Source organism: Glaciihabitans tibetensis (assembly GCF_003003265.1).
In the GTDB taxonomy this organism is placed as follows: Bacteria; Actinomycetota; Actinomycetes; order Actinomycetales; family Microbacteriaceae; genus Glaciihabitans; species Glaciihabitans tibetensis.
Genome location: NZ_PVTL01000009.1, coordinates 1 through 115,343, shown reverse-complemented (window position 1 = coordinate 115,343; position 115,343 = coordinate 1). Strand labels below are relative to the sequence as shown.

Genomic DNA, 115,343 nt, shown 5'->3' with positions numbered 1-115,343 from the left:
GGCGCTCGGACTGTTGCACGCGTTCACCGAGAACGGGGTGCGGGTTCCGCAAGACGTGAGTGTGCTGGGATTCGACGACATTCCCGAGGCGGAACACTTCACCCCACCCCTCACCACGGTGCGGCAGGACTTCGAGGAGCTGGGCCGCGACGTGATGGCGACGCTGATCGAGATTCTGCGCGACGACGATTCGGCGACGAACCATGTCCGACCCAGCGCCACTTTAGTGGTGCGGGGATCCACAGCCCCGCCGCACCGTCCCTAGCGGCTGGCGGCTTCGCCGACGCGCCAGCGGGGTGCCTTTTTTCCTGTCAACTGCCATACTTGGGCGGAAACTCAGCGAAGAGGAGCCTTGTGAGCACCCCGATCCTTGCTAATTTCATCAACGGCCAGTTTGTCGCGCCGGCCGGCTCCGGGCTGCTGAACATCGTCGATCCGTCAACCGGAGACACCGTGGCGCGGGCGCCGGTGTCGGTCGGGAGCGACATCGATGACGCCATGGCCGCCGCGAGGGCCGCGTTTCCCGGCTGGAGTCGGCGCACACCCTCCGAGCGACAACGCGCGCTGCTGCTCCTCGCGGACGCGGTCGACGCGAACAGTGACTCCCTCGTGGAGGCGCAGCACCGCAACACGGGCCAGCCTCGAGCCACCATCGCCGCCGATGAAGTGGCCGCCGGTGCCGACCAGTTGCGGTTCTTCGCCGGAGCCGCGCGTCTGCTCGAGGGGAAGTCGGCTGGCGAGTACCTCGAGGGCATGACTTCGTGGGTGCGTCGCGAGCCGATCGGCGTGGTCGGCCAGGTCACCCCGTGGAACTTCCCGCTCCTGATGGCGATCTGGAAGATCGGCCCCGCGCTCGCCGTCGGCAACACTCTCGTGCTCAAGCCCAGCGACACCACGCCGGAGTCGACTCTCGAACTCGCCAGGATCAGCCAGGGCATTCTGCCCGACGGTGTGATGAACATCGTGCTCGGAGACGCCACTACCGGTTCGCTCATCGTCGAGCACCCGGTTCCCGGCCTGGTATCCATCACCGGGAGCGTCCGGGCGGGCATGGCGGTCGCCGCGGGGGCAGCGCACACGCTCAAGCGTGCCCACCTCGAGCTCGGCGGCAAGGCACCCGCGGTGGTGTTCGACGACGTCGACGTGGAGAAAACCGCAGCCGCCATCGCCGATTTCTCGTTCTACAACGCTGGCCAGGACTGCACCGCGATCACCCGGGTGCTGGTGCAGGAGTCGATCCACGACGGATTTGTGGCCGCGTTCACCGCCGAGGCCGAGCGGCGCATCACCGGGGCGCCCAGCGACGCGGACAACTACTTCGGTCCGCTCAACAACGAGCGGCACTTCTCCGACGTTGTCGGCAAGGTTGCCGCATTGCCCGAGCACGCGGTGATCACCACAGGTGGGCACAGGGTGGGGGAGACCGGATTCTTCTTCGAACCCACCGTCGTGACCCAGGTGCGGCAGTCCGATGCGATCGTGCAGGACGAAACCTTTGGTCCGGTCATCACCGTGCAGAGCTTCAGAACCGAGGAGGAGGCGATCACGATGGCAAACGACGTGAGATATGCCCTCGCCTCGAGCGTGTGGACCCGGGATCACGCCCGCGCCCTGCGAGTCTCCCGCGACCTCGACTTCGGCGCCGTGTGGATCAACACCCACATCCTGCTCACCGCCGAAATGCCGCACGGGGGCTTCAAGTATTCCGGCTACGGAAAGGACCTGTCGATGTATGGCGTCGAAGATTACACGCGCATCAAGCACGTCATGAGCGCGCTGGAGTAGCGCCATGACCTTCCACCCACTTGACCCCTTGTCCGCCGCTGAGTTCACGAAAGCTGCTGGTGTGCTCGCACGCGAGCATGGGGTAGGCACCGGGTGGCGGTTCGCGTCGATCGAGCTCGTCGAGCCGAGCCGCGCTGAGCTCGCGTTATACGAGCGCACCATTGCACCGGGCGTTGCCGATGGGGGTGTGGTGGATGCCGCGGTGCCCGAGCGCCTGGCCAGGGCAGTAGTGCTCGACCGAAGTGCAAACCGCACCTGGGTGGCCATCGTCTCGCTGGACACCGACCGGGTGCTCGAATGGGGCGACGTCCCGGGCGTGCAGGCCAACTTCACCGTCGATGAATGGGAGGAGGCGGATGCCGCGTTGCGGGCCCACCCCGAGGTGATAGCAGCGCTGGCCAAGCGGGGCATCACCGCCCTCGAACACGTATTCATCGACACCTGGACCTACGGCGATGCCGTGATCCCCGACCGGTACCGGGGGCTGCGGTTGGGGTGGGCGGATGTCTGGGTGCGGGCAGGCACCGGAGCAAACCCCTACGCGGGGCCGGTCAGCGGGCTGCACTTCGTGATCGACGTGAACACGATGGACCTGCTGGAAGTCGAGGACACCTTCAGCGTCGACCCGCCGGCGGTGATGGGGGAGTACGTGCCCCATCTGGTGCCGGAACGCATCCGCGCCGCGAGTACCCGGCCGCCGGTGAAGCCGCTCGATATCGTGCAGAGCGAGGGACCCGGTTTTAGCATCGACGGAAATCTGGTGCGCTGGCAGAACTGGTCATTCCGGGTGGGCTTCAATTACCGCGAGGGGATGACCCTGCACCGGGTGAGCTACACCGATGCCGGACGGGAGCGCCCGATTGCCAACAGGTTGTCCTTCGCCGAGATGGTCGTGCCCTACCGTGACCCGAGCGTCGACCACTTTCGCCGCACAGCCTTCGACATCGGTGAGTGGGGCCTCGGCTTCATGACTACCTCGCTGGAACTCGGGTGTGACTGCCTCGGCGAGATCCGCTACATCGATGCGGTGCTGCACAACAGCGCTGGGGAGCCGTACACGATTCCGAATGCGTTCTGCGTGCACGAGGAAGACAACGCGGTGCTGTGGAAACACGTGGACCACGACGGCGGAGCCGAGGTGCGACGCATGCGCCGGCTCGTGGTGTCGTTCCACGTGACCGTCGCCAACTACGAATACCTCGTGTACTGGCGGTTCTACCAGGACGGCAACATCGAGTGCGAGGTGCGCGCCACCGGGATCATGGTGGTCACCCACCTTGAGGTGGGCCAGCCGCACCCGAACGGCACGCTCGTGGACGAGCGCACCTACGCGCCGTTCCACCAGCACTTCATCGTGGCACGACTCGATCTCGACATCGACGGGACGGCCAACACGGTTTTTCGCAGCGAGACCCAGATCGAACCTATCGATGACGCCAATCCGCTCGGGCTTGCGCTCACCCAACGCAACACCCCGATTGAGACCGAGGGCTTCGACGACTTCGACTGGAATACCCAGCGGGCCTGGAAGGTAGTGAACGAGCAGACCCGCAACGGTCTCGGCACCCCGGTGTCGTACAAGCTCGTACCCGGTGGCGCCATCCCGTCGTTCTTCCACGAGTCTGCCCCGGCGCTCCAGCGCGCGCAGGTGATCGGGCACACCGTCTGGGTGACGCCCAACGACCCGGGGCAGCGGTGGCCCTGCGGCGAGTTTGTGAACCAGAGCGGCACCGACCATGGTCTCCCCGAGTGGATCCAGGCAGGCCGTTCGGTGCGCGACGTGGACCTCGTGCTCTGGTACACCTTCGGCATCCATCACATCACCCGGCCGGAGGACTGGCCGGTGATGCCCGCCGACGTCGTCTCGTTCTGGTTGAAGCCCGTCGGATTTTTTGACCGCAATCCCTCGCTCGACGTCGAGCCGAGCCCGGCGCACTGCGGCCCCGGCCATGCCGACCACGATCACGCCGACCACGACCCCGCCGACCACGACCACCCATCCACCGAAACCGAACCGAGGAGAACAGCGTGACGCGAGTGCCAAACTACGTCGTGGCCTACGAGGCCACTCCCCAGGGCCGGGATGCGCTCGAGCTCGGCACCGCCATGGCCAGACTCACCCGAGCCGAGCTGCGTATCTGCCTCGTCCTGCAGCGCGCGGGGGGCGTGCCCGCGAAGATCTACGCCACCAGCTCCGACTTTGAGGCGCTGCTGGCCAAACAGGCGGAGCAATGGCTCGCCGATGCGCTGGCCCTGGTGCCCACCGATGTCACTGCAACGACCCACCTGCTCTGGGCCGATTCGACTTCGGAGGGCCTGATCCAGGCGGTCGCCGACCTTGAGTCGGACCGTCTAGTCGTGGGTGCTGCCCGCGGCGGCATCCTCAACCGGTTCACCATCGGCAGTGTTGCCAACGCGCTGTTGCACGCCTCGCCGGTGCCGGTGGCCCTTGCGCCACGGGGGTACAAAGCAGGTGTCCAACTGACCCGCATCACCTGCGCACTCGGTACCCGGACGGGCTGGGAAGCCCTGCTCGATTCCCTGGCGGCATTCACGGAGGGCCTGACCATCGACCTGCGGTTCGTCACGCTGGTGGAGGTGGACGCGGCCCACGAGAAGCACTCCGCGGTCGCCGACAGCGCCGCGCACCTCGACACCGTGCTTACCTATCACCAGCGGCACGCGCGCGGCGGCGGGGTCATCACCACCGAGGTGGGCACCGGAACCGGTGTCGAGGCCGCCGTGGAAGCGCTGGACTGGCGACCAGACGAGATCGCCTTCGTGGGGTCGAGCCGTTTGGCCGCGCCGAACAGGATCTTCCTCGGCGTCACCGCGCACCGCATGCTGCACGCCCTGCCGGTGCCGCTCGTTGTTGTCCCCGCCACCCCAGCCCGCAGCTGACCCGCCCAGCAGCCAGCCGCCCAGCAGCAACCCCGCTCCGCAGTTAATCCGAAGGACAGGTTCATGGCACGATCATCCGTCCCAGCTTCCTCCGCTCCCACACCGCCCAGTACCCCGCCCGAGCCCGCGACCGGCGCGGGCGGGCTCTCTGCAAAGGGCTTGAGCGCCGGTTCGGTCGGGCTGCTCGGCGTAACCGTCATCGGCATCTCCTGTATCGCTCCGGCGTACACACTGACGGCCTCGCTCGGCCCCACGGTTGCCGCGGTGGGGACCCAGATGCCCGGGATCTTTGTGGTGGGGTTCCTCCCGATGCTGCTGGTGGCGCTCGGCTATCGCGAGCTCAACAACGCGATGCCCGATGCCGGTACCTCCTTCACCTGGGCGTCGCGCGCGTTCGGACCGTGGCTGGGCTGGATGGGCGGCTGGGGCCTGATCGTGGCGACGGTGGTCGTGCTGTCCAACCTGGCCGGAGTGGCCGTGGACTTCCTGTATCTCATGCTCGCGCAGCTTTTCGGCAACCCCGGGCTCGCTGATCTGGCCGGAAACGTGTGGATCAACATCCTCACCTGCCTCGTCTTTATCGCGGCGGCCTGTTACATCTCCTACCGGGGCATGGAAGCAACCAAGATGGTGCAGTACGTGCTGGTGGCGTTCCAACTGGTGGTGCTGCTCTGGTTCAGCATCGCCGCGTTGATGCACGTCGTCAACGGCACAGCCTTCGACGCCCTGGGTTTCAGCGTGGACTGGTTCAATCCGTTCCTCGCGCCGTCGTTCTCCGCGTTCGCGGCGGGCGTGTCGCTGTCGATCTTCATCTACTGGGGGTGGGACGTGACCCTCACGATGAACGAGGAGACCAAGAATCCGCAGACCACCCCCGGCCGCGCAGCCACCCTCACGGTGGCGATCATCTTCGCGCTGTACATCCTGGTGTCGGTGTCGGTGCTCATGTTCTCGGGTGTCGGCACCGGAGAACTGGGGATGGGTAACGAGGACATCCAGGGCAATGTGTTTGCCGCGCTCGCCGGGCCGGTGATGGGCCCCTTCGCCATCCTGATGTCCCTTGCCGTGCTGTCGAGTTCCGCCGCCTCGCTGCAGTCGACTTTCGTCGGCCCCGCCCGGACCATGCTCGCGATGGGCCACTACCGGGCGTTCCCGGCCCGGTTCGCGGCGATCAGCCCACGGTTCAAGTCGCCAGGGTTCGCCACGATCATCGCCGGCGTGGTGGCCTGGGGTTTCTACGCGGTGATGCGCGTGCTGAGCACCGACGTGCTCACCGACACGATCCTCACCCTGGGCATCATGATCTGCTTCTACTACGGGGTCACGGCGTTTGCGTGCGTCTGGTTCTTCCGACGCGAGGTCTTCACAAGCGTGCGCGCGTTCCTGCTCAAGTTGCTCGCGCCGCTCCTCGGCGGGGCCATCCTCGCCGTGATCTTCGTCACCACTCTGATCGACAGCACCGACCCCGCCTACGGCAGCGGCTCCGAAATCGGCGGTATCGGACTGGTGTTTATCCTCGCTGTGGTGCTGTTCGTCGCCGGTATCGTGCTGATGTTGATCATGCGCGCGGTCGACCCGGCCTTCTTCCGCGGGAACACCCTCACCAAGGGTGCCTCCCGCGACAAACGGTGAGCGGGCGAGGCTACGCCAGGTGCCGCCAGGTGCTGCCAGGTGCTGCCAGGTGCTGCGAGGTGCTGCGAGGCGGTGAGCCGGTGGTGGCTAGACCACGGCCACCGCGCGGTACTGGTCACGGATCACCGGCCGGAAGTCCACCGCCGGCTCCGCCAACAGCGCGATCGGCCAGGTGGGCCGGGATCCGGTGACGACCCACGCCGCCTGTGCTGCCGCGCCCGCCGCGACATACTCGCCGGGTTCGGGAACCACGACAGGCACCGAGAAGACCTGCGCCGCGATCGTGCTGACCGCTGGGTTCTGCGCAGCCCCGCCAATGAGGAGCAGCCGGCTGGCCACGACGCCCTGTGACCGCAGCGCATCGAGACCGTCGGCGAGCCCGCAGAGCATGCCCTCGATCGCGGCCCGCGCCAGGTTCGGACGGGTGGTGGAGGCGAGGGTCATCCCGAATAGCGTGCCAGTCGCCTGGGGCAGATTCGGCGTGCGCTCGCCCTCGAAGTACGGCTGCAGAACCGCCCCCGCAGAACCGGGTTCTGCCGACAGCGCGAGGCGCCCGAGTTCGGTGTGGTCCGCGTCGAGGAGGGTGCTGATCGCGTCGAGGATACGTGCGGCGTTGAGGGTGGCCACCAGCGGAAGGTAGTTGCCCGCGGCATCCGCAAATCCCGCAACCACACCGGTCGCGTCACGCGCCGGAGACTCGGTGACCGCGAACACGGTTCCGCTGGTTCCGATAGACACCACGACATCGCCGGGGACAGCTCCGAGTCCGAGGGCTGCAGCGGCGTTGTCGCCGGCGCCCGGGGCAAATCGAATGCGTGCGGGCAGGGGGATGCTGGTGCCCGCAGGGTCGACGACGGTGCTGCCACCGGTAGCTGGGGTCGTGGTCGGGGTCGCGGCGGCGTTGCCCGGGGTCTCCGTGGCGGCGAGACGGAACTCGTCTGGCTGGAGCACGGCGGGCAGCACCACGTCGTCGGCGGTTGGACGCCGGAGCGCCAGCGCGAGCAGGGCGCGGTCGTAGTCGTTGCGGGAGGAATCGAAGTAGGTTGTGCCGCTCGCATCGGAGCGGTCCGTGATCAGCTCCGCCAGCACGGGATTGTGCGGGCCGAACCCGCGCAGACGCCAGGTCAGCCAGTCGTGCGGCAGGGCGACAGCGGCGACGCGGGCAGCGTTGTCTGGTTCGGCGTCGGCAAGCCAGCGCAGCTTGGTGATGGTGAAAGAGGCGACCGGCACGGTGCCGGTGCGCTCGGCGAAGTCCGCGGCGCCGACCTCGTCGATCAGGTCGAGGGCCGCCTGGGCGGAGCGGGTGTCGTTCCAGAGCAGGGCGGGACGGATGACACGTCCGCTCGCATCGAGCGCGACCATGCCGTGCTGCTGTCCACCGACGGAGACTGCGGCGACATCGTCGAGCCCGCCAGCGTCAGCGATGGCAGTGCGCAGGGCCTCCCACCAAAACTCGGGATCCACCTCGGTGCCGCTCGGGTGGGACGCGCGGCCCGAGCGCACAACAGCTCCGGAATCGAGGTCGCGGATGACGACCTTGCAGCTCTGGGTGGAGGAGTCGATGCCTGCGACGAGCGTCATTGCCGGGGTTCCGTTCGTAAGGGGAGGGTGCGAAGTGCTGGTGGAGATGTCGGCGTGCCGATTGAGAATGGCCGCGGCCCGTGCAGGGACCGCGGCCGCAAGCCGCCCGGGGGAGAACCCGGGCGGCTGGTCGTGCAGCTGCTAGCCGCGCGCGCCGAGGAGGTGCTCGGTGGCGAGCTGCTGCAGGCGCACGAAGCCGAAGCCCTTGCCGTTGAAGTAGGCGTCTGTGTCGAACTCCTCGTAGGACGCCGTGTCGGCCAACAGCTCGTCGTAGGTCTCGCCCTCGCCCAGCGTGGTGACGGCGAGTTCGTTGACCCGGGAGGCCTCGAGGGCTTCCTGCACCTCGGGGTCGGCGCGGAAAGCGGCGGCGCGCTCCTTGAGCAGCAGGTAGGTCTGCATGTTCGCCGCGGCGGAGTCCCAGACACCCTTCTCGTCCTCGGTGCGCGAGGGCTTGTAGTCGAAGTGACGCGGGCCATCGTAGGTGGGTCCGCCGCCCGGGCCACCGTTCTCGAGCAGGTCGACGAGCGCGAACGCGTTGTGCAGGTCGCCATGGCCGAAGACGAGGTCCTGGTCGTACTTGATGCCACGCTGGCCATTGAGGTCGATGTGGAACAGCTTGCCCTGGTAGAGCGCCTGCGCGATGCCCGCGGCGAAGTTGAGCCCGGCCATCTGCTCGTGCCCGACCTCGGGGTTTACGCCGACGAGTTCCGGACGCTCGAGGGTGGTGATGAACGCGAGCGCGTGGCCGAGGGTCGGCAGCAGGATATCGCCGCGGGGCTCGTTGGGCTTGGGCTCGATGGCGAACTTGATGTCGTAACCCTTGTCGGTGACGTAGTCGCCGAGCAGGTTGACGGCCTCGCGGTAACGCTCGAGCGCCTGGCGGATGTCCTTCGCGGAGTCGTACTCCGCACCCTCGCGGCCACCCCACATCACGAACGTCTTCGCGCCGAGCTCAGCGGCGAGGTCGATGTTGCGCAGCACCTTGCGCAGCGCGAAACGGCGCACCCCACGGTCGTTCGAGGTAAAACCGCCGTCCTTGAACACGGGGGCGGAGAAGAGGTTCGTGGTGACCATCGGAATGATCAGGCCGGTGTCGGCGAGCACCTGCTTGAGGCGGTCGATCTCGTGCTGGCGCTGGGCGTCGGTTGACCCGAACGCGAACAGGTCATCGTCATGGAAGGTGAGTCCGTACGCGCCGAGTTCGGCCAGCTTCTCGACCGCGTGCACGGTGTCGAGGTGCGCGCGGGTCGGGCCGCCAAATGGGTCGGCTCCGTTGTACCCCACGGTCCACAGACCGAATGAGAATTTGTCTTCGCGGGTGGGTGTTAAGGCCATGAGGGCGCGTCCTTCAGCTTCGTTGATGATTTGTTGGTACGACAAACATATTACGCGCACGGTCCGATCGCAAGGCGCGCCGGCATCCCTCGGCTGGCAATTAGGATCAGGGCATGTGCCCGGCAGACTCCCCCATCGCGGACCACTTGGCGGTACGGCCGACCTCCGGGTCGACAACCGACCAGCTTCGTCGCAATAACCTGTCGAAGATCCTGACGCTTATCCACCGCGAGGGGGCGTTGTCGCGCGCCGATCTCACCCGGCTCACGTCGCTCAACCGCTCGACCGTGGGCGCGATTGCGGCGGAGCTGGCGGCGCTCGGCTTTGTCGACGAGCGTCCTCCGCTGGACTTCCGTGCCGGGCGACCGAGTCCTGTGGTGCACCCGAACGAGCGCACCGTCGCCGTGGCGGTGAACCCCGAGGTGGACGCGGTACACGTCGGCATCGTGGCCCTGGGCGGAGTCGTTCTGGCTCGGTCGAGCGTGGGCATCGGCCCCGAGGCATCCGCTTCGGAGGTTGTCCGGATTGCCGCAGCGGAGGCACACGCGCTTCTCGCGGAGCTGCCGGGCCATCGCGTCTTCGGGGCGGGCATCGCCGTGCCCGGCCAGGTGCGCATCGGAGACGGGCAGGTGCGTGAAGCGTCGCACATGGGCTGGTTCGAGGAACCCGTCGCGGCGATGTTCGAGGCAGCCACCGGGTTTCCCACCTTCGCCGCCAACGCGGCGATTCTCGCGATGCGCGCGGAGAGTGTATTCGGGGCCGGCAAGGGTGTCGACAATTTTGTGTACGTCATCGGGGGCGCGAGCGGCATCGGCGGCGGGATGGTGAGCGGCGGCAAAATCGTGACGGGCGCAGCCGGGTACGCCGGGGAGATCGGGCACACCTTTGTGCGCTCGAGCGGCGCGAGTTGCTTCTGTGGTGCCCACGGATGCCTCGAGGCGGAGGTTACCCAGGCGCGCCTGCTCCAGCTGGTGAACCTGCCCCCGTCGCAGATCGCCGAGCTGGGCCCCGCGCTCGCCGCGTCCACCGAACCAGCGGTGCGAGCGGCCGTGGCCGAGGACGTCGCCCTGGTCGCGATCGCCATCCGCAACGCGGTGAACCTCTTCAACCCCAGTGTCGTTGTGCTTGCCGGTTTTCTCGCCGCCCTGATGGAGGGGTCGGGGGATGACGCGAGCGCGATCCTTCCCGCCGAGGCAGTGCTCGCGGCCCGCGAGTCGGTGCGCGTCGAGCGGGCCAGGTTCGGCGCCGACCAACTGCTGATCGGTGCCGCCGAACTTGTTTTTGCTGGCGTGCTCGGCGACCCGTCGGGATACGCCTCGAGCCGAGCGTAGCGATTGCCGGCCGGCGCGCGCACGTCAGCCCCTTCCACAAAAGTTTTCCTGAACAATTTGGCTACAAAGCTTGCGGGAGCGCTCTCCCGATGCGTATGTTGTGGACATCAACAAACACAGCATCGGAGTGGATGCGGGCCGCGTGAGGCATCTGCTCCCATTACAAGGAGGTAGTGATGCACAAGAGATACCTGACATTCGGAGCCGTGTTCGCCACGACAGCGATGCTGTTGGCGGGATGTTCCGGGGGCACCGCCGCCGAAGACGGACCAGTCAACACCGACCCGAGTGGTGACGGCGAGACGCTGACCCTCTGGCACTACGAGTCCGAGACGAGCGCCATGGGCGTCGCCTGGACAGAGGCGATCAAGCAGTTCGAGGAAGAGACCGGCGCCACCGTCGAGTTCGAGGCCAAGAGCTTCGAGCAGATCCGCTCGACGGCCAGCCAGGTGCTCAACTCCGATGCCGCGCCCGACATTCTCGAATACAACAAGGGCAACGCGACCGCCGGGCTGCTCGCCAGCCAGGGCCTGTTGACCTCGCTCGATGAGGCGTCGGAGGCCTACGGCTGGGCCGACAAGCTGTCCGAGTCGCTGCAGACGACCACCAAGTACGACGAAGACGGCGTCATGGGTTCCGGCAGCACCTACGGCATTCCCAACTATGGCGAGTTCGTGGACGTGTACTACAACGTGGACGCCTTCGCGCAGTACAACATCGCGGTCCCCACCACGTTCGAGGAGTTCGAGGCGGCGCTTGAGACCTTCAAGCAGAACGGTGTGACCCCCCTGGCCGAGGCAGCCGGAGAGTACCCGCTCGGCCAGCTCTGGTACCAGCTCGCGCTGAGCGACGCCACCCGCGAGTGGGTCACCGACTTCCAGACCTACACCGGCCCGGTCGACTTCCAGGACGAAAACTTCACCTTCGCGACCGAGACCATCCAGGACTGGGTCGAGAAGGGCTACATTTCGGAGGATGTCTCGGGGCTGAAGGCCGAGGACGCAGGCACCAACTTCATCAACGGCACCAACCCGATCTTCTACTCGGGTAGCTGGTGGTACGGCCGCTTCGTCGAAGAGGTCACCGACTTCCAGTGGAGCAGCTTCCTGTTCCCCGGCTCCGACATGGCACCCGGCTCGTCAGGCAACCTCTGGGTCGTCCCCGAAAACTCGGATCAGAAGGACCTCGCGTACAAGTTCATCGACATCACGATGAGCCCCGAGATCCAGGCCCTCATCGGTAACAACGGCGGAATCCCGGTGGCAGCGGATGCCGCGGACATCACCGACGAGAAGAGCAAGGAACTGATCGACAACTTCAACACCCTTACCGAGCGTGATGGCCTGGCGTTCTACCCCGACTGGCCCACCGCGACCTTCTACGACGAGCTGAACGCGGGGCTCCAGGAACTGGTCAACGGCTCGACCTCTCCGGAGGAGATGCTCACCCAGCTGGGCGAGGACTACGAGGCCGGCGTCGCCGACATCAAGTAGGTAGCAACGCTCGCGCGTAGCGCTCGGGCGCAACGCTCCCTCCCGCACGACGAGCGGTTTAGCGGGAGGAAGAGGTGACCGCGGCTTTCCGGCCGAGGCGCCTCCTCCTCCCGCCCCTCAGGGGCACGAGCCCTCCAGCACCCCCGCAGCTTTGTCCAAGAAAGGCTTATCGACATGGCCACTGTTCCCCCAGAGACCCGCACCCGCGGGCTCGGCTCCGCCTCACCGGAGGATGCTCCTCCGGTGAGCGTCCGGGGCAGCCGGCGCTCCGCTGGGTACTGGTTGTACCTCATCCCGGGGTTTGTGCTGATCACGGTGATCGTGGTGATCCCGCTGATCTGGAACATCTACCTCAGCTTCACCTCCTACCGCGGCATCCGGCCGCCGGAGTGGATCGGCCTCGAAAACTGGGTCGAGCTGATGGGGGACGAGAAGTTCTGGACATCGTTCGGCAACAGTGTGGCGCTCATCATCGCGATGGTCGTGATCCCGACCCTGGTGGGTCTCGTCCTCGCCGCGATGTTGTTCGACCTGGTAGGCAAGAAGTTCGGCGGCAAGGTCGCCAGCTTCTTGCGCGCCACCTACTACCTTCCCCAGATCCTTCCCGTGGTGGTCGGCGCGATCGTCATTGGCTGGATCCTGCGCCCGGACAACGGCGCGCTGAATGAGATCCTGCGCAATATCGGGCTCGGCGCACTCGCCCACAACTGGCTCGGAAGCCCCGACACCGCCCTCGCCAGCATCATGGTGGTGATGGTGTGGATCCAGCTCGGATACCCGGTCGTGATCTTTATGGCCGCGCTGTCCCGGGTTGACCCGGAACTGTACGAGGCGGCCGAGCTCGACGGTGCCAACTGGTTTCAGCGCTTCCGCTCGATCACGGTGTCGATCATCCGGCCCGAGATCTTCGTCGTCGTGCTGACCTCCACCATCGCGGCGCTGAAGGTCTTCGGTCCGATCTACACCCTGACCCGGGGAGGCCCGGGCGACTCGACCATTGTGCCGAGCTACTACTCGTACAGCGAGTTCTTCCAGAGCCAACAGGTCGGCTACGGCGCGACAATCGCCACCGCTCTGACCATCGTCATCGTCATCGTGTCGGTGTTCTTTATCAAGGCCCAGAACCGGGCAGAGGAAGCGGAAGGTACCCGCTGATGTCCACCATCACCAAGGCCGCAGCGCCGAACGAGACGCCGGTCAAGCGCGACGCCCCGCTGAAGATCCGCAAGCGCAAGACCAAGCGCACCGCGGGCGACTGGACCATCCTGGCCGTCGCCATCCTCGTCGGCATCGCCATCGCCGTGCCGTTCTATCTCATCCTCATCAACTCGTTCAAGTCGCCCGCCGACTACAGCTCGGGCGGGCCGCTCCAGTTGCCGACGCAGCTGAGCTTCGACGGCATCATCAACTTCTGGAACCGGGTCAACTTTCCGGAGAAGCTCCTTAACAGCATCTTCATCTCCCTCGCGGTGTCGATCTTCGCCGTGATCGTGTCCGTGCTCAACGCCTACGCCATCGGCATCGGGCGGGTGAAGGGCCGCACCTGGATCGTCGTGCTGTTCCTGCTGGCCAACGTGCTGCCCCAGGAAGCGCTGCTGTACCCGCTGTACTTCATGTTCAAGTCGGTCGGCCTGTACGACAACATCTGGTCGGTGATCATCATCTTCACCGTGATCCAGAGCGCTTTCGGCACCTATCTGCTGTCGAGTGTCTACGGCACCTTCCCCAAGGAAATCCTCGAGGCCGCAGCGCTCGACGGGGCCACCCGGTGGCAGATGCTGTGGCGGGTCGTGGTACCGATCAGCCGCCCCACCCTCTCGGTGCTGGTGATCTTCTTCTTCATCTGGACCTGGAACGAGTTCCTCATCCCGCTTACCTTCCTGGTCAGCAACGCGAACCAGACGGTTCCGATCGCCATCGCCTCGCTGCAGGGGGACCGCCTCATGGATGTCACGACCACGAGTGCCTCCGCGCTGCTCGGGCTCATCCCCACCCTGGTTTTCTTCCTGATCTTCCAGCGCACGCTCACGCAGGGGATCACCGCAGGCGCGGTTAAGTAGCGCCGGCACGACTCGCGCCTGCACGACTCGCGCCTGCACGGCCCGCGCTCCCGACATCCATCTACCCCTTTTGCACACTCGATTGGCACAGCAATGAAGTTTTCTGACGGTTTTTGGCAGCTTCGGCCGGGTGTTACCGCCCTCTACGCGCAGGAGGCGCACGACATCGTCGCGGGGGAACACTCCCTCACGGTGACGGCGCCGACCGCGGTCATCCGCCATCGCGGAGACACCCTCAACCGCCCGACCCTGACCGTGACCCTGACCTCGCCGTTGCCCGGTGTGATCGGGGTGCGGGTCGAGCACTTCCAGGGCGGTCGGCAGGAGGCCGGATTTGATCTCGACGGCGCGCTGGAGGGCCAGGGCGTTGTCGTGGTGGATGCCGGGGGCGGCACTCTCACGAGCGGCTCACTCACCGCACGCATCACCCCGGGCGCCCCGTGGAACCTCACCTTCGAATCGAACGGACGGGTACTCACCGGCAGCGGCGACAAGTCGCTTGGATACATCCGGCTCGCAGGCGATGCCCAGGTCGACCCGGGCCCGGTCAGCAACTCGCGCGAGGGCGGCGACCGGCCCACCAGCGACACCTACCTGCACGCTCAGCTCGGCCTCGGGGTCGGGGAGCTCATCTACGGTCTCGGCGAACGCTTTGGACCGCTGGTGAAAAACGGGCAGAGCGTGGACATCTGGAACGCCGACGGCGGAACCAGCAGCGAGCAGGCGTACAAAAACGTTCCCTTCTACCTGTCGAACCGCGGGTACGGCGTTCTCGTGAACCACCCGGGGCACGTCGCCTTCGAGGTCGGGTCGGAGGCAGTCGAGCGGGTGCAGTTCTCCGTGGCCGGCGAGAGCATCGAGTACTTCGTGATCGACGGGCCGACGCCGAAGGAGGTGCTGAGCCGGTACACCGAACTGACCGGCCGGCCCGCCGCGGTTCCGGCCTGGTCGTACGGGCTGTGGCTGACGACGAGCTTCACCACCAACTACGACGAAGCGACCGTGACCGGCTTCATCGATGCGATGGCCGAGCGCGACCTGCCGCTGAGCGTGTTCCACTTCGACTGCTTCTGGATGCGCGAGTTCAACTGGAGCGACTTCGAGTGGGATGCGCGCACCTTCCCCGACCCGGAGGGCATGCTGGCCCGGTTGCACGAGAAGGATCTGCACGTCTGTGTCTGGATCAACCCGTACATCGCGCAGCGCGCCCCGCTGTTCGCTGAGGCGAAGGCCGCCGGGTATCTCGTGAAGCGGCCGAACGGTGACGTCTGGCAGTGGGACCTGTGGCAGGCGGGCATGGCGCTGGTGGACTTCACCAACCCCGACGCGAAGGCCTGGTACCAGTCGAAGCTGCGCGTGCTGCTCGACCAGGGGGTGGACGCGTTCAAGACGGACTTCGGCGAGCGGATCCCGCTGGAGGTCGACTACTTCGACGGCTCTTCGCCCGAGCGGATGCACAACTGGTACACCCAGCTGTACAACGAAGCAGTGCACGAGGTTCTGGTGGAGGCCCGCGGCGAGGGCGATGCGGTGCTCTTCGCGCGCAGCGCCACCGTCGGCGGCCAGAAGCTGCCGGTGCACTGGGGCGGGGACTGCACCTCCACCTATGAGTCGATGGCAGAGAGCCTCCGCGGCGGGCTGTCGCTCGCCCTCAGCGGGTTCGGTTTCTGGTCGCACGACATCGGCGGCTTCGAGGGAACACCCGACGCGGGAGTCTTCAAACGCTGGGTCGCCTTCGGGATGCTGTCGAGCCACTCCCGCCTGCACGGCAGCAACTCTTACCGGGTGCCGTGGGCGTTCGACGAGGAAGCGGTCGACGTCACCCGCACGTTCAGCAAGCTGAAGCTGCGCCTCATGCCCTACCTTTACGCCGCGGGCCGCGAGGCAACCGAGCGCGGGACCCCGGTGATGCGCCCGATGCAGATCGAATTTCCGGATGACCCGAGCTGTGCCTACCTGGACCGGCAGTATCTGCTGGGCCCAGACCTGCTCGTCGCTCCCGTGTTCACGGCGGACGGGTCCGTCGAGTTTTACCTGCCGGCGGGCACCTGGACCAACTACTTCACGGGCGAGCAGGTGCAGGGCCCGGTGTGGCGCCGCGAAACGCACGGCTTCGACAGCGTTCCCCTCTACGTGCGCGATGGCGCCGTGCTGCCGGTGGGAAACCGGGAGGACCGGCCGGATTACGACTACCTCGACGGGCTCACTCTGGTTGTGTATCCCCGTAGCGCTGCGCTGAATCTTGTCAGCTCGGATGCAGTGGGGCACCGCGACATCCACCTCACCACACCCACCGGGGAGACTGCCACGTTCACCGTCGTGCGGGAGGGCGATGCGGTGAACGTGACGAGCGACCGTGACAGCGGGTGGAATGTGCGAAGCGTGGGCGGGGCGAGCGTTGCGGCGGTGGACGGTTCGGCGGGCATACTCTTCTGACATGAACCATTCCTTCCCCACGAGCATTTCGGCCGAACTGCCCGCGTGGCTTGAGGCTGAGCTCGCTGAGCTCACCGCGCCGCTGGAGACACACGAGCAGCGCATGGCTCTGGTGAACGAGTTGGCCGCGCGCAACTATCGCGAGGGCAACGGGGGCCCGTTTGCCGCGATCGTCGTCGACCGCACGACCGGCCTGATCGTGTCGGTCGGCGTCAATATCGTGCTGAGCTCGGGACTGAGCGCGGGCCACGCCGAATTCACGGCCCTGTCGCTCGCGCAGACGCGTCTCGGCGGCTGGGACCTCGGCGCCTCGCCCGACCAGGATCTCGAACTCGTGGTCAACTGGCGGCCGTGCATCATGTGTTACGGGTCGCTCATCTGGTCGGGCGTCAAGCATCTCGTGATCGCCGGCGATGGTGAGGAGCTCGAGCAGCTCACCGGCTTTGACGAGGGACCCATCCCCGGCGGCGACTGGCGTGCCGAGCTCGAGGCCCGCGGCATCAGCGTCACCATCGACGTGCTGCGAGACGAGGCCATCGCGGTTTTCGCCGACTACGGCGCCTCCAACTCGATCGTCTACAACGCGCGCGGCACGGGGTCGCGGATATGACCACCACCGCATCGCAGCCGGCGCCCGCCGACGCACGTCGTCCCCGCAAGCGGCGCAACCGCCCGATGCTCGGCGCGGTGCTGCTGGCCATCGGCGCTGTGCTCACCGTCGCGGCGCTCGGCCTGCTGGCATTCACGGTTCTCGGGCTGGCAGTGTTGCAGTCCGACGTGCTCGCCCGAATCGAGGCCAATAACCTCAGCTATTACGCAGAGTTCGGCTTCGTGAGGCGTGAAATCTCGTCGCTCACCGCGATGCTGGCAATACCGGGCATCCTGCTCGTGACCGCGATGTCGTGCCTGATTCCGGGCTACCTCCTGCGCCGCGCCACCGTTCGGTCGGTCCCAACGACGTTCTGGCGGGGCGGGTCGGTGCTGGCAACCTACCGCCCTCTCGCGTTCTGGGCGCACGCGCTCTGGTGCCTCGTCCCGCTCGCGGTATGGGCCGCGCTGATTCTCCTTCCGCTGCGCAGCATGATCGCCGGGGACTTCCCCGCGGGTATTCCTGACGACAACATGACCGCGGTGTGGCTGGGTCTCGGCTCCTACGGCGCAGTCGCCGCCGGGGTGTTCGGCGTGATGGTCACGTCGCTGGTGAAAAAGGCCGTGTACGTCAGGATCGCAACCGATCATCCCGACAAGATCGCGCGCGGCGGGCGCGGGATCTGGCGGTGGATCACGTTCCGCTGGCGCTTCGACCTGTGGATCGCGGGCGTCGGAGCCGCATTCCTGGGGGCGGGCGTCATCGCCCTCGGGTTCGAGGACCTCCCGTTTTATCTCAGCACGCTCGCCATCGGCGGTGTCTTTTTTATCGGGGGGATGCTGCTGAGCCTCAACTACTGGCGAGCGGGCGAGCCCCTCGGCTCCGGGGAGTCGTACTCGTGATGCTCCGTGCCGGTCGCACCGGGCGGCGCACGCTCACTGCAGTGTTGCTGGTGGCCGGTGTGATGGTGGCAAGCGGCTGCGCTCTGATTGGCGGAGGTGACGACGTCGCGGAGAACACCCTGGAGCCTGGCGAAGTGGCACTCACCCACGCCGCGGCCCGCGCAGAACTTGACAGCATTCCCGGCGTGGAGGTCTCCTACGTGGCTCTCGGAACCCTCAATGGCCTCCCGTGGGGCAAGGACCTGACGACCGGCCTCAACCTCGAGGACGCCTACCCCGACGAACTCATCACTCCCCTCGCGGACTACATGCTGGCGCTGGTGTGGTCGGTGCCGGAGAAAAAACCGGGGGCCATGTCGATAGGTTTCCTCCGGCTTGGCGAAGGTGTCGATCTGGTGCCCACAGCGGAATCGTTCGGGTGGACGACGGGCTACACCAGCCCCGGGCTCGACCTCGCCGTGCAGGACGTCGAGGACCGGTATGGCGAGTGGCCGGGCGAGCGGCCGCAGTTACCACCGGAGCTGGCCAACTACGTGCCCACAATGCTCCCCACAACGCCCCCCTCAACGCTCACCTCAACGCCCCCCGCCCCGAGTCCCACGCCGTGACCGGCGCCGATAGAGTAAAAACTCAGGGCATAGAGGAGTTCGACTGTGGCAAGCACGCGCGTAAAGGCGACCGACGTCGACGACTACCGGGACACCGGTCTGGAGTTTTCGTCTGACTTTCTCATCGGAGCTGCCACGGCCGCGTACCAGATCGAGGGCGCGGCACACGAGGACGGTCGGGGCGTCTCGATATGGGACACCTTCAGCCACACCCGGGGCAAGACCCTGAACGGCGACACCGGCGAGATCGCCGACGACCACTACCACCGGCTCGAGGCCGACCTCGACCTGATGAAGTCGATGGACCTCGAGGCCTACCGCTTCTCCATCGCCTGGCCCCGCATCCAGCCGGACGGGTCCGGTCCGGTCAACGCCGCCGGAGTCGACTTCTACTCGCGGCTGGTCGACGGGCTTCTGGCCCGCGGCATCAAACCGATCGCCACCCTGTACCACTGGGACCTGCCGCAGGCGCTGCAGGACAAGGGCGGCTGGACCAACCGCGACACCGCGTACCGCTTCGCCGAGTACGCCTCCATCATGGGCGACGCCCTCGGCGACCGGGTCTACGCGTGGACGACCCTGAACGAACCGTGGTGCACCGCCTACCTGGGGCATGGCTCGGGGGTGCACGCCCCCGGCGTGACCAACCCGCTCGCCGCGCTGACCGCCGTGCACCACCTCAACCTCGCGCACGGCCTCGCCGTCACCGAACTGCGCCGCGCGGTGCGGGCCGACGCGCTTGTATCGATCACGCTGAACTTCACGGTTCTGCGCGGCGGCGGCGCGGGAGAAGAAGAAGCGATGCGGCGCATCGACGCCGTCGCCAATCGCGCGTTCACCGGTCCGCTGCTCCAGGGCGCCTACCCGCAAGACCTGCTGGAAGACACCGTAGCGGTGACCGACTGGGCGTTTGTACGCCCGGGCGACCTCGACCTGATCCACCAGCCGATCGACTTTCTCGGGGTGAATTACTACACAACAGCCGCCGTACGGATGGGCGCGGAAAGCGCGATGAAGCGCAACCCCGACGGCACCGAGGTGGTGATCGGCTCCGAGTATCCCGGAAGCGAGCGTGTTGAGTTCGTCGCGCAGTCCGGCCCGTTCACCGACATGGACTGGAACATCGCGCCCGACGCCCTCGAAGAACTGCTCGTCGACCTGCACACCCAGTTTCCCGATACCCCACTGATGATTACCGAAAACGGGGCCGCATTCCCCGACGAGGTCGTCGAGGGGCGGGTGCGGGATCCGCGTCGGGTGGACTACCTGCACCGCCACTTCGTTGCCGCCCACCGGGCCCTCGCTCGCGGAGTCAACCTGCGCGGCTACCTGGTCTGGTCGTTGATGGACAACTTCGAGTGGTCATTCGGCTATTCCAAGCGATTTGGGATCGTGCACGTAGATTACGACAGCCTCGAGCGCACGGTCAAGGACAGCGGGCACTGGGTGTCCGATCTGATCCGTACCCGGCAAATCCGCACGGGCGCGCGATGACCCTCGCCGGAACGGCCGCGGGCGGACTGGGTAACAGCAACGACTCGGTGCGCCGCCACAACCTCTCGGTGCTGCTGCGCCTGGTGCACCGATCCGACGGCATTTCCCGTTCGCAGTTGACCCGGCAGACGGGCCTCAACCGCTCCACCATCGCCGCCCTGGTCGGAGAACTCGTCGAGCGCGAACTGGTGGTGGAGAGCGAGCCGAACTCACGCAACCAGGTCGGCCGCCCGTCCCCGATCGTGCGCCCCGGCCCGCGCGCCCTCGGCATCGCCATCAATCCCGAGATCGACTCCATCACGGTGGGAATCGTGGGTCTCGGCGGCACCGTGCTGCGGCGGGTGCGTTTCTCGGTCGATCACGTGCCGAGCGCCGCGGAGGCGGTCGCGATCAGCGCGCAACTGATCGACTCCCTCCGCGAGGAGTTCGATCTTGCACACCGCGCCGTCGGCGTCGGTGTCGCAGTGCCGGGCCTCGTGCGCACCCACGACGGTCTGGTGCGCCTCGCCCCGCACCTCGGCTGGGTGGACGAACCGCTCGCCGAGATGCTCGAGGAGGCCATTGGCCTGCCGGTCGTCGCCGCAAACGACGCCCGTCTCGGCACCCTCGCCGAAAGCATCTTCGGCGCGGGTCGCGGCCTCACTGACCTCGTCTACCTCAACGGCGGCGCCAGCGGCATCGGCGGGGGAGCGATCGTCAACGGAGCGCCCCTGCGCGGCATCTCCGGCTACGCGGGCGAATTCGGCCACACCCTCGTGAACTCCTCCGGCGTCATCTGCCACTGCGGCGCGCGGGGCTGCCTCGAGACCGAGGTGAGCCGGTCGTCGCTGCTGCGGGCCGTCGGGCTGGCGGATGTCGACGCCGACGAACTGGAGAACGCTCTCCTCGCCTCGGATTCGCCGATCGTGGCGGCAGAAATCATCCGCCAGATTGACACCCTGGCCATCACGCTGCGTAACGCCATCAACACGCTCAACCCGCAGCTCATCGTTTTAGGCGGATTTCTCGGAGCCCTCTATGCGGTGGATGCCGCCCGGCTCGAGCTGCGGGTCGGCGAACAGTCGCTGCCCTCGGCGAGAGACAGCGTGCGCATCGCTCGCGCCGAACTCGGCACCCGGCTGCTCATGATCGGCGCGGCCGAGCTCGCGTTCGAGTCGATCCTGTCCGACCCGTCCAGCTTCTGAGCCGTGCAGCTGGCGACCGGCCCGGTTCTGACCGGTCTAGCTTTTGGCGGAGTGTTAGCCGCGCAGTGCGCGCACATCGAGTATCGCTCGGCTGAATGCCTCGGGCGCTTCCTGCGGAACGTTGTGTCCCACACCTTCAATTAGCCGGTGCTGGAAAGGCCCAACGAACATGGGGGCATCCTCCGAGGCGGAGGGGCCGCCGATGCCGTCTGCGGTGCACTCGAGCACAATGGTGGGCACCGCTATCTTCGGCGAGGCCGCAAGGAGGTCTTCGATGCCCTGGTAGCGCGGGTCACCCGGCGCGGCTCCCATGCGGTGTCGATAGGAGTGGATGACCACGTCGACGAAATCCGGGTTGTGCAGGCTCGCCGACGAGTGCTGGAACGCGGCCGCCGCGTCGGTCCAGGTTGGCGACCAGCTGCGCCACAGGAGCTCACACAACTCATCCCTGTTCAGCTCCAGCCCGCGTCGCCCGCGCTCGGTCTGGAAGTAGTACTGATACCAGTAGGTGCTTTCCCAGGCGGGGGGATCGGGTTCTCCCGCACTCGCCAGGTTCTGAATGTTGTACCCGTCGACCGAGACCAGACCGATCACGCGTTCCGGAAAGATCGCCGCGGCGATGCATGCCGCACGTCCGCCCCAGTCGTACCCACCGACAACGGCGTTCTCAATCTTGAGGGCGTCCATCAGGTCGATGAGGTCACGCCCGAGGGCCGCCTGCTGGCCCGATCGGGGCGTCTCGCGCGAGCGGAAGGCGGTTGCTCCGAAACCACGCAGGTACGGAACAACAACACGCAGCCCGCGGGCGGCGAGAGCTGGCACCACCGCATCGAATGCTCGAACATCATAGGGAAACCCGTGAAGGAGGATGACCGCCTCGGCCGCGCTGTCGTTGACCGACTCGTACGCGATATCGAGCACGGGCGTGCGGGCAATCAACGGCGTAGCAGGTGTCATGCCTCGATGATGGCAGAGGTTTCTGCTGCCCGGGCACCAAATTGTGTACCGCAGCGGGCGCGGCGCAAGGAGGCTCGGATAGGCTTGGTGCAGGCCCTCCGAACACGAGCCGTGGCCGTTCTCCCGGGGACTTCTGAGTGACCCGGTCCTCGAGTGCAGTGATGCGCCACCTCCACCCCTGCAAGGACGTCCGTTTCGTGACCACCACTGTGCTGCACCCCGGCGACGCGCTCACCCGCCGCCAGCGACTCATCTACATCATCGTTCTCGGCGCCCTCACCGCGCTCGGCCCGTTCACCATCGACCTCTACCTGCCGGCATTCCCGGTCATCCAGTCGGAGCTCGACGTCACCGCGGCGGTGGTGCAGCTCACGCTCACCGCGACGACAATCGGGTTCGCACTCGGTCAGCTCGTCGTCGGGCCGTGGAGCGACAAGGTGGGCAGGCGCCTTCCGCTGATCGTCGCGACCGCGGTGCACGTGGTCGCCAGCTTCGGAGTCGCGTTCGCCCCCGACATCGAGGTGCTCACCGTCTTCCGCGTGCTGCAGGGCATCGGCACCGCCGGCGGCAGCGTCGTCGCCATCGCGATGGTGCGCGACCTCTTCGGTGGCCAGCCGCTCGTGCGAATGCTCTCCCGCCTCGCCCTGGTGAGCGGACTCGCGCCGATCGCGGCACCCGTCATCGGGTCGCAGCTGCTGCTCTGGCTCGACTGGCGCGGGATCTTCTTCTTCCTCGCCGCTTACGGCATCCTTGCGCTCTCGGCGGCCCTGTTCTTCATCGTCGAAACGCTGCCTGCAGAACGTCGAGCGGATGTCGTGCACTCCACGATGGGCCAGCGCTACCGAGCGCTTTTCACCGACCGGATCTTCGTTGGTATGGCCATCCTCGGCGGCATGACCTTCTCCGGGCTGTTCGCCTACCTCTCCTCGTCGTCCTTCGTGTTCCAGGATGTCTATGGGCTCGACGCCCAGCAATACGGACTGCTGTTCGCCGCGAACTCGCTCGGCATCGTCTTCGGTGTGCAGTTCAGCTCCCGCCTCGTGCGCAAGGTGGGTCCGCAGTGGATCCTCGCCTTCTCCACCGTCCTGCTGCTGGTCTCCTCGCTGACGATCGTGCTGCTCGACTCGCTGAACTTCGGGCTCTTCGGCATCCTCGTTCCGCTCTGGTTCTTCATCCTCGCCTGCGGCCTGTCGTTCCCCTGCATCCAGGTGATCGCGCTCGCCAACCACGGGCGGGAGGCTGCGACCGCCGCGTCTGTGCTCGGTGCGGTGAACTTCGGGCTGGCCGGAGTGATTTCGCCCATCGTCGGTTTCTTCGGGGTGGAGACCGCCACCCCGATGGGTGCCGTAATGGCCGCGACGGCTGTGGTGTCGATCATCACCCTGTGGTTCCTGGTTCGACCGAGCACCGTGCCCGCACTGACGCGCTGATCGCGCCCGCTCCGGGGGACGGGATCGGCACAGGTTCGCAAGTTAACGTGGACGGATGACCGACAACGAAACCGAACGCGACGCGGCGCGCGTCAGCCACCGTTGGCCCCTCATCAGCGGGGCAATGGCCGTGCTCCTGGTGGCGGGCCTCGGCGGAATCATCGCGATCCGCGGAAACCTCCCGTCCGAGTCCGACGCCGAGTGGATGGAAGAAATTGTCGAGCACCGGCACCCGTGGTGGGAGCTGCCCGCGATGCTCATGAACAACGTCGGCGGCGGGCTGTTTGGCGTATTCGTGGTGCCGTTGCTGATCATCGCGGTGCTCTGTTTTTATCGCCGGTTCGTCAGCGCGCTCTACTTCTTCACCGCAACCGTCAGTAGCGCCGCCCTGGTGCAGTTGCTCAAGAACCTCTACGACCGTCCCCGTCCGGAAGAGATCCTTGTGGTCTCCGACGTTGGGTCGTTTCCTTCCGGTCACTCGGCCAACGCCGCGACGATGGCGGTTGTCCTCGGGTTCATCATCCGCCGCCTGTGGGTCTGGGTTGCGGGCATCATCTACACGGTGGTGATGGTGCTCAGCCGCACCTACCTCGGCGCGCACTGGCTGAGCGACACCGTCGGCGGTGTGGTGCTGGGCGCGGCGGTCGCGGTCATCATCTGGGCTCCGTTCGCCTACCGGCTTCACCAGGAGAGAAAATCGCCCCCGCGACCCCTGATCGGCAGACGCACGCGCGCACAGCTTCAGCGCTAGGCCATGTTTTGGTGGGGCGCCACCACTAGTTTGGGGAGATGAGAATCCTCCTGGTGGGCGCCGGCGGTGTCGGCGACGCGATAGCAAAGATTGCCGCTAGACGATCGTTCTTCGAGGTCATGGTGGTGAGCGACTTCGACCTGACCCGGGCAGAACGCACCATCGCCTGGATCGAGGCAAAGCATGGCAGCCAGCGCGGGCGGTTTGTCGCCGCCCAGATTGACGCGTCCGATCCGGACCGGGTTGCCGCCGTCGCGCGTGAGCACGGCGCCACACACGTGATGAACGCGGTCGAGCCGAAGTTCGTGCTCACCGTGTTTGCCGGCGCGCTTGCCGCGGGCGCGGACTATGTCGACATGGCAATGAGCCTGTCGGAGCCGCATCCGACCCATCCGTACGAGGAGTCCGGGGTCAAACTTGGCGACGATCAGTTCGCGCAGGCCGCCGACTGGGAGACCGCCGACCGGCTGGCCCTCGTTGGCATGGGCGTAGAGCCCGGGCTCAGCGACGTTTTCGCGCGGTTCGCTGCTGACAACCTGTTCAATGAGATCGACGAGCTCGGCACCCGCGACGGCGCGAACCTGGTGGTGCGCGACGAGAACGGCGCCGAGATGTTCGCCCCCTCGTTCAGTATCTGGACCACCATCGAGGAGTGCCTCAACCCACCCGTGGTGTGGGAGAAGGAACGCGGCTGGTTCACCACGCCTCCGTTCAGCGAGCCGGAGATGTTCGATTTTCCCGAGGGAATCGGCGCGGTCGAGTGCGTCAACGTCGAACACGAAGAGGTGCTGTTGATGCCGCGCTGGGTCGATGCCAAACGCGTCACCTTCAAATACGGGTTGGGCGACGAATTCATCGGCATTCTGAAGACGCTCCACCAGCTGGGGCTCGACTCGACCACACCCCTGTCGGTGCGTTCCAGCGGCGGCCCTGTGCAGGTGGCGCCGCGCGATGTGGTCGCCGCTGCGCTGCCCGACCCGGCCACGATCGGGCCGCGCATGACCGGAAAAACCTGTGCCGGCCTCTGGGTTACCGGCACCGGGACGGACGGCACACCCCGAGAGGTGTATCTGTACCACGTGAGTGACAACGAGTGGACGATGGCCGAGTACGACGCCCAGTGCGTGGTCTGGCAGACCGCCCTGAATCCGGTCATCGCCCTGGAGCTGCTTTCCCTCGGCCTGTGGACCGGCACCGGGGTGCTCGGGCCCGAGGCGTTCGACGCCACTGCCTTCCTTGACCTCATGGCGTTGCCGATCGCCCAGGGCGGGTACGGCCAGCGTTGGGGTCTGGAGGATCGCCTGACGGGTGGATAGGCTTCTCTCCTGTTCCACATGCGCAAGGGCGCTGCATGGGAGGTCGGTTATATGAGTATCGAAGCTGTCGAGTTGCATCGCATCGGGATGCCTCTGGTGCGGCCGTTTGTGACGTCGTTCGGGCGACAGAACGCCCGCGACGTGCTCCTGGTGCACGTGCTCACCTCTGAGGGCGACGGCTGGGGCGAATGTGTGGCCATGTCGAACCCGGTGTACTCGAGCGAGTACGTTGACGGCGCCGAGGCGGTTCTGCGCGACTACCTCGTGCCCGCCCTGCTCGCAGCCCCCGAGACCACCGCGGTGGACTTCGCGACCGTTGTGTCATTTGTTGTGGGCCACCGGATGGCGAAGGCCGCGCTGGAGACCGCGATCCTCGACGCCGAGTTACGCGCGGAGGGCACCAGCTTCGCGGCGTATTTCGGAGCAACCCGCAGCACGGTCGAATGCGGAGTCTCCGTGGGGATCGCTGACAGCATCGACGCCCTCCTCGAGGAAGTGGACGACTACCGCGCCGCCGGATACCGGCGCGTCAAGCTGAAAATCAAGCCCGGCTGGGACATCGAACCGGTGCGCGCCGTGCGCGAGGCGATCGGGAGCGATGCCCTGCTGCAGGTCGACGCCAACACGGCGTACAGCGCCGCGGACATCCGCCATCTAAAAAAGTTGGATGACTTCGAGCTGGTGCTTCTGGAACAGCCGTTCGCGGAGGAGGACTTCATCGGTCACATTCAACTGGCCGAGGCCATCGACACCCCGATTTGCCTGGACGAGTCGATTCTCAACGCCGCGGTGGCAGTCGATGCGATCGAGCGGGGTGCGACGAGCATCATCAACGTGAAGGCCGGGCGGGTCGGCGGGTATCTCGAAGCGGTGCGGGTGCACGATGTCTGCGCCGAGCTCGGTGTTGCCGTCTGGTGCGGGGGCATGCTCGAGACGGGCATTGGTCGTGCGGCGAACGTGGCCCTCTCGGCGATGGAGAACTTTCTGCTGCCGGGCGACACGTCCGCGTCATCCCGCTATTTTCAGGAAGACATCACCGAGCCATTTGTGATGCGCGACGGCGAAATGAATGTGCCGACGGGGGCGGGTTCGGGTGTGGAGGTGCGCGAAGACCTCGTCAAGATCTTTGCGCTCGGGGACCCGCTGGTGCTGCACATCGCGCGGTGACGGTGCTGGGCACTCGCTACTGCACGCGCCCGACGGTGCTCATGATGGCGATGACGAACGCGCTGACCACTGCGACGATGGCCAGCACCACGACGAGCCGGACGCCCGGGCCTTTCTCAAACCAATAGGCGCTGCCGGGGTAGTCGTGAAAGAACTCTTTTTCGCTGATGGCCGTGGTCTCCACCGTGACGGGACGCCCGATGGCCGCCGCGAACCCAGTCAGGTCCGAGGCGTGCCAAAACTGCCCGCGCATCCGAAACACACATCCGTCGTCGTGCGTCAGGGCGATCAGCTGGGTATTCGCCTCACTCGGGTGGCTGCGGTAAACCGGAACCAGCACCACCCGGCTGACGGTGTCGCGCGCGATGATCGCGGTCGGGCTGAAGATGCCGTTGCCCTTCAGGGTGGCGGCGGACACCGAAGAGAACACCCGGGTCTGCCGCCAGTAGGCCGCCAGGCAGCCGACGAGGATGGCTCCCTGCACAGCGAGAAGCTCGGTCCAGACATCGTAGGGGGCCGTGTACCAGTACAGAACCCCGAACAGCGGCACGATCGTGATCAGGAACGTCAGCACGCCGAGACGGCTCAGCACAGATTTCGGGCGTACGCGCATTCGCACCGCGTGTGGATCGGTGAGCTCGGTCAATCCCGCTTCCACCCCCCCCTGGTAGTCGGATCTGTCTACTTTACGACGAACCAGCGGGCCTCTCGATGCAAACACGAGGAAAAATAAGAAAAGCTCCAAACCGTAGGTTTGGAGCTTTCCTGCGTCCTGAGACAGGACACCGGCGGAGAATGGGGGATTCGAACCCCCGAGGGCTTGCACCCAACACGCTTTCCAAGCGTGCGCCATAGGCCACTAGGCGAATTCTCCGGGCCGTTTCTTCCACAGTGCGGAAGAGCCATAGAGCATCCTACCCGTAATGTGCGGCCCCGCTGTCACGTACCGCGTGGGAGGGCGCGCGGGGGAGGGACCAAAGTCCATAATCCGGGACTAAAGGCTGCAGGTTGCGCGGCAGCGAGTGCCTAAGCTTGTAGCGTGCCAACTCGAATTTACATCGCCTCCGCCGAAGGTCATACCGGCAAGTCCTCGATCGCGCTGGGGGTGCTCGAAACGCTCACCCGCGAGGTTGGTCGCGTGGGGGTCTTCAGGCCCATTACACGTTCCACCACCGAGCCGGATTACGTGCTCGAACTCCTGCTCGCCCACACCAACCTGAATCTGGCCTACGAGGACTGTGTCGGCGTCAGCTACGACCGGGTGCACAGCGACCCGGACGGCGCCCTGACCGACATCGTGTCGCGCTTCGCGGCGATCGAGCGCCAGTGCGACGCCGTTGTGATCGTTGGCTCTGACTACACCGACGTCGGCAGCCCGACGGAACTCAGCTACAACGCGCGAATCGCTGCGAACCTTGGCGCGCCTGTGCTGCTGGTGCTCGGTGGCCGCACTTCGAACGGTTCGGAAAGCCGCACAACCGAAGACATGCGGCAGATCGCGGAGCTCACCTCCACCGAGCTGCGCCTCGCGCACGCGGGCCTGCTGGCCGTCATTGTGAACCGCGCCGACCCCGATGCCCTCGACGAGATTATCGCCGGAGTTTCCTCCGCATTCGACGACACCGCCGCCTCCGTGCCGGTCTGGGCGGTCCCAGAAGACCCGTTCCTTGAAGCCCCCACCGTGGCCGCGGTACTCAAGTCGACCGAGTCGACACTCGTCTCCGGTGATCCCGCGCTGCTTGAGCGCGAGGCACTGGGCACGGTGATTGCGGCGATGTCCCTCGAGAACGTGCTGCCCCGTCTCATCGAAGGTGCCGTAGTTGTTGTCCCTGGGGATCGCAGCGACGTGATCGTCGCCACGCTTCTGGCCCACAGCTCTGAAACGTTCCCCAGCCTGGCGGGCATCATCCTCAACGGCGGCATTTCGCTGCCGCCCCAGGTGGAGCGTCTGGTCTTTGGTTTGCAGTCCGCACTGCCGATCGCCACAAGCCCGCTCGGAACCTTCGAGACAGCCCAACGCATCACGGCGACCCGAGGTCGCCTCGCAGCAGACTCGAAGCGCAAGTACGACACCGCCCGCGAGCTCTTCGATAACAACGTCGATGGCGCAGCCCTGCTCCGCCTGCTCGAGGTCAATCCCTCGAGCGTTGTCACCCCGCTGATGTTCCAGTACAACCTGCTCGACCGGGCGCGGGAGAGCCAGAAGCACATCGTGCTGCCCGAGGGCGAGGACGACCGCATCCTGCGGGCGGCGAGTTCGCTGCTGCAGCGTAAGGTTGCCCGGCTCACCATCCTCGGCGACGAGACAGCGATCCGCGCTCGCGGAGCCGAGCTCGGACTCGACCTCAGCGAAGCCGCCATCATCAGCCCGTTCAACGAAGAGCTGCGCGACCGGTTCGCCGAGGAATACGCGCGGGTTCGAGCCCACAAGGGCATGACCAAGCTGCTGGCAATGGATACCGTCACCGACGTCTCGTACTTCGGAACGATGATGGTTCACCTTGGCCTCGCAGACGGCATGGTCTCGGGTGCCACTCACACCACCGCGCACACCATTCGTCCGTCGTTTGAAATCATCAAAACGAAGCCCGGCGTCTCGGTTGTTTCCAGCGTGTTCCTGATGGCGCTGGCCGACCGTGTTCTCGTCTACGGCGACTGCGCGGTCAACCCCGACCCGACCGCCGAGCAGCTGGCCGACATTGCCATCTCCTCCTCGGAGACGGCCGTGCAGTTCGGTATCGACCCGCGGGTTGCCATGCTGAGCTACTCGACCGGGACGTCTGGATCCGGGGCCGATGTCGAGAAGGTGCGACTGGCAACGGAACTGCTGGTGGAGCGCCGTCCCGACCTGCTGGTCGCAGGCCCGATCCAGTACGACGCCGCCGCTGATGCGGCCGTTGCTGCCGCGAAAATGCCGGACTCCCCGGTTGCCGGCCGCGCGACCGTGTTCATTTTCCCCGACCTCAATACGGGTAACAACACGTACAAGGCGGTGCAGCGTAGCGCTGGCGCAGTCGCGATGGGTCCGGTCTTGCAGGGTCTGAACAAACCCATCAACGACCTGTCGAGGGGGGCCCTGGTTGAGGACATCATCAACACGGTGGCCATCACGGCAATCCAGGCAGCGACCCCGGTCGCCTGATCACCCGCATCCCCCTCCCCACCCTCTAGCGCCAAGGACATTTCATGCCCCAGATTTTTGTCGTCAATTCCGGTTCCTCATCCATCAAATACCAGCTGATCGACAGCGAGACCGAGGAAGCCGTGCTCGGCGGCCTGGTCGAGCGCATTGGCGAGCCCGGGTCGGAGATCGCCGACCACGTAGCAGGCATGAAGTTTGTGCTTGAGCACCTCGGTACCGACAACCACATCGTCGCCGTCGGGCACCGCGTTGTTCAGGGCGGTTCGCTTTTCGACCGCGCGACCCTCATCACCGAGGAGGTTGAGGCGCAGATCGAGGAGCTGTCGGCGCTCGCGCCGCTGCACAACCCGGCAAACCTGCTCGGCATTCGCGCCGCGAAAATCGCGTTGCCCGATGTGCCCCACGTCGCCATCTTCGACACAGCGTTTCACCAGACGATCCCGGCGGAGGCATACACCTATGCCATCGACGCCGAAATCGCGCACAAATACGGCATTCGCAAGTACGGCGCCCACGGCACCTCGCACAAGTTCGTTTCCGAGGAAACCGCAAAGTTCATGGGTCGGCCGTTGGAGGAACTCAAGATCATCGTTTTGCACATCGGTAACGGCGGCTCGCTCTCCGCGATCGACGGCGGCGTCTGCATCGAGACGAGCATGGGCATGACTCCGCTCGAGGGCCTGGTTATGGGCACCCGCTCGGGCGACCTCGACCCCGCCGTGCTCATTCACCTGCACCGCCAGGCTGGCCTGTCGTTCGACGAGATCGATGTCCTGCTCAACCGTCGGAGCGGCCTGCTGGGCATGGCCGGCAACAGCGACATGCGCGACGTGCAGAACGCTTCGTGGGAAGGCGACGAGACCGCACTGGCTGCGCTCGCCGTTTACCGCCACCGGATCATCCGCTATCTGGGTGCCTACATCTTGCACCTCAAGGGCGTGGACGCCATCGTATTCACCGCGGGTATCGGCGAGAACGACGAGGAGTTGCGACGGTTGGTGCTCGAGGGACTGGAGTTCCTCGGAATCGAGCTCGACCTGGCCCTCAACGAGCCGCGCTCGAAGAAGCCGCGCTACATCTCGGCGGAGAACTCGCCGGTCAAGGTGCTGGTCGTTCCGACCAACGAAGAGCTGGAGATCGCTCGCCAGACTGCGACGCTGCTCGCGGCGTAGGTAGCGGCGTAGCGCGCGGCCCAGGTAGCGAAATAGCGGGCGGAATGGCGCTGGCGGGATTAGTACCCCGCCAGCGCCTCCGCGGTGAAGGTGTTACAGGTCCGCGAGCGCTTCCGAGGCGGACTTTTCGCCGGAGATGACCTCGAACTGCTTCCTCACCGCGAGGTTGTCGACCAGTATGGCGGCGATGAGCGCGGCGACGTCGGCGCGAGGGATCGACCCGTGACCGATGGACTCGGATACCTGTACGAGGCCCGTGCCCGCATCATCCGTCAACCCACCTGGACGCACGATCGTCCAGTCCAGGTCGCGACTGCGGATCGCGGCATCCGCCTCACTCTTCGCCTTGAGGTAGATCTGGAACCCGTCGTCGGAGTCGGCGTCGTAGTCATCGGTGGCCATGGCCGACACAATCACGATCCGGCGGACGCCCGCGATCTCGGCGGCGTCGGCGAGCAGGATCGCGGCGTCACGGTCGACGGTGAGCTTGCGATCCGGGCCGCTGTTCGGGCCACCGCCCGCAGCGAAGACGACAGCGTCCACCTCGGACAGCGAGTCAGCGAGGGTCGCAGCATCCGTGCTTTCCAGGTCGAGCAGCAGCGGGGATGCGCCCGCACCCAGCACGTCCGCGGCGTGCGCGGGATTGCGGATGATTCCGATCGGGGTGTGACCGGCCTCCGAGAGTAGGTTTTCGAGGATAAGAGCGATCTTGCCGTGACCTCCGGCGATGACAATCTTCATCAGTCGAGTTAAGCACGTCTGGAGTCAGGTAAACTGAGTACTGGCTCCTCGCGTGGCGCCATCCAGGCCAACTCCCCCAGGACGGAAACGTAGCAAGGGTAACCGGGCTCTGGCGGGTGCGCGAGGGGTCTTTTACTTTCTCCGATTGTCGTTTTCCCGTCTCTGTCCGGCGTCCCTGTCGTCATCGTCAGCTGTCCACCAATCGCGGGACCGGGGGAATCGCGGACAGGTCGATACCTGTAGCTCGGTTTAACACCGGTAGCTCGATGACTATCGCGATTGCCCATATTGTGGCTCTCCCGCCCATTCACGCCCCGCTCGCACGCTGGTCGCATGACGCACAAAGCGCGCCCGGCAAGAAAGAGCATTGCGCGGCCGCGACGGCGCGGGCTCCGCGCGTAACTAGGCAGACACTATGTGGATATATCCTCAGACGAAATAGCTGCACCGTCTGCCCGCTTACCGCGTTCTCCCAATGTTAAGAGAAGACCATGACCCGACCTTCCTCGCGGCCGGGCGTGCGCTTTACCGCGCTCGTCGTGGCTTCGGCCTTGACCGCGCTGACGCTCACGGCGACAGCTCCCGCAGCCCGCTCGGACGCGGCTGCCGAGCCCGGTGCGTCCACGCCCATCGCGATCGGGGGCGGGTCCTACGCGGCAGCGCCACCGACGTCGCTTGACCGCGAAGGCCACGACGTGTCCGGCGTTGTGAACAAGAAGCTGTACATCGACGCCTCGCTGAGCGGCGAACCGATACCGACCAACAAGTGGTGGTCTGATCTGATCGTCAACAAGTACTCCGGCAACCTGTGGGCCGATCCCTTGGTGGTGTCGAACACCGAGTTGGGTACCCGCATCGCCTACCCGACCGAGTGGAGCAAAGAGGGCAACACCATGCTCGACAACTCCGCGATCCAGGTGCAGGGAAGCGTGCCGCCCCAGCCCGACGCTTCCGACATCGAGATGGCTAGATTCGAAGATGCGGCATTCGGCGTCGGATGGACGTCGACGGGCGATGCATTCCAGAGTCCGTCGAAGGGAACCGCCACTGGACAGACAACTGTGGAGAAATACCTCGGCAAGGGACTCGTCAACTCGTTCACCTCGGAGAAGGGGGATGAAGCCATGGGGACGCTCTCCTCGCCCGAATTCACCGTCGACCGCGACTTCATCGCCCTGATGGTCGGCGGCGGAAACAACCCCGGACGCACAGAAGTCCGTCTCGTAGTTGACGGCGCGACCGTCGCGTCCGCCACCGGCGAGCAGTCCGAGATACTGCGCTGGGTCACCTGGGACGTCACCGCGTTTGCCGGACAAACCGCAACCATCCAAATTGTCGACGACATACCGGCAGGCTGGGCCCACGTGCTCGTCGACCAGATTGTGCGCACCGACGTGCCCGAAGGCATCGCCGAGCGGTTCGGCACCTCATTTCGCGCGGCCCAGGCCGACGCGTTGCGATGGGGCGACTGGAATGTCAGCTGGCGTATGCGCCAGTCAGCAGATCAGTTTATGGACGTCACCATCGCTCGCGGTACGCCGTACACCTGGTTCGAGTTCGACAACGTGATTCCCAAGATCAGCGTTAGTCCCAACGCGACCTTTGCTACCGCGAGCGGATCTCCGCTTGAGTTCCCGGCAACCGTCGATGCGTTCACGATCACCCAGGACAATCGCAGCTTCGGTATCCATGCCCCGGCGGGCAGCTCGTTCGAGCTCGTCGGCAACACCATCGAGGCCAAACTCGCCGCTGGACACCTTGTGGTGAGCGCCCTGCCAGCCGAGGGCGCTGACCTCGATGCTATGTCGCAGCACGCGTTCGCGATCCCGCGCGATACCACCATGGAATACGACTACAGCGTCGAGAACGCCGAAGTCGTCGAGACGTACGCACTCAAGACCGAGGCACTGCAGGGTACTAACCTCGACACCATCCAGGGCTGGTTACCGCACACTTACAACAGCACGGCCACCAACATTGACTTCGCAAAGCCCACCTACTCCACCCCCCGAGGCCTGATGAAGACCGCAATCGGACATGGCGGCTGGACGGTCACCTACCCATTCACCGGCCTCACACCGGTCGCCCCCGCTCCACAAGAAACCGGGGGAAGTAATGAATACAGCGTCGCCACGATGAAAGAGTTCGTCAGCAGCTACGCCAAACGCACCGAATACGGTGGAGACACCTACTGGGGTGGCAAGGACGTCCTGCAATTCGCGCAATACATGACCATGGCCAAGCAAATCGGTGACCTCGAGTCGTACGAGACGCTGAAGTCTTCACTGAAGACCGCACTCTCCGACTGGTTTACCTACACCCCGGGTGAGAGCGAGAAGTTTTTCGCTCGCTACGACACGTGGAAAGCCCTCGTCGGGTTCAATGACTCCTACGGGTCGTACGAGTTCACAGACAACCACTTTCACTACGGCTACTTCACCCTCGCGGCCGGCTTGCTTGCGTTCGAAGACCCAGAGTGGGCTGCTCACTACGGTCCGATGGCGACTCTCGTGGCGAAGCAGTACGCCAACTGGGACCGTAACGACAAGAACTTCCCATACCTGCGCACCTTCGATGTGTTCGAGGGGCATTCTTATGCCGGCGGCTACAGCTCCGGCGGCGGGAACAACCAGGAGTCCAGCTCAGAAGCCATCCAGTCATGGGCCGGCATCTTTATGCTCGGCTCCGCTTTAGGTAACGCCGAGATGCAGGCCACCGGCGCCATGGGTTATGTCACCGAGCGCGCCGCAGTGATGGACTACTACCTCAACTACAACGGGAATCCGAATGCCTCCAACGGCACCGGCACGGGGGTATTTCCGGCGGCCTACGCGCACAGCACCGTGGGTATCCTCGGCGACTCGGGACAGGCATTCGGTACCTACTTCAGCGGCGACCCCGCCTGGATCTTCGGAATCCAGTGGATGCCAACGGGTCCGTGGCTGAACTACCTCGGTTGGGACCGCCAATTCTCCAAGAGCCTGCTGAACGATATGTTCGACGAGCGCCCGGCTTCGCTTGGTGCCTACGTGAAGGGGGACGTCGGCGGGATTCTTGGCCTGGCGGCCAAGCAAATGGTCGGTCTCGGCACCTCCTACGGCGGAAAAGTAACAAAAAACCCAGTCGATTCCGTCAACACGCTGAAGGACGCCGTCCGAACGGCGTACCTCAACAACCCGACTTACACGAGCGCCAAGGTAGCAGCGAACCCGCTGTTCAACGCCTCCGCCGGTGAGTTGTACTTCAGCGTCGACGGCACGGGCCAGCTGGTGTTCCCCGAAGCGCACTGGACGCCGGATACCCTGCCGACGGTGCTCGTGCCGGCCACCCCGCCCGCAGACAAACCGGATAGCGATCCTAAGCTGTGGGCGCAGAATTGGACGCTGTTCTCCTACCTCTCCACAAACTACGACGTCGACCCCGCCGTGCAACAGAAGTTGCACAATTACGACGTGTCCGGCTACGACGCCGGACCCGACACCGCACAGGCGGCCAGCGTTTACAGCCGCATGGGTGATGCCCTCGGCAACGTGGTGCTCGGTCTCACCGCGCAGTCCGACCCTGATTTCTACGCCGACATGTACGGTGAGCTGATCAAGACCGGCGACCCTGTGGTCACGAATGACTCGATGGCCGGCGCGGTGTACTACAACGCCATGTCGAACCGATCTCTCGGCAGCGAGGTACTCACCCGCCACGTCGCTAACCCGACGAGCCAGGTGCACTACAACGCCAAGACGAACGCCTACAGCTACGCGGTCTTCAACCCGACCGACGCGCAAGCTGGGTACACGGTCTACGACGGCGACGCCGTGATTGGCACCATCCAGGTGCCGGCCCATACGCTCGTGCAGCACCATCTCGACGCGAAGCTGGATCACATCGTGATCACCGCTCCCGGAAGTGCGAAGACGGTGCAACGCGGCGACTCGCTCGAATTCACGGCCGTAGGCTACGACCAGTACGGCGCCGTCATCCCCGTCGACGACCTTCAGTGGTCGGTGGATGCTGGCGGAACCATCACCGGGCTGGGCACGTTCTCGGCAACGAAGAACGCCGATCCGGTGACGGTCACGGCTACCTCCGGCACGACAGAGGCGACCTATCAGGTTCGCGTCGCACCTCGACCCGTGCTGTCGAGCCTTGCGGTATCGCCCGAGTTCGTTCGCGTGACCGAGGCTGGCACGACGACGTTCACGGCGTCCGGCCTTGACCAGTACGCAGACCCGATCGAGTCGGGCACGGTCACGTGGGCTACCACTGCACAGGGCTCCATCGATGAATCTGGTGTGATGGTGACCGACTCAGCCGGCGCCGGATATGTCACTGCCTCTGCGGGGGCCGTAACTGGAACCGCGGTTGTCGCAGTGGTCGCTGAAGCAGCGGACATCGCGTTGGGCAAGCCGGCGACCGCCTCGAGCTCGGACGGTTCAAACACCGCCGGTTCGGCCGTGGACGGTTCGTCGAACACTCGCTGGGAGAGCGCGCACGGCGCGGGCGAACAGTGGGTCCGCATCGATCTAGAAAAGTCTTTCGACATTTCGTCGGTGCGCATCAATTGGGAGAGCGCGGCCGCAGCGAAATTCGAGATTCAGGTTTCGGATCGGGCGGAAGGCCCGTGGCAGACCGTCAGGACCGTGACGAAGGAGAACGCGGCACCCGATGACGTCGCGGTTGAGGCGACAGGCCGGTTCGTACGGATCCTTGGGCTCGAGCGCCTCACCAACTACGGTTACTCCATTTGGGATCTGGAGATCACAGGGACACTGTCCACCGCCTCGATCGACACGAGCACATTGCTGGTCACGCCGCGCAACGCGGCGGTTGTCAGTGGCCGGGAGGTGCAGTTCACCGCCTACGCTTTCGACGAGTCGGGCAATGGCGGGCGCGTCACCACCCGTCCGTGGACGGCCGACGGTGGTGACATCGACACAGATGGCACCTACACAGCTGGCAAGACCGCAGGGATCTACCCCGTCGCCGTGGAGTTCGACGGCGTCGAGGGATCGGCGACGGCCACCGTGAGCGCGAACACTCCGACCGACGAGCCTGGCGGAGGGCCGGACGACCCGGCGCCCGACTTACTCGCAAACGTGGCGTTCGGCAAGTCCGTCACCGCATCGTCGCGCGAGAACTCGGACACCCCGGCCGAGTTTGCCGTTGACGCTTCTGCTGCTTCGCGCTGGTCGAGCGGTGCCAGCGATGGTGCGTGGATCGAGGTCGACCTCGACACGGTTACCTCGATCGAGCGCGTCGACCTGACTTGGGAGGGCGCCTACGGTGCCAAGTACCTGGTGCAAACTCGTGACAAGGCGACAGACGACTGGACAACGGTGGTCACCGAGAACGACGGAGACGGTGCCACCGACAGCCACGTCGTTGACGCCCACGGCCGTTACTTGCGCATGCAGGGCGTCGAGCGGGCCACCCAGTATGGCTACTCGCTCTTCGACCTGTCAGTTTGGTCGACCGACGGAACTGTCGTGGCGAAGAACCTCGCCGCCGGAGCGACGGCGATTGCCACGAGCGAAGAGGCCTCGGGAACCCGAGCCAACAACGCGGTCGACGGCAATGCGTCGTCGCGTTGGTCGAGCGAGGCGAGAGACGACCAGTCGATCACGGTTGATCTCGGAGAGCGCGTACTTGTTTCTACGGTCGCGGTGCAGTGGGAGGACGCCTACGCCTCGGAATACCTCGTTCAGGGTGCAACCAGCGCAAGCGGTCCGTTCACGACCCTCGCTACCGAAAGCGCCGGGGACGGCGGACGTGAGTCGTTCGAGGTAACCGGGGAGTACCAGTACATTCGTGTGCAGGGGCTGCGTCGCGCGACGCCGTACGGCTACTCGATTTTCGAGATCGACATTCGCTGACCGGGATGTGTCATGTCCGGCAGCGACTTTCTCCGGCGGCGCCAGGGTGTCCGAGATCGAGCCGGCATTCGCCCTGGCCAATCCGCAGCGCGCGCTGCTCCGAATACGATTCGTAGCCGGTCGAGACATCCGTTGTGCCACAAATAAACACCCCCTGCCCATCGCGCACGACGACTGAGTAAACATCGGGTGCGCAACGAGCAGGGAAACATCGCGTGCGCAACGATCGAGGGCTGCGCAAGGTGTGGAAGCATAAACGCAATCCGGCGGTGTACCCGACCGCTGGCGTCGAGAAGGGGCAACTGTGCCGAGAATGTTGAAGAAAGCTGACCGAGCCGCCGCCGAGAAGGCGCGCCTGGAGGCGGTTGACGCGCTGAAGCTCCTGGATACCTCTCCCGAGGAGAGGTTCGACCGCATCACGCGTATTGCGCGGCAGATTTTCAACGTTCCCGTGGCTGAGATCAACCTGCTCGACGAGTTCCGCCAGTACACGCACTCGCCGCAGGTTCCGGGAGAGAGTGCCGCCAGCGACCGGTTTGACTCGTTCTGCCACGTTGCCATCGAGAGCGACGAAATCCTGGTTGTCTCCGACGCGACCCAGGACGAGCGTTTTGCTGCCAAGGGCGGTGTGACCGGTCCACGAAACATCCGCTTCTATGCCGGACGCCCCCTGAGCATCGATGGCGAGTCGCGGGTGGGAACGCTGTGCCTCGTCGACACCCAGCCGAGAGACCTGGATGACGTGCAATTGCGCCTTCTTGATGACATCGGGATGTGGGTCGAGCGCGAGTTGCGGGACAGCCCCGGTCGTCTCGATGCCCAGGAGGAACCCGCCGGAGCCGGCACCGCCCTGGCCGAACCCGCGCTTCCGCCGGGAGAACCGGTGCCCGCCTACGCCATCTCGGGAACCAGCCTGCCGATGCGCAAAGTGGGCGGCGACTTCTTTGCCGTCCGCGAGCTCGACGGTGGCGTTGAACTGCTTGTCGCTGACGTGATGGGTCAGGGTGCTGCCGCCGAGGCCATCGCCTCCACCATCCGCAGCAGGTTCGAACAGTACGACGGCTCCGACATTGCGGCGGCCATGCAGGATGCGAACGGCACGCTCTCCCAGGACCTGCGCTCGGTGGGAACGTTCGCGACCCTGGTGTTGGCGCGTGTTGACTCCAAGACGGGGATCGTGGATTATGCGGATGCCGGCCACGGCCTCACCATCATCGTGCGGGCAGACCGCGGCATCGAGCGGCTGGAATCGACCGGGTTTCCGCTCGGGCTGCTGGCCGCCGGCGCGTGGGACGTACGCTCCTCGATGCTTGAGCCGGGCGACACCCTCGTGTCGTTCACCGATGGGTTGCTCAACCTGTTTGACGGTACGCTCGCGTCGCTTACGCAGATCGCGGAACTCGTGCGCGAGACATCCGGTCCCCAAGCCCTGATTAATCGGGTGAGCGCGATGAACCGCCGCTCCAAAGCGCGCGACGACCTGACCGTGGTCGCCGTCACGCGAACGGCCTGACCGCGCCGGGCTCAGGTCGCCGGGCTCAGGGCGCCGGGCTCTCGGCGCCGCGACCTTGGCGCCTCGCTCGTGACGCCTCAGTGCTGGGGCGCGAGGGCGGCGTCGATGAGGGTAACCGCCGCGGCACGGGCGTGATGGGCGGACTCCGGGCTGCCGGAGATCGCTGCGGTGGTTTGGGCGCCCTCCGCGAGGAGCGCCAGCTGCGGCGCGAGGAAGTCGGGGGCGCCAGCCTGGCGGGACAGTTCCGCGACATAGGCCTGGAAGGACAACTTCTGTTCGCGGGCCGCCTCCGCGACCGACGGCACGGTGGCACCGAGTTCGCCGAACGCGTTGATGAAGCCGCAGCCGTTGAAGTCGTCGGTGCTGAACCAGGCGAACAGGAAGTCATAGATCGCAAGCAGTTTTTCGCGCGGTGTCGACACCGCGGCGGCTGTGTCTTCGATGCCGTCTGTCCACACCTGGTGACGGCGGTCGAGCACAGCGAGCACGATCGCCTCCTTGGAGGGGAACAGCGAGTACAGCTTCTTCAGCGATACTCCGACCTCGGAGCGCAGCTCGTCCATTCCGACGGACTGCACCCCACGCGCGTAGTAGAGCCGGTCGGCGGCGGATACTGCGCGCTCGCGGAGCTCGGTGGTGGCGTCCATGGTCGTCTCTTCCTGACAATCTTGCGGCAAAGGTGTCGAATCTAACGCTGCCGACTTGCGCTGAGAACGTTCGTTCTCTAGAGTAGCAAACAACGCGGAGAACGACCGTTCTCCGTCGTCGGCTGATTTCCACGAAGGAACCCACAATGTCGTTCATCACGGTTGGCAAAGAGAACACCACGAGCATCGACCTCTACTACGAAGACCACGGGGAGGGCCAGGCGGTCGTCCTGATCCACGGCTACCCGCTGGATGGCCGTTCGTGGGAGAAGCAGACCGCCGCCCTGCTCGACGCCGGGTACCGGGTGATCACCTACGACCGTCGCGGATTCGGGCAGTCCAGCCAGCCGACCGTCGGATACGACTACGACACCTTCGCCTCCGACCTCAACACGGTGCTCGAGACCCTCGACCTGAACAACGTGGTGCTCGCCGGATTCTCCATGGGAACGGGTGAGGTTGGTCGCTACATCGGCACCTACGGAACCGCGCGCGTTGCCAAGGCCGCGTTCCTCGCGCCGCTCGAGCCGTTTCTGATCAAGAGCGACGAGAACCCGGACGGCGCCGCGCCGATCGAGTTCTTCGAGGGCATCGCCGCGACCGTAAAGGCCGACCGCTATTCCTACTTCACCGGGTTCTACAACGACTTCTACAACCTGGACGAGAACCTCGGATCACGCATCAGCGAAGAGGTCGTTCGCCACAGCTGGGACGCCGCCGCCGGCTCCGGCTTCTACGCAGATGCCGCCGCCCCGCTGACCTGGCCGACCGACTTCCGCGGGGACATCCCGAAGATCGACGTGCCCACCCTCATCCTGCAGGGCACCGCTGACCGCGTGCTGCCGATCGACTCCACCGGCCGCCCGTTCGCGAAGCTGCTGCCCGAGGCCGACTTCGTTGAGATCGAGGGCGCCCCGCACGGACTGCTCTGGACCCACGCCGACGAGGTCAACGCCGCCCTGCTCGCCTTCCTCGCGAAGTAGCGTCAGCAGAACGCAACAACGGCCGCCCGGCTTAGCCTGGGCGGCCGTTGGCGCGCGTGTCTGCGGAAGCGTGTGTCTGCGGAAGCGGGTGTCTGCGGTCAAGTGCGATGCAGGCAGGCGGATGCCGCGGGGTCGTCGTTACCCGCCGATCCGCACGACCATCTTGCCGAGGTTCTCTCCGCGCATCAGCGCACCGAAAGCCTCCAGCGCGTTGTCGATGCCGTCGACGACGGTCTCGTCGTAGACGATCTTGCCGGAAGCGACGAGCGGCCCCACTTCGGCGGCGAACTGGGGCGAGTACTCGAGGTAGTTGCCGATCGTGAAGCCCTTGAGCATCAGGCCCTTCGTCGTGAGCATCGACATGTTGCGGGGCCCGACCGGAGGCTCGGACGAGTTGTAGGAGGAGATTGCTCCGCACAGCGCCGCGCGCCCGCCATCGTTAAACGACGAGATGGCCGCCTCGAGGTGGTCGCCACCCACGTTGTCGAAGTAGACGTCGATACCGTCGGGGGCGGCGGTGGCGAGCTGGCCCGCGACATCCCCCATTTTGTAATTGAAGGCTGCATCAAAGCCGTACCGGTCGATCAGGTGTGCCACCTTCTCGTCGGATCCAGCGCTGCCGATGACGCGTCCGGCGCCGCGGGATCGGGCAATCTGGCCGACGGCGGAACCGACTGCTCCGGCCGCTCCCGAGACGAAGACGGTATCGCCGGGCTGCATATCGGCGATCACAAAGAGGCCGACCCATGCCGTCAGGCTGGTCATGCCCAGGGCGCCGAGGAAGACGGATGACGCGACGCCGGCGATCTCGTTGGTCTTACGGAACTGCGCCGCAGCTCCCTGCGCGACATCGCGCCAGCCCTGGAAATGCTGCACCAGATCGCCCACCGCGAGCGCATCGGAACGGGACTCGGTCACGCGTCCGATCGCGCCGCCCACCATGGTCTCGCCGAGAACGTAGGGCGGGGTGTACGACTTCACGTCATTCATGCGCCCGCGCATGTACGGGTCGACGGAGATGAACTCGTTGGTCACGCGAACCTCGCCGTCCGCAAGCGGCGACAGCTCGACGGAGACGTAGCGGAAGTCCTCGGCCACGGGCACACCGACGGGGCGGCGCATCAGCTGCCACTGGTGGGAGATGGGGGAGGGGGATGTGCGGACGGTCATAGAAAATCTCTTCTGGGTGGGGTGTGGCGAAACGAGCGCGTGGGGCGGATGCGGAAAGCGCGACCTCTAGTCTGCGCCTCCGGGCTCGCCTATGCGCTCACCCCTGCGTTCTGCGCCGCCCTGATCAGCGTTCGACTCGACAGCGACCTGACGGGGGTGTTGACTTGCCGTTATGGACACGACCTCCGATTCCCAGCGCGGCGACGACCCGCACGAACCCGAATCCGAACGTGAGGGTCCAACAAGTGAGCAAGCAGAGGGTGCCGAGTCCGGCGGTCTGAGTGACCGAAACCAGAGGATTCTGGATGACGCCGAACGACGAGATGAGCAGGCGACCGACCGGGACACTGTCTCGGATGAGCGCGAGCGTGTGGCGGACCGCGCGGCATTCACGAGTGAGGACGGCACCTACTCGGGCCACGGCGAGCGTCGAGCCGCAGCGATGGATCGCGCGAGCTCAAAAAGTGACCGGGAACTGTCCGCGGCAGATCGCGCTCGTCTGACCGACCACTCTGCGGACTGAGTTGGCTGCGGACTGAGCTGGCCGTGGACTGAGCTGGCCGTGGGCTGAGCTGGCTCCTGACTGGACGCGCTGCGGAGTGCACTCAGGCGCCAGCGCGTGAACTGGCCGACGCTGGCGCGGGCCCCCGGCGGAGCCAGCGCATGATCGGCTCGATGAAACGGGCGGCAACGGGCCCCACGACGGCGAGCAGCAACACGTAGGCGGATGCCAGTGCTGCGAGCCCATCATCCACCGCCCCAGAGGCGACAGCGAGACCGGCGATCACGATCGAAAACTCACCGCGCGCGATGAGGGCCGCCCCGGCACGCGCACGGCCGAGCGGTCCGATGCGCTGGCGTTTGGCGGCCCACCAGCCCGTCACCATCTTGGTCGCGGAGGTGACGATGGCCAGCGCCACCGCGACCCCCAGCACGGGCGGGATGCTTCCGGGGTCGGTGTTGAGTCCGAAGACGAAGAAGAACAGGGCCGCGAACACGTCGCGCAGCGGCTCGAGCACCCGGGTCGCGTTCTCCGCTGTCACCCCGGAAATCGCGATGCCGAGCAGGAATGCGCCGACCGCGGCGGAGACCTGCAACGAGGAGGCGATCCCGGCGACGAGCAGGGCGGCGCCGATCAGCTTGAGCAAAAACGATTCGCGGTCGGGACTGTCGATCACTCCGGAGATCACGTGCCCGTAGCGCAGCGCCGCAACGAGAATTATGGTGAGCGCGAGCAGTGAGATCCCGACCGCCTGCAGGCCTCCCAGAATGGACACCCCCGCGAGCACCGCAACCACCACGGGCAGGTAGAGCGCCATGGCGAGGTCCTCGATAACGAGGATCGACAGGATCACCGGCGTCTCGCGGTTACCGAGCCTCCCCAGGTCGCTGAGGACCTTCGCGATGATGCCGGACGACGAGATGTAGGTCACGCCGGCCATGACCAGCGCGCCGACCGGACCCCAGCCGAGAAGCAGCGCCACGATCGCCCCGGGGGCCATGTTGAGCACGAGGTCGACGACACCGGCCATCCAGGATTGCCGGAGCCCGGTCACGAGCTCGGCGGCGGTGTACTCGAGGCCCAGCATCAGCAACAACAGCACCACACCGAGCTCGCCCGCCATCTCGCCGAAGTCAGCCACCCCGGCGAACTCGACCAGGCCGCCCTGGCCGAGCATGAGCCCGCCGACCAGGTAGAGCGGAACGGGCGACAGCGAGATTTTGCTCGCAAGGTGCCCGAGGATCCCGAGCCCCAGAAAAACAACACCGAGTTCAACGAGCGAGACCGCGGTGCTTGTCATGATCGACTCAGCGCGGGTGCAGTATCTCGGCGGCCGCGGCGAGCCCGTCGGCGGTGCCCACGATCACGAGCACGTCACCCGTGCGGATGCCGAAGTCCGGGGTGGGGGAGGGCAACACTTCGCCGCTGCGCAGGATCGCCACGATCGACGCCCCTGTGCGGGTGCGCAGTTGAGTGTCCCCGAGGGTGCGTCCGCTAAAAGGCGAAGTCGGCTCGATCAATGCCTGCTCGGTTCTTACGCCCGGGATGTCGCGGTGTTCAGCCGTGAGCTGCGCGACGAGTTGAGCGCCGCCGAGCAGGCTCCCCAGTCCCGCCGCTTCTTCGACGGTGAGAGGAACGGACACCAACGAGGCATCGGGATCGTCGAGTCGCGACACGATGAGTTCACTTCTGCCGTCGCGGTGGATGACCACGCCCACCCGGCGACCGGTCGCGACCGTGATCTCTTTGCGGATGCCGATTCCGGGTAGCGGCGTTTCCTCCACGTCCATACGGTCAGGGTAGTCCTCGGGGGCGGCGAGTGGGCGGGAATCGGCGACTGCTCCTCCCCGTAGCGGGCGCGGCTGGCTGGCCGGCCACCACTGGGGAGTGACGCAGCCGACAGTCGGTGGTCGCGGCTATCCTGTCTAGGTGGTTACAGCCCTGTATCGCCGGTATCGCCCGGAGACTTTTTCCGAACTGATCGGACAGTCTCAGGTGACCGATCCGCTGCGCACGGCTTTGCGCACCGACCGGGTGAACCACGCATACCTCTTTAGTGGTCCGCGTGGCTGCGGCAAGACGACATCCGCTCGTATTCTCGCCCGCTGTTTGAACTGTGTGGAGGGGCCGACCGATACCCCGTGCGGAGTGTGCCCCAGCTGCGTTGAGCTGTCGCGTGACGGGGGCGGCTCGATGGATGTCGTCGAGATCGACGCCGCCAGCCACGGTGGTGTCGACGACGCCCGCGACCTGCGTGAGCGGGCCATTTTCGCCCCGGCGCGCGATCGCTACAAGATCTTCATCCTCGACGAAGCGCACATGGTCACCACGACCGGCTTCAACGCGCTGCTGAAGATCGTCGAAGAGCCGCCGGAGCACGTCAAGTTCATCTTCGCGACGACCGAGCCTGAGAAGGTCATCGGCACTATTCGCTCGCGCACCCACCACTACCCGTTCCGGCTCGTGCCACCGGCGCAGATGCTCGAGTATGTTCAGCACCTCTGCGAGGAAGAAAGCATCACCGTTGCCCCCGGAGTGCTGCCGCTCGTGGTGCGAGCCGGTGGTGGGTCGGTGCGTGACACGCTGTCGCTGCTCGACCAGCTGATGGCGGGATCCGAGGGCACCAACATTGAGTACGAACGGGCGGTAGCGCTCCTCGGCTACACCCACGGTGCCCTGCTCGACGAAGTTGTCGACGCCGTCGGTGCCCGCGACGCCGCAGCCGCGTTCAGTGCGGTCGACCGCATCATCCAGACCGGCCAAGACCCGCGTCGATTTGTCGAAGACCTTCTCGAGCGACTGCGCGACCTCATCATCGTTTCGGCGACCGGTGAGGGTGCCTCCGCGGTGCTGCGCGGAATCCCGCAGGACGAGCTCGAGCGCATGGCGCAGCAATCCCACAAGTTTGGGTCGGCGGAGCTCTCGCGTGCGGCCGACGTGGTCAACGCGGCTCTGACCGAGATGACCGGCGCGACCTCTCCGCGGCTGCACCTCGAGCTCATGGTCGCCCGCGTGCTGGTGCCCGCGAGCGACGAGACCGAACGCGGAGCCCTCGCCCGGCTGGAACGCCTCGAGCGTCGCATTGGGGTCGACACGACCGCTGCTGGCGATGGTGATTCGGGTGTTGGTGGCGCGGGAGTTGGCGCTTCGGGAGTTGGCGCCTCTGGCGGTGCTGGTACGGGTGGAGTTGGTACGAGTGGTGCTGGTACCGGGCGAACCGGCGCTCCTCCGCGCCTGGGTGGCTCGGCCGCGCCCATGGCTGATCGGGCTGCACGTCGGCCAGAACCGTCGCTGTCCTCGGGTGCGCCGGCGGCCGCCCGACCCGACGCATCGTCCACGGTCGGACGCCGGAGGGAACCGGTTCGAGGTCAGGGCGAGACCGCGCCAGTCTCCGCAGCCTCGGCACCTTCGGGCGTCGAGCCGGGATCGGCCGCTCCCATTCCGGCGACGACGTCCTGGCCCGCAATCGCCGTTCCTGGGTCGGGTGCGCCCGCAGCGTCCGCGACTCAGGCACCTCCGGCGACTCAGGCCGCTCAGGCGCCTCCGGCGGCTCAGGCGCCTCCGGCAGCCGACGCGACCGCTGTCCCGCCGACCAGCGAGGCGGCATCGCAAGCCGGGGGCGACACTCCCGCAGCGGACGACGCTCCCGCGGCGCCCGCCGACACGCGTTCTGTTGCCGGCATCGTCAACGACACGGCACGGGCTACCGCGGTTCCCGAGGTCGTGGCGGCCGCGGCATCCCCCACCCCGGCTCCTTCGACGGTGATTCCCGTCACCCTCCAACAGGTGCGCGACGCCTGGCCCGAGATTCTGGAGCTGGTCGAGAAGGAAAAGCGCAGCGCGTGGATCGTGGTGTTCTCGTCGCAGGCCAGGGCGCTCGCGGGGGACGTGCTCACGCTGACCTTCCCGGGTGAGAACGACGTCGCGAACTTCCGCCAGCCGCCGTCGAACGGTGAGAGCGTGAGCGAATACCTTCGCAGGGCGATCCTCGATGTGCTCGGCATCCGGGTGAAGTTCATCGCCCGCGTGGAGCCGACGATGGCTAACACCGCACCGCCCGCCCGCACCGGAGGCCCGTCACAGGCGGCTGCCGCTGCCGCGTCCGCGACGACGACGCCACCCGCTCCCGCCCGCCCGGTTCAGCAGAGTTCGGCGGGTTCCGCTCAGCCGCAATCACAGCCTCGTTCGCCTGAGGCGACTCGGCCGCAGCAATCGACTCAGCCGCAGCAGTCGGCTCAGCCGCCCCAGGGCAGTCAGCGATCGCAGGCAACTCAACAGACGTCGCAGGCGACCCAGCGATCCCAGCCGACAGCGGACCAGGCTCGCACCGCACCGCCAACCCAGAATGCGCCGATCCGGACGGCGCCGCCATCTCCGGCTGCGCCGACCCGGACCGCTCCGCCAACTCAGGCTGCGCCGACCCGGACCGCGCCGCCGCAGGGGCGTCCGTCAGCTTCGCCCCAGACGAGCCGTGCGCAGCCCAACGGCCCGCAGGCCTCGCGCTCGCAAACCGGTGCGTCGCAGCAGGGGCGTTCGCCGCAGTCGACGGCCGGGCAGCGTGAGCGCAAGCTCAGCGACATCCCCGACTCGTTTGCCCCGCCGCCCGACGACTACGTCGAGCCGATCGAGCCCGACCTGCAGTCCGAGTATGAACCCGGCGGATGGGCTGTCGCGTCAATCCCCGGCGGCGCCACTCCGACGCCGCAGCAGAACGTCGAGGCAGCAAAGGCGGTCCAGGCGGCGAAGCCGAGTCTGGTGATCGACCCGACCGCGCCCCCTACCCGACCATTCGGCAAGGGCACCCCGCCGCCGAGCCTGGCTCCGGGGGAGAAGCAGCGCTACGGAGAATCCGTGGTGCGCGAGATCCTCAGTGCCAGTTTTATTGAAGAAGAACCGGTGGCTCCCCGAGTCATCCCTATGCCGAGAAACGACTAAGCCGTGTACGAAGGCATCATCCAGGAACTGATCGACGAGCTCGGACGGCTTCCCGGTATTGGACCGAAATCCGCCCAGCGCATCGCGTTCCACATCCTGCAGACCGAAACCTACGACGTGACCCGTCTGGCCGAAGTGTTGTTGGAGATTCGCGAGAAGGTGCGCTTCTGCGAGATCTGCGGAAACGTCGCGGAAGAAGCGACCTGCAGTATCTGCCGCGACCCACGCCGTTCGCCCGCCACGATCTGTGTGGTGGAAGAGGCGAAAGATGTCGTCGCTATCGAGCGCACCCGCGAGTTCCGTGGCCTGTACCACGTGCTGGGCGGCGCCATCAGTCCCATTGATGGCGTGGGGCCAGATGACCTGCGCATTCGCAGCCTCGTGCAACGCCTCGCCGATGGCGTGGTGACGGAGGTCATTATCGCGACTGACCCAAACCTCGAGGGTGAGGCGACCGCAACGTACCTGACCCGATTGCTGGTGCAGCCGAACCTGCGCGTAACCCGTCTGGCGTCGGGACTTCCTGTCGGTGGCGATCTGGAGTACGCCGACGAGGTCACCCTCGGACGCGCCTTCGAAGGCCGCCGGCTCGTCCAGCACTGAGAGGACTTTTTCAGTGCTGATAAACGAACAGCGCTGCAGCCGTATTCAGTGGACGGTGTCTGTGTCAGCGCGCCGAGATCGCGCCGTTGCGACGAGGGTGCCGAGCAACTGGAGCTTGTCCGCGCTGGCCGTTCCCGCCGCGGCTTGGTAGACAACAAGCTGCTGGCCGGGCGAACTCCTCACGTCGAACGCGTTGTAACTCAGAAGCAGGTCACCGACCTCCCGATGATGGAACGCCTTCGCCTCGTGCGTTTTACCGCGCACGTCGTGCCGGGCCCAGAGCGCTCGGAATTCCGCGCTAGCTGCGTGCGTCTCCGCCACTAGCGCGAGGACCGCCTCGTGGCTGCTTGGATGTCCGAGCGCGAGTCGGAGGTTGGCTACACATGTCTCTGCCGCCCGAGTCCAGTCCGCGAAGAAGCCGCGACCTGCTGGGTCGATAAAGGTCATGCGCACAATGTTGTCGACGGTCGAGAAATCGGCGTAGAGGGCTTCCGCAAGTTCATTCTTGGCGAGGATGTCGAGCTGCCGATTGATGATTAGGGCCGGGGTATGTGACCACGACGCGAGAAGATCCTTCAGGGATGGGCTGACGGATTTCTGCAGCGGCTGGAACGGCGAAGGTGCGAGGCCCGCCAGACGGAAAACATGCTCGCGAAGGTCCGCATCGAGGTTTAGTGCCCGGGAGAGGGCGTTCAGGACAGCGGGCGATGGGTTTTTCTCCCGACCCTGTTCTAATCGCGTGTAGTAGTCGACGCTTACACCGGCAAGCATCGCCACCTCTTCGCGCCGCAGCCCAGAGACTCTGCGCCCCGGCTGGGAGGTCAGCCCGACGTCGTCTGGCCCGACGTGGCCGCGACGGGCCTTGAGGAAAATGCCGAGATCGGTGGGACTCATAGGTCGACCGTAGTTGCTCGGACCCCGTTCAGGCAGGCCGCACCGCACCCCGGCACACAGCAGCCTGTCCCACAACTCAAGTAGCGGACAGGCTTGGCCGTGTTGCTCAGTCGATCCCGACATCCGCGTCGATCTTCATGAGAACGCCTCCGCCACGCTACGAAAGAAGTCGAATAATGTCCTCCCCTCAACCGCCCTCGCTCGCGGAGTTCACCTCTGCGCACACGGCCGGTCGGCCGATCCTTCTGACCGGTGGGGCCGTCGTCACCATGGACCCTCAGGTGCCCGACCGTGACGCCGGCGACGTCCTGATTGCCGGAACCCGCATCGTCGCCGTCGGCGCCGACCTGCGTTCCGACCCAGAACTCGCAGCGGTAATTGCCTCAGCGCTCGTTGTGGACACACGGGGCTCGATCGTCAGCCCCGGTTTCGTCGACAGCCACCGCCACGCGTGGGAGACCCAGCTACGTCGGAGCATCCCCGATGTCACGGACCTCGGCGAGTACGTCATGTCCACGCTCGCAGGCATCGCGCCGCTGTACACACCGCACGACATGCACGTCGGCACCCGCCTCGCGGCGCTCACGGCCCTCGACTCGGGGATCACCACAATGCTCGACTTCTCCCATAACTCCCGTACTTCGGCGCACTCGGATGCTGCCATCAACGCCCTCATCGACACCGGTATACGCGGAGTCCATGCCTCGATGGGTCCCCACTTCGGGGACTGGGACCACCAGTGGCCGGCAGACATGGAACGACTCCGGGGTTCGTTTCACGGCGCGAACAACGGACTCGTAACGCTCAGACTCGCCGCCCTTTCTACCGACGAGATTGCCGGCCCGGCCATCGCCTACGGCCCCGAACTCGCCGCCCTTGCCCGCGATCTCGACGTCTGGACCAGCATCGACGCCGTCTTCGGCCTGTCGTCGTCCGAGGCCATTCTGCGGTGGGCACGCCAGGGAATCCTCGATCCGACTCTCACTCTGATCCACTCCACGGGCCTCACCCCTGACGCCTGGAAGGTCATGGGCGAGGCTGGTGTGACGGTCTCTCTCGCCCCGACATCCGACGCCCAGATTGGGCTCGAGACGGCGATTCCTTCCATCGATGAGGCTCTCGCCGTCGGCATTCGGCCAGGCCTGAGCATTGACGTGGAAGTAGCGCTTGCAAGCGACATGTTCACGCAGATGCGGACCCTCCACGCGATCCAGCGGATGCGGGCCACAAATAGCGCCTACGGCACGACCGAGACGCCGAACCGCATCAGCACCCGCGACGTGCTCGACTTCGCCACCCTCCAGGGCGCCAAAGCCAATGCCCTCGGCGATGTCACCGGCTCGCTCACCCCCGGTAAGGATGCAGACATCCTCGTCGTTCGGGCCGACGGCATCAACAACATGCCGCTCAACGACGCCATCGGAACACTCGTTCTGGGTGCCGACGCGCGCAATATCGAAACTGTGCTCGTCGCGGGAAATCCACGCAAATGGGCAGGAGTGCTAGTCGGTGAGGACCTTGACGCTCTGCGCGACGAAGTCCTTCGCTCACGCGACGCCATCATCCGTCGGGTGGCGGGCCTGTGAGCGACCGATTGCCGGTGGGTCATGACTTCGTCGGACTCTGGGTCACTGCCGATGGCGTGATTCGTCAACGTCTCTTGCCCGGGGGGCGCTACACCGAGGCGCGGGGCAGCCGCGAAGCGGCGTACACCGGCGATTACAGAATCGAAGGAACGATGATCTACTACCACGACGACACCGGCTTCTCGGCTGACGGCGAGTTCCGTAAGGACGTGCTCTACCACGCAGGCATGGTGATGTTCCGTGACGCCGCCTCGCCGGCACCGCGTCCCTAGTGGCGTGCGGACCGCGGATCACCCGAGGCACGATTGCCCCCCACTCGCTGAATGCCCCTAACCTTCTGAGTGCCCCTCACGTCGCGGGGATCCGTCAAGAAAGCAGGCGCCCGTGATCAGCACCCTTCTGGTCGAGAACGCTTCGTTAGTGCGCGTTCTGTTCTGGGTTGCAGTTGCCGCGAGCGCCACGATCGGCTGGTTACTCCACCGATCCGGGAAATCGCGGATCCTCTCCGTATTGGCTGCGATAGGGCTCTTGGGCATCATCGCGCTGACCGTGTCGCCGTCCGACGGCGGCGACTCGGGCTTCTGTACGGTTCAGTTTTCCGTGCCGTCCCGAGGGATCGATACTCTGGCCAACGTCGCCATGATGGTGCCGCTGTCCCTGTTCGGGGCGCTCTGGCTCCGTCGCCCACTGGCGGTGCTCGCGGCGGTGTCGGGACTGTCGGCGGGCATCGAGTTGCTCCAGGCCCTCCTGCCGGCCCTCGGTCGCGCCTGCGACACCGACGACTGGCTCATGAATACCGTTGGCGCGGTAGTCGGGGTGCTGCTCGCGATCGGCATCATCGCCGTTGATGGGGGTCATCCTCGTCGGCACGCCGCAGCAGAGCGCCGGACCTCCCGGTAATCGCGGCAGCTCGGCAACTGGCCGGTCGGGGATCGGGGGAGGCCGCTCGTTGTCCGGTCAGCGAATCGACGGTCGTACGGAGCGCGTTAGGCAGAGGAAGTCCCCGCGCGGGGCTTTTGGGGGGCATTCCGCGCGGGGACTCGGTCGCGGAACCAGACGGGGGTCGGTTCCACGAGGTGTCGGCGACAAGCTCCAGCCCAGGCGGGGAGCGAGAGGGGCTGGCCGTTCACGTTTGCCGACTCCTCAACAAACGTCGCTTGCATCGACGACAACTGTGGTTCGAAGCCAGCGCAAGACCGGATTGGTCCGTCGGCAACTTTTTTTGCGACGCCGACGTCGACCCACCCGACCGGAGGTTCTGCCGCATCACGAGGACTAAGATCGTCTCTCGGAAGCCAGTGCTGGCGTTCGTTCCGCTGAGATCCCAGGAGTACCGAGTGAGCTTGATCGTACAGAAGTACGGTGGATCTTCCGTCGCGGATGCCGAGAGCATCAAGCGGGTGGCCAAGCGGATCGTTCAGACCCGCAAGGCCGGCAACGAAGTCGTTGTTGTGGTGTCCGCCATGGGTGACACCACCGACGAACTGATGGACCTCGCCCACGAGGTTGTGCCGCTGCCGTCCGGCCGTGAACTCGACATGCTGCTCACCGCGGGCGAACGTATTGCTATGGCGCTCCTGGCCATGTCCATCAAGAGCCTCGGCGTCGACGCGCGCAGCTACACCGGCAGCCAGGCCGGCATGATCACCGACGCTCAGCACGGCAGCGCGCGGATTGTGGATGTCACGCCCGGTCGTGTTCGGGAGGCGCTCGACGAGGGCGCCGTCGCGATCGTCGCCGGTTTCCAGGGGTTCAACCGTGTCACCGGCGACATCACCACCCTCGGCCGGGGCGGCTCAGACACCACCGCCGTCGCGCTCGCCGCAGCTCTCAAAGCCGACGTCTGCGAGATATACACCGACGTCGACGGCATCTTCACCTCGGACCCGCGCCAGGTGCCGTCTGCGCGCAAGATCGATCGCATCACCAGCGAAGAGATGCTCGAACTCGCCGCCGCGGGCGCGAAGGTGCTGTACATCCGCGCCGTCGAATACGCCCGTCGCCACGGTGTCACCCTGCATGTGCGATCCTCGTTCAATAACAACGAGGGAACCCTGGTCGTTAACCCAGTAGACGGAGAAAACAGCGTGGAAGAGCCCCTGATCGCCGGAGTGGCAGCCGATCTGAGTCAAGCGAAGATCACCGTCGCTGGAGTCCCCGACATCCCGGGCAAGGCGGCTCAGATTTTCACCATCGTCGCCAGCTCCAACGCGAACATCGACATGATCGTGCAGAACGTCTCCGCGGCGGCCACCGGCCGTACGGACATCTCCTTCACGCTGCCGAAGACCGAGGGTTCGGCCACGATCGCCGCCCTGGAGGCGCAGCGGGAGTCCGTCGGCTTCGAGATGCTGCAGTACGACGACCAGATCGGCAAGCTGTCGCTCGTCGGCGCCGGGATGCGCACGAACGCCGGCGTCTCCGCGAAGCTGTTCACGGCCCTGTTCGAGTCGGGAATCAACATCGAGATGATCTCGACCAGTGAGATTCGCATCTCCGTGGTGACCCGCGCCGACACCATTAACGACGCGGTGCGCGTGGTGCACAGTGCGTTCGACCTCGACGGTGACACCCCGGCCGTCGTGCACGGCGGCACCGGGCGCTAACCTAGGCATTTCCATCTTCTAGCTAACCCGTATTGAGGCAGATCACGATGACTTCCCTTTCAGGCGTACGTATCGGCGTCGTTGGCGCCACCGGCCAGGTGGGCGCTGTTGTGCGTCGCCTCCTCGAGGAGCGCGACTTTCCGGTAGCCGAAATTCGCTACTTCGCCTCCGCCCGCAGCGCCGGCACGACCCTGCCGTTCAAGGGCGAGGACATTGTGGTTGAGGATGCCGCGACCGCCGATCCCACCGGGCTGGACATCGCGATCTTCTCGGCCGGAGCAACGACGTCGAAGGCCCAGGCCCCGCGCTTCGCCGCGGCGGGCGTGCTCGTGATCGACAACTCGTCCGGGTTCCGGATGGACCCCGAGGTGCCGCTCGTCGTCAGCGAAGTCAATCCGCACGCGATCGAGCAGGCCGTCAAGGGCATCATCGCGAACCCGAACTGCACCACCATGGCCGCCATGCCCGTGCTGAAGGTGCTGCATGCTGAGGCCGGCCTCGAGCGCCTCATCGTGAGTACCTACCAGGCCACCTCGGGTGCGGGCCTCGCCGGCGGGCGGGAGCTGCTGGAGCAGACCCGCGCCGCGGGTACGCAGGACCCGATGGAACTGGTGCTGGATGGCTCGGCGATCGAGTTTCCCGCCCCCGACAAGTTCCCGAAGACCATCGCCTACAACGTGATCCCGCAGGCCGGGTCGTTCGTCGACGACGGGCTGTTCGAGACCGACGAGGAGAAGAAGCTCCGCAACGAGAGCCGCAAGATCCTCGAACTCCCCAACCTGTTGGTCAGCGGAATCTGCGTCCGCGTGCCCGTATTCACCGGTCACTCTCTCGCGATCAACGCCGAGTTCGCGTCCCCCCTGTCGGTCGAGCGCGCCAAGGAACTGCTGGCGGACGCCCCCGGCGTTGTTCTCACCGATGTGCCCACCCCGCTCGAAGCCGCCGGCCAGGACCCCAGCTACGTCGGCCGCATCCGCCAGGACGAGGGTGTTCCCGGAGGCCGCGGGCTCGCCCTCTTCATCAGCAACGACAACTTGCGCAAGGGCGCGGCGCTGAACGCCGTGCAGATCGCCGAGCTGGTCGCCGCGAAGCTGGTAGCTGCGCTGTAAGAACCGCAACGCACGCGCAGAAGGGCCGCCCCGAGATTCGTCTGGGCGGCCCTTCTGGTTCGTGGTGCGGTATCTCTACGGCGTTGCCGTCAGATGCGTGAGCGGATGTCGGCTACCGGTCGTTGTGGCCGCGCCCATGTCCTCCGTGTCCCTTGTCGTGACCGTGACCCTTGTCCCAGCCGCCGTGGCTGTTCCCGTCACCATCGCCGTTCCCGTCTCCGTGGCCGCCACCGTGCCAACCACCGTGGCCGCCGCCGTTACCGGGGTCAGTCGTGTACCCGAGCCCGAAGCCGTACTCGAACAGCGGGTTGGCGGTGTCGTTCGCCACGTCCTCGTACTGCGCCTCCACCTCGGCAGTGCTCGACGGCAGTTCGAACGGCAGCGTTCCGCTCGGAGCGGCCTCGCCGCTGATGACGTTGAGCAGCGCTTCGTCGGAGACGCCATAGGAAGCGAGCACCGCGTCCGCGTTCTCCAGCACGTTGCCGAGCACCAGCGGGCGTGCGAGGTCCGGAACCGCGACCGTGGTGACTCCGGCCTCACGGGAAGCCACGAGGGCAGCGAAGTCCTCGTTCTCCGCGGAGAATTCGAGCCCCGTGAGGTCGTCGCCTCCGCGCGGGTCCGTCAACCTCACGATGGCGAGGTCAGCCTCGGCCAGTTCGAGCACCGGGGTGTATCCGGCCGCAACGGCCGCCTCGTTCGTCACGCCGTACAGCCAGACGTTCTGAGCGTCGGCGGGAGAAACGGGCAGCGTGGCTGCGCCGGTCTCCAGCAGGCCGTTCTCCAGCAGGGTCAGGGATTGCTCCTGCGTGGCAAGACCCACAGCGCGGAACTCGTCGTTGCCCACCAGCGCATCCGCTGCGGCAGCATCGACGTACGGGTTCTCGAACAGGCCGAGGGCGAACTTCTGCTCCAGCACCCGACCCGCGGCCTCGTCGACCCGCGACTCGGCGAGGTATCCCGCCGCAACCGCCTCTTCGATGTACTGCGGCGCGCTGCTGCCCCCGATGACATCCACGCCCGCGTTGATCGCGCTGGCGTACCGCTCGGGAAGCGTCAGGTCTTCAACACCCCAGGGCATGCCCGCGCCCCAGGGGCCAACAAAGGATGCCGGCGGGCGGTTGTCGAGGCACACCTGCGGGCAGTCGTTCGCGATGCCCCAGTCAGAGGTGATCACTCCGTCGAAGGCGTATTGTCCGCGCAGCAGATCTTGCAGCAGGTACTCGTTGTGGTTCGCGCCGACCTGCTCGATGACGCTCCCGTCCAGCTCGAGGTCCTTGAGGATGGAGTACGTCGGCATGACCCCCGCGGTATTGGCGTCGAACGCTGCTTCATACGGCAGCACATGTTCGGCGAAGTTGCCCCCGGGGAAGGTCGCATACCGACCGTAGTAGTAGTGGCTGTCGTAGCCGTTCTCCTGTGCGCCGTAGCCGACCCAGTGCTTCACGACCGTTGCAACGCTGTCGCTGGTGAGGCCGTCGGTGCCGCCCTGCAGCCCCTCGATGTAGGCACCCACGTGTGGCTTCACATCTTCGCCGACCGAGCCGAACGTTCCGTTGATGCGGGTCCACCGCGGTTCCGTCGCGATGTCCGCCTGGGGAGACAGCGCCTCGCGGATACCCACGGCGGCATACTCCTGGCGGATGATCTCGGCCATCGCCAAGGTCAGGGCGGGGTCTCCCGTCGCCCCCAGACCGATGGCGTCGGGGAACGGAGTGAAGTCGCCGTTCGAGACGGTCTGTCCCTCGGTCACGGTGAAGCCGGAGCGAGGGTCGGTGCTGATGAGCAGCGGGATGCCGAGCGGTTGCGCCTCGGCGAGTTCCTGTAGCGAGTTGTGTTCGTTCGCGAGGGTGACGGCGTCGACGCCGAGTCGCGAGATATACGTGGTGATGTGGCGGTCCGCGAGGAGGGGCGTGAACGCCTCCCGGTTGTAGGTGCCCTGTCCGGTGAGGCTCGCGTGCATCAGCAGGCCGGCCTTCTGGGCCAAGTCGAGGCGGCCGAGCAGGTCTGCGGCGCGCTCGTCAGAGCTCAGGCGCCAGTCTTCGTAGGGCGTGAGGTCGCCGCTGCCGTCGAGGTCGCGAAATTGCAGGCCGTCCACGCTGAGAAGAGCGGCGGATCGGGTGCTTAGGACCGGTTGCTCGGGTGCCTTGGTGTCGGGATGCCCGGCAAGGGCTCCGCTGGCGGGACCGGCGATGGCGAGGCCGGCGAGTACCGGCACTATCGTGACCGCGGCGATCACCCGGCCTCTGCGGTGTACTCGCGGGCGTGCGAATGATGAACCCATGCTGACTCCTTTGTGAGCGAATATCGAATATGTATTCGACGGTCCCTTCACTGTACGCCTGGGTCGCGCGCGGGGGTCAGACACTCGGCCCCCTCGCCGATCGATGCTGATACCCGCAAACGCGCGGCGGGAGAAAGCTAGACGAGAAAGCTAGAGGTTTTTGGCGGTGGGCACCGGAGGGAGAAACAGGCGGCGGTAGAGGAGCCAGCCACCGAGCCCCAGCAGCAGGGTGCCCGCGCCGATCAGGGTGATCAACGCGAGCGGATCGGTACGCGGGGCATCTCCGCTCACGTACGCGGCCGAGATGGGCGAGTTCAGTGAGCTCTGGTCGTCACTGATGAACTGCGCGACATTGGGGCGAAAGGTGGGGGTCGCCGTGGGCGTGGGCAAGGGCGTCGGGGTTGGTGTCGGCGTCTCGGAGGGAACGGGTGTCGCGGCCGGGCTGCTGCGCACGGGAGCGCGCACCACCGGGGGAGCCGGGGCCGCAGGCACGGCTGGCGCAGGCACAGCTGGCGCGGGCACGGCGGATGCCGCGGGCGCGGGCTCCTCGACCGGAGCGGTTTCTGCCGGCGGTTCGGCGGGGCCGGGCTGCGGGCTGTCTGAGGATTCCGGGACCGGGACCGGTGAGGGATCGGTTGGCTCAGGATCCGCCGGAGGCGAAATCACATTCGCAATCGGATCGGTAAGCGGGTCGAGCGTCGGTAGCGAGCTGCGAGCGGCGGACTGCACCGGTACACCGCTGACGGTGATCGACGATAGGGACGCGGCTGAAGCCGGGCTGGCAATCGACATCAGAGTGAGGGATGCCGCGGCAGCAAGTGCCAGCGCGATTGCGAGCGCTGCGGGGCGAGCCAGCGGCAGCGCTGCTCCAGTAGCGGCGTGAGCGTGCGCGTGCCGAAACCTCGGTCGAATCATCCCGCGCGCCCCCCTGGTGCAATTGCTGTGTGCAGCTGAGGTGTGCTCAGCGCGACGTGTCAATCTTAGTGAGAACGCAGTCGATTCAGCGTTACGCACCGAACACGTTCCGACGACGATTCGGAGAGTGGCAGATGGGGCACGGTAAACGCGCGAAAGAGCGGAACGGGATGAGCGTGAAACAGGTCGCCATGGTGTCTGGGGTGGTGGTCCTCATCGTGATTGTGGGAGTGGTCATAGCGATCGCGGTGAACACTTCCCGGGGCGGCAACGCGGCCGCACCTCCAAGCGGCACGGGCACGGGGGCGACGGGCACGGGCGAGACCGTCGCGTTCTACGGCGACTCGTACACGCTCGGCACCGGGGCGAGTGATCTCTGCAACCGGTGGTCAACGGTCGTGTCGGCGGAGCGCAACTGGCGCGAGGTGAACCCGAGCGTCAACGGTCTTGGCTTCGTCAACAATCGCAGCGCCTTCGACGGCAACGACCTGCCCGAGGCGATCATCGCGTCCGATCCCGACATCGTGTTCGTCACGATGGGTCTCAACGACAACTTCAGCTTCGCGAGCCGGTCCGAGCAGATCGAGCAACAGATCACGGACGACCTCACCCGATTGAAGCGGGCGCTTCCGGACGCGCGCTTCATCGTGGTCGAGCCGTTCTGGTACACCGACGAGCGCCCGGAGTCCGTCGAAACGATCATCGGGTGGGTCGCGGCCGCTGCCGCCGCCATCGACGCCGATTACATCGCGGGCGCTTCGCGCTGGATCGAGGGACATCCCGAGTGGATGGCTTCCGACGGGCTGCACCCCAACGACGAGGGCTACGCAGAAATGGCGAAGCGCATGGACGAGGAGCTCCGCGCGCTCGGACTCTGACGGGGCTACTCGGGTTGCCGGTCGTCTACTACAGCAAGGATGCGGCTGAGGTCCAGGGCGATGACGCTGGCGGGATTCATCCCACTGCCCGGCTTCTCTCCTGCTCTCTGCGCCCGCGCACCGACGGTAGCAAGCGTCGACCGGGCCTCCTCGAGCGCCGCCGAGCGGGTGGGCTCGTCCCAGCTGCGCAGCGTCGGGGAGATCGACGTGAACGCGTCACTGAGCACGTCGCACACCTCGGGATCGAGATCGATCCGCACCTCGGTACCCCAGACGGCATTGGCGAGCACGTCGGTGATGTCCCGCACGTGGAAGGTGATGCGCTCGAACGCGGCGAGATCCTCGTAGTCCCGGGTGAGGTCGTGGCGGTTGCGGCGTAGGCGGGTGCGCGGGTTGATGCGCCGGCTGTCGGAGGCGGCCTGGAGCGCGGTGCGCACGTCGTCCGCGACCGTCGCCAACTGCGTTCCGCGGGTGGCCCAGTCTTCGTGCTCGGGCGGCCAGCTTTCGCGGAGCACCTGCGCCATGTCGTCGAGCTGGTCGGCGAGGGAGGCGCGAAACCGGGCGAGCTGGTCCCTCGCGGATCCGACGGTCAGCGGGGGAAAGATGAGCATGTTGACGGCGAGACCGATCAGGATTCCGGCGGTCATCTGCACGAGATACCCGACCGAATAGGAATCGGCATTGGGCCCTCCGATGATCAGCACAAACAGCACCGCGGTCGGGACGGTGTCGCTGCCCGCGCCCAGCCAGCGCGCCCCGGCCACGAGCACGCCCGCTCCGACCACCAGGGAAATCGTGACGACGTTCGGCTCGGCGAAGATGATGACCGTCGCTGCGAGCAGCATCCCGATGACGAGGCCGGCCAGGGTGCGCAGCCCCGTGGTGATCGAGCGCATCAGGGTTGGATGCATGCTGATCAGCGCGCCGAGCGGGCCGTAGTAGGGGTAGTCGCTGGCGCTGCCGGGCAGGTGCGGCGCGACCGACCACGCCAGGCCCACGGCGAGGGCGGTCTTCAGCGCGAGCAGCGTTCGCGGATGACGGATTCCCGACCCCAGCTGAGTCAGAACCGAAGAAGACATCCGACCATTGTCCCTGCGCGGGACTCGGCACCGGCTGGGAACGGCTCAGGTGCGAAAGCGGCGCGGCCGGGAGTGATCCGCTGGGAACGGCTCAGGTGCGATGCTTCAGTCGCCGGACGGGCTCGCCCGCACGTGGATGCGCTCACCCTGGCGGCCGAACAGGCTGAGGAACTCGACATCCCCATCCCCGACCCGCCCGAACCAGTGCGGGGTCAGGGTGCTGAAATCCGCGGCCTCGCCGGCCGTGAGGATGATGTCGTGCTCGCCGAGCACCAGGCGCAGCTGGCCGCGCAGCACGTAGATCCAGTCGTAGCCGGGGTGCACCTTGGGGCTCGGTTCGGTGCGCGGGCTGGACGCCGGGATGATGTGTTTGAAGGCCTGGAGCCCGGTGGATTCACGAGACAGGGGAATGATCGTGTGCCCGTGCCGGGCCATCGGGCGCAGGTGGATGCGCGGGTCTCCCGTCGCCGGGGCGCCCACGAGCTCGTCCAGCGGAACGCCGTAGGTGCGGGCGAGCGGCAGGAGCAGCTCGAGGTTGGGGCGGCGCTGGCCGGACTCGAGGCGCGACAGCGTGCTCACCGAGATCCCGGTCTGCTCAGATACGTCGGCGAGCGTCGTCTGCCTGCGCTGGCGCAGCGCCTTGAGCCGCGGACCGACCGCAGAGAGCACGGCGTCGGTGGTGTCGTCCTTTGGTTCCATGCCCCCAAGTCTGCCACCTTCTCGTTGCTGTTTCGGCAACGAAGCTTGTCAGTTTGGCTCCGCTCAGGGGAGCATGGATGAGGAGGCAAAAACGATGATGAACGAAACAAACGGATACGACGTGGTGGTTGTTGGCGGGGGTGTCGCGGGGCTGAGTGCCGCGGTGACGCTGGGTCGTGCACGCCGTTCGGTGGTTGTGGTGGATGCCGGCGCGCCGCGTAATGCGCCGGCCGCCGGGGTGCACGGATTCCTCACCAGAGACGGCCTCTCACCTCTCGAGCTGGTGCGCCTTGGCCGTGCCGAAGCCGAGTCGTACGGCGCAGTGATCGTCGAGGGCACCGCGGTTGCGGTAGAGCGGATCGGCGACGGATTCGCCGTAACTCTTGCCGACGGCTCGGTCGTGCGCGGCCGCCGGTTGCTCGTGGCCACCGGTTTGGTGGACGAGCTGCCCGAGGTGGAGGGCCTGCGCGAGCGGTGGGGTAAAGACGTGCTGCACTGCCCGTATTGCCACGGCTGGGAAGTTCAGGACAGGGCGATCGGCATCATCGCGACCGGCCCGATGGCCGTTCACCAGGCTCTGATGTGGGGGCAGTGGAGCTCCCGGGTGACGCTTCTGCTCCACAACTCCGCCGATCCGGGCGAGCTCGAGTGGGAACAGCTTGCCGCCCGCGGGGTGTCCGTCGTTGATGGCACCGTGGCGTCGGTGACGGTCACGGACGACGCACTGCGCGGAGTCGTGCTCGAGGACGGCACGACGATTGCGCTCGACGCCCTCGTGACGGGCACGCGGCTGAGCGCGCGCACCGACTTTCTTGCCGGGCTCGGTGCCCCGGTGACGGAGCACCCGATGGGGGTGGGTACTCTCCTCGAATCCGATCCGGTCACCGGAGCCACCGGCATCGCCGGAGTGTGGTCTGCCGGAAACGTGACCGACCTGATGGCCCAGGTGGTTGTCGCCGCCGCGGCCGGATTGCGCGCGGGAACCGCGATCAACGCCGACCTGATCACGGCGGAGGTCGCCCTCGCGGTTGACCAGCGCCGGGCTCGCGCGGAACCGCCATTCTCGGCCGAGGGGGAGCGCGCGAACCACCAGCGGCTCGCCGGTTCTTCCCAACACGGGATCGCGCCGGTTCGCAGCGCACGCCAGCACCGCACGCCAGCGCCTGCCGCGCACCAGCACGGAACACCGGCGGCTGCCGCGCACCAGCACGGCGCCGACGAGCACGGCGCCGACGAGCACGGCGCCCACGAAAACGCGGGCGAGGGCGATGCACCCACCGAGTATGACCAGGCGTTCTGGGATGCTCGTTATGCCGAGTCCGAGTCGATTTGGAGTGGCAACCCGAACCCCGTGCTTGTGGCCGAGGCATCCACCTTGTCTGCTGGGTCTGGGTCCGCACCGCGGTCGGCGCTCGACATCGGCTCGGGTGAGGGCGCGGATGCGATCTGGCTGGCGGAGCGCGGCTGGCAGGTGACCGCGGTGGATATCTCGCCGGTGGCGCTGGCGCGGGCCGCCGATCGGGCGTCTGCGCGCGGGGTGGCCGCCGATCAGATCACGTGGGAACACCACGACCTCACCGCCTGGACGCCGCCGCCCGCCCGTTTCGACCTGGTGTCCGCGCAGTTTATGCACCTGCCACAGACGCAGCGCGAGGTGCTCTTTCGCGACCTGGCCGCGGCGGTCGCGGACGGCGGAACCCTCCTCATCGTGGGGCACGACATGGTCGACCTCGATGTTGCCCACCGCTGGAACATCCCGGGAATGTTCTATTCAGCGGACGAGCTGGCCGCGACACTCGACCCGACGCTGTGGCACATCGCCGCGGCGGAATCGCGCGCCCGCACGGTGACCGCGCAGGAGGAGACGGTCACACTGCACGATGTGGTGCTGCGCGCAGAACGCCGGCGCGGCAACTAACCCGAGCGGGTGGCCGGTGGCGCGACCCGTGTCCGGGGCTCGCAAACCATCGTTTCTGAACCGCGGGAAGGTCGCTTGGGAGAACCATGGCGGCGGGTCACCTCGCCGCCATGGCCCGAGACTGCTGCTGAGCTGCCTCAGTCGCGGTCGACGCCCGCGACGAATTCAAGGACCGCGGCGGCAAGCTGCTCGGGAGCTTCCTGAGCGACTAGGTGGCCGATTCCCTCGATGTGCACTGAGCTGAACTCACCTGAACTGACCTGCTGGAATGAGGTCGCTGTGAAGGGGTGGTTTGCCCCATCGACCGTGAGCACTGGTACCTCGATCGGATGCGCTTCAGCCAACGTCTTGGTGGCGCCTTTGTCGGTGAAAATAGCCCGGTAGAGGCTCTCGGTGCCTCGCCATCCGCCAGCGCGAGAGTAGGAGCGGATGAACTCTTCGAGATCGGCCTCGCTGATAGCGCCCTCGGTGCCGTTCATCATCGGGTAGGCCCACTCGGCGATCAGTGTGCGTTCGCGCCCCGGGAGCATCAGTGACGGTATGCCCGGAGTACCCAGGAAGCCGACATGCCAGGATCCGAAACCGTTGACGTCCGCGAGCATTTCCAGGCCAAACCCTGCCAGGGCTGATTCGATCGCTGTGAAGCTGAGCACATCTCCGGGGTGCGTCGCGGCGAAGCGGAATCCGACGCCTCCGCTGATGTCCTGGACAAGGACGTGCACGGAGCCAAGGTCCAGGTGCTCGACGAGACAGTGCAGGTCGTCGGCAGCGACTTGCTCCTCCCATCCAGTGTTTTCGTTGCCGGAGTCTCCGAACCCTCGCAGGTCGAGGGCATAAACCCGGTGGGTCTGTGCGAGTCGCGGAATGAGCTTGTGGAAGGCCCACCAGGTCTCTGGCCATCCGTGAACGAGCACGATCGGCGAACCCTTGCTACCCGCTGAGACGTAGTGAATCGGGGTGCCGTTCAGGTCGACAACATGGTGTGTGACCTCCGGGATGGTTGCACCGGCGGGACTGACGATCGTCATAACATTGAACTCCAATAGACAAGTGGCCTGTCTTTTAAAGATAGACAAGGCAGTTGTCTATGTCAAGTCGAGTCGTAAGCTAAACCCATGTCTCGATCAGGTGCTGACCTCGCGCTCTTACTCCTCGCCGGCTTCCGAAAGATGGCGGACCAGGGCTCGGTCGAGCTCTCGAAGCTCGGGTACGACGACGTCCGGCCGGTGCATGACTTCGCATTGCATTCCATCCTGTCCGGCGCGGATAGCGCCTCAGAGCTGGGGCGAGCGATGTCCATCACCAAGCAGGCCGCCGCGAATACGATCAGCCTGCTGGAGGATCGGGGCTACGTTGCCCGGGAACCCGATCCGACTGACAAGCGTCGCATTCGGTTGAGTGTCACCGAGCATGGAAAGACAATGCTTCGTGAGGGCGAGGCCGTTTTTGAAAGACTCCGTGAGCAATGGGAGGAGCAGGCAGGCGTGGACGCCGTCGCTGCACTCCAAGAGACGCTGCGCAATTTCGTTGGCCCCGACGCAATCCAGGTCAACGTCCCGGGCTGGGACGCACGCGACCCGGAGTCATAGCTACTCCCACGCGATCGGGGGACTCCTTGAGCGGGTGTCCGCTCTCCGTGCCACGACCGGAGCTATATCCTCGCGTACGGGCGAGGAAAAGCGGGTATCGGCTCCGCCTGAATTTCTGAGACTCCTCACGAGGTATGCGGCCGTGAGGATCCCGGCACGCGGTGTCACTGGTGATACCATCTGCGTATGCCGATGACCCTTCGCTTGACAGATGCCGAAGCAGACGCGCTGCGTCGCCGTGCCGACTATGAGAAACGATCGATGCAGGACGTCGCGAAACAGGCGGTACGTGAATACGTCGAGAATCACAGTCGCCAGGATCTGCTGAGGATTGTGCTCGACGAGGAACTCCCGCGCTACGCCGAGGCACTCGAACGTCTCGGAAAGTGATCTATCTCACCTATTCGGATCTCCTCTACGTCGGGCAGAGAGCGCTCGGGGGAGACGTGCCTGTTCGAGACCAGGGGCTGCTCGAGTCGGCGCTGGCCCGTCCTCGCGCGAGCGCGTTTGGGGTGGATGCGTACGGGGATCTGAACGCGAAGGCCGCCGCGTTGACGCACTCCCTGGCCCGAAATTATGGCCTGATCGACGGCAACAAACGGCTGAGTCTTGCCGCGCTGATCGCCTTCCTTGGTATCAACGGGCGCAGGTTGACCTGGTCCAATGATGAGGCCTACCAATTCATTATCGGCGTGGCTTCCGGGCGCCTCGACGAGGTTTCCGACATCGCGGAACGCATAGATTTGGGTAGCCACGAGCGCTGAGGCGGGACGGTGTCGGACCCGGCCGAGGCTGCTGCCACTCGACGCAGCGACTAATCTGGCGTGGTGCGAATCAACCGGGTGCATCACATAGCCATCATCGCGACCGACTACGAGCTGTCGAAGAAGTTCTACACGGAGGTGCTCGGGTTCGAGCTGCTGTCCGAGGTGTACCGGGCCGAGCGCGACTCGTGGATGGGCGACCTGGCGTTGAACGGCACCTACCTGCTGGAGCTGTTCTCGTTTCCGTCACCGCCGGAGCGCGGCAGCGGTCCGGAGCAGACCGGGCTGCGCCACCTCGCGTTCGAGGTGGATGACGTGGAGGCGGCGCTCGCCGAGCTCGCCGCTGCCGGCGTTCGCTGTGAGGAACTGCGCGTCGACCCGCATACCGGGCGGCGGATGGCGTTCTTCTTCGACCCCGATGGTCAGCCGCTCGAGCTGTACCAGGCCGCGTAGCGCGACATCCACCTCACGGCGTTGTAAGCCTTGCGCTGCGCTTGGGGCCACGTGGCGGTGCGCTGGGCCCGGGCCTACTTGGCCTTGCGCTGGGCCCGGATCGCTTTGATCGTCAGCTGGATCGCGGCCACGAGCAGGAGCGCCGCAAACAGGATCGCGGACAGCCGCGGGGTCAGCAGCAGCGCGAGGGCCACGCCAGGGACGGCCGCGATTGTTGCCGCGATGCCCACCACGAGTCCCGCGCGCACGTCGACGAGCCCGTTGCGTACGTTGTTGATGGTGCCGGTGATCCCGGTGGGAATCATGACCAGCAGCGAGGTGCCCTTCGCGATGAGGTCGCTCATTCCGAAGATCGCGATGAGCGAGGGCACCGCGATGATGCCGCCGCCGATGCCGAACAGTCCGGAGGCGATACCCATCACGAGCCCGAGCGCGAGGTAGCCGAGGCCGAGCAGCGCGTCGAGTTCCAGCTGCTCGCCGCGCACGGGAACGATCAGCAGCATCCGCGCCGCGACCGCGAGGATCAGCACGATGAACATCCAGCGCAGCCAGACCAGGGGAATGCGTTTGAGCAGAGCGCTGCCGATGATCGCGCCGACGACCGCGCCGACGGCGATGATCAGGCCGGCCAGCAGGTCGATCTGCCCGTTGACGAGGTAGGTGATCGAACCGACGATCGCCGTCGGGATGATCGCGACGAGCGAGGTGGCCGACGCGTGCCGCTGGTCCATACCCGCGAGGGAGATGAGCAGCGGGACCATGATGATGCCGCCGCCGATGCCGAACATGCCGGACAGCAGCCCGCCGATGATGCCGATCAGCGCAAGCGCGATCCAGTAGCGGGTTCCGGGGCGGGGTGAGGGGCGATCGGTGGCGTGCTGATCTGGTTGCGTCACGGGGTCTCCTGCGGTGAAAGTGGTGCGGTGAAGCGCGGTGCGTGGTGGGGCACCACGTTTCGACAGCCTTCAGTGTATTGACTCGGCGCACAAGCGGAGATCGAGTGGAGATCGATGCTGAGATAGCGCCACGAACCCTCGTCTAGGCTGCTGATACCGCAGAAGCAGGTCGGCGAGCATCTCTCATCGGTCCGCCGGGCGGGGGATGAAGGGATTGCCGTGGCACGCGGAGCGCTCGTACTGGCCGGAGGCGGCAGCGTCGGGATTGCGTGGGAGCTCGGATACCTCGCGGGGCTGGAGACGAGCAGTCCCGAGGTCATGGATAGGATTCGCGACCCCGACACCACGTACGTGGGCACCTCCGCCGGATCGGTCGTCGCCACGATGCTCGCCAGTGGTATCGCCGCCGAACAGTTGCTGCAGCCGGAGCTGGACAGCGAGACATCCGCCAGCCCGGGCCAACAACGATCGTTCTGGGGTATCGCGAAGGTCGCGACCGCGATGGTGTCGTCGCGTATCGGCGCAAAGTCCCCGGAGGAGGCGCGCAGGAGGATTGGGGCGTTCGCGGCGAAAGCAGCCACGGGCCCAGAAGACGCGTGGATCGCCAGCATCGGCCGACGGTTGCCCGGGCGCGACTGGCCGGAGCGCCGCCTGCTCATCACCGCGGTCGACGTCGAGTCCGGCGAGTTTCGGGTGTTCGACCGGGACGCTGGGGTCGACCTGGCCTCCGCCGTTGCGGCGAGTTGCGCGGTTCCGGGTATCTTTCCGCCGGTCACGATCGACGGGCGCCGGTACATGGACGGCGGGATGCGGTCGATCGCGAACGCCGACCTCGCGGCCGGGTGTGATCCCGTGCTGATCCTGGTGCCCATGCGCGAAGGGGGACCCGGAATCGGCAGCGTCTCGCAGGGCGAACTCGACGTGTTCGAGCATGGCCGCAGTCACCTCGTCTATGCCGACGCCGAGTCCGTGCGCGCGTTCGGTCGCAACCCGCTTAGCACCACCACGCGGGCGGCCTCGGCGCGGGCGGGACTGCGGCAGGGGCGTCAGGCCGCGGGACTGGTTGACCAGCTGAGCTGGTGAGTCAACGGGGGTGACTGGTCGGGGTGGCGAGTCGACTGGGGTGGGTGACTGGGGTGGGTGACTGGTCACTTTCTGCGGCAGCCCAGATGCCGAGGTGCCACGATTTGTCGCCGCTCGCGGAACGTTGCCGCGAGACATCCCCCAGGTGTCAGGATTTGTCGCGGCCCAGATTTCGAGGTGTCATGTTTCGTTGGTACCCGAACTTTGAGGTGTCGCGTTATGTCGACGGGGTCTGGTCGAGGTGTCGCGTTATGTCGACGGCAGGTCGCGAAGTGGCGAGTTTGGTCGCTGCAACTTCAACCGCTACGACCAATGGTGTCACCTCGTGGGATCCGGTGGGCCTGAGCTACAGCAGTCCGTCCGACAGGCCGTTCGGCGTGCCAAAGCGGTGCGCCGTGATGCTGATCGCCTGCTCCTTGAGGAACGGCAGCATGTCGACGCGTCCGGACTCGGTGACCGGGTTGCAGTAGACCGCGATGTCCGGTCGGCCGCCGGTGGCGAAGGTGAGTGCAGCGGCCGCGGCGCTCGCCGAGGAGGTGGCGGTCGCGACCGATACGGCATCCCCGTCGAGCAGGCGAACCCGGGTGTCGTGCAGCTGCCCCGCCGAGACCAGCCACTGCTCGTTGCTCTCCACCGTGAAGGTGGCGGTGCCGCGCGTGGCCTCGATCAGGGCCGGAGCAACCGGAACCGCGGTCGATACCTGCACGTGAGCTCTGGCCGTTGCCGCGGCGATGAGGGTGCGCACGAGGCGAGCGAGCGGTGCTCCGTGCAAGGTGGTGGCGGATGTCGCGGCGCCGGGCACACGCACGTGCACCGATTCCGGCACATAGCGGAACACGTTGCGCTCGGCTGTCAGCCCAGAAACATCTTTTGCGATGCCGAACTCGACCGCCCACGCGGCGGCATCGCTGCGTGCGGAGCGCCGGAGGAACGCGAGGTCGGCGGCGCTCAGCCGTGCAGGAACGGCGGTTGGAGAACCGGCAGTTGGAGAAACGGCGGTCGGAGAACCTGCGCCCGCGGATCTGGCCGAACCTGCGCCCGCCGAACCTGCGCCCGCCGAACCTGCGCCCGCGGATCTGGAGCCCGCAGATCCCGCAGATCCCGCAGATCCCGCAGCGTCCAATAGCGCCCGCACAGTCGGGTTTGTGGCCTCAGTCGTGGAGTTGCTCGGCGCAGAAACCCAGGACCCCAGCCCGACGAGGTAATTCGGGCCGCCGGCCTTTGTGCCCGCGCCCACGGCCGAGCGCTTCCAGCCGCCGAACGGTTGGCGCTGCACGATCGCGCCCGTGGTGCCGCGGTTGACGTAGAGGTTTCCGGCCTGGATGGTCTCGAGCCACAGTGCGATCTCCGCCGGGTTCAGCGAGTGCAGCCCCGTGGTGAGGCCGTAGTCGACCTGGTTCTGGATCGCGATGGCCTCCTCCAGGGTGCGGGCGGTCATCACCCCGAGGATCGGGCCGAAGAACTCAGTGAGGTGAAAGTGCGAGCCGCGGGCGACTCCCGTGCGCACGCCCGGGCTCCACAGTGTTCCGGTGTCATCCAGCTGCTTCGGCGCGACCAGCCAGCTCTCGCCGGCGCCCAGCTCGGTCAGCCCGGAGAGCAGTTTGCCGGTGGCGGGCTCGATGATGGGCCCCATCTGGGTGGTCGCCTCGGCGGCGTAGCCAACTTTGAGCGAGCTGACCGCGTCGACGAGCTGGTTGTGGAAGCGGCGCGAGGTTGCGACCGATCCGACCAGGATCACCAGCGATGCTGCCGAGCACTTCTGCCCGGCGTGGCCGAACGCGGAGTGCACCACGTCTTTGACCGCGAGGTCGAGGTCGGCGCTGGGGGTGACGATGATCGCGTTTTTTCCGGAGGTCTCCGCGAGCAGCGGCAGGTCGGGACGGAAAGAGCGGAATAGCTCGGCCGTCTCGAAACCGCCCGTGAGAATGACGCGGTCGACCGCGGGGTGCGCGATCAGCTGTGCGCCGAGGGTGTTCTCTCCCACCTGCACGAGCTTCAGCACCTCGCGCGGAACCCCGGCCTCCCAGAGCGCCTCGACCATCACCGCGCCGCAGCGTTCCGCCTGCGGTGCGGGCTTGATCACCACCGCGGATCCGGCAGCGAGTGCGGCGAGGGTGGATCCCGCGGGGATGGCCACGGGAAAGTTCCACGGGGGAGTGACCACGGTCAGCCGCGCCGGAACGAAGCTGGCGCCGTCGATGGCATCCAGATCACGGGCGCGCTCGGCGTAGTAGTGCGCGAAGTCGATCGCCTCAGACACCTCCGGGTCGGACTGGTCGAGGGTCTTGCCGGTCTCCGACGCCATCACCTCCATCAGGCGGGCGCGGTGAGTTTCGAGCAGGTCGCCGGCGCGGTGCAGGATGTCGGCGCGCGCGGCACCGCTCAGCGCACCCCAGGCACCGCTAGCAGAAACCGCGGACTCGACCACCGCGTTCAGCTGCACTTCCGTTTCTACCGTCGCCGCGCTGATCGCCGCGCGTCCGAGGTCGGAGCCGGGAACGCGCGCCAGGATGCCGCGGGCCCACTCGCGGTTGGCGGGAAGTGCGGGGTCGGTGTCTGGCGTGTTCGTGAAGCCGCGGCCCCCGACATCCGCCGCACCCGCATTAAACGAAAGCGCGGCATCAGCACCGAGCGCGGCATCAGCATCGAGCGCCGCATCAGCATCGAGCGCCGCACCCGCATCGAGCGCCTCACCCGCGTCGATCGCGTCGGTGGCACGACGGTCCTGCGTGCGATTCGGGCCGGGGATCGCGTCATCGAGGGCATCGAGCGAGGCCAGGAAGCGGTGCTTCTCCCGCTCGAACAGCGACTCGTTCGAGCTGAGTTCGAACACGGCCGACATGAAGTTGTCCTGGCTCGCGCCCTCCTCCAACCGGCGGATCAGGTAGGCGATGGCGACGTCGAACTCCTGCGGGTGCACGACCGGGGTGTAGAGCAGCAGCTCGCCGACGTCCCGGCGCACGGCCTCGGCCTGGCCCTGCGCCATGCCCAGCAGCATCTCGAACTCGAGGCCGTGCTGCACCCCACGGCGACCGGCGAGCAGCCACGCGTAGGCAACGTCGAAGAGGTTGTGCCCGGCAACGCCGACTCGCACGTTCTCGATGCGGTCGGGGTGCAGCGCGTAGTTCACGACGCGCTTGTAGTTCGTGTCGGTGTCCTGCTTGGTCGACCAGGTCGCCAGCGGCCAGTCGTGCAGCGAGGCCTCGACCTGCTCCATCGGCAGGTTCGCGCCTTTCACCAGGCGCACCTTGATGCCGGCGCCACCGCGGGCTCGGCGGGCCGCGGACCACTGTTGCAGCCGCACCATCGCCGACAGCGCGTCGGGCAGGTAGGCCTGCAGCACGATCCCGGCCTCGAGGTTCACGAACTCGGGAGCGTCAAGGATGCGCGTGAAGACCGCGATGGTCAGCTCGAGGTCTTTGTATTCCTCCATGTCGAGGTTGATGAATTTGGGAACGGGGGATGCCGCGGCGCGGGCGAACAGCGGCGTCAGGCTCGTCACCACGTGGTCCACCGCCTCGTCGAACGCCCATGCCGCGTGCGGGCTGACGGTCGACGACACCTTGATCGACACGTAGTCGACGTCGTCGCGGGCGAGCAGCGCGTGGGTTCCGGCCAGGCGCCGAGCTGCCTCCTTCTCGCCCAGCACGGCTTCGCCCAGCAGGTTCACGTTGAGGCGGATTCCTTCGGTGCGCATGCGGGCGATGGCGGGTCCGAGCCTGGAGTCCGTGGCATCCACCACGAGGTGTCCGACCATGCGGCGCAGCACACTGCGGGCGATCGGAACCACAACGGCCGGCAGCAGCGGGGCGGCGACCCCGCCGCAGCGCACGGCCGCCTTCATGTACCACGGGAGGAAGGCGGGAACCTTCGGCGCGAGGATCGCGAGGTTGCGGGCCGCAACACCGAGGTCTTCTGGGCGCACCACCCCGTCGACGAACCCAACGGTGAAGTCGAGGCCGTTCGGGTCCTTGAGCACGCCGGCGAGCTGCTGGGCCGAGGCGTCGGAGGCAATGGTGGATGCCTCGGCCAGCCAGCGCCGCACGAGCACGATCGCGTCGTTAGCGAGATCGCGGGTGCTGGCCGCGCTCTCCCGCGGGGTTCCGGTGGTGGATGGGGCGTTGGAGTTCATGAGGCCCTCGACGTTCTGGTGCGGCGGGCGCGGGCGCGAAGACGGCAGGGACTTTCACCGTGCGGCCATTCGCGGTGCGGCCCGGGTTGTGCGGCCGGGCGGGTGCGCGCGGCTGAAGCCCAGTATGGAAGCAATGTCTGATTAGATAAAGCGATTGAACTAGAACGATATTCATCGGAATTAGTGACGAATACGGCTCGGGCACGAGTGCCCCACAACGCAGCTTGCGAAAGGAGACCCGATGCTCGATGTTCGGCGCTTGCGGCTGCTGCGCGAGGTGCAGATCCGCGGCACCCTTGCCGAGGTGGCAACCGCACTGAACTTCAGCCCGTCCTCGGTGTCGCAGCAGTTGACCCTGCTCGAGCAGGAGACCGGGGTCGAGCTGCTGCGCAAGGTCGGACGCCGGGTGCAGCTGACCCCGCAGGCCGAGATTTTGGTCGGCCATACCGGTGCGCTGCTCGAGATCCTCGAGCGCGCCGAAGCCGACCTCACGGCGTCGCTCACCACCGTCGTCGGAACCGTGCGGGTCGCGGTGTTCCAGTCCGCCGCCCTCGCCCTGATGCCGGCCGCGCTCACCGCGATGCGGCGGGACTACCCGGACGTGCGCATCGAGATGGTGCAGCACGAGCCCGAGTCGGCGCTGCACGAAACCTGGGCGCGGGATTTCGACATGGTGGTGGCCGAGCAATATCCCGCTCACGCCGCCCCGCATCATCCCGGCCTCGACAAGGTCGACCTCACGACCGACGCGATCCGCCTCGCGCTGCCCCCGCGCGATCTGGAGCTCGCTCCGGTTGCGACCATCGCCGACGCGCGTGCGTTGCCCTGGGTGATGGAACCGCACGGCGCCGCCTCCCGCCACTTTGCCGAACAGCTCTGCCGTCGCGCCGGGTTCGAGCCCGACGTGCGCTACGAGACCGCGGACCTGCAGGCACAGATCCGCCTGATCGCCTCCGGCAACGCGGTGGGCCTCATGCCCGACCTCGTCTGGGCCGGCGGCGAGACCACCTGCCGCCTCGTGGGGCTTCCGGACACGCCCCGCCGCACGATCTTCACTTCTGTGCGCAGCTCGGGCACACGCTACCCGGCGGTGTTGGCATTCCGCTCCGCGCTGCAGGCCGCCGCCGAGCTGATCGACGACCGCCCGCTCGGCTGACTCGGCCACTCCAGTCCATAGCAACCGGCACCGCGTCGAGTACCGACACCCACCCTGCACCACCAGCACCCCACCATGGGTCACAGCGTAGGGGGACGACCGTTGTGCTCCTAAGGAACCTGTGTCTCCGGCAGTCCCCGATCCAACCCAGCCTCCCGCGCGATCACTGCAGCCTGCATCCGCGAGGTCACGCCGAGCTTCGCCAGCAGTCGCGATACGTGGGTCTTCGCCGTCGACTCAGAGATTCCCAGCGCCCGCGCAAGTCCGAGGTTCGACTCGCCCTGACCGAGGCACGCAAGCACCTCGCGTTCGCGGGCGGTGAGATCGTCCAAGGCTTTCGATGGTGGATGTCGCAGATTCGCCGTTTCAGAACCAGCACCCTCCGCAAACGCACGAATGAGGGTCCGTGTGACTTCGGGAGCGAGCACTCCGTCGCCCGCGGCCACCCGCCGCACGGCATCCACCAAAGCGCTGGCCGTTGTTGACTTCAGCAGAAACCCCACTGCGCCGGCCAGCAGAGCGCCGCGAACATAGTCGTCGAGATCAAATGTGGTGAGCACCAGCACCTCGGCGGACCGCTGCTGCGTGATCGCCCGCGTCGCTTCGATGCCGTCCATGCCCGGCATGCGGATGTCCATCAGCACAACGTCCGGCCGCAGGAGGCGTGCGTTGCGCACGGCCGTCGCTCCGTCGGCTGCCTCACCCACGACCTCTATTCCGTCACCGTCGAGCATCAGCCGGAAGCCTGCCCGGATGGCGGCGTGGTCGTCGGCGATCAGTACCCGGATCGGCGGGGACTCACCTTCGAGCGCGGCCGAGTCGTGCTCGGTCAGGGCGGTCTCGGGTGTGGATGGTGTTGCCGCGGTCTCGATCGGGTCTTTCATGCGGGTGCTCCCAGGGGCAGCTCGGCGCGAACGGTCCACTCGCCGGTGCTCCGGTTCGACCATCCGGCGTCGAGGGATCCGCCGACCGCGTCGGCCCGTTCGGTCATGGTGAGCAGGCCGAGGCCACTGCCGACGACGGCGCCACTGCCGGTGCCGGCGTGCTCGCTGGGGTGGGCACCTTTAGTGGTCGGTGCCGGCACACCCGCACCGATCGACTGCACCTCGAGCACAAGGACCGAGTCGTCCGCGGCGATGCTGACCCGGGTTGTTCCGTCCGGTGCGTGCTTTGTGGCATTGGTGAGTGCCTCCTGAAGTATCCGCGACGCGGCGAGATCAGTAAGAGGAGAGAGCGCCGGCAGTATGTCCAGTGCAGCCTCGTCGAACCGCACATCCAGGCCCACCTTGCGCACATTCGCCACGAGGTCAGCGGCCCGCCCGAGGCTGCCAACCGTCACCGGCGATTCTTGGCCGCTGCGCAACAACACAATCATCGAGCGCATCTCCTCCAGCCCGCGCATACTCGCCACACGGATCTGCGCCAGGGCGTCACGGGAACGCGCCGGATCGTCGTCCCGGCTAAGCGCCGCCTCCGCGTGGATAGCGATCGCAGACAGATCCCCGGCGATCACGTCGTGCAGGTCGCGCGCCATCCGCCCGCGCTCCTCCCTAACCAGCTGAGCCTCGCGAAGCGCGGCAAAACGCAGCACATCCGCGGTGCGCTGTTCGGCGAGATCGGCCAGCTCGCTCTTGTGGCGTACCGCGGTCGCAGCCCAGTACGGCGTACCGATGACAGCGAACAGCTGCAGAACAACAAAAACAGCGAGTGAGAGGCTGGTGGTTCCGATCCAGATCGCTGCCAGTGCGACCGCCGTGCCACCAACGATCAGTCGCAGCAGCACACGGTTTGCCCGAGCGGTCGACAGCAGGGCCGCCGAATAGAGCGCTTCGATGAACACCAGCAGCATGCCGATGCTTCCGCCGAGCAACAGGAGGTCGAGCAAAAAGAGGGTGGTGCTCCCGACCAGCACCACCAACGGGTACCGGCGCTTGGCTAGCAAGAGGGCGCATGCGGGAAGCAGCACGCCGGTGTGCCAAAGCAGGGCGGTCTCGTCGGGGGCGATCGAGCTAAACGAACTCCAGAGGCCGTTCAGGCCAAGTACCCCTGCCGCGATGCCGAGCGCAAGAAGGCTCACGGCCGTCCACCGGTCGGTGGCGACGACTTTCGGTTTGGGCTCCATCCCGCTAGCCCACCACACTTTGTTCGCCCCGATGTCGGTCGAACGATGGAGATCGACGGCACGGCGTCATCCATCTGAGCGATGTGGTCTTGGGCTCGGGGCGCGACGGTAGGGGCATGACAATCGAATTGGGTGGCGCGTTGGTTCTGCTGGCGCTGGTCGATAGCCTCAGCCTGGGCACCTTGCTGATTCCGCTGCTGTTCCTCCGGGTTCCGGGCCGGGTGCCCGTCGCGCGAATCGGGCTGTACCTCGCGACCATCTCGCTGTTCTACTTTGTGGCGGGAATCGCGCTCACCTGGGGCGCCCAGAACGCGCTCGCGGAATTCGGCGAGATGCTCAGTTCCCGCCCGGCCTACATGGTGCAGCTGGTGCTCGGAGTGGGCCTGCTCGCTGCCGCATTCTGGATCGGACGTAAGCGGGATGTCGCTGGTGCGAGTAGTGCGCGGGTGGGCGAAGTCAGCAGGCTGGGCCGGTTGCGCGAACGCGCACTCAGCGGTCGGGGCGGCGCTGGACTCGTAATCGCGCTCGCGCTCGCCGCCGGACTGGTTGAGCTCGCGACGATGCTGCCCTACCTCGGGGCGATCGGCCTGATCACGCGCGCCGAACTCGCAGCCGGAACGTGGCTCTGGGTGCTCGCCGGATACTGTCTTGTGATGATCCTTCCGGCGCTGCTGCTGACGGCGCTTCGGGCGGTGGCGTCCACGACCGTCGAACCGATACTGGGCCGGGCGTCGGCCTGGATGCAGAAGAATTCGGCCGAGAACACGGCATGGATCGTGGGCATCGTCGGATTTCTTCTTGCGCGGGATGCCGCCGTGGTGCTCGACCTCTTCGGGTAGCACGGGTGCAATGAGGCATGGAGGGCGAAAGATGCAGCGCGGTGTAGCGTCCTACCGCACAAATACACCATGCTGTAGGGACTCAGTTGGAACGAAGGGTGCAGTGTGTTCACGAGTGAAAATGTCGGAGCTGATGACGCGGTGGTGCGGGCGGTCGGCAAGCTGAACATGGTGTCAGCTCCAGCCTTGCGCGAGATCGTTCTGAAATTGATCGGTGAGGGGCGACAGAGAATTGTCGTCGACCTGGCCGGTGTCGACTTTATGGACTCGTCAGGACTGGGTGCTCTTGTCGGGTGTTTGAAGGCGGCTCGTCAGGGTGGCGGCGATCTCCGCATCGCGGCGCCCGGCGCGCAGGTGCTCATGGTGTTGAAACTATCGAACCTTGATCGTGTGCTCGCAACCTTCGAGACCGCGGAGGACGCGCTCGATGTCTGAGCGCACGATTGTCTTCCACACGCCGCCCGACGAAGTGGATGTTGTGCATGTCGCCCTCGCGTCGCTCTGGGCGCAGGATGCTGACGTTGACGCGATGGACCGCATGATGTTCGAGACGGCGCTCATCGAGCTGGTTTCTAACGTCATCGAACACGGCGACTCCCAAACAACAATCAACTGCACACTCGATCTCGCGGTTGATGAGAGCACTATGAAAGCGGTTCTCGTGGATACTGCGTCGCCGCCGCGCATCGACTTGAGTCCGCGAGAGATGCCGGATGAGTTTGCCGAGTCCGGCCGCGGCCTTGCGTTCATTCAAGCTCTCGTTGACGACTTTGACTACCGCCGAGCAGGAGGTAGCAACATCTGGACGCTCAACAAGCGTCGCGCGTTGCTGAGCCTGTGACCAGGTTGGTGTCACGCACTGGCAAGCGCCCTGTCATCCAGTCGCTGTCGATTTCAGCCGTCGTGCTGGACGGGGCTTCGCCGCTGACAAAGCAAATCCCCCTCGTGCTGCTGTTTGCTGTGGCAGTCGTAATGTCCGTCATCACGCCCACACTCGCGATCACCAGCGTGCCCGCTCTGGTCGGGGCCGTGGTACTGCTGGCCGGAGCGACCGGCTTCGCTGCTGTTCTGCCGCGGGTGAATCCAGCCGGGAGTTTGGTCTTCGTGGTTCCGGCGATCGACTTCCTCGTCGTCGGAGTCCTGCGGTTCGCGACGGGGGAGAGTGCATCGATTTTTTCTTCTTTGGCGATTTTGCCGGCGGTATGGATCGCGGCATCGCCCGGCGGCCGCAACGTCGTTTATGCGTTCGTGGGCGTGTGCGGCGGCCTGCTTGTTCCCTTCCTGCTCGGGTCGACACTTGAGGACAACCCAAACGAGCTCGCGCGTGGTTTGTACTCCGCTTGCGCGTTCACCTTCGCCGCTGCCGCGGTTAACGATCTCGCCCGTCTCGCCCGGAACCACATCAGCGACATCCAGGCCAGGGAGCGGGTTGTTCGCGTCGAACTCGAACAGGCTTCCGTGGTTCAACAGGCGCTCCTGCCCACGGGGGGCATTGGTGCGACGGGATACGACATCGCCGGCGTGTGCCTTCCCTCCAGAGCCATCAGTGGTGACTTTTTCGATTGGTACAAGGCAAGTGACGGCACCGCTTTCACCCTGGGAGACGTGATGGGCAAGGGTGTCGGAGCGGGAATCATCGCCGCGACGGTACGCGCTGTTGTGCGTAGTGCGCGCAACCACAATGACCTTGCCATCGCTCTGGATCGCGCTTCTGAGACTCTCGCGTCTGACCTCGCTGACACCTCAACGTTCACAACGATGTTCCACGCTCGACTCGACGAGCGCACCGGGATCGTTCGCTACATCGACGCGGGGCATGGCCTCAGCCTGCACGTCAAGGCCGACGGGTCCTGGAATCGCCTGTCATCATCAGACCCCCCGATCGGAATCTCGGTCGATGGGCGGTGGACCGTTGCGCAGCTGTACCTGGCCCCCGGCGACATACTGATCAGCTGCAGCGACGGCATCCTCGACCTCTACGACGGCACGATCGAGTCCCTCAGGAACGTCGCTGAGATTGTTTCTTCCTCCGCGGACGCCGCCGATGTCATCGACCGCATCCGCGCGGTCATCACCACCGACGTCACGGACGACGACATCACCGTCCTCGTTCTTCGCCGCCCCGGCGTTTAGCGCAGCCGCCACCGTCCGTGGCCTTCCGCCCGGGCGCACAGTGCGAGTAAGAACGGAGGTATGGAGTTTCAGGAGACCATCGAAACCGTGGGCGAGGTGATCGACGCTGCCGGGGTGGCAGCGATGGTGATCGGTGCCGTCATCGCCACCGTCATCGCCGCGCGGGATCTCCTGCGGCGGCGTGCGGGCGTCTACCGCGCCTACCGGCGGTACCTCGGCCGGTCCATCTTGCTCGGGCTCGAGTTGCTTGTCGCCGCCGACATCATCCGAACCGTGGCGATCACCCCGACGCTGGAGAGTGTCGCGGTTCTGGCCGCCATCGTGTTGATTCGGACGTTCCTGAGCTTCTCGCTCGAGCTGGAGATCACCGGACGCTGGCCGTGGCAGAAGGCGCCTGCCGACGAAAGAGCCGACGAGCTGACGTAATCTCGGATTGGGGCGCCCGGGGTCGTGGACTCGGGGCTGCCCTCCCCCTAGCCTGAGGACAACGCAGCGCGGTCTTGTCGACTCCTTAAGCATCGTGTCGACACGCTGAGACGATCAGAGGAGGCAGCTTGGATGATTCCGTAACACCACCGATCGCTGTGCCGGAACCGGGGTCGGACCCGAGTTCGGACGTCGACGCGGTGGGCCCCCGCATTCGCGCAATACGCACAGCCGAGCGTCTGTCGCTGCGAAAACTGGCGGAGCGCTCCGGCCTGTCCGTCGGGTTTCTCTCCCAGGTGGAGCGCGGATTGAGTTCCCTGGCCCTGTCGAGCCTGCGGTCGGTCGCGGCTGCGCTCGAACGCCCGATGACGGATTTTTTTGGACCGACGGATGCCGACGCGGCACTGGCCGACGACGCCCTAGTGTTCACGCTGACCCGAGCGGCGGACCCCTCGCGGCGCGTGGTCTCCGGTGGGCGCTATTACGAGCTGTTGTCCTCGCGCTCGCCCGGCCTTGTCCTCGAGCCGATGCTCATCTATGTCGAGCCGGGTGGCACAAAGGAGCCGGGCATCGGTCACGAGGGTGAAGAGTTTGTGTACGTTCTGAGTGGCGAACTCGTCTACGAAATTGCGGGCACCGAATACCGGCTGTGGGCCGGTGACAGCCTGCACCTGAGGTCGAACACCCCGCACCGCGTATACAACGATGGTGTCGAAAAAACCGTTGTGGTCTCTGTAGTGACGCCACGGCACGGCTGACGCACCCGACGTCCACCGTGCCCTAATTGATGCAGGCGCCCGCCGCGTAGCTCGTGGTTCCCGCGCCCTCGTCCGTGCCGGATTCGGGTTCCGCCTCCGGAACGACAACCGCATCGTCCCCGCTCGCCGTGGTGCCCGACCCCGCGGCGGGTGCCTCGATCGGTACCTCCAGTCCATTCGCGCCGATGACGACGGTCACGCCGTCGACGAACGCGGAGGCGCTCACGGTAGCTCCGGGGAGCGCGGCGGCCACTGCTTTCGCGGCGCTTTCCATGCCCGGCGGGTACTCGATGGTTGAGACCGTGCGGTCGTCGGTGGATGCCGCGGCGCCCGTGACAAAGCCCATTCCAGCGAGTGTTTCTGTGGTCTCTGCTGCGGCGCCGCTGACCCCGCTGCCGTTGAGCACGGACACCGCGACATCCGCCGGCATGGACGCTGTCGACGCTGTGTAGTCGTCGCTCTGCCCGACGATCGCGGCGATGAAGGACGGCATGGTGGCGGTGTCGAGCTCGACGATGGACACCTGGTTGCCGCCCGACCAGATCAGGGGAGTGCCCGCGATCGGCACGGTGGCCGAGGCGAGATCGTCGGCGCCCACCCGCTGCAGCTTGAGGCCGATGTCGATGAAGTTCAGGTCGGGGTCCGTCTCGATCGCGGAGCTGGCCGCGTCGAGCACGTTGGTAAGCCTGCCCGGGTTGAGCAGGGTGGCCGGCGAGGCAATCGTGCGCGCCTCGACCGAGAGGAAGTACTGCTGGCGCACCTGGCGGTCGAGGTCACCGTTCGGCAGACCGTGGCGTTGACGCACGAACGCGAGCGCCTGCTGGGCGTTCAGGGTCGATACCCCGGCGGGCAGGCTGAGGGTCGAGTACGGGTCATCCACCGCGTTGTTCAGGCAGACATCGACCGGGCCAAGCGCGTCGACCAGGTTGTAAAAACCGAGCATCGACACCCGCACGTAATGGTCGATGCGCAGCCCGGTGACGTTCTGTACGGTCGAAATCAGCAGCTGGGCCCCGGTCGCGGCATCGCCTTCGGAGCTGCCGAACGCGAACGCCGCGTTCAGCTTGTTGGTGCCGTAGCCGTCGATGTCGACCCAGGAGTCGCGCGGCAGCGAGACGAGCGTCGCCGCGCTGCCATCGGCGGGCAGGTGCAGCACCATCATCGTGTCGGTGCTGGTGCTTCCGCCGTCGAGCCCGGTGCCCATTTGGGCGAGCTCCTGCGGGGTGGAGTCGGCCGGACGGTGGTCATCCCCGACGAGGAGGATGTTCTGGTCGTCGCCGTCGATATCAGCGAAGGCGGATGCCGCGATCGCCTCGACATGGGTGACGCCCGACACAAAGCGCTGGTAGCTATAGACCGCGTAACCCGCGGTGGCGGCGACCACAACGACGAGTAGCACGGCGATGGTGGCGAGGAACCGGCGCGCGCGATGTTTGCGGCGCTTGGGCGGGCGCGCTGCGGGCTGCGGGGGGAGCGGCGCCGGTTCGCCCGGGTACGCGTTGCCGTTGTAGCCGTTGCTGTTGCCGCTGCCATCGAACGGCCACCCGGTGTTGCTGCCCGTCCCGTTGCTGCCTTTGCCGCCAGGGCCGCCCGCCCCGGGCACTCGCGGGGCCTGTCCATGGGGGAGGTTCGGACGATTCTGCACACCCGAGTGTAAAGGCGGACGGCTGAGAGGCCGGTAAGGGCCGGTGGCGGATGCCGGCCGGGACGCCCCGACGACGACGCACAACGCGCTCACTGCGCCGACCGCGCGCGTGGAAACGACTATGACCTGCGACCGCCGGTTCTCCATGAGGCCGTGTCGCTAGTTGCCGATGACGAGCATGCTAGCGGCGGCTTCGATGACGTCGTCGGTAATGGTGTCGAGCTGGTTTATCTTCAGTACCCGGTTGATCTGGGGGAAAGTCGTTCGAGGAGGCGCAAGTTGCCTCGGGTGATGCGCTCGATCGCGGCAATGGCTTGCGCGTCGGTGAAGCTGTAGAGCTGGGGGTAGTGACGGAACCTCTCGTCAATTCCGGGCATGCCGATCAAAGGTAGTCGTCGCCTACGGCGACAAATTAGGCATCGGTGCAAGAATGGCACGATGCGCTAGTGCGCCGCGAGGGTCTTGAGTGCGTCAGCGTCAGAGGTATCGGACGCAGCGGTCCAGATGACGAGGCGCACGTCGCTGCCAGGTGTCTCGAGGACGTCGCAGTCGACGGTAATCCTCCCTGCGGTGGGATGGTGGAACGTCTTTCGGGTGGTGGGAGCGAAGCCGGCGGGACGTTCCGCCCAGAGGGACGCGAACCTCTCGGACCGGGCGCGCAGTTCGGAAATAAGGGCGGTGAGGGACTCGTCAGACGGATGCCGGGCGAGGGTCGCGTGGAGATCCCCGACGAGATCGCGTTCGTACCGCTCCTCGTCGGCTTGCTCGCGCTCGGCCCAGAAAGGGCCAAGGAACTGACGGCGTACGGCGTTCTCTCCGACGAGCTCGGCGCTGAAAAACGCCTCGGCCATCTCGTTGGCGGCGAGAATCGTCCACGTCGCGTCCACAACGATGACAGGAACGTCATCGAGTCGGTCGAGGATGCGTTGCACGGCCGGCGTCAGTTGGCGGGACGCTGCTAACGGCAGGGGAGCGGCGTTCCCGGCGAGCTGGTGCAAGTGTGCGGTCTCGGCGGCGTCCAGGTGCAGCGCCCGTGCGAGAGCTGCAACGACCGACGGGGAGGGCGTGACCGCCCGGCCCTGCTCGAGTCGGGTGAGATAGTTCACCGAAACTCCGGCGGTGACCGCGACCTCCTCCCGCCGGAGACCGGGTGTTCTGGTGCTCGTTCTCGCCAGACCGGCGTTCTCGGGTGTGAGCCGTTCCCGCCAGGCCCGGAGCGTTTGAGAGAATTCGTTCCGCATTCATTCGACTCTACCTCCGGCCCTGAACGGGAGACAGGGACCAGCAGTCCCACCACGACCCGGCCCATTGTCACTCCTGCGGGGAAGACCGAGGCTTGCAGACATGACAGATCACAGCCCCACAAGCACCCACACCATCTACGACCCCATGGTCGGACCCGACCTCGACGCCAGCCTCTGGGAGCCGCTCAACATCGGCACCGGCCCGCTCGTCGAGGCGGGAGCCACGACAACCGTCGAGGCCGGAGCGGTAACCCTGCGCATCCCCGAGCTCGCCAACGCGTCCGACTCCAACCAGGCCATCGACAACTCCAAGCACGTCATCCTCTCCACCCGGGCGTTCGCGATCCCCTCCGACGGCGTGGGCAGATTCGCCGTCGACATGCACGTCGACGACGCCGGCGACGGCGACGGCGGCGACTACCGCTACGGCGTGGCGTCGTTCAACGTGCTCGACATCAGCACCGGCGCGGTATTCAACATCTTCTCCACCGGCCAGCGATTCCTTGCACAGCACGAGGCTCTCGCCTACCCCGGTGTCGACCACCCCTTCACCCGGGTAATCGACGACGCGCTCTTCGCCGCGCGTGGCGACAGCATCCCCGCATCCGCATACCGCGAGTGCGAGGTCGTCATCGACCGCGCCGCCGGATCCGTGACGTGGACGATCGACGGACGCATCCTCCACGAAGCGCACGGCCTCACCGACCTGCCCGCCGAAATCCACATCGGACTGGGCGTGTTCACCATCATCCCCGTCGGCTCCGGCACCGGCTCGCTCCACGGGCAGGGCGTCGACGCCACCTGGAAGAACTTCCGCGTCGCGATCTCCTCCTGATCGAGGTCCCCTTGATGCCCACAGCCGCGTCCGGTCCCACCCGATCTATAACCTCGACCTCGTGGGACCGGCCACGGCGCCGCGCGATCGTGGTGGGCGGATCCCTTGCTGGACTGTGTGCCGCACTGGCACTCTCCGCCAGCGGCTGGGAGGTCACCATCCTCGAGCAGAGTACACAGCCGCCGGCAGGTATGGGGATGAGCATCGACGTCGCCCTCCTCAGCGCGGTGACCGGTCTGGACATGCGAGCGCTCCCGGTCATCGAGACGGGCTTTCCGGCGACGGGCTGGGGCCTGCTCCGACAAGCTCTGGCCGACGCCGTCGAACGTCAGCCGCGCATCGACCTCCGCGAGGGTGTCCGGGCCCTCGCGGTCGTCGATGGGCAGACGGATGTCGTCGTCGAGACCAATGCGGGGATGCACCGGGCGGAATTCGTCGTCGGCGCGGACGGGTACGCATCCACGGTGCGCCGGCTCGTCTCGCCCGAAGAGCCGCACGCGGAATACGGAGGAGTCGTCCTCTGGCGTGGACTCGTCGACGAGAGCGACATACCCGGCGGCTTCACCACTCGGGACATCGGGTTCGCGTTCCGACCTGCGGGTACGCAGATGCTCGCCACCTACGTTATCCCCGGCGCACGAGGCGAGCTCGACCCGGGTCACCGGCGCGGGGTGTTCATCTCCTTCGACTGCTCCCGCGACGCACTCCTCCGTCGTGACGGCTACGTCAACGGCACCGTAGTGAAGGCCACCGTGCACGGAAGCGGGCTGTCACGGACAGAGATCGAAGACCTGCACCACGAGACCCGCCAGTGGCCGGCTCCCTGGGGCCGTGCTGCGGCGATCGCGGTGCGGGAGCGGGCGTTCATCGGCACGCCAATCGCCGAGTTCCTCCCATCAAGGCTGGTCCGCGGACGCGTCGCGATACTCGGGGACGCCGCGCACAGCGTCAGTCCGATCACCGGCGGCGGCTTCCACAACGGCCTCCTCGACGTTGCATCCCTCGTCAGCGCTCTCGACGAGACCCCCGACGTCACCCGCGCATTGCGGCGTTACGAAGAGCACCGATTGGCGCCCGTCCGCGCGCTTGTCACCCGATCCCGGGCGTGGAGCCGGTCGTTCGTCCGAAGCGACCCATGCGGATAGCCCCCAAGTAGTGGGAGTGCTCCAAGCCGGCCCTGCCCTGCGCGTCGCCGGAGCGAAGGCGAGCAATACCGGCATCGATGTCGTCGAACGGCAAGACAGAGTCAACGACCGCGGTGATTCGACCGTGCGGCCAACCGTTCAGCCCTCAATCCGGCTTTGGTCACCCGCCTCGTCATCGGCAACTAGCGACACGAAGCGATCACAGAACGCCGCCATAGAGCGCCAACCTCCACACCGTAGGCCTACCCGGTGAAGCGGGCAACGATTTTTCGTTGCCCGCTTCCCCGGGGCTGAGTTGGGTCTCGCCTATCCGGTGACGACCGCGATCTCGATCGGCGCTCCGTCGAGCTGTGTTGTCGCGACGACCTCGCCGGTGGTGAGGTCGACCTTGTGGATCGAGTTCGTCGCGGGTTCGGTGACGTAGGCGGTGTCACCGAGGATGGTGAGGGCGGGATGCGCGTCCTGCCATTCGACCGGACCCTCCCACTCGGAGATGACGGGGTATGACTCGTCGGTGAAGTCTCCGGTCGCCGGGTCAAGCACGTGCAACGAGCCGTCCGAGCCGAGCACCCAGGCCAGATCCTCAGGGCCGCGGGCTACATCGCGCCAGGTGTAGCCCACACCCGCGGGCATGTCGACAACGGTCGAGGTCTTCGCGACGGTGTCGGTGACAACGAGCTGGGTCAGCAGGTAGCCCTCCGAGTCGGGGTCGGCGTTGTAGTCGCCCACGGTGAGCGGCGAGGTTTCGCTCACGTATTCGTTGCCGGTGCGGCCGTAAGTATCGGCCGCCTGGATCTTCGTGAATTCGCCGTTGTCGTAGACAAGTACGCCGTCGCTGCAGCCAAAGACTGCGATTTCGTTCTGGGCCGCGCCCTCGCCGTGTACAGACGGGCACTCCTCGTTACGCGCGATCTCGGTGCGTTCGCTGTCGAGAGCGCGCACACCGGTGCGACCCTCGGAGGTGCCGAGGGTAGAGAGGAAAGTGCCGTCCTCCAGCGCGATCGCGACACCGTGGTGTGCAGCCTCCGATGCGACGATCTCGGTCACGGGCAGTTCGTCCCCGGAGTCGAGCAGGTCGGCGGTCTCATAGATGATCGCGTCACCGGTGCCGTCCGAAAACAGGATGGTCTTATCGCCGTGGCGCACAACGTGCCCGGGCGTGGGCGCATCGAAAACGAGATCGGTGATCTCCGGCGTCGCGGTATCGAGCACCTGGAAACCCTCGGTGGTCGAGATCATCACGTTGCGCCCGTCGCCAGCGGGGTTGAGGCGGTTGAACCCTTCGAGCGGCAAATCGGCGATGAGCTCGAGGCTCTCCGCGTCGAGCACGTAGATGCCGCCGTCATATGTGAGGGCAACCCGGGCGCTGGCCGACGACTCATTGGAGGAATCAGATGCATCAGGCGAGGGGGCTGTCGAGTCCGACGTCGATGCCGGCGACGAAGCACAGGCGGAGAGCAGAAGCGCGGTGGTGGCGACGAGCGCCGCAAGCGGCAGACGTCGACGGAGCGGTGATGCTGCGGATGGTGCAAGGGGGTTCGTTTTCACAGGTGTTTCTTTCTTTATTGGAGGTGGTGCTCTACGGGGAGAGCCCGGTGGCGATGCGCTCGGTATTCGCGCGCATCATGGTCAGGTAGGTGTCGGCTCCTTCGCCGGTCTCGGTGAGGGACTCGGTGAACAGCTCGACGACGGCAACGTCAATGCCGGCCTCGTTCGCGAGAACCTGCACCAGACGGTCCGGTTGGGAGGACTCGGCAAAGACCGTGGGAACGCCCGCGGTCTCGATGGCCTCGGTGAGGTCGCGCAGGTCGGATGCACTCGGGGCCGCGAGAGTGGTTCCGCCCGGAATCACGGTGCCGATAAGGGTGAAGTCGAACCGGTCGGCAAGGTAACCGAAGACGTGGTGGTTTGTGACGAGGTTGCGGTTGCCAGCCGGGATCGCGGCGAAGGCCTCGGTCATGTCGCCTGCGAGAGCGGTGAGTTCCGCGGCGTAGGCCTCCGCGTTCGCGTCGACCTGCGCGGTGTCCACTCCGGGCACGAACTCGTTCACGGCGTCGGACAGCGCTGCCACGACGTCGTGCATGCGGTCGGGATCGGTCCAGAAATGCGGGTCGCTTGCCCCCGCGGCATCCCCCGAACCGTATTCAAGGACGTCGATCACGTCGCCGGCGGTGAAAACGGGCACGCCCGCGGATTCGGCCGCGTCCATGTGCTGCTGCAGGCCTTCCTCCAGGCCGAGTCCGTTCGAGACGAGCAGGTCGGCGTCGAGGATCCGCGCCGCTTCCTGCGCCGAGATTTCGAACGAGTGGGGGTCGGCGTTCGGGCGCATGAGCACCATCACCTCGGCCTGGTCGCCGACGACATTCTCGACGACGTCGCCGAGGATGTTGGTGGTCACGACAACGAGCGGACGCTCTGACGCAGGCGCGCTGCAGCCGGTGACGCCGAGCAGGAGCAGGCCTGCGACCGCAAGCACAGGAGCTGGGAGGGCTCGGCGGGCTCGCCAGCGCAGAGCGGGCGGCGTAAGCAGTGTCCGTCTGTTCATGGTCAGCGTCCCGTTTCGACGAGGAAGAGGGGGATGTCGGGTGCCTCGAAGGTGCGGGCGACCCGAGCTCCGTCGGCGTAGTCGATCTCGTAGACGAGGCCCTCGGAGATCGCGTTGACGTAGGCGCGGGAGTCGTCGACCGTGAGATTCACGCCGTCGAGGATGCTGGGGGTGGCCGGGTCGCCGGGGCGCACGGGGTTGGCGGGATCGACAGGATCCGCCGCGGCCGCTGCGATGGTGGCGGCCAAGAGCGGTTCGGTGGCGGCCACGGTCGCGCCGGTCGCGGGGTCGAGCACGAGGATGCGTCCGTCGGAGGCGAGGGCGACAACGTTGCCGTTGCGATCGTCCGCGGCGACCACGCGCAGTAGTGGAACCTCGGTGAGAAGGCGTGTCCAGGTGCGCTCGCGCGTGTCGAGCAGCCAGGCGCCGGTTGTGCCGGCGAGGGCCGCGACCGTCGGGCGTCCGGGGCGGGAGGCGAAGGCGGTGGCGGTGGCGGGCGCGGCACCGGGCGCGGCATCGATCGTGCCCGCGGGATAGGCGATGCGCTCGAACTCGACGGTGTCATCGGCCGCGACGGTGGCGAGCACGGCGCCGTCGTCGCAGCCGAAGACCGCGCCAACGTTGGTGGTGATGGTGCCCGAGAAACCGGTGCATTCGACAGCGGCGTCGGCGGCGCCGGCGGATGAGCTGGCAGAGGAGCCGGCGCTGTCGCCGGTCTCGGCTGCAGTGCCGTCGGGGGAGTAGGCCCGCAGCCCGGTCACCGTTCCGTCGGCACTGGCTTCGGTTGCGATCACCGAGCCGCCGAACGGAACCAGTGCACCCTCGTGTGGTGCGCCGGAGATGGTCCCGAGTTCGGTGATCTCGCCGTCGCCCAGTGCCTCGTGGTCGAGAATGATGCCCTCACCACTGTCGGCGAAAAAGACTGCGGTGATGGCGCCGCCGGTGTGCACCGTGGCATCCCCCTCGCCGTCAATCGTTCCCACTTCTGACGGCGTGGCCCGGTAGTAATGGGAGTGGTCTTCGTGGTCGACGGTCCACGTGCCGCTGTCGATGATGGACAGCTCACCGCTCTCGGCGGCAGACGCGAACACGTATCGACCATCGGTGGATACGGCGGTAATGCCGTCGAGGGTCGCGAATTCGGCGGATTCTTCGGACAGGAGGTCGAGCAGGGAGAGGGAACCCGCGGCGTCGACCGTGGCGATCTGAAGCTGGGGTTCGGTTTCTTCGGAGGCGCCCTCGACGTAGCCGTGGGGTACCGAGCTTTCGGTGGCGGCGGGAGTAGCGGGGGTTGCCGGGTCAGTCGGAGATGACGCGCAGCCGGCGACGGTCAACACGGCGAACGCCGCTAGGGCGGATCGGGTGAGCGTGGATCGGGAGCGTGCCGATCGAGCGAGCGTGGATCTAGTGAGCACTGATTGCTTTCTGGACGGAGCGGACACAGGAAGAGAGGGCCGCGAGGGCGATCGCGGCGGCGGCGACGGACGCGCCCGCAGCGGTCGCGGCATGCCACGAAACGAGCAGTCCGGCGACGACGGAGACGGATCCGAAAGCCCCGCCGAGCAGCATGATCCCGGGGATGCTGCGCGACCATTGACCGGCGGCAACAGCGGGCGCGAGCAGGAGGCCCACAACCAGCAGCGATCCGACCGCGCCATACGACGCGACGACCGCGAGGGTGACCAGAGCCACCAACATCACGCCGGCAAGGCGGGGCTTCAAGCGCAGGGTGGCGGCGACTCGTCCGTCGAATGCAAGCGCAACAAACGGTCGATGGAACGCGACCGCGATGCCGACAGTCACAATCAGGGCGACACCGAGCACCGCGATGTCGTCGGTCGAGATCGCGAGAATGTCGCCGAACAGGATGGCCGTGAGGTCGGTGGCGAAGCTGCGGGAGTGCGACACGATGATCACGCCCAAGGCGAGCATGCCCACAAACAGAAGGCCGATGCTGGTGTCGTGCGAAAGCTTGCCGCGCCGGGCCAGCAGACTGACCCCGAAGCTCATCGCCGCGGCGCTGACCGTGGCGCCGACGATCGGGGGAAGGCCGAGCAGTGTTGCGGTTGCAACGCCCGGCAGCATGCCGTGTGCCATTGCTTCACCGAGAAACGCCATGCCACGGATGACGACCCAGGCGCCGACAACGGCGCAAATCATCGCCACAAGCACACCACCGATAAGGGCGCGCAGCATAAAGTCCGCGGAGAACGGATCGAGAATGAAGGTCACGAAAAGGACCCTACATGAGAATGGTTATCGTTCCTGTTAGTGTAGGGTCATGAGTTTTTCCGCGCCGACCGCCGTGAGCGCAGCATCCACCACAGAGTCAGATAGCGTTCGCGCCGGATCCGGATCCGGACCCGCAGCCATCACCGTCGGGCTCCGTGGCGTCACCGTGATTTACGACGACCGGGTCAGCCTCGACGACGTAACCATCGAGTTCGCCAGCGGGCAGATGACCGCGGTGGCGGGATCGAACGGATCCGGCAAGTCGACTCTGCTGGGTGCGATCGCCGGGGTGGTGCCGCTGAGTGCGGGAACGGTGGAGCTCGACGGAGCCCGCGTTGCCTACGTCGCGCAGCGCAGCAGTGTGCCCGACCACCTTCCGCTGTCTGTTCGGCAGGTCGTCGAGATGGGGCGCTGGTCGCAGCGGGGCGCCTGGCGCAGGCTCACTCGGGATGATCGCGACATCGTCGCGAGCAGCATCGCGGCGGTCGGTCTTGAGGGATTCGAACGACGCCCGCTCAGTGCGCTGTCGGGCGGACAACGTCAGCGTGCGCTCGTTGCACAGGGCTTAGCCCAGCGCGCCCAGATTCTGTTGCTCGATGAGCCGACGGCGGGTCTCGACAACGAGGCGTGCGAACTCATCGCACTCGCACTCGCCGCCGAGACCCTCCGGGGCGCCACCGTCATTCATGCCACCCACGACTCCGATGTGATCAACGCTGCCGACCGCGTACTACGCCTGGAGCGCGGCCGGTTCGTCTAGCAGTGGCCGTCCCCGCTGGGGGAGCGTTCGTTAGGGAACGATGACCGCGCGCCCACGGATGCTGTTCGCGGCGAGGTCTTCGTAGGCCTTCGGTCCGTCGGACAGGCTGTAGGTCTGCACCTCGACGTTGATCTTGCCGGCGCGGGCCAGGTCGAGAACTTCGATGAGTTCGCTGCGTGAACCCCAGTACGGAACCCGCACCGCGGCGTCGTAGGCGATTGTTCCGAAGCCGATCGTCATCGCACCGCCGCCGATGCCCACCACGGTGACATCAGAGTCGAGGGCGGCAACGCTCTGCGCGAGAGCCATGGTGGGGTTCGCTCCGACGAAGTCGAAAACGGCGTTTGCGCCGAGTCCACCGGTGAGTTCGCGGATTTTGTCTGCTGCGGAGGCGTCACTGATGAGAACGTGGTCTGCGCCAACGTGAGTGGCCAGCTTGAGCTTTTCGTCGTTGACATCGAGGGCGATAACGGTGGCGCCGGAGAGCGCCTTGAGGATCTGGATGCCCACGTGACCCAGCCCACCGGTTCCGATGACCACCGCGAACGTGCCCGCCCCAAGCTTCGGAAGCGAGCGCTTGATGGCGTGGTACGGGGTGAGGCCGGCGTCGGTGAGGGAAACGTTCTGCACGGGGTCGAGGTCGCCGAGCGGAACAAGGTGGCGCGCGTTGTCAACGATCATGTACTCGGCCATCGAGCCCTGGCTGCCGAGTCCGGGAGGGCGGATGCCCTCGGCCGCGGCGTTGGTGCAGTAGTTCTCCATGCCCATCGAACAGTTGTGGCACCGGCCACAACCCCACGGCCCGTACACCGCCACGGCGTCGCCGACCTTGAGGGTGGAGTCGACCCCCTCGCCAAGCTCGTGCACGATTCCGGCGCCCTCGTGTCCGAGCGTCAGCGGAAGCGGGTAGCTCTGCTCGAGATAGTCCTTCTCGGGCAGGTTCATCACGTAGTCGTCCGAATGGCAGACTCCCGCGGCCGTGACCTTCAGGAGCACCTGCCCGGGGCCGGGCTTGGGGATCGGGATGTCCACGACCTCAGGGGCCTGGCCGACGGCGACGTAGCGGAGAGCTTTCATGATGACGTTCCTTAGAAGAGAGGTCGTGAGTTGTGGGAGCAAAGTGCCTATTTACTAGACAAGTGTTGTCTATCTATGAAACCTCGCCTTCCTGTGCGTTCCCTCCGTGGCTGATACTTCTCTACATAACGGTTGTCAAATAGCTCGCCTCTGCTAGCGTCGAAGAGTGCTGAAACGCACAGCTGACGGCTCGCGCGTCCCAGCGCGGCCTCCTCAAGGACTGGAGTAACCATGAGCGCTTACACGCTTCCCGAACTGCCGTACGACTTCTCCGCGCTGGAACCCCACATCAGCGGCAAGATCATGGAACTGCACCACGACAAGCACCACGCCACCTACGTCGCGGGCGCCAACACCGCCATCGCGTCGCTCGCCGAAGCCCGCGACAGCGGCAACCTCGCCAACGTCAACAAGCTGCAGAAGGACCTTTCCTTCAACCTCGGCGGACACGTCAACCACTCCATTTTCTGGAACAACCTCTCCCCGAACGGTGGCGACAAGCCTACCGGTGAGCTCGCCTCCGCCATCGACGACTTCTTCGGTTCGTTTGAGAAGTTCCAGGCTCACTTCACCGCGGTCGCCCTCGGTGTGCAGGGCTCCGGCTGGTCCGTTCTGGCCTGGGACTCCATCAGCCAGTCGCTCATCATCCAGCAGTTCTTCGACCAGCAGGCCAACTTCGCCGCCGGCGTCGTTCCGCTCCTGATGCTCGACGTCTGGGAGCACGCCTACTACCTCGACTACCTCAACGTGCGCGCCGACTACGTCAAGGCATTCTGGAACATCGCGAACTGGGCCGACGTGCAGGAGCGCTTCACCCGCGCCACCACGCAGACCGCCGGCCTCATCATCCCCGTCGCGTAACTCTCGCTTGACCCGTCGCCGTGGCCTTCACCGGCCGGAGCGGCGGCGCTTGTCCAAGGGCCTCGCCCGCGTCATTCACACGGTGGATGTCGCGGGCGAGGCCTTTTAGTTGTCTGTCACAGCGCTATTTCGGCTGATCAGCCCTGTCCGCTTACGCTGTTAGCCCTAATTGTCAGAACGACGCGCTGCTGATCGCGGCCGCCATACCAGGGGTAGGGCCGCCCTGTGTACTTCCGAGACAGCGCCTCGATACTCTCAGTGCCGCCCTCCGTTGTCATCGAGATCACCTCGCCGCGCACCTGGATGTACCGGAACGGGTTGTAGGGATCCTGAATCGCCATTGCCACGCGTGGGTCGCGCTCGACGTTCCGTACCTTGAGGAACCCCACCACCGAGTTGATGATCACGTGCTCGCCGTCAGTGCCAACCCACGTCTCGGTCACCTGCGGGGACCCGTCACTCATGATCGTGGAGAGAAAGCAGGGACTCGGCTTGAGGAGCAGGTCGAGCAGGGCGTCGGGCAAGGCCATGGGGTCTCCTGGGGTAATCATCGCGGGTCGATCCGGTAGTAAAACACGTTGCTCGTAGATCATCTTTGCACAAGACGATCTCTGTCAGGTACGATCGCGTCATGACAAGTTTTTCCGAAATCGGCGAGGCTGACTCTTTACCCGAGATCGATTGGGGTGCCGGAGGGATTGAGACAGAACTCGGCTGGGCTCTGCCGGCGATGTATCAGGGGTTTTCGCGGTCTGCCACGGGTGCGGTCGCCGATGTACCAGGCGGGCCGCGCGGTTATCAGGTGCTCGTGGCGATCACGACCGAAGAACCTACTTCGCAATTGGCGCTCGCTCACCGTCTCGGGATCGACAAAACTCAGATGACCTATGTCATCGACGCCCTCGAGGCCGGTGGGTTCGTCGAGCGGCGACCCGACCCGACCGATCGACGGATCCGTCAGGTGCACCCCACGGATCCGGGCCGGTCCCTGCTGAACTCGGCGCGAGTCGCGCTCCGTGACGTCGAGGGTGTCCTCATGCGACACCTCGGCCCAGACGAGCAGACGCAGCTTCGCCGGCTCTTGGCCCGGGTCGCGCTCGGTGCCGGGAACGTCGAATCCTGCATCGCCGACGCCCGAGCAGCCCTGGAGCAGCCCCTCGCCGCTCCCGACCGATCCCGCCGACCCACCCCTTCGACCACAACAGAATGAGACATCTTCCATGACCAGCACCATCCTCATCGCCGGCGCCACCGGCGACCTCGGACAGCGCATCGTCCGCGAACTCCTCCAACACGACGTCCAGCTCCGAGTCCTCACCCGACCCGGCAGCGGAAGCGCGGCCGCACTCTACGGTGACGACAGCCGCATCGACATCGTTACCGCGGCGTACTCCGATCACGCCGCTCTGACCACCGCCGTCTCCGGCGTCGACGTCGTCGTATCGGCGGTCAGCGGCGTCCGGCCCGTCATCGTCGATGCCCAGCGCGCCCTTCTGAAAGCGACCGTTGCAGCCGGGGTACCTCGGTTCATCCCGTCGGACTACTCCGCCGACTACCGCCAGATCACCCCCGGCAGCAACCGCAACTTCGAAATCCGTCGCGAGTTTGCGGCCGACCTCGATGTCGCGCCCGTCCAGGCGACATCGATCCTCAACGGCATGTTCACCGATCTGCTCACCGACGAGGCGCCCATGATCCTCTTCGGCCTGCGACGGGTCCTGTTTTGGTCGTCCGCTGACCAGATCCTCGACTTCACCACCAAAGACGACGTCGCCCGCGTCACGGCCCTCGCCGCCCTCGACTCTGACGCACCACGTGTCATCGAGATCGCCGGGGCACAGGTTTCAGCCAGAGACGTCGCCCGGACAATGACCGAGCTCACGGGAACTCCCTTCAAGCTGCAATGGGCTGGCACAACGGGAACACTTTCGGTCATGAGCAAGGTCGGCAAACAGCTGTCGAAGAACCCCGACGAGACGTTCCCGGCCTGGCAGGGAATGCAGTACTTCGTCAGCATGTTCAGCGGCCAAGCGCAGTTACGACATGTCGACAACGACCGGTACGGCCCCCACACCTGGACCACCGTCCGCGACGTCCTCCAGGCGCACCTCACTCAGGAAAGGGCTGCGACGTCTAGCTGATTTTCGCGAACTACCGACGGTCGCGAAATACCGACGGTCGCGAACTACCGACCTTCGTGCATCTCACCCTGCGCCCGCGCGGCGCGGGCGCTCAGCTGGGCCGCGATCTGAGCGCAGGCGACGCTCATGGCAGCCATCACGATGGCAAGCGTGATCATGACAAACCCCAGCACCGTCACGAGGCGACCCTCGCTGGCGTTGCCCAAGGCGAGTACGCCCACGCTGCCGCTGCCGAGCGCGCAGACCAGGGCGGCCACCGCACAGACGCGGTAGTACACAATCGACCGGGCGATCAACGTCGTGTTGTGGTCCTCTTCGTCGCGCGCAACCGAGTCCCGCAATGACGCCGAGTTCTGCGGCGGGTTCATGGCCTCAGCGTTCCTGGACTCAGTGATCATGGCCCCAGTGTGCGGCGCCTGGGCCACCCGGTATAGGGGTGGCGCTTTCGTTGAGTATGGGTGGCTGAACCGGACAGCTCCAGCCTGCCGGGGCGCAGTCGAGTGACCGGAACTTCGGCGGGCGTCAGATCCAGCATCGTGGCGGTGGCTTTCATAGTTCCAGCCTGTGCGGAACGCGGCATCCACCGCATCGGGCCAAAGGCGTCGCTGTCTACATCCTCAGGATGAACCTGGCCTTGCACGATCTCGCTCTGGCACGATCTCGCTCTCAGTGAACGCCCTCCCGCGCGAGGTGCGGTCGTGCCTACTATCCCTGTGTGAACAACGACGGACCTGAGAACGAAGCCGATGCGCTCGACGCGTACTCGCGCGCAGTGATCCACGTCGCGGAGACCGTGCTGCCGAGTGTCGCGAGCATCCTCGTGTCGACCTCGCGCGGGCGGGGGTCCGGAAGCGCGAGCGTCATCACCGACGATGGCTTCCTGTTGACCAGCGCACACGTTGTTGAGGGGGCGGATGCCGCGACCGCCGTTCTCGCGGACGGCTCCGAGGTGACCACGCGGGTAGTGGGACGCGACGCCCTCTCAGACCTTGCGGTACTCAGGGCCGAGCCGAAGCCCGGCGGCACCCTGCCTGCCCCGGTTGAGCTGGGGGATGCGGCGCAGCTGCGGGTGGGTCAGCTCGTGGTCGCGCTCGGCAGCCCATACGGACTCGCCGGTAGCGTCACGGCTGGGATCGTCTCGGCCCTCGGCCGTTCCCTCCCCACGCAATCCGGCCGGGTGATCGACGAGGTGATCCAGAGTGACGCGGCGTTGAACCCGGGTAACAGCGGGGGAGTGCTCGCCGATACGAGGGGAAGGATGGTCGGGGTCAACACGGCGGTAGCGGGTGTCGGTCTCGGCCTCGCCGTGCCCATCAACGACAGCACGCGCGCAATCATCCACACCCTGATGACCGTCGGCCGGGTACGTCGCGCCTGGCTCGGCATCGCGGGAGTACAGGTTCCGCTCGCGCCTCCGCTTGCCGCCCGCATTGGGTCGCCCACAGGGCTGCAGGTCGCCGGGGTCTCGCCGGGAAGCCCCGCCGGTGAGGCCGGCCTGCACCGCGGCGACATCATGGTCGAGCTCGACGGCCAGCCCATCGTGACGACCACCGCCGTCCAGCGGCTGATGGTCGAGGATGCGATTGACCGCCGCATTGAGATCACGGTCTGGCGCAACGGAGCCCTCGTCGACGTGATCGCCGTGCCGCGCGAACTACAGGAGGCGCGTCGCGAGCGCTAGGCGATAGGCCTGCCCCGCGTGAACTTAGAGTCGTTCCGCTGAGGGCGTGGGTTCGGTGCCGGTCTCCAGCAGACTGATCTCATTCAGGTAGTTGTAAATGGTGAACTTCGTCACTTTTAGCGACTCCGAGATCATCTCGATCGCGTCCCGGAGCATAAAGAACCCTCGGTCCTTCAACTCGATGACGACGCTGACCTTGTGCTTCTTTTTCATCTCATCGACGGGCACGCCAACCGCGAGGATCGCCTGGTGAATGAGATGTGCCGCCAGTTCGTCCACGTCCTTGACGAACACTTCGGTGCGTTGCTCAGAAGGAGCCGGCGACGCGGCAGGGGACCCGCCGACCATTTGAGCTACGAGATTCTGGATCGACAGCCACGCAGAGATGTCGGTGTGGATGCACAATGCCGCCGCGGGATTGCCCGCCACGTCACGGATGATCATCGTGGAGGATCGCATTCGGCGACCGCTGGGTAACGTCGATTCGTAGTTCAGGTTGTAGTCGTTGAAACCCTGCATGGCCTGCTGCAGCAGCACGTCCGTGGGCGGGTCGCCGATCTTTCGTCCGGTCACCTCTCCGTAGATGGCGACGATGGAGTTCGGAACCAGACTGAGGTCATGTAGTACAACCTCGGTTGACGTCGGCAGGGCTCGTGCGATTGGCTCGACCAGGGAGGCGAAAAGAGCGACGAGGCGTTCACCATCGATCGTTCTCGGCACGTGGAATCCCGAGAGGGGCACGGCCGCGTCACCGGGCGCCGTAGGTGGCGGCACCTCATCTATTGTCATTATCGAAAGCTTCCTCGTCATTCGTTACAACCGTTGGCTTCAGCGTATAGAGAATGCGTCTACGCGACTTCCGCCCGGGTGATCACCGCGATATCGCTGTCTCCGTCTCCGGCACGTTGCACCGTTATCAGTGACCCGAGCAGCGCAGTCACCGCGGGCAGCGGCGCACCCGCCGAGGCGATCATCAGTCGGGCATCCTTGGCGAGGAGGTCTGCGGAAAACTGCGTGTCTTCGAAGCTGCCACCACGGATCATGTCCCCTTTCATCCCGGCGACGAAGCTCAGGGCTGTTTTGTCGAGCATGGCCAAGACCTCAGCAGCGGTGAGATTGTTGGCCGCTCCGAGGCGGAGCGCCTCCACCAGGCCCTGCAGGCTGATACCCAGCGCGAGGTTGGCGATAAGTTTTCCCGTTGCGGCGGCGGCGGCGGTGTCGACGATCCTGATTCGTTCCGGATCCGACCACAATCGCACGAGGGGCAACACCTCGTTGATGTCGTCGGGGTTGCCTCCGACGAGCACCCCGAGCGTGCCGGCGCGCGCGGGTGCCAGGGTGCCGACAACCGGGCTGTGCACATACCGAATTGCGCGGGCACCCGCCCAGGCCTCGAACTCCTGGGCATCCGTCGGTGCAACGGTCGTGACGTCGAGCCAGATCGTTGCGGGTGAGAACTGCACCGGAGTCTCGCCCATCAGCACGTCGCGGACGGTATCAGGGCCGAACAACACCGTCATCACGATGTCGGCGCCAGCGACTGCGTCCTGCGCACTCGTCGCCGCAGTCGCTCCTTCTGCCACGATCCTGTCGGTTGCCGCACCCGTGCGGTTCCAGACGGTGAGCTGGTGCCCGGCGCCGAGGAGATGGACGGCGAGTTCGTGACCCATGCGCCCGACACCCAGCATTGTGATTTTTGTCATTGAGTTTCCTTAGTGCACACAAAAGAGCGCGGGTGGTTGATTTATTGTTCGCCGGGCAGTCGAGGCACCGGGGCAACAAAGGTAGCGGCCGGGTCGAACAGACGTGCCGGGCGGAAGGTGTCGAGCAGAGCGACTCTGGCGCCTTCGATCTCGTCTGCCACCCAGGTTCCGAGAGCCAGGGAGAGGGTGACACCGCTATGCGTTGCGACCGCGTAGAACGGCACGGAGGGGTCAACCTGTCCGACAACGGGCCAGCCGTCCGCCGGCATCGCGCGTTGCCCCACCACGAACGACTCGATCGCGGCTCCCTCTCCGTTGGTGAACATCGCCGCAAAGCGGTCGCGTAGTTCTCGGGCTACGGGGTGACCGAGACCTACCACCGCGGTGGAATCTGCGTCTGCGTCGAGCACAGTGGACTGCAGTAAAAAGCGTCCCCCGCCCGCGGGGCGAACATTCAGCTCGGAGGCGCTCAGGAGAGGGCGGTAGTCGACTGCTATCGGCGCCGTGGTGGCGAGGTAGCCCACCCCGGCTCCGCCAACCTCGGTTGTCGAAACCATCGGCACTCGGTGCCCAACGAGCGCGGAGAGCTCCCCGGTCCACCGCCCGACACAGCTGACGACGAGGTCCACATCGTATTGGCCTCCGGCTGCCGTGCTGACTGTGGCCCCAGAAGCAGAGCTGTCGATGCCGACGACATTCGACGAGTAGTGCGTGGTGACGTTCGACGCCAGCGCACGCCGGTTCAATTCGACGAGCATCAGAGAGGGATACACGTACCCCTCGGTGGGAAACCACGCGATCGTGTCAGCGTCGTCGGCAAGTTTCAGACCAGGGCCCACGCGGCGAGCTTCATCGGGAGTGACCCACTCTGCGGGGTAGCCATACCCCTGCAGACGCGCGACGCGCGCCCGGAGGTCAGCTTTGTGGCCGGTGGTGTTCGCCCATTCGACGTGACCGGAAGGTATAAACCAGTCGGAGCCAGTGCCGCGCTCGGTCATCTTCTGCAGGGCGAGATAGTTGAGGTCGAAATAGGGCCGGGGCGACTTGCCGTTCGAATTGATCCAAGCGAAGGAGGTGCTGGATGTTCCGGAACCGAGCCCATTCGCTTCCAGCACGACGACGGAGTGTCCTCGCTGCCCGAGTTCGGCGGCTACGGACATGCCCACAACGCCCGCACCAATAATTGCGATCTTCATGCGTCAGCTCATTTCTGTCACGGCGGCGGTCGGCGCACTCTCGAGGAGCACACCCCTCAGGAAAGCCTGTGTTCGGGCGTGCGATGGTCGGCTGAGCACTTCAGAAGGCGCACCCTGCTCCACAATCCGACCGTCGTCCATAAACACGACGTGGTCGCCCACGTCACGAGCGAACGCGATCTCATGGGTGACAACGATCATCGTCATTCCGCTGGCGGCGAGGTCGCGCATCACTTCGAGCACTTCGCCGACGAGTTCCGGGTCAAGCGCGGAGGTGGGCTCGTCGAAAAGCATCACCTTCGGCTTCATCGCGAGCGCGCGCGCAATCGCCACGCGTTGTTTCTGGCCTCCAGATAACTGGTTGGGGTACGCGGTCGCTTTCTCGGCCAGTCCCACCCGGGTGAGGAGGCGGTGCGCATCAGCGCGGGCCTCGGCCAGCGGCACCTTGAGGATGCCAACCGGTCCCTCCATGATGTTCTGTTCGACTGTCATGTGAGGAAACAGGTTGAAGCCCTGAAACACCATGCCGATTTGTTGGCGCTGCCGGATGGTGTCCCGCTCCTTCATCTCGTAGAACTTTCCGCCCCGCTCGGTGTATCCGACCAGGTCGTTGTCCACAAAGATGCGGCCGCTGTTGATGCGCTCGATGTGGTTGATACAGCGCAGTAGCGTGGATTTGCCCGAGCCGGATGGTCCGATCAGACACGTGACCTTCTCGCGTTCCATGACCAGGTCGATGCCCTTCAGCACCTCGAGGGATCCAAACGATTTGTGGACGGACTCCAGGCGAACCATGGGGAGTGTGTTGTTCATCATCCGTGTGCTTTCTCGGTTGCGATGTCGGCTTCTGGCGGCGTGCCACGGCGCTGCAAGCGCATGACGTTACGAAGAACTCCGCCAGAACTGCGCGCGCTCGTCGTATGTCCTTGACCGAAGTGTTTTTCGAGGGAATGCTGACCGATTGTCAGGGTCGTCGTCACCAGCAAGTACCAGATCGACGCCACGATGAGCAGCGGAATAGTCAGGTAGTTCACGGCGTAAATCAACTGCGCGGAGTACAACAATTCGGGGAACGCGACCACGCTGACCACCGACGTCGTTTTGAGCATCGAGATGACGTTATTGCCTGTCGGCGGCAGGATCACGCGCATGGCCTGGGGCAGGATGATGCGGCGAAGGATGCGTGCCCTGCTCATCCCAATGGCCTGCCCCGCCTCACGTTGGCCTTGGTCGATCGACGACAAACCGCCCCGCACGATCTCTGCCATGTAGGCGCCTTCGTTCAGGCTGAGCCCGAGGATCGCGGCCAACCAGGGCGTCATCAGGTCGCGCATCTCCACCGACCAGAACTCCGCGTCCGTGAACGGAATGCCGAGCGAGATGTTGGGGTAGAGCGCCGCGATGTAGCCCCAGAAAAGCAGCTGCACGAACAGAGGGGTGCCCCGGAAGAACCAGATGTACAGCCAGGCGATCTTCGAAAAGACAGGATTAGTCGACTCGCGCATGATGGCGACCAACACCCCGAGGATGATCCCGGCAATCATCGAGATCGCCGTCAGCTCGATGGTGTGCCAGAGACCGGTCAGGATTCGTGACGAGAACAGGTACTGCCCGACGACGTCCCAGCGATAGTTCTCGTTGGTCACGAGCGTGGAGGCGAATCCTGCCAGCACGACAACGAGCGCTGCGGCAGTGATCCACTGGCCCCAGTGCCGCACCGGCACAACGGTCATTGTCGGGCGAGACCCCGTGCCGGTTTCGATGCGCTCCTCTGTGCGGCTCACTAGCTGATCGCTCCATTGATGACTGACTCGTCTATCGCGATGTCCTCGAGCTCGTACTTGGCAATGATCTCCTCATACGTTCCGTTCTCCATCAGTTCCGTCATCGCGGCGTGCACCGCAGCGGCGAACTCACTGTCCTTCGGCAGGGCAACGCCACCCGGATTCGGGTTCTTGAATGCGGGGCCGGCGATCTCGAACGCGTCATTCGACGCCTGCGCGAGGACCAGGGTTGGGACATCCGCCAAGACGGCGTCGACCTGCCCGGCGGTGAGCGCCAGCAGCGCTTCCGGGGTACCTGCGAATACAGCCTCCGTCGGCGCTTCCTTGCCGTCGGCCTCACATGCCGCCGATTGCGGCGGTAACATCGTCGACTGCTGGAGGGATCCCCGGTTGACCGCGACGCGGGCACCGCACAAGGCCTCCGCAGTCACATCCAGTGGGTTTCCACTCTCTACGAGCGCCACGGTTCCGTTGTGGTAGTAGGTCACGAAGTCCACGGCCTGTTCGCGTTCCTTCGTGTCGCCGATGGAATTCATGGCCATGTCGTTGGTACCCGCTTGCAGCGACGGGATGAGCCCATCGAATGAGGTGATGACGAACTCCACTTCGAGGCCCATAAGGGATGCCATCTCGCGTGCGAGATCCGCGTCGAGGCCCACGAGTGTTTCGCCGTCGTCCTCGGAAATCGATACGAAGGGCGGGTATGCGCCGTCCGTTGCGACGCGGATGAGACCGGACTCGGCCATCTCTGTCGGAACCAGCGCGGCGATCTCTGGGTTAGCCGTTGATGTCGCCGTGGGTGCCGCAGCTTCTGACGAGCACCCTACGAGTGCCGCGACCGTCAGAGTGGAGCCGATGAGTGCGGCAATCCGAAGTCGGGATCTGTGTCGCATGAAATGCCCTTTCGTGGAACGGAGGAAATCGTCGGTCAGCGGGGGAGGTCGAAACCTGACCCGGAGTGGTTGCTTATCAAAACTCTCGACAAATTTTGGAAATACTTCAAGCAAACCGACCAGCAGGACCCCCGCTTTTACAAGGAGTTAATAAAAGCGCCTCTCGACGAAACATAATCGGGCAAAGATTTTAACAATCCGTCGAAATCATGCCAAGGTACTCAACGAGACGGGCCGTCCCCACCGCGCTGTAACCGAGAGTCCTTCGTCCGTTCATAGCCCGCTGATAGGGTGCAAGATCTGAACAGAACTCAAGGAGATCTTCGTGGCCATCACGCGTACCAACGGACTGTCCCTCTTCGCCATCCTCGGCGTCGCCGGCTTGATCCTCACCGGATGCTCCTCGTCCGACGACACCGACACCAACGCGGGCAACGGTGGAGCGAGCTCCTCGCCCTCGGCCGAAGCGGAGCCCGCAGAAGAACAGTCCGTCGAAGAGGCCTGCAGTGTCCTCATCGAGGGCGTCACCGAGATGCAGACGGCACTGAGCGAGAACACCGCGCTGCAGACCGACCCCGCGGCAGCCGCTGCCGCCTACAAAGAGGTCGTTGCGCTGTTCGAGGCGAACTCCGCGAAGGTCAGTAACGAAGAGGTGAAGCCGGCCGCCGACAAGATCGGTGCCGTGTTTGCGACCTTCGGCGAGACCATGGACGCCGCCGCGACCGACCCCGCGAGCGTCGACCCCCAGGCGATCACCGACTACACGACCGACCTCCAGGAAGCGACCGGCGAGCTCGACGACGTCTGCGGAGCCTAGTCCTCGGCTCGCCGAAACCAGCACCACGCTGACCCCAGCACCTCCCGAAAGGTCAACTTTCGTTGCCTACCGCGCCTTCGGTTCAGGGCGTCGACGCAACACCGGGTTGATCTTGGCCAAGACTAGACGCTGGAAAGCTTCGGCTGGGGTGGCCCAGCCGAGGCTCTTTCTGGGGCGGCCATTGAGCTCTGCAGCGACGAAGTCGAGGTGGTCCTGGCTGTGGACCGAGAGGTCGGTTCCTTTAGGGAAATACTGCCGAAGGGGCCCGTTCGTGTTCTCGTTGCTGCCACGCTGCCAAGGCGAGTAGCTTCGCGAGGTTAGTGCACGAGCTCGAGTATCGCGTCGCTGAATGCCAAAGGGGCTTCCTGCGGGGGGTTGTGTCCGACCCCGGGCAGCACGACACGCTGGAATGATCCAGAGAAGTGGGACGCATGCTCAGATGAGTCGAACCAGCCGAACCCGTCTGCTCCGCTGTCAACTGAGACCGTGGGCACGGAGATGACAGGACGCTGGGCGAGACGACGCTCGAGGTCGTCGTAGCGCTGATCTCCTTCGGCCAGCCCGAAGCGATGCCGGTAGGAATGGACAACAACCTGGACAAAATCCGGGTTGTGCAGGCTGGGTGCCGACGCCGCGAAAGCGGTCTCCGCCTCGACCCAGTCGGGAGACCAGTCACGCCACAGCACACGGCACAGATCCTCGCGGTTCCGCTCAAGACCGCGCCGACCCCGCTCGGCGTGGAAGTAGTACTGATACCACGCCATCTTCTCATCGAGAGGAGAGTCCGGTTCGACGGACCCAGCGATGTCTTGGATCGGATACCCGGAGACCGTGACCAACCCGTCGATCCGCTCGGGAAAGAGCGCCGCGGCGACGCACGCGGCGCGTCCACCCCAGTCATAGCCCGCAACGATCGCATGTTCAACATCGAGCGCGTCCAAAAGATCGATCAGGTCCTGACCGAGCGCTGCTTGTTGTCCGGAGCGAAGCGTCTGGTCAGAGAGGAATCGTGTTGGGCCATAGCCACGTACATACGGCGCGACAACCCGAACACCCGCCTTCGCCAGGCGAGGGGCAACATCGTCGTAGGACCGTACATCGTAAGGAAACCCATGCAGGAGCACGACGGTCTGACCGGTAGGCTCGCCGAGCACCTCATACCCGACGCGCAGCAGAGGCGTGTCGACGAACTCGACTTCGCTGATTGGCAATCCGGCGCCCTCCGTTCGACAGAATTGGTTTTTTAAGCACTCTGTGTAGGTTATGCCCCGGGCGTTCGGCAGACGACCACGCACCTCAAGCGATGAGCGCCACTACCCGACCATGTTGCGCGGACCTTGTCTTGGGAAGGACCTTGCATCGGACTAGCGTCTGGCCGGTCGCAAGACGGTCGATCAGCGAGCCGTCTCGAAAAGCTAAAGCATTTCGAGACATGTGAACTCTGTGGACTTCATCGGTAAGTGGCGGTGTTCTGTAATCGCTCTAGTGGATGTTCGCGGTCAGCGGGAGTGCCGAGGATCGTGCGGCGGTGGGGGTCATGCGGGCATCCTCACGGAGCGATTGTGGCTGTGGTTCGTTGGGCATCGACAGAACGACTAGAGCAAATATGTGATGGCATGTCGTAGGCGGAAGCCTCGTCCGCCACGTTCGTTGGGGCGGGCGAGGCTTCCGGGCCAAGGGCGTCGCGGTCGGGAAGCCCCGCTAAGGCAGGAGGATGATCTTGCCGGTGCCTCCACCGGTCTGACCGAACTCGTGAGCCTGGGCGGCATCGGTGAGCGGTAAGGATTTAGCGACAATTACGCGGATGTCTCCGGCGCCTGCGAGTTCGGCGAGGTGTGATCGGACAGATTCCCGGTACTCGGTGCCGGCGTCCTGGCCGGGTCCATAGCCGAGTAGTTTGATCCCGGTACCGAAACGACGGTCGGAGCCGGTGATGGAGGCGATGCGTGCCGGATTGGCCACCAGTTCGAGCGACACGTCGAGGGCTTCGTCAGAGCCGACCGTGTCAATCGCGGCGGTCACGCCTTCCGGTGCTACGGCACGGACGCGATCGGCGAGTCCATCGCCGTAGACCACGGGAATTGCGCCAAGCTCACGGATCAGGGCGTGGTTTCGTTCGGCAGCGGTCGCGATGACAGTCGCGCCCAGATTCTTCGCGAGCTGCACGGCCATGAGGCCAACGCCTCCGGCACCGCCGTGAATCAGCACTGTGTCGCCTGCCTTCACTCCGGCGGCCTCGATCGTGTGCGCGGCGGTCAACCCGGCGAGCATCAGCCCGCCGGCTTCCTCCCAGCTGAGCCCCGCGGGCTTCGGGATGAGAGAAGACGAAGCGACGGTGACGTAGTCGGCGTAAGCGGCCGTCACAGGGTAGACGATTACCTCATCGCCGACGGTGACGCCTTCGACGTCGGAACCGACAGCGACCACGATTCCGGCGCAGTCCATGCCAAGGCTGGGTGGCGCTTCGGCGAGACCGGCGGCATCTTTCTCATCGTCGTCGACCTCGTGGAAGGCGCCGCTGTAGAGCTTCCAGTCGAGCGGGTTCACGCCCGCAGCGCGAACCTGCACTACGACTTCCTTCGTTCCGGGAGTCGGGACGTCGACCTCCTGAATAGCGAGCACTTCGGGTCCACCGAAATTTATCGGACGTACGATCCTGGCCATGAGACCTCCAAGGGATTCAGAGCCCGGCGTCACGCCGGGCTTCAAAGTAAAGTGAGCCGATCGGCTCTCGTTCAATATTGAACATTCGACCTCTTGCCGGGAAGCGCAACATTCGCAATGGTGCCTTGCGTTTGACACAATTGTCGGATGGCGGCAGAACAGTTGGATCTCAACCTCCTCAGGGTCTTCGACGCGCTCATGGACACCAGCAGCGTTTCCGGAGCCGCGGACCGGCTCCACTTGTCCATACCCGCCGCCAGCCGCGCACTGGGACGTCTCCGTCACGCGATGAACGACCCGATCCTCGTGAGAGCTGGTCGCGGAATGGTGCCGACACCGTTCGCGCAACGGGCGGCAACCCGAGTGAAGGCCCTGCTCGACGACGCCGATCGACTGCGTCTGGAGTCAGTCGGCGATCCGTCCACCTGGCGGCGGACGTTCGCTATCCGTATCAACGACGCGCTGTCCCCCGTCCTCGCACCGCGTCTGACGCGGCTAGTAGCCAAGGAGGCACCACACGTTCAACTGCGGTTCGTCGCGCAAGCCTCTAAAGAAGCCGATCTACTCCGCAACGGCACTCTGGATCTCGACGTCGGGGTGGCCGACCCCGCGCCGCCCGACGTCCTCACCTCGGTCTTGTTCACGGATATCTTCGTTGCCGTCGTCTCGGCATCATCCGAGTTGGGAGCGAAAAGATCATTGACTATTGAGGATCTCTGCTCCGTCCCTCACGTATCGGCGTCGCGCCGCGGGCTCGACCGAGGGCCTCTTGATGACGCACTCGAGCGAATCGGGCACTCGCGGAGGGTAATTGCTGTCGTCCCGACCTATGCTGTTGGAGCCCTCATGGCACTGGAAGATGATGTGCTCTGCCTCATCCCCTCTCGGCTGGCATCACACCTCCAAGAGCGTGGAGTCCCCATCCGGGCACACCAAGTGCCCGTCGGTCTCCCCATTGCAACGGTCGAGCAGCGATGGCACCAGCGCGCCGACGTCGACCCGGCATCCAGATGGCTGCGGTCCGCGATGACCGCCGCCACCGCTACCCTGCCAGCTCCCAAGTGAGCAACACCATGGCAGTTGGGCGCCCGCAGTGCTGCGTAACGGCTCCCTCCGCGAGACAGTTTCTCCCTCCGGGACGTCTGGAGTGCCCGGTTCTGGCGCCGCGGCATCCGCCTCAGGCTTCAAGCATTTTTGAAGGTTTTCTGGAGCGATTTTTGAGGATACGCGAGCGGAGCGGAGTTATATTTCTGCTGTCGACGTTGAGGCTCCGGCCCCAGCGGGAGCAAGCACCGACAGCAAGAAATCAGCAACAAGCAAGCAGAAACAAGAGAATACGCACTATCCGGAAGGGGACTTTTCATTATGGCTGTGTCTTTTGATCCTTTCACCGAACTGGACCGACTCGCGGGATCGCTGCTCTCCGCCCAGCAGGGACCGAAGTTCATGCCGGTCGACCTGTACCGTGACGGCGACCGATACATCCTCAGCGCCGACCTGCCCGGCATCGACCCGGGTTCGGTCGATATCGATGTCGATGGGCAGCTGCTCACGATCCGCGCGCACCGCTCCGCGCAGATGAGCGAGAACGTGAAGTGGCTGTCGAAGGAGCGTCCGTACGGTTCGTACCTCCGCCAGTTCAGCGTCGGCGAGGGAATTGACTCCTCGCAGATCTCCGCGCACTACGACAACGGCGTGCTCTCGGTGATCATACCGGTCAGCGAGCGCGCAAAGCCTCGCAAGATCGAGGTGAGCAGCGGGCGGGTCGGCGACGCAACGGCGCCCGACCAAACCTCTCTGTCGGCGAGCTAGCCGCCCTCTCGCCGCGCGATCGGCAAGTTCCTCGCGAACAAACACAGAAGCTCCGAGCCAGACGGCCCGGAGCTTCTGTGGTGCTGGCAGTGCTTCGGCGTGATTGCTAACCCCGCTTCGGCGCCGTCGACTGCCCCGGGTTCGGCGCGCCGAGGGCGGAGGATCCGGCCGCCGGTTTCAGGTGGAGCTGCCTCACGACCATCGCTGCCCCTTCGGCGGGCGGGCGGGATGCATCGATCAGAATGCCCTGCTCGTCAGAGTCGAGCGGCTCCAGTGTGTCCAGCTGGGAGTCGAGCAGCGTCGTCGGCATGAAGTGGTCGAGCCGGGCAGACATCCGCGTTCCGAGGAGTTGCTTCGAGCCGACCATGTGCACGAAAATCACATTTCTCTCGCGCAGCACATCGCGATACTTTCGCTTCAGCGCCGAGCACGTGATGATGCCGGGCACATCGGCCATGGCGTGCTCGATGACCCACGACGACACCGTGTCGAGCCAGGGCCAGCGGTCGTCGTCGGTGAGCGGGGTGCCCGAGGCCATCTTCTCGACGTTGGCGTCGGGGTGGAGGTCGTCGCCCTCGGCGAAGTCCCAGCCGAGCTGACCGGCGAGGAGCGCCGCCACCGTCGACTTGCCCGATCCGGAGACGCCCATGACCACCAGGACGGGTTGGCGGCCGTCGAGATCGATGGGAAGCGGGGTGGTGCCGTCTTCGTTTTGTGCGTTCTGCCCGACATCCATCAGATGAAAATATCCAGAATGAGCACGCCGCCGAGGCCGACGAGCGAGATGATGCACTCCATGAGGGTCCAGGTCTTCAGGTTCTGGCCGACGGTTGTGCCGAGGTATTCCTTCACCAGCCAGAAGCCCGCGTCGTTGACGTGGGAGAGGAAGAGCGAACCGGCTCCGATGGCGAGCACCAGCAGTGACAGTTCGGGTCCGGCGAGCGTGGCGGCGACGGGAGCGAGGATGCCGGCGGCGGTCACGGTCGCGACCGTTGCAGATCCGGTGGCGACGCGGATGAGCGCCGCAACAACCCACGCGAGGAGCACGACGGAGAAGCCGGTGTCCGTGATGGCGTTCGCGATCACGGTTCCGATTCCGGTGTCGATGAGCACCTGCTTGAAACCACCACCGGCGCCCACGATGAGCAGGATGCCCGCGATTTCAGGAAGCGACGCGGACATCGTCTTCTGCACGCCGGCGCGGCCGAGGCTGCGACCAAAGAAGATCATCGCGTAAATGAGGGCGAGCGAGAGTGCGACCATCGGGGTGCCGAGGAAGTCGAGGCTGGCCTTGAGGCTGCCGGTGTCGTTCGGGGCGACGGAGTCTACGATGCTGCGGGCGAGCATCAGCACGACGGGGAGCAGAATTCCTCCGACGGCTACAAGGAAGGTCGGGCGGCTGCGGCCGATGGGCTTGTCGTCGGATGCCTCGAACAGGGCGGGCACCGGAACGTTGACCCAGCGCGCGGCGATCTGGCCGAAGACGGGGCCGGCGAGGATGACGGTCGGGATAGCGACGATGATGCCGAGTCCGAGGGTCAGTCCGAGGTCGGCGCCCAGGGTGGTCACGGCCACGAGCGGGCCGGGGTGCGGAGGGACCAGTCCGTGCATCACCGAAAGGCCGGCGAGGGCCGGGATGGCGACCTTGATCAGGGAGATTCCGCTGCGGCGGGCGACCAGGATGACGATCGGGACGAGGAGCACGAGGCCCACCTCGAAGAACATCGGGAGGCCGACGAGGGCGCCGATCAGTCCCATCAGCCACGGCAGTGACTTGGTGCTTGCGCGCTTGATGAGGGTGTCGACGATGCGGTCGGCACCACCCGAGTCAGCGAGCAACTTGCCGAACATCGCGCCGAGGCCGATCAGCACACCGACGCCGCCCATGGTGGAGCCGAATCCGGTGGTGAAGCTTGTGATGGCAAGGCCCGGAGCGAGCCCCGCGCCAATGCCGACGCCGACAGCCCCGAGCGTGAGTGCGAAGAACGGGTGCACCTTGAGCCAGGTGATCAGAGTGATGATGACGGCGATGCCGACGAGCGCCGCGATTATCAGCTGCGGTTCGCTGCTGGCCGGTTCGATGGCGTCCGTGGCCATCGGTACGGTGAAGGGGTACATCTTCGTCCTCTCGGAGGGCGCATCCGCGCGACCTCATTGTCGGGTTTGGGGCTACCCGCCGACCACGCCGCGTCGGGCATAGTAGAGGGAGGCACTAAACCTATTAATCTGATTAATCAGACGTAGTGAGTGTCGCACGCCGATTGAGGAGCGTCAAGTTGCTGCACACTCTTGCACAGACGAAGGAGCGGGAATGGTAAACAGCACGGGATACGGAGTGCACACCGAGCGCGGTCTGCATGCGCAGGTGCTGACCGCCGTCGGCGAAGACATCGTCGACGGGCGCTACCCCGTGGGTTCCGTGCTCAACCAGGACGACCTGATCGCCCGTTTCTCCGTCTCGCGCTCCGTACTGCGCGAGGCGCTCCGCGTTCTGCAATCGCTCGGCATGGTGGAGCCTCGGCAGAGGGTTGGCACCCAGGTGCTCCCGCGCCAGTCGTGGAACCTGATGGACCCCCAGCTGATCTCCTGGCGCGGGCACGGTTCCGAGTACTTTGTGCAGCAGCGCGAGCTGATCGAGCTGCGGCTCGGGATCGAACCCGTCGCGGCCCGGCTGTGCGCCGAGCGGGCAACGGCCGAGGAGTTGACCGCGATTTCGGCAGCGGCGGCGGAGATGGCGGACGCGAATGACCGCGGGGACGAACGAGGATTTTTGCAGGCGGATGTCGCGTTTCACGCACTGATCCTGCGAAGCTCAGGCAACGCGGTCATGGGACACTTCTCGGGAACCGTTGAGGCGCTGTTGCGCACCCGGCTTCGCGAGACGCGCGGCACCATCACCGAGTACACCCCGTCGTCGGCGCACCGCCACAACGAACTCGCGGCGGCACTCGGTCGCCGCGATCCGGAAGCGGCATACCAGTGGTCCTTCTCCCTGCTGGCGGCGACCCTCGAGGAGTTCACGGCGCAGGGATAACGGGGGATTCACAGCCGCAGGCTGGGGCTGCGGGCTCAGGGCTGCGGGTGGGCTGGAATCACGACCGTCGCCAGAGCGCGGGCGGGTATCGTCGCGCGGGCGACCGAGGTGGTCGCGTCGACGTCGGGATGCTGGGTCGACTCGTCCCCGGGACCAGCGGTGGCCTTCGGAATCGCAACGTCGACGGTTCGCTCCTCGCCGGCCCCGTTGAAGATTGTCACGACGGTCGAGCCGTCGGGGTTGGCCAGGGCGACGTGGGGGAGTGAGTCGCTCACTGCGGAGTCGCCCACTGCGGAGTCGCCCTCAGGCGAGCTCCCCACCGTGCTTCCCGCCACCACCGAACTCTCCACGACCGTCGCGCCGCGCGGTGCGTACCGCCCGACGCTCGCGAGCGCGTAGTACTCGGCGTTGCGCGTCACGCTCCCGTCGGACTCAACGGTGACGACACCGGTGCAGGTGTCGCAGCCGCCGATGTGGGGTCCTCCGTCGGCGTTGAGCGCGAGGTTCCATGTCAGCACCGTGCTCGCCCAGTTATTCAGTGACCCGATTACCAGGTTTTGCGCCTGCCACGCGAGAGTGTTTGCGAAGATCGTGGCGGACGAATCATCCGCCCCATGTGATCCTGAACACTCGGTGACCCACAGCTCTGCATCCGGGAAGCTCTCGTGCAACCGCGACATCCGCTCGGCTTCCCCCGAATAGCAGTGATAGGCGACCCCATCGACCCAGGGGGCGGCGAAACTGCGGAGCACGTCTGACGGATACTCGTAGGCGGGATCCTCGCCCTCGGGGGTGGAGGCGGCGTCGGCGGGATGCAACGCCCAATTGTGGTCGTACGCGAAGATCTGCGTGCTGAGGCCGGCGTCGCGGAGGGCGGGTCCGAGGGAGGAGATCACCCACGCCTGGTCTTCCACGGGCATGTCCAAACCCGGGTAGCCGTCGGGGTTTCGCGCCTGCGGTTCGTTCTGCACGGTAACGGCGGCGATGGGAATCTCCTCCGCGGCGTATTCCTGAAGAGCCCGCACCAGGTACCGCGCGTAGGCATTCGCGCCCCGGTCGGCTTCGATCAACCGCCCGCCCGCAAGCTCGCCGGAATCCTTGAGCCACGCTGGCGGGCTCCACGGGGAGGCGATGATGTGCAGGTCTGGCGCGACGGCGAGGATCTGGCGCAGGATCGGTCGCAGCGTGGCGTCGTCTGCCCGGGTGCTGAAACGTTCTAGTCCCCAATCCGTTTCGCCGTCCGGCACGTCGTCGTAGGTGTACGCCGGTTCGGCGACGAAGTCGGACCCGCCGAACGGAATGCGCAGTATGCCCAGTCGCACCGGCCCGTCGGGGGCGAACAGTTCCTCGAGCAGCGCCGCCCGCTGTTCGGCGGGCATCGCAGCCAGCAGCGCCGCCGACGAGTGGGTGAGCGCGGCGCCGACCGCGTTGAAGCTCTGGCGGGCGGTGGCCGGGTCGACGGTGATGGTGGCGTCCGGTGCAGGCCCAGGGTCCGGTGCCTCCCCGGTGTCCCCCGCCTCCGGTGCTTCCCCTCCATCGAGGGCCGAGTCGCCCACCCAGCGTCCGAACGTGGTGGTGAACTCGCGGTCCATCGACGTGGCCCACACCTCGATCACCGGCGGGCCGGCGGGCGGGCTGGGTGAGGGCGAGGGAGTGGGGGAGGGCGAGGGCGTGTCGGATGCCGCGGGCGGCTCGCTCGGCGCGGGTACAGGTGGCGGTTGCCGCACGAAGAGCGCGGTGACAACCAGAACCGCGACGACCAGCACCGCCGCGATCGCGGTGACGACCTCGCGCCGCCGGGTGCCGTGCGGCGCGAGCGGCGAACCGGTGTCGTGCGGCGCGCCAGTGTCGTGCGGCGAGCCGGTGTCGTCGCCATCATCCGTGCCCTGCGTTGGAGGAGTCACCGCGTTCGCCTCCCGCTTCTGGCCGCGACATCCGCTTCACTCCATCGTAGGTCGGGCATCACTGGCATGAGGCGCCAACTTCGAGAGGTGGATGTCACTCTGCAGACTGATGGCAGGCACTCGAGCATCCTCTTAACTGAAGATATGCTCATCTATACTCCCTGTCCGGTTGGGCCGCGCAGGATGCCGGCGCAGCGATGACCGACCGTGTCTTGCGAGCGAACCGAGATCGCAGACGACTCGGAATCATTATGTTCGCGGTCGCCGGGGTGGCGTGGCTGCTGTTCGTTGCCGCGGCGTCGTATATCGCCGGGTACCACGACTGCGCGGTGTACGGCCCGTACCATCCGCTCGCCTATTCGCTTGAGGCCAGCCCCGTGATTGACCGATTCGTCATGTGGCCGCTCGGGCGCGAGTGCGGGTGGGAAACCGCCGACGGCACAACCGTGCTGGCGCGGGCCGGCTGGGGTCCGACGGTCGCGATGGTGTGTATCGGTGCGGTCAGCCTGTGGGGGTTGGCGATCGCCGCCGTGCCGCTCCAGCCGCGGCGTGGCGGCTCGGCGCGGTAGAAACCTACTCTCCGCCGGGGCTGCGGCGGCTCGCCGCGGTAGTTACCCACTCGGCGCGGCAGAAACAACTACCGCGCCGAGTAGGTAACTACCGCGCCGGGCGGGCGGGGCGTGGGTTACTACCGCGCCGAGCCAGCCGCGCCCGTGAGCCCTCACGCGAACTGCTGCGATCCGATCACGCCGAGCAACCGGAGCTTCTCCGCGGATGCGCTGCCCGGGGTGGCGGTCAGCACAAGCAGGGCCTGCGACTGGTCCTCCGTGAACAGGGCCTGGCAGTCCAGCTCGATGGCGCCGACCTGGGGATGCACCAGGGTCTTGTGATCGTCGAAGCGCTGGGCGACCTCGTGCTTCTCCCAGACGGACGCAAACTCGGAGCTGGTAGCGAGCAGCTCCGCCACGATCTCGCGGGCGCGCGGGTCTGCGCCGCCCTGGCTGACTGCCGCGCGAAGCCCCGCAGCCTGCACTTGCAACTGGTGCTCGTGGTCCTCTGGTGGGTAGGCCGCGCGCTCTGTCGGGTCGGTGAACCAGCGGTAATAACCGCTGCGGGCCATGCCGGTGTGTTTGCTGTGGTCGCCAAGCAGAGCTACGGCGAGCCGATTCTGCGCGAGCGTTTCCCCGAGGTCGGTGAGCACGAGGGCCGGGGTGTCGTCGAGTCGGTCGAGCACCCGCATTAGGGCAGGACTCACGTGACCGGTGCGCCGGGTCCGCCGGGGCGGATTGTGTCCGGTGAGACGGTAGAGGTGGTCGCGCTCGTCGAGGGTGAGGCGAAGTCCGCGGGCGAGAGCGATCACCATCTGCTCCGAGGGCTGCGGGCCGCGCTGCTGCTCGAGCCGGGCGTAGTAGTCGGTCGACATGCCCGTGAGCGCGCTGACCTCCTCGCGCCGCAGGCCACTCGTGCGGCGCCGCGGCCCCGTCGACAGCCCCACCTCGGCGGGAGTGAGCGCCTCGCGACGGCTGCGGAGAAAATCAGCAAGTTCGGCGCGGTCCATCGCTCCATCATCGCAGCCGTGCCCGCGCGCAAACAGGGATCCGCGATCCGTGGTTAAGCGGTCTCTGCCGCGCCCGCGACGACTCGCACAGACTGGATCGCAGCGGCCGGGACATCCGTTTCACCAGATTCACCCAGATCTTCCCAGATCCACCCAGCAACACCCCCACCTCACCCACACCCCCGGGCCGGACCACATCGACTGGAGAACCCATGAACATCAGCGGAAACACCATCTTCATCCCCGGCGGAACCTCCGGCCTCGGACTCGGCCTGGCCCTGCGCCTCCACGCCGCGGGCAACACCGTCATCATCGCCGGCCGCCGCGCCGAGCTGCTCGAGTCCATCACCCGCGACCACCCCGGAATCGAGTCCATCGCCCTCGACACGACCGACCCCGCTGCCGTCGTGCGGGTCTCCCGCGAGGTGCAGGAGCGCTGGCCCGCCACCAACGTTCTCATCACCATGGCCGGAATCATGCAGGTGGAGGATGTCACGTCCGCCGGTTTCCTCGCCACCGCCGAGGCCACCGTGGTGACCAACGTGCTCGGTCCGATCCGGCTCATCGCCGCCTTCAGCGAATTTCTTGCAGGCCAGCCGGATGCCACGATCATGACCGTCTCGTCCGGACTAGCCAGCGTGCCGCTCCCCATCACCCCCACCTACAACGCCACGAAGGCGGCGATCCACTCGTTCAGTGAGAGCCTGCGCGTGCAGCTCGCGGACACGACCGTGCGCGTCATCGAGCTGGTGCCGCCCGCCGTGCAGACCACGCTGATGGGGCAGCAGGATGACCCCGGCGCGATGCCACTCGAGGAGTACCTCGACGAGACCATGGCACTGCTCGAGGCGCAGCCCGACGCGCGCGAGATCCTCGTCGAGCGGGTCAAGTACCTGCGGAACGCCACGGTCGAGGGACGCTACGACGACGTGCTCGCGGTGCTGAGCGGCGCGGCGCACTAGGGAGGCGCAAGCGCCGGTCCGCAGCCCCGTCGCGGCCCCTCGCTCGCCGCTCGCCGGCTCGCCCACCGCTCGCGGCACCGGTTACCCGTAGGGCAGCTCCCTCGCGGCCCCCGTTACTGCCTCGCGGCACCGGACATGTCCGGTGCCGCGACGCGTTTTCGGGGGCCGGGAGCGGTAGATACCTGCGGCTGCCGCATTCGTTGCGGCAGAAGCACACTCGGCGCGGTAGAAACAACTACCGCGGCGAGTAGGTATCTGCAGCGGCGACGAGAAATGGCGGCGATAGCTACCGCGGCGAGCAGATACCTACCGCCGCGAGCCGCCGCGAGCCGCCGCGAGCCGCCGCGAGCCGCCGCGAGCCGCCGCGAGCCGCCGCGAGCCGCCGCGAGCCGCCGCGAGCCGCCACGCGCGCAACGCCCGCCGCCGCACCCGTCAGTTCTGCGGGAACCCCAGGTTGATGCCGCCGTGGCTCGGGTCGAGCCAGCGGCTGGTCACCGCCTTCTCGCGGGTGTAAAAGTCGAAGCCGGCGATGCCGTATGCCTTGTTCGAGCCGAACAGCGAGTCCTTGAAGCCGCCGAAGCTGTAGTACGCCACCGGCACCGGGATCGGAACGTTGATGCCGACCATGCCGACCTCGATCTCGTCCTGGAACCTGCGCGCGGCGCCGCCATCGTTGGTGAAGATGGCGGTTCCGTTGCCGTAGCGGCTGTTGTTGATCAACGCGACCCCGTCTTCGTAGCTTGCAACCCGCACGACCGAAAGCACGGGTCCGAAGATCTCGTCGAGGTAGACCTTCGACGTCACGGAGACCTTGTCGAGGAGGGTGGGGCCGAGCCAGAAACCGCCGGCCGCGCCATCTACAGCGCCATCCACCTGAACGCCACGGCCGTCGACCACCACGGTCGCCCCATCGGATGCCGCGAGCTCGATGTAGGAGGCGACCTTGTCGCGGTGTGCTTCGGTGACCAGTGGACCCATGTCGCAGTTGCGGCGACCGTCCCCGATCGTGAGCCGTGACATCCGCTCGGTGATTTTCGAAATGAGGGCATCGGCGACGGGCTCGACCGCAACGACCACGCTGATCGCCATGCAGCGCTCGCCGGCTGAGCCGAAGCCCGCGTTGATGGCGGCGTCCGCGGCGAGGTCGAGGTCGGCGTCGGGCAGCACCAGCATGTGGTTCTTCGCCCCGCCGAGGGCCTGCACGCGCTTGCCGTTGGCGGCCGCGGTTGAGTAGATGTACTGCGCGATTGGGGTCGAGCCGACGAAGGAGATCGCCTTCACGTCCGGGTGTTCGAGTAACCCGTCGACGGCCACCTTGTCACCGTGCACCACGTTGAAGACGCCGGCGGGCAGCCCTGCCTCGGCGAAGAGCTCGGCGAGCCAGATCGCGGCAGACGGATCCTTCTCCGACGGCTTGAGCACCACGGTGTTGCCCGCGGCAATCGCGATCGGGAAGAACCACATCGGCACCATCGCGGGAAAGTTGAACGGGCTGATGATCCCCACCACTCCGAGCGGCGCCTTCGTCGAGTAGACGTCGACGCCGGTCGACACGTTCGACGAGTACTCGCCCTTGACGAGGTGCGGAAACCCGGTGGCGAGTTCAACCACCTCAAGCCCGCGGGTGATCTCGCCGGCGCTGTCGGTGAGCACCTTGCCATGTTCGGACGTGAGGATGTCGGCGAGCTCGCCTTTGCGCGCATTGAGCAGCTCGCGGAACGAGAAGAGAATCTGCTGCCGCTTCGTGATCGACATGTCGCGCCAGGCCGGGAACGCGGCCACGGCGGCGGCGACCGCAGCATCGACCTCCGCAGCATCTGCCAGCGCCACGCTCTTGGTCTGCTCGCCGAGAGCGGGGTTGAACACGGGCCCCACCCGGCCGCTGGAGCTCACGGCGGTCGCGCCGTTGATCCAGTGCTGCACGATGGGAAGGGATGTCGGCTCAGCCAGGGTTGGGCCAGCAGTAGTCGGGTCAGCCAGGGTCGGGTCGGCGATAGTCGGGTCGGCCATTAGGGTGTTCTCCTCATCGAGAGTTCCGGACGCTTCCACGCTACCGCTCGCGGGCCTGCGCCGACCGGCCAATTGTCGACCGTGCGTCTCGCCGACCGGCCAGTCGTCGAGGGTGCGCCGCGCCGACCGGCCAACTGTCTACCGTGCGCCGCGCCGACCGGCCAGTCGTGGGCGCAAAAGCGCGAAAAAGGGTCGATAGCCCTCTGCGTCAGGCTGGTTGTGAGTCAGTTCACGATCAGGAGGCAACTACATGTCCATCACCGCAGGGTTCAGCTCGGCAGAGATCGTTGAACT

General features: G+C 66.0%; 100 protein-coding genes, 1 tRNA gene, 1 other RNA gene and 2 pseudogenes (1 of these 104 running past the window's edge). 60 read left to right on the top strand and 44 right to left on the bottom strand.

Going from position 1 to position 115,343, the window contains the following annotated elements:
• The 5 genes from B0I08_RS15515 to B0I08_RS15495 all read left to right on the top strand — a co-directional run.
• Positions 1 to 265, top strand: partial view of a LacI family DNA-binding transcriptional regulator gene (locus B0I08_RS15515; RefSeq protein ID WP_245884848.1) — the 3' portion only. It extends 821 nt beyond the left edge of the window; only the last 265 of its 1,086 coding nucleotides appear in the window; its start codon lies off the left edge, out of view; the stop codon is at positions 263 to 265.
• An 89-nt stretch (positions 266 to 354) separates the two neighbouring features.
• A complete protein-coding gene (locus tag B0I08_RS15510; protein ID WP_106214465.1) occupies positions 355 to 1,785 on the top strand; it encodes an aminobutyraldehyde dehydrogenase in 1,431 nt (476 codons plus the stop codon).
• Between the two features lie 4 nt (positions 1,786 to 1,789).
• Positions 1,790 to 3,817, top strand: coding sequence for a primary-amine oxidase (locus B0I08_RS15505; RefSeq protein WP_106214463.1), 2,028 nt, complete (start codon positions 1,790 to 1,792; stop codon positions 3,815 to 3,817).
• Positions 3,814 to 4,686 (top strand): universal stress protein, encoded by an 873-nt coding sequence (locus tag B0I08_RS15500; RefSeq protein WP_181243440.1) that lies wholly within the window; start codon positions 3,814 to 3,816, stop codon positions 4,684 to 4,686. Before B0I08_RS15505 ends, B0I08_RS15500 begins: the two co-directional genes overlap by 4 nt.
• Before the next feature lie 63 nt (positions 4,687 to 4,749).
• Positions 4,750 to 6,318, top strand: a complete 1,569-nt coding sequence (locus tag B0I08_RS15495) for an APC family permease (RefSeq protein WP_106214459.1) — start codon at positions 4,750 to 4,752, stop codon at positions 6,316 to 6,318.
• 87 nt (positions 6,319 to 6,405) lie between these two features.
• On the opposite strand, the gene B0I08_RS15490 is transcribed toward B0I08_RS15495, so the two are convergent.
• Both B0I08_RS15490 and xylA read right to left on the bottom strand, forming a co-directional pair.
• Complete coding sequence (locus tag B0I08_RS15490) at positions 6,406 to 7,899, bottom strand: xylulokinase (protein WP_106214457.1); 1,494 nt, start codon at positions 7,897 to 7,899, stop codon at positions 6,406 to 6,408.
• Between the two features lie 141 nt (positions 7,900 to 8,040).
• Positions 8,041 to 9,234, bottom strand: a complete 1,194-nt coding sequence (gene xylA, locus B0I08_RS15485) for a xylose isomerase (protein WP_106214455.1) — start codon at positions 9,232 to 9,234, stop codon at positions 8,041 to 8,043.
• A gap of 113 nt (positions 9,235 to 9,347) precedes the next feature.
• Between xylA and B0I08_RS15480 the strand changes: the two genes are divergently transcribed.
• From B0I08_RS15480 to B0I08_RS15435, 10 genes are all read left to right on the top strand, one after another.
• Entirely contained in the window at positions 9,348 to 10,565 is a 1,218-nt protein-coding gene (locus B0I08_RS15480; RefSeq protein ID WP_181243439.1) for an ROK family transcriptional regulator, read from the top strand.
• 176 nt (positions 10,566 to 10,741) lie between these two features.
• Complete coding sequence (locus B0I08_RS15475; protein WP_106214453.1) at positions 10,742 to 12,058, top strand: ABC transporter substrate-binding protein; 1,317 nt, start codon at positions 10,742 to 10,744, stop codon at positions 12,056 to 12,058.
• 174 nt (positions 12,059 to 12,232) lie between these two features.
• Positions 12,233 to 13,213 carry a carbohydrate ABC transporter permease gene (locus B0I08_RS15470; RefSeq protein ID WP_106214451.1) on the top strand — a complete coding sequence of 327 codons (981 nt, stop codon included), beginning with the start codon at positions 12,233 to 12,235 and terminating at the stop codon, positions 13,211 to 13,213.
• An 8-nt stretch (positions 13,214 to 13,221) separates the two neighbouring features.
• Positions 13,222 to 14,118 (top strand): carbohydrate ABC transporter permease, encoded by an 897-nt coding sequence (locus tag B0I08_RS15465; protein ID WP_425433010.1) that lies wholly within the window; start codon positions 13,222 to 13,224, stop codon positions 14,116 to 14,118.
• Between the two features lie 93 nt (positions 14,119 to 14,211).
• Positions 14,212 to 16,554: an alpha-xylosidase gene (gene yicI, locus B0I08_RS15460; protein ID WP_106214447.1), complete on the top strand. Its 2,343-nt coding sequence runs from the start codon at positions 14,212 to 14,214 to the stop codon at positions 16,552 to 16,554.
• A 1-nt stretch (position 16,555) separates the two neighbouring features.
• Positions 16,556 to 17,164, top strand: a complete 609-nt coding sequence (locus B0I08_RS15455; protein ID WP_106214445.1) for a nucleoside deaminase — start codon at positions 16,556 to 16,558, stop codon at positions 17,162 to 17,164.
• A complete protein-coding gene (locus B0I08_RS15450) occupies positions 17,161 to 18,045 on the top strand; it encodes a hypothetical protein (RefSeq protein ID WP_106214443.1) in 885 nt (294 codons plus the stop codon). Before B0I08_RS15455 ends, B0I08_RS15450 begins: the two co-directional genes overlap by 4 nt.
• Complete coding sequence (locus B0I08_RS15445) at positions 18,042 to 18,653, top strand: hypothetical protein (protein ID WP_146134447.1); 612 nt, start codon at positions 18,042 to 18,044, stop codon at positions 18,651 to 18,653. Before B0I08_RS15450 ends, B0I08_RS15445 begins: the two co-directional genes overlap by 4 nt.
• 45 nt (positions 18,654 to 18,698) lie before the next feature.
• Positions 18,699 to 20,147 (top strand): GH1 family beta-glucosidase, encoded by a 1,449-nt coding sequence (locus B0I08_RS15440; protein ID WP_106214439.1) that lies wholly within the window; start codon positions 18,699 to 18,701, stop codon positions 20,145 to 20,147.
• 188 nt (positions 20,148 to 20,335) lie between these two features.
• A complete protein-coding gene (locus B0I08_RS15435; protein ID WP_425433009.1) occupies positions 20,336 to 21,331 on the top strand; it encodes an ROK family protein in 996 nt (331 codons plus the stop codon).
• Positions 21,332 to 21,385: 54 nt separating this feature from the next.
• Here the strand turns inward: B0I08_RS15435 and B0I08_RS15430 are convergent, their stop codons facing one another.
• Positions 21,386 to 22,288 (bottom strand): alpha/beta fold hydrolase, encoded by a 903-nt coding sequence (locus tag B0I08_RS15430; RefSeq protein ID WP_106214435.1) that lies wholly within the window; start codon positions 22,286 to 22,288, stop codon positions 21,386 to 21,388.
• A gap of 197 nt (positions 22,289 to 22,485) precedes the next feature.
• Here B0I08_RS15430 and B0I08_RS15425 point away from each other — a divergent pair, with 197 nt between their 5' ends.
• From B0I08_RS15425 to menC, 4 genes are read left to right on the top strand one after another with little or no spacing between them, the layout of a single operon-like run.
• A complete protein-coding gene (locus B0I08_RS15425; protein WP_245884847.1) occupies positions 22,486 to 23,718 on the top strand; it encodes a multidrug effflux MFS transporter in 1,233 nt (410 codons plus the stop codon).
• A gap of 55 nt (positions 23,719 to 23,773) precedes the next feature.
• Complete coding sequence (locus B0I08_RS15420) at positions 23,774 to 24,469, top strand: phosphatase PAP2 family protein (protein ID WP_106214431.1); 696 nt, start codon at positions 23,774 to 23,776, stop codon at positions 24,467 to 24,469.
• Between the two features lie 38 nt (positions 24,470 to 24,507).
• Positions 24,508 to 25,785: a saccharopine dehydrogenase family protein gene (locus B0I08_RS15415; protein WP_106214429.1), complete on the top strand. Its 1,278-nt coding sequence runs from the start codon at positions 24,508 to 24,510 to the stop codon at positions 25,783 to 25,785.
• A gap of 51 nt (positions 25,786 to 25,836) precedes the next feature.
• On the top strand, positions 25,837 to 26,952 hold the full coding sequence (menC, locus tag B0I08_RS15410; RefSeq protein WP_106214563.1) for an o-succinylbenzoate synthase: 1,116 nt from the start codon (positions 25,837 to 25,839) through the stop codon (positions 26,950 to 26,952).
• Positions 26,953 to 26,968: 16 nt separating this feature from the next.
• On the opposite strand, the gene B0I08_RS15405 is transcribed toward menC, so the two are convergent.
• On the bottom strand, positions 26,969 to 27,598 hold the full coding sequence (locus tag B0I08_RS15405; protein WP_146134446.1) for a hypothetical protein: 630 nt from the start codon (positions 27,596 to 27,598) through the stop codon (positions 26,969 to 26,971).
• Positions 27,599 to 27,741: 143 nt separating this feature from the next.
• Positions 27,742 to 27,826, bottom strand: a tRNA-Ser gene (locus B0I08_RS15400).
• A 165-nt stretch (positions 27,827 to 27,991) separates the two neighbouring features.
• Here B0I08_RS15400 and pta point away from each other — a divergent pair.
• The gene (gene pta / locus B0I08_RS15395) at positions 27,992 to 30,094 is read left to right on the top strand and encodes a phosphate acetyltransferase (protein WP_106214425.1); all 2,103 of its coding nucleotides are present in this window, start codon (positions 27,992 to 27,994) and stop codon (positions 30,092 to 30,094) included.
• A 44-nt stretch (positions 30,095 to 30,138) separates the two neighbouring features.
• Complete coding sequence (locus tag B0I08_RS15390) at positions 30,139 to 31,266, top strand: acetate/propionate family kinase (protein WP_106214424.1); 1,128 nt, start codon at positions 30,139 to 30,141, stop codon at positions 31,264 to 31,266.
• A gap of 93 nt (positions 31,267 to 31,359) precedes the next feature.
• Here B0I08_RS15390 and B0I08_RS15385 read toward each other — a convergent pair whose 3' ends face one another.
• The gene (locus B0I08_RS15385; protein ID WP_106214422.1) at positions 31,360 to 32,007 is read right to left on the bottom strand and encodes an SDR family oxidoreductase; all 648 of its coding nucleotides are present in this window, start codon (positions 32,005 to 32,007) and stop codon (positions 31,360 to 31,362) included.
• 39 nt (positions 32,008 to 32,046) lie between these two features.
• On the opposite strand from B0I08_RS15385, the gene ffs reads away from it, so the two are divergent.
• The 3 genes from ffs to B0I08_RS15370 all read left to right on the top strand — a co-directional run bounded on the left by ffs (position 32,047) and on the right by B0I08_RS15370 (position 39,390).
• Positions 32,047 to 32,143: signal recognition particle sRNA small type (ffs, locus tag B0I08_RS15380), an RNA gene on the top strand.
• A 355-nt stretch (positions 32,144 to 32,498) separates the two neighbouring features.
• A complete protein-coding gene (locus B0I08_RS15375) occupies positions 32,499 to 37,877 on the top strand; it encodes a discoidin domain-containing protein (protein WP_106214420.1) in 5,379 nt (1,792 codons plus the stop codon).
• A 313-nt stretch (positions 37,878 to 38,190) separates the two neighbouring features.
• Positions 38,191 to 39,390 (top strand): PP2C family protein-serine/threonine phosphatase, encoded by a 1,200-nt coding sequence (locus B0I08_RS15370; RefSeq protein WP_106214418.1) that lies wholly within the window; start codon positions 38,191 to 38,193, stop codon positions 39,388 to 39,390.
• 77 nt (positions 39,391 to 39,467) lie between these two features.
• Here B0I08_RS15370 and B0I08_RS15365 read toward each other — a convergent pair whose 3' ends face one another.
• On the bottom strand, positions 39,468 to 40,037 hold the full coding sequence (locus B0I08_RS15365; RefSeq protein ID WP_106214416.1) for a TetR/AcrR family transcriptional regulator: 570 nt from the start codon (positions 40,035 to 40,037) through the stop codon (positions 39,468 to 39,470).
• A gap of 146 nt (positions 40,038 to 40,183) precedes the next feature.
• Here B0I08_RS15365 and B0I08_RS15360 point away from each other — a divergent pair, with 146 nt between their 5' ends.
• Positions 40,184 to 41,020 carry an alpha/beta fold hydrolase gene (locus B0I08_RS15360; protein WP_106214414.1) on the top strand — a complete coding sequence of 279 codons (837 nt, stop codon included), beginning with the start codon at positions 40,184 to 40,186 and terminating at the stop codon, positions 41,018 to 41,020.
• Between the two features lie 138 nt (positions 41,021 to 41,158).
• Here the strand turns inward: B0I08_RS15360 and B0I08_RS15355 are convergent, their stop codons facing one another.
• Complete coding sequence (locus tag B0I08_RS15355) at positions 41,159 to 42,190, bottom strand: NADP-dependent oxidoreductase (protein ID WP_106214412.1); 1,032 nt, start codon at positions 42,188 to 42,190, stop codon at positions 41,159 to 41,161.
• A gap of 172 nt (positions 42,191 to 42,362) precedes the next feature.
• On the opposite strand from B0I08_RS15355, the gene B0I08_RS15350 reads away from it, so the two are divergent.
• On the top strand, positions 42,363 to 42,713 hold the full coding sequence (locus tag B0I08_RS15350) for a hypothetical protein (RefSeq protein ID WP_106214410.1): 351 nt from the start codon (positions 42,363 to 42,365) through the stop codon (positions 42,711 to 42,713).
• Positions 42,714 to 42,795: 82 nt separating this feature from the next.
• Here the strand turns inward: B0I08_RS15350 and B0I08_RS15345 are convergent, their stop codons facing one another.
• Positions 42,796 to 43,992: a cation:proton antiporter gene (locus B0I08_RS15345; protein ID WP_106214409.1), complete on the bottom strand. Its 1,197-nt coding sequence runs from the start codon at positions 43,990 to 43,992 to the stop codon at positions 42,796 to 42,798.
• 7 nt (positions 43,993 to 43,999) lie between these two features.
• Positions 44,000 to 44,482 carry a cation:proton antiporter regulatory subunit gene (locus B0I08_RS15340; RefSeq protein ID WP_106214407.1) on the bottom strand — a complete coding sequence of 161 codons (483 nt, stop codon included), beginning with the start codon at positions 44,480 to 44,482 and terminating at the stop codon, positions 44,000 to 44,002.
• 139 nt (positions 44,483 to 44,621) lie between these two features.
• On the opposite strand from B0I08_RS15340, the gene B0I08_RS15335 reads away from it, so the two are divergent.
• A complete protein-coding gene (locus tag B0I08_RS15335; RefSeq protein ID WP_106214405.1) occupies positions 44,622 to 47,627 on the top strand; it encodes a DNA polymerase III subunit gamma and tau in 3,006 nt (1,001 codons plus the stop codon).
• Positions 47,628 to 47,630: 3 nt separating this feature from the next.
• Positions 47,631 to 48,230, top strand: a complete 600-nt coding sequence (recR, locus tag B0I08_RS15330; RefSeq protein ID WP_106214403.1) for a recombination mediator RecR — start codon at positions 47,631 to 47,633, stop codon at positions 48,228 to 48,230.
• 45 nt (positions 48,231 to 48,275) lie between these two features.
• Here recR and B0I08_RS15325 read toward each other — a convergent pair whose 3' ends face one another.
• Positions 48,276 to 49,124 carry a helix-turn-helix domain-containing protein gene (locus B0I08_RS15325; RefSeq protein WP_106214401.1) on the bottom strand — a complete coding sequence of 283 codons (849 nt, stop codon included), beginning with the start codon at positions 49,122 to 49,124 and terminating at the stop codon, positions 48,276 to 48,278.
• A 176-nt stretch (positions 49,125 to 49,300) separates the two neighbouring features.
• On the opposite strand from B0I08_RS15325, the gene B0I08_RS15320 reads away from it, so the two are divergent.
• The 5 genes from B0I08_RS15320 (at position 49,301) to B0I08_RS15300 (ending at position 54,425) form a co-directional block, all read left to right on the top strand.
• Positions 49,301 to 50,710 carry an amidohydrolase family protein gene (locus tag B0I08_RS15320; protein ID WP_106214399.1) on the top strand — a complete coding sequence of 470 codons (1,410 nt, stop codon included), beginning with the start codon at positions 49,301 to 49,303 and terminating at the stop codon, positions 50,708 to 50,710.
• Positions 50,707 to 50,982 (top strand): Atu4866 domain-containing protein, encoded by a 276-nt coding sequence (locus B0I08_RS15315; protein ID WP_106214397.1) that lies wholly within the window; start codon positions 50,707 to 50,709, stop codon positions 50,980 to 50,982. The genes B0I08_RS15320 and B0I08_RS15315 overlap by 4 nt, the downstream gene beginning before the upstream one ends.
• A gap of 112 nt (positions 50,983 to 51,094) precedes the next feature.
• Complete coding sequence (locus tag B0I08_RS15310; protein ID WP_106214395.1) at positions 51,095 to 51,610, top strand: VanZ family protein; 516 nt, start codon at positions 51,095 to 51,097, stop codon at positions 51,608 to 51,610.
• 437 nt (positions 51,611 to 52,047) lie between these two features.
• Positions 52,048 to 53,316: an aspartate kinase gene (locus B0I08_RS15305; protein WP_106214561.1), complete on the top strand. Its 1,269-nt coding sequence runs from the start codon at positions 52,048 to 52,050 to the stop codon at positions 53,314 to 53,316.
• Between the two features lie 47 nt (positions 53,317 to 53,363).
• On the top strand, positions 53,364 to 54,425 hold the full coding sequence (locus tag B0I08_RS15300) for an aspartate-semialdehyde dehydrogenase (RefSeq protein ID WP_106214393.1): 1,062 nt from the start codon (positions 53,364 to 53,366) through the stop codon (positions 54,423 to 54,425).
• Between the two features lie 112 nt (positions 54,426 to 54,537).
• On the opposite strand, the gene B0I08_RS15295 is transcribed toward B0I08_RS15300, so the two are convergent.
• Positions 54,538 to 56,706, bottom strand: a complete 2,169-nt coding sequence (locus B0I08_RS15295) for a glycoside hydrolase family 3 protein (protein ID WP_106214391.1) — start codon at positions 56,704 to 56,706, stop codon at positions 54,538 to 54,540.
• A gap of 150 nt (positions 56,707 to 56,856) precedes the next feature.
• Positions 56,857 to 57,621, bottom strand: coding sequence for a hypothetical protein (locus B0I08_RS15290; protein ID WP_106214389.1), 765 nt, complete (start codon positions 57,619 to 57,621; stop codon positions 56,857 to 56,859).
• A 170-nt stretch (positions 57,622 to 57,791) separates the two neighbouring features.
• Here B0I08_RS15290 and B0I08_RS15285 point away from each other — a divergent pair, with 170 nt between their 5' ends.
• Entirely contained in the window at positions 57,792 to 58,499 is a 708-nt protein-coding gene (locus B0I08_RS15285; RefSeq protein WP_245884846.1) for an SGNH/GDSL hydrolase family protein, read from the top strand.
• Positions 58,500 to 58,504: 5 nt separating this feature from the next.
• On the opposite strand, the gene B0I08_RS15280 is transcribed toward B0I08_RS15285, so the two are convergent.
• Positions 58,505 to 59,578, bottom strand: a complete 1,074-nt coding sequence (locus B0I08_RS15280; RefSeq protein ID WP_106214388.1) for an FUSC family protein — start codon at positions 59,576 to 59,578, stop codon at positions 58,505 to 58,507.
• A gap of 105 nt (positions 59,579 to 59,683) precedes the next feature.
• A complete protein-coding gene (locus B0I08_RS15275) occupies positions 59,684 to 60,277 on the bottom strand; it encodes a helix-turn-helix domain-containing protein (protein WP_106214386.1) in 594 nt (197 codons plus the stop codon).
• Positions 60,278 to 60,371: 94 nt separating this feature from the next.
• Here B0I08_RS15275 and B0I08_RS18245 point away from each other — a divergent pair, with 94 nt between their 5' ends.
• Positions 60,372 to 62,195, top strand: coding sequence for a methyltransferase domain-containing protein (locus B0I08_RS18245; RefSeq protein WP_342748187.1), 1,824 nt, complete (start codon positions 60,372 to 60,374; stop codon positions 62,193 to 62,195).
• Positions 62,196 to 62,332: 137 nt separating this feature from the next.
• Here the strand turns inward: B0I08_RS18245 and B0I08_RS15265 are convergent, their stop codons facing one another.
• On the bottom strand, positions 62,333 to 63,223 hold the full coding sequence (locus B0I08_RS15265) for an alpha/beta fold hydrolase (protein WP_106214384.1): 891 nt from the start codon (positions 63,221 to 63,223) through the stop codon (positions 62,333 to 62,335).
• An 87-nt stretch (positions 63,224 to 63,310) separates the two neighbouring features.
• Here B0I08_RS15265 and B0I08_RS15260 point away from each other — a divergent pair, with 87 nt between their 5' ends.
• From B0I08_RS15260 to B0I08_RS15245, 4 genes are all read left to right on the top strand, one after another.
• On the top strand, positions 63,311 to 63,784 hold the full coding sequence (locus B0I08_RS15260; protein ID WP_106214383.1) for a MarR family winged helix-turn-helix transcriptional regulator: 474 nt from the start codon (positions 63,311 to 63,313) through the stop codon (positions 63,782 to 63,784).
• 186 nt (positions 63,785 to 63,970) lie between these two features.
• Entirely contained in the window at positions 63,971 to 64,174 is a 204-nt protein-coding gene (locus tag B0I08_RS15255) for a ribbon-helix-helix domain-containing protein (protein ID WP_181243438.1), read from the top strand.
• Positions 64,171 to 64,548, top strand: coding sequence for a type II toxin-antitoxin system death-on-curing family toxin (locus B0I08_RS15250; protein ID WP_106214381.1), 378 nt, complete (start codon positions 64,171 to 64,173; stop codon positions 64,546 to 64,548). The genes B0I08_RS15255 and B0I08_RS15250 overlap by 4 nt, the downstream gene beginning before the upstream one ends.
• A gap of 63 nt (positions 64,549 to 64,611) precedes the next feature.
• On the top strand, positions 64,612 to 65,001 hold the full coding sequence (locus tag B0I08_RS15245) for a VOC family protein (RefSeq protein ID WP_219905684.1): 390 nt from the start codon (positions 64,612 to 64,614) through the stop codon (positions 64,999 to 65,001).
• A gap of 74 nt (positions 65,002 to 65,075) precedes the next feature.
• Here the strand turns inward: B0I08_RS15245 and B0I08_RS15240 are convergent, their stop codons facing one another.
• Positions 65,076 to 65,897, bottom strand: coding sequence for a sulfite exporter TauE/SafE family protein (locus tag B0I08_RS15240; RefSeq protein WP_106214377.1), 822 nt, complete (start codon positions 65,895 to 65,897; stop codon positions 65,076 to 65,078).
• Between the two features lie 219 nt (positions 65,898 to 66,116).
• Here B0I08_RS15240 and B0I08_RS15235 point away from each other — a divergent pair, with 219 nt between their 5' ends.
• Positions 66,117 to 66,980, top strand: coding sequence for a patatin-like phospholipase family protein (locus B0I08_RS15235; RefSeq protein ID WP_181243437.1), 864 nt, complete (start codon positions 66,117 to 66,119; stop codon positions 66,978 to 66,980).
• A 346-nt stretch (positions 66,981 to 67,326) separates the two neighbouring features.
• On the opposite strand, the gene B0I08_RS15230 is transcribed toward B0I08_RS15235, so the two are convergent.
• Complete coding sequence (locus B0I08_RS15230; protein WP_245884845.1) at positions 67,327 to 71,112, bottom strand: bifunctional proline dehydrogenase/L-glutamate gamma-semialdehyde dehydrogenase; 3,786 nt, start codon at positions 71,110 to 71,112, stop codon at positions 67,327 to 67,329.
• Positions 71,113 to 71,353: 241 nt separating this feature from the next.
• Here B0I08_RS15230 and B0I08_RS15225 point away from each other — a divergent pair, with 241 nt between their 5' ends.
• Complete coding sequence (locus B0I08_RS15225) at positions 71,354 to 72,268, top strand: LysR family transcriptional regulator (protein WP_106214373.1); 915 nt, start codon at positions 71,354 to 71,356, stop codon at positions 72,266 to 72,268.
• Between the two features lie 110 nt (positions 72,269 to 72,378).
• Here B0I08_RS15225 and B0I08_RS15220 read toward each other — a convergent pair whose 3' ends face one another.
• Entirely contained in the window at positions 72,379 to 73,002 is a 624-nt protein-coding gene (locus tag B0I08_RS15220) for a response regulator (RefSeq protein WP_245884852.1), read from the bottom strand.
• A gap of 146 nt (positions 73,003 to 73,148) precedes the next feature.
• Complete coding sequence (locus B0I08_RS15215) at positions 73,149 to 74,390, bottom strand: sensor histidine kinase (protein WP_106214369.1); 1,242 nt, start codon at positions 74,388 to 74,390, stop codon at positions 73,149 to 73,151.
• Positions 74,391 to 74,506: 116 nt separating this feature from the next.
• On the opposite strand from B0I08_RS15215, the gene B0I08_RS15210 reads away from it, so the two are divergent.
• The 6 genes from B0I08_RS15210 (at position 74,507) to B0I08_RS15185 (ending at position 78,546) form a co-directional block, all read left to right on the top strand.
• Positions 74,507 to 75,229 carry a GAP family protein gene (locus B0I08_RS15210; protein WP_106214367.1) on the top strand — a complete coding sequence of 241 codons (723 nt, stop codon included), beginning with the start codon at positions 74,507 to 74,509 and terminating at the stop codon, positions 75,227 to 75,229.
• A 105-nt stretch (positions 75,230 to 75,334) separates the two neighbouring features.
• Positions 75,335 to 75,664 (top strand): STAS domain-containing protein, encoded by a 330-nt coding sequence (locus tag B0I08_RS15205; protein WP_245884844.1) that lies wholly within the window; start codon positions 75,335 to 75,337, stop codon positions 75,662 to 75,664.
• On the top strand, positions 75,657 to 76,070 hold the full coding sequence (locus B0I08_RS15200) for an ATP-binding protein (RefSeq protein ID WP_106214365.1): 414 nt from the start codon (positions 75,657 to 75,659) through the stop codon (positions 76,068 to 76,070). Before B0I08_RS15205 ends, B0I08_RS15200 begins: the two co-directional genes overlap by 8 nt.
• An 8-nt stretch (positions 76,071 to 76,078) precedes the next feature.
• Entirely contained in the window at positions 76,079 to 77,362 is a 1,284-nt protein-coding gene (locus tag B0I08_RS15195; protein WP_146134445.1) for a PP2C family protein-serine/threonine phosphatase, read from the top strand.
• A gap of 60 nt (positions 77,363 to 77,422) precedes the next feature.
• Positions 77,423 to 77,788: a DUF1622 domain-containing protein gene (locus tag B0I08_RS15190; protein ID WP_106214361.1), complete on the top strand. Its 366-nt coding sequence runs from the start codon at positions 77,423 to 77,425 to the stop codon at positions 77,786 to 77,788.
• 128 nt (positions 77,789 to 77,916) lie between these two features.
• Complete coding sequence (locus B0I08_RS15185; protein WP_106214359.1) at positions 77,917 to 78,546, top strand: cupin domain-containing protein; 630 nt, start codon at positions 77,917 to 77,919, stop codon at positions 78,544 to 78,546.
• Between the two features lie 22 nt (positions 78,547 to 78,568).
• Here the strand turns inward: B0I08_RS15185 and B0I08_RS15180 are convergent, their stop codons facing one another.
• The 3 genes and pseudogenes from B0I08_RS15180 to B0I08_RS15170 all read right to left on the bottom strand — a co-directional run bounded on the left by B0I08_RS15180 (position 78,569) and on the right by B0I08_RS15170 (position 81,432).
• Positions 78,569 to 80,191: an LCP family protein gene (locus tag B0I08_RS15180; protein WP_245884843.1), complete on the bottom strand. Its 1,623-nt coding sequence runs from the start codon at positions 80,189 to 80,191 to the stop codon at positions 78,569 to 78,571.
• 159 nt (positions 80,192 to 80,350) lie between these two features.
• Positions 80,351 to 80,583 (bottom strand): annotated as a pseudogene (locus tag B0I08_RS15175) (AAA family ATPase); the annotation flags it as partial.
• Between the two features lie 51 nt (positions 80,584 to 80,634).
• Positions 80,635 to 81,432 carry a helix-turn-helix transcriptional regulator gene (locus B0I08_RS15170; protein ID WP_106214355.1) on the bottom strand — a complete coding sequence of 266 codons (798 nt, stop codon included), beginning with the start codon at positions 81,430 to 81,432 and terminating at the stop codon, positions 80,635 to 80,637.
• A 103-nt stretch (positions 81,433 to 81,535) separates the two neighbouring features.
• Between B0I08_RS15170 and B0I08_RS15165 the strand changes: the two genes are divergently transcribed.
• On the top strand, positions 81,536 to 82,270 hold the full coding sequence (locus tag B0I08_RS15165) for a DUF6081 family protein (RefSeq protein WP_106214353.1): 735 nt from the start codon (positions 81,536 to 81,538) through the stop codon (positions 82,268 to 82,270).
• A 14-nt stretch (positions 82,271 to 82,284) separates the two neighbouring features.
• Positions 82,285 to 83,415 carry an FAD-dependent monooxygenase gene (locus tag B0I08_RS15160; RefSeq protein WP_106214351.1) on the top strand — a complete coding sequence of 377 codons (1,131 nt, stop codon included), beginning with the start codon at positions 82,285 to 82,287 and terminating at the stop codon, positions 83,413 to 83,415.
• Positions 83,416 to 83,721: 306 nt separating this feature from the next.
• Here B0I08_RS15160 and aztD read toward each other — a convergent pair whose 3' ends face one another.
• From aztD to aztB, 4 genes are read right to left on the bottom strand one after another with little or no spacing between them, the layout of a single operon-like run.
• Positions 83,722 to 84,963, bottom strand: a complete 1,242-nt coding sequence (gene aztD / locus B0I08_RS15155; protein WP_245884842.1) for a zinc metallochaperone AztD — start codon at positions 84,961 to 84,963, stop codon at positions 83,722 to 83,724.
• 31 nt (positions 84,964 to 84,994) lie between these two features.
• Positions 84,995 to 85,960, bottom strand: a complete 966-nt coding sequence (aztC, locus tag B0I08_RS15150; RefSeq protein ID WP_106214349.1) for a zinc ABC transporter substrate-binding protein AztC — start codon at positions 85,958 to 85,960, stop codon at positions 84,995 to 84,997.
• Between the two features lie 2 nt (positions 85,961 to 85,962).
• Positions 85,963 to 87,375, bottom strand: coding sequence for an ABC transporter (locus tag B0I08_RS15145; protein WP_245884841.1), 1,413 nt, complete (start codon positions 87,373 to 87,375; stop codon positions 85,963 to 85,965).
• The gene (aztB, locus tag B0I08_RS15140; protein WP_106214347.1) at positions 87,365 to 88,192 is read right to left on the bottom strand and encodes a zinc ABC transporter permease AztB; all 828 of its coding nucleotides are present in this window, start codon (positions 88,190 to 88,192) and stop codon (positions 87,365 to 87,367) included. Before aztB ends, B0I08_RS15145 begins: the two co-directional genes overlap by 11 nt.
• A 49-nt stretch (positions 88,193 to 88,241) precedes the next feature.
• Here aztB and aztA point away from each other — a divergent pair, with 49 nt between their 5' ends.
• On the top strand, positions 88,242 to 88,952 hold the full coding sequence (gene aztA / locus B0I08_RS15135) for a zinc ABC transporter ATP-binding protein AztA (RefSeq protein ID WP_106214345.1): 711 nt from the start codon (positions 88,242 to 88,244) through the stop codon (positions 88,950 to 88,952).
• Positions 88,953 to 88,982: 30 nt separating this feature from the next.
• Here aztA and B0I08_RS15130 read toward each other — a convergent pair whose 3' ends face one another.
• Complete coding sequence (locus B0I08_RS15130; protein WP_106214343.1) at positions 88,983 to 90,029, bottom strand: NAD(P)-dependent alcohol dehydrogenase; 1,047 nt, start codon at positions 90,027 to 90,029, stop codon at positions 88,983 to 88,985.
• Between the two features lie 231 nt (positions 90,030 to 90,260).
• Between B0I08_RS15130 and B0I08_RS15125 the strand changes: the two genes are divergently transcribed.
• Positions 90,261 to 90,890, top strand: coding sequence for a superoxide dismutase (locus tag B0I08_RS15125; protein ID WP_106214341.1), 630 nt, complete (start codon positions 90,261 to 90,263; stop codon positions 90,888 to 90,890).
• Positions 90,891 to 91,027: 137 nt separating this feature from the next.
• On the opposite strand, the gene B0I08_RS15120 is transcribed toward B0I08_RS15125, so the two are convergent.
• Positions 91,028 to 91,420, bottom strand: a complete 393-nt coding sequence (locus tag B0I08_RS15120; protein ID WP_106214339.1) for a TIGR03618 family F420-dependent PPOX class oxidoreductase — start codon at positions 91,418 to 91,420, stop codon at positions 91,028 to 91,030.
• A gap of 101 nt (positions 91,421 to 91,521) precedes the next feature.
• Between B0I08_RS15120 and B0I08_RS15115 the strand changes: the two genes are divergently transcribed.
• Complete coding sequence (locus B0I08_RS15115; RefSeq protein WP_106214337.1) at positions 91,522 to 92,100, top strand: MarR family winged helix-turn-helix transcriptional regulator; 579 nt, start codon at positions 91,522 to 91,524, stop codon at positions 92,098 to 92,100.
• A 10-nt stretch (positions 92,101 to 92,110) separates the two neighbouring features.
• Positions 92,111 to 93,031: an NmrA family NAD(P)-binding protein gene (locus tag B0I08_RS15110; protein ID WP_106214335.1), complete on the top strand. Its 921-nt coding sequence runs from the start codon at positions 92,111 to 92,113 to the stop codon at positions 93,029 to 93,031.
• A gap of 44 nt (positions 93,032 to 93,075) precedes the next feature.
• Here B0I08_RS15110 and B0I08_RS15105 read toward each other — a convergent pair whose 3' ends face one another.
• Positions 93,076 to 93,429, bottom strand: coding sequence for a hypothetical protein (locus tag B0I08_RS15105; protein WP_146134444.1), 354 nt, complete (start codon positions 93,427 to 93,429; stop codon positions 93,076 to 93,078).
• A 317-nt stretch (positions 93,430 to 93,746) separates the two neighbouring features.
• Between B0I08_RS15105 and B0I08_RS15100 the strand changes: the two genes are divergently transcribed.
• Positions 93,747 to 94,712, top strand: a complete 966-nt coding sequence (locus B0I08_RS15100) for a S1C family serine protease (protein WP_106214331.1) — start codon at positions 93,747 to 93,749, stop codon at positions 94,710 to 94,712.
• Positions 94,713 to 94,736: 24 nt separating this feature from the next.
• On the opposite strand, the gene B0I08_RS15095 is transcribed toward B0I08_RS15100, so the two are convergent.
• Genes B0I08_RS15095 through B0I08_RS15070 form a run of 6 tightly spaced genes read right to left on the bottom strand, consistent with a single transcriptional unit; the run spans position 94,737 to position 100,288 of the window.
• Positions 94,737 to 95,501 (bottom strand): helix-turn-helix transcriptional regulator, encoded by a 765-nt coding sequence (locus tag B0I08_RS15095; protein ID WP_181243436.1) that lies wholly within the window; start codon positions 95,499 to 95,501, stop codon positions 94,737 to 94,739.
• A gap of 59 nt (positions 95,502 to 95,560) precedes the next feature.
• Positions 95,561 to 96,415 (bottom strand): NAD(P)-dependent oxidoreductase, encoded by an 855-nt coding sequence (locus B0I08_RS15090; protein WP_106214327.1) that lies wholly within the window; start codon positions 96,413 to 96,415, stop codon positions 95,561 to 95,563.
• A 41-nt stretch (positions 96,416 to 96,456) separates the two neighbouring features.
• Entirely contained in the window at positions 96,457 to 97,611 is a 1,155-nt protein-coding gene (locus B0I08_RS15085) for an NAD(P)/FAD-dependent oxidoreductase (protein ID WP_106214325.1), read from the bottom strand.
• Positions 97,612 to 97,614: 3 nt separating this feature from the next.
• Positions 97,615 to 98,427: an amino acid ABC transporter ATP-binding protein gene (locus B0I08_RS15080; protein WP_281260225.1), complete on the bottom strand. Its 813-nt coding sequence runs from the start codon at positions 98,425 to 98,427 to the stop codon at positions 97,615 to 97,617.
• A complete protein-coding gene (locus tag B0I08_RS15075; protein ID WP_219905683.1) occupies positions 98,424 to 99,395 on the bottom strand; it encodes an amino acid ABC transporter permease in 972 nt (323 codons plus the stop codon). The genes B0I08_RS15080 and B0I08_RS15075 overlap by 4 nt, the downstream gene beginning before the upstream one ends.
• Positions 99,395 to 100,288 carry an ABC transporter substrate-binding protein gene (locus B0I08_RS15070; RefSeq protein WP_106214323.1) on the bottom strand — a complete coding sequence of 298 codons (894 nt, stop codon included), beginning with the start codon at positions 100,286 to 100,288 and terminating at the stop codon, positions 99,395 to 99,397. Before B0I08_RS15070 ends, B0I08_RS15075 begins: the two co-directional genes overlap by 1 nt.
• A gap of 325 nt (positions 100,289 to 100,613) precedes the next feature.
• Between B0I08_RS15070 and B0I08_RS15060 the strand changes: the two genes are divergently transcribed.
• Positions 100,614 to 101,105, top strand: a complete 492-nt coding sequence (locus B0I08_RS15060) for a hypothetical protein (RefSeq protein ID WP_106214319.1) — start codon at positions 100,614 to 100,616, stop codon at positions 101,103 to 101,105.
• Positions 101,106 to 101,187: 82 nt separating this feature from the next.
• On the opposite strand, the pseudogene B0I08_RS15055 reads toward B0I08_RS15060, so the two are convergent.
• The 3 genes and pseudogenes from B0I08_RS15055 to B0I08_RS15045 all read right to left on the bottom strand — a co-directional run.
• Positions 101,188 to 101,411 (bottom strand): annotated as a pseudogene (locus B0I08_RS15055) (transposase); the annotation flags it as partial.
• A gap of 11 nt (positions 101,412 to 101,422) precedes the next feature.
• Entirely contained in the window at positions 101,423 to 102,316 is an 894-nt protein-coding gene (locus B0I08_RS15050; protein WP_106214317.1) for an alpha/beta fold hydrolase, read from the bottom strand.
• 490 nt (positions 102,317 to 102,806) lie between these two features.
• Complete coding sequence (locus B0I08_RS15045; RefSeq protein ID WP_106214315.1) at positions 102,807 to 103,769, bottom strand: NADP-dependent oxidoreductase; 963 nt, start codon at positions 103,767 to 103,769, stop codon at positions 102,807 to 102,809.
• Positions 103,770 to 103,916: 147 nt separating this feature from the next.
• On the opposite strand from B0I08_RS15045, the gene B0I08_RS15040 reads away from it, so the two are divergent.
• Together B0I08_RS15040 and B0I08_RS15035 are read left to right on the top strand one after the other, a co-directional pair.
• Positions 103,917 to 104,834 carry a LysR substrate-binding domain-containing protein gene (locus B0I08_RS15040; protein ID WP_106214313.1) on the top strand — a complete coding sequence of 306 codons (918 nt, stop codon included), beginning with the start codon at positions 103,917 to 103,919 and terminating at the stop codon, positions 104,832 to 104,834.
• Between the two features lie 300 nt (positions 104,835 to 105,134).
• Complete coding sequence (locus tag B0I08_RS15035) at positions 105,135 to 105,581, top strand: Hsp20/alpha crystallin family protein (protein WP_106214311.1); 447 nt, start codon at positions 105,135 to 105,137, stop codon at positions 105,579 to 105,581.
• A 106-nt stretch (positions 105,582 to 105,687) separates the two neighbouring features.
• Here the strand turns inward: B0I08_RS15035 and B0I08_RS15030 are convergent, their stop codons facing one another.
• A complete protein-coding gene (locus tag B0I08_RS15030; protein WP_106214309.1) occupies positions 105,688 to 106,317 on the bottom strand; it encodes a gluconokinase in 630 nt (209 codons plus the stop codon).
• The gene (locus B0I08_RS15025; RefSeq protein WP_219905682.1) at positions 106,317 to 107,699 is read right to left on the bottom strand and encodes a GntP family permease; all 1,383 of its coding nucleotides are present in this window, start codon (positions 107,697 to 107,699) and stop codon (positions 106,317 to 106,319) included. Before B0I08_RS15025 ends, B0I08_RS15030 begins: the two co-directional genes overlap by 1 nt.
• Positions 107,700 to 107,892: 193 nt before the next feature.
• On the opposite strand from B0I08_RS15025, the gene B0I08_RS15020 reads away from it, so the two are divergent.
• A complete protein-coding gene (locus B0I08_RS15020) occupies positions 107,893 to 108,615 on the top strand; it encodes a FadR/GntR family transcriptional regulator (RefSeq protein ID WP_106214307.1) in 723 nt (240 codons plus the stop codon).
• Positions 108,616 to 108,650: 35 nt separating this feature from the next.
• On the opposite strand, the gene B0I08_RS15015 is transcribed toward B0I08_RS15020, so the two are convergent.
• Complete coding sequence (locus B0I08_RS15015; RefSeq protein ID WP_106214305.1) at positions 108,651 to 110,519, bottom strand: glycoside hydrolase family 30 protein; 1,869 nt, start codon at positions 110,517 to 110,519, stop codon at positions 108,651 to 108,653.
• A 251-nt stretch (positions 110,520 to 110,770) separates the two neighbouring features.
• On the opposite strand from B0I08_RS15015, the gene B0I08_RS15010 reads away from it, so the two are divergent.
• Positions 110,771 to 111,088, top strand: coding sequence for a hypothetical protein (locus tag B0I08_RS15010; protein WP_146134443.1), 318 nt, complete (start codon positions 110,771 to 110,773; stop codon positions 111,086 to 111,088).
• 152 nt (positions 111,089 to 111,240) lie between these two features.
• On the opposite strand, the gene B0I08_RS15005 is transcribed toward B0I08_RS15010, so the two are convergent.
• Positions 111,241 to 112,077 carry a helix-turn-helix transcriptional regulator gene (locus B0I08_RS15005; protein ID WP_106214301.1) on the bottom strand — a complete coding sequence of 279 codons (837 nt, stop codon included), beginning with the start codon at positions 112,075 to 112,077 and terminating at the stop codon, positions 111,241 to 111,243.
• A 212-nt stretch (positions 112,078 to 112,289) separates the two neighbouring features.
• Here B0I08_RS15005 and B0I08_RS15000 point away from each other — a divergent pair, with 212 nt between their 5' ends.
• The gene (locus tag B0I08_RS15000; RefSeq protein WP_106214299.1) at positions 112,290 to 113,039 is read left to right on the top strand and encodes an SDR family oxidoreductase; all 750 of its coding nucleotides are present in this window, start codon (positions 112,290 to 112,292) and stop codon (positions 113,037 to 113,039) included.
• A gap of 432 nt (positions 113,040 to 113,471) precedes the next feature.
• On the opposite strand, the gene B0I08_RS14995 is transcribed toward B0I08_RS15000, so the two are convergent.
• Positions 113,472 to 115,049 carry a CoA-acylating methylmalonate-semialdehyde dehydrogenase gene (locus tag B0I08_RS14995; RefSeq protein WP_106214297.1) on the bottom strand — a complete coding sequence of 526 codons (1,578 nt, stop codon included), beginning with the start codon at positions 115,047 to 115,049 and terminating at the stop codon, positions 113,472 to 113,474.
• Positions 115,050 to 115,343: the final 294 nt, after the last annotated feature.

Bases quoted from the DNA above. Each gene is read 5' to 3' on its own strand.
- aztC (WP_106214349.1), bottom strand. From the start codon at position 85,960: ATGAACAGACGGACACTGCTTACGCCGCCCGCTCTGCGCTGGCGAGCC.
- B0I08_RS15480 (WP_181243439.1), top strand. From the start codon at position 9,348: ATGTGCCCGGCAGACTCCCCCATCGCGGACCACTTGGCGGTACGGCCG.
- B0I08_RS15190 (WP_106214361.1), top strand. From the start codon at position 77,423: ATGGAGTTTCAGGAGACCATCGAAACCGTGGGCGAGGTGATCGACGCT.
- B0I08_RS15430 (WP_106214435.1), bottom strand. From the start codon at position 22,288: ATGACACCTGCTACGCCGTTGATTGCCCGCACGCCCGTGCTCGATATC.
- B0I08_RS15350 (WP_106214410.1), top strand. From the start codon at position 42,363: ATGGACACGACCTCCGATTCCCAGCGCGGCGACGACCCGCACGAACCC.
- B0I08_RS15085 (WP_106214325.1), bottom strand. From the start codon at position 97,611: ATGAAGATCGCAATTATTGGTGCGGGCGTTGTGGGCATGTCCGTAGCC.
- B0I08_RS15210 (WP_106214367.1), top strand. From the start codon at position 74,507: ATGACAATCGAATTGGGTGGCGCGTTGGTTCTGCTGGCGCTGGTCGAT.
- B0I08_RS15295 (WP_106214391.1), bottom strand. From the start codon at position 56,706: ATGGGTTCATCATTCGCACGCCCGCGAGTACACCGCAGAGGCCGGGTG.
- B0I08_RS15105 (WP_146134444.1), bottom strand. From the start codon at position 93,429: ATGATCACTGAGTCCAGGAACGCTGAGGCCATGAACCCGCCGCAGAAC.
- B0I08_RS15345 (WP_106214409.1), bottom strand. From the start codon at position 43,992: ATGACAAGCACCGCGGTCTCGCTCGTTGAACTCGGTGTTGTTTTTCTG.
- B0I08_RS15420 (WP_106214431.1), top strand. From the start codon at position 23,774: ATGACCGACAACGAAACCGAACGCGACGCGGCGCGCGTCAGCCACCGT.
- B0I08_RS15455 (WP_106214445.1), top strand. From the start codon at position 16,556: ATGAACCATTCCTTCCCCACGAGCATTTCGGCCGAACTGCCCGCGTGG.
- B0I08_RS15375 (WP_106214420.1), top strand. From the start codon at position 32,499: ATGACCCGACCTTCCTCGCGGCCGGGCGTGCGCTTTACCGCGCTCGTC.
- B0I08_RS15005 (WP_106214301.1), bottom strand. From the start codon at position 112,077: ATGGACCGCGCCGAACTTGCTGATTTTCTCCGCAGCCGTCGCGAGGCG.
- B0I08_RS15320 (WP_106214399.1), top strand. From the start codon at position 49,301: ATGTCCTCCCCTCAACCGCCCTCGCTCGCGGAGTTCACCTCTGCGCAC.
- B0I08_RS15200 (WP_106214365.1), top strand. From the start codon at position 75,657: ATGTCTGAGCGCACGATTGTCTTCCACACGCCGCCCGACGAAGTGGAT.
- B0I08_RS15280 (WP_106214388.1), bottom strand. From the start codon at position 59,578: ATGTCTTCTTCGGTTCTGACTCAGCTGGGGTCGGGAATCCGTCATCCG.
- yicI (WP_106214447.1), top strand. From the start codon at position 14,212: ATGAAGTTTTCTGACGGTTTTTGGCAGCTTCGGCCGGGTGTTACCGCC.
- B0I08_RS15160 (WP_106214351.1), top strand. From the start codon at position 82,285: ATGCCCACAGCCGCGTCCGGTCCCACCCGATCTATAACCTCGACCTCG.
- B0I08_RS15045 (WP_106214315.1), bottom strand. From the start codon at position 103,769: ATGGCCAGGATCGTACGTCCGATAAATTTCGGTGGACCCGAAGTGCTC.
- B0I08_RS15040 (WP_106214313.1), top strand. From the start codon at position 103,917: ATGGCGGCAGAACAGTTGGATCTCAACCTCCTCAGGGTCTTCGACGCG.
- B0I08_RS15115 (WP_106214337.1), top strand. From the start codon at position 91,522: ATGACAAGTTTTTCCGAAATCGGCGAGGCTGACTCTTTACCCGAGATC.
- B0I08_RS15215 (WP_106214369.1), bottom strand. From the start codon at position 74,390: ATGGAGCCCAAACCGAAAGTCGTCGCCACCGACCGGTGGACGGCCGTG.
- B0I08_RS15025 (WP_219905682.1), bottom strand. From the start codon at position 107,699: ATGTACCCCTTCACCGTACCGATGGCCACGGACGCCATCGAACCGGCC.
- B0I08_RS15220 (WP_245884852.1), bottom strand. From the start codon at position 73,002: ATGCTCGACGGTGACGGAATAGAGGTCGTGGGTGAGGCAGCCGACGGA.
- B0I08_RS15450 (WP_106214443.1), top strand. From the start codon at position 17,161: ATGACCACCACCGCATCGCAGCCGGCGCCCGCCGACGCACGTCGTCCC.
- B0I08_RS15170 (WP_106214355.1), bottom strand. From the start codon at position 81,432: ATGCGGAACGAATTCTCTCAAACGCTCCGGGCCTGGCGGGAACGGCTC.
- B0I08_RS15070 (WP_106214323.1), bottom strand. From the start codon at position 100,288: ATGCGACACAGATCCCGACTTCGGATTGCCGCACTCATCGGCTCCACT.
- B0I08_RS15370 (WP_106214418.1), top strand. From the start codon at position 38,191: ATGTTGAAGAAAGCTGACCGAGCCGCCGCCGAGAAGGCGCGCCTGGAG.
- B0I08_RS15020 (WP_106214307.1), top strand. From the start codon at position 107,893: ATGGTAAACAGCACGGGATACGGAGTGCACACCGAGCGCGGTCTGCAT.
- B0I08_RS15415 (WP_106214429.1), top strand. From the start codon at position 24,508: ATGAGAATCCTCCTGGTGGGCGCCGGCGGTGTCGGCGACGCGATAGCA.
- B0I08_RS15385 (WP_106214422.1), bottom strand. From the start codon at position 32,007: ATGAAGATTGTCATCGCCGGAGGTCACGGCAAGATCGCTCTTATCCTC.
- B0I08_RS15505 (WP_106214463.1), top strand. From the start codon at position 1,790: ATGACCTTCCACCCACTTGACCCCTTGTCCGCCGCTGAGTTCACGAAA.
- B0I08_RS15030 (WP_106214309.1), bottom strand. From the start codon at position 106,317: ATGGATGTCGGGCAGAACGCACAAAACGAAGACGGCACCACCCCGCTT.
- B0I08_RS15080 (WP_281260225.1), bottom strand. From the start codon at position 98,427: ATGATGAACAACACACTCCCCATGGTTCGCCTGGAGTCCGTCCACAAA.
- B0I08_RS15110 (WP_106214335.1), top strand. From the start codon at position 92,111: ATGACCAGCACCATCCTCATCGCCGGCGCCACCGGCGACCTCGGACAG.
- B0I08_RS15230 (WP_245884845.1), bottom strand. From the start codon at position 71,112: ATGAACTCCAACGCCCCATCCACCACCGGAACCCCGCGGGAGAGCGCG.
- B0I08_RS15000 (WP_106214299.1), top strand. From the start codon at position 112,290: ATGAACATCAGCGGAAACACCATCTTCATCCCCGGCGGAACCTCCGGC.
- B0I08_RS15360 (WP_106214414.1), top strand. From the start codon at position 40,184: ATGTCGTTCATCACGGTTGGCAAAGAGAACACCACGAGCATCGACCTC.
- B0I08_RS15300 (WP_106214393.1), top strand. From the start codon at position 53,364: ATGACTTCCCTTTCAGGCGTACGTATCGGCGTCGTTGGCGCCACCGGC.
- B0I08_RS15165 (WP_106214353.1), top strand. From the start codon at position 81,536: ATGACAGATCACAGCCCCACAAGCACCCACACCATCTACGACCCCATG.
- B0I08_RS15340 (WP_106214407.1), bottom strand. From the start codon at position 44,482: ATGGACGTGGAGGAAACGCCGCTACCCGGAATCGGCATCCGCAAAGAG.
- B0I08_RS15120 (WP_106214339.1), bottom strand. From the start codon at position 91,420: ATGGCCTTGCCCGACGCCCTGCTCGACCTGCTCCTCAAGCCGAGTCCC.
- B0I08_RS15255 (WP_181243438.1), top strand. From the start codon at position 63,971: ATGCCGATGACCCTTCGCTTGACAGATGCCGAAGCAGACGCGCTGCGT.
- B0I08_RS15095 (WP_181243436.1), bottom strand. From the start codon at position 95,501: ATGACAATAGATGAGGTGCCGCCACCTACGGCGCCCGGTGACGCGGCC.
- B0I08_RS15285 (WP_245884846.1), top strand. From the start codon at position 57,792: ATGAGCGTGAAACAGGTCGCCATGGTGTCTGGGGTGGTGGTCCTCATC.
- B0I08_RS15035 (WP_106214311.1), top strand. From the start codon at position 105,135: ATGGCTGTGTCTTTTGATCCTTTCACCGAACTGGACCGACTCGCGGGA.
- xylA (WP_106214455.1), bottom strand. From the start codon at position 9,234: ATGGCCTTAACACCCACCCGCGAAGACAAATTCTCATTCGGTCTGTGG.
- B0I08_RS15125 (WP_106214341.1), top strand. From the start codon at position 90,261: ATGAGCGCTTACACGCTTCCCGAACTGCCGTACGACTTCTCCGCGCTG.
- B0I08_RS15355 (WP_106214412.1), bottom strand. From the start codon at position 42,190: ATGACCGTCCGCACATCCCCCTCCCCCATCTCCCACCAGTGGCAGCTG.
- B0I08_RS15290 (WP_106214389.1), bottom strand. From the start codon at position 57,621: ATGATTCGACCGAGGTTTCGGCACGCGCACGCTCACGCCGCTACTGGA.
- B0I08_RS15265 (WP_106214384.1), bottom strand. From the start codon at position 63,223: ATGACGATCGTCAGTCCCGCCGGTGCAACCATCCCGGAGGTCACACAC.
- B0I08_RS15390 (WP_106214424.1), top strand. From the start codon at position 30,139: ATGCCCCAGATTTTTGTCGTCAATTCCGGTTCCTCATCCATCAAATAC.
- aztA (WP_106214345.1), top strand. From the start codon at position 88,242: ATGAGTTTTTCCGCGCCGACCGCCGTGAGCGCAGCATCCACCACAGAG.
- menC (WP_106214563.1), top strand. From the start codon at position 25,837: ATGAGTATCGAAGCTGTCGAGTTGCATCGCATCGGGATGCCTCTGGTG.
- B0I08_RS15470 (WP_106214451.1), top strand. From the start codon at position 12,233: ATGGCCACTGTTCCCCCAGAGACCCGCACCCGCGGGCTCGGCTCCGCC.
- B0I08_RS15010 (WP_146134443.1), top strand. From the start codon at position 110,771: ATGTTCGCGGTCGCCGGGGTGGCGTGGCTGCTGTTCGTTGCCGCGGCG.
- B0I08_RS15325 (WP_106214401.1), bottom strand. From the start codon at position 49,124: ATGAGTCCCACCGATCTCGGCATTTTCCTCAAGGCCCGTCGCGGCCAC.
- B0I08_RS18245 (WP_342748187.1), top strand. From the start codon at position 60,372: ATGATGAACGAAACAAACGGATACGACGTGGTGGTTGTTGGCGGGGGT.
- B0I08_RS15130 (WP_106214343.1), bottom strand. From the start codon at position 90,029: ATGAAAGCTCTCCGCTACGTCGCCGTCGGCCAGGCCCCTGAGGTCGTG.
- B0I08_RS15475 (WP_106214453.1), top strand. From the start codon at position 10,742: ATGCACAAGAGATACCTGACATTCGGAGCCGTGTTCGCCACGACAGCG.
- B0I08_RS15225 (WP_106214373.1), top strand. From the start codon at position 71,354: ATGCTCGATGTTCGGCGCTTGCGGCTGCTGCGCGAGGTGCAGATCCGC.
- B0I08_RS15275 (WP_106214386.1), bottom strand. From the start codon at position 60,277: ATGGAACCAAAGGACGACACCACCGACGCCGTGCTCTCTGCGGTCGGT.
- B0I08_RS15090 (WP_106214327.1), bottom strand. From the start codon at position 96,415: ATGACAAAAATCACAATGCTGGGTGTCGGGCGCATGGGTCACGAACTC.
- B0I08_RS15365 (WP_106214416.1), bottom strand. From the start codon at position 40,037: ATGGACGCCACCACCGAGCTCCGCGAGCGCGCAGTATCCGCCGCCGAC.
- B0I08_RS15495 (WP_106214459.1), top strand. From the start codon at position 4,750: ATGGCACGATCATCCGTCCCAGCTTCCTCCGCTCCCACACCGCCCAGT.
- B0I08_RS14995 (WP_106214297.1), bottom strand. From the start codon at position 115,049: ATGGCCGACCCGACTATCGCCGACCCGACCCTGGCTGACCCGACTACT.
- B0I08_RS15490 (WP_106214457.1), bottom strand. From the start codon at position 7,899: ATGACGCTCGTCGCAGGCATCGACTCCTCCACCCAGAGCTGCAAGGTC.
- B0I08_RS15260 (WP_106214383.1), top strand. From the start codon at position 63,311: ATGTCTCGATCAGGTGCTGACCTCGCGCTCTTACTCCTCGCCGGCTTC.